This is a genomic window from Neolewinella maritima (assembly GCF_923081025.1).
Lineage (GTDB): Bacteria > Bacteroidota > Bacteroidia > Chitinophagales > Saprospiraceae > Neolewinella > Neolewinella maritima.
This window is the reverse complement of the sequence record NZ_CAKLPZ010000001.1, coordinates 687137-802479: the sequence shown is the minus strand read 5'-3', so window position 1 is coordinate 802479 and position 115343 is coordinate 687137. Positions and strand designations below refer to the sequence as shown.

At 61.1% G+C, this 115343-nt stretch carries 63 protein-coding genes (2 of these 63 running past the window's edge); 29 read left to right on the top strand and 34 right to left on the bottom strand.

The genetic code is table 11. The features are described from left to right. Both MJQ68_RS03275 and MJQ68_RS03270 read left to right on the top strand, forming a co-directional pair. Positions 1 to 349: the final stretch of a ComEA family DNA-binding protein gene (locus tag MJQ68_RS03275; protein WP_238749550.1), read on the top strand. 1709 nt of this gene lie to the left of the window's left edge; 349 of the gene's 2058 nt are visible here — the last part of the coding sequence; the start codon falls outside the window, past its left edge; it ends in the stop codon at positions 347 to 349. Between the two features lie 37 nt (positions 350 to 386). Beyond that, positions 387 to 995 carry a Uma2 family endonuclease gene (locus MJQ68_RS03270; protein ID WP_238749549.1) on the top strand — a complete coding sequence of 203 codons (609 nt, stop codon included), beginning with the start codon at positions 387 to 389 and terminating at the stop codon, positions 993 to 995. On the opposite strand, the gene MJQ68_RS03265 is transcribed toward MJQ68_RS03270, so the two are convergent. Beyond that, entirely contained in the window at positions 992 to 1900 is a 909-nt protein-coding gene (locus MJQ68_RS03265) for a diacylglycerol/lipid kinase family protein (protein ID WP_238749548.1), read from the bottom strand. The genes MJQ68_RS03270 and MJQ68_RS03265 overlap by 4 nt on opposite strands. An 86-nt stretch (positions 1901 to 1986) precedes the next feature. On the opposite strand from MJQ68_RS03265, the gene MJQ68_RS03260 reads away from it, so the two are divergent. Further along, positions 1987 to 2925: an ABC transporter ATP-binding protein gene (locus tag MJQ68_RS03260; protein WP_238749547.1), complete on the top strand. Its 939-nt coding sequence runs from the start codon at positions 1987 to 1989 to the stop codon at positions 2923 to 2925. Between the two features lie 3 nt (positions 2926 to 2928). Continuing rightward, positions 2929 to 4254 (top strand): ABC transporter permease, encoded by a 1326-nt coding sequence (locus MJQ68_RS03255; RefSeq protein WP_238749546.1) that lies wholly within the window; start codon positions 2929 to 2931, stop codon positions 4252 to 4254. Here MJQ68_RS03255 and MJQ68_RS03250 read toward each other — a convergent pair. The 8 genes from MJQ68_RS03250 to rpe form a co-directional block, all read right to left on the bottom strand. Further along, entirely contained in the window at positions 4251 to 4517 is a 267-nt protein-coding gene (locus MJQ68_RS03250) for a Ykof family thiamine-binding protein (RefSeq protein WP_238749545.1), read from the bottom strand. The two genes, MJQ68_RS03255 and MJQ68_RS03250, sit on opposite strands and share 4 nt — an antisense overlap. Positions 4518 to 4556: 39 nt before the next feature. Beyond that, the gene (locus tag MJQ68_RS03245) at positions 4557 to 6968 is read right to left on the bottom strand and encodes a TonB-dependent receptor (protein ID WP_238749544.1); all 2412 of its coding nucleotides are present in this window, start codon (positions 6966 to 6968) and stop codon (positions 4557 to 4559) included. Then, positions 6956 to 8086, bottom strand: coding sequence for a DUF4249 family protein (locus MJQ68_RS03240; RefSeq protein WP_238749543.1), 1131 nt, complete (start codon positions 8084 to 8086; stop codon positions 6956 to 6958). Before MJQ68_RS03240 ends, MJQ68_RS03245 begins: the two co-directional genes overlap by 13 nt. Positions 8087 to 8099: 13 nt before the next feature. After that, complete coding sequence (locus MJQ68_RS03235; RefSeq protein ID WP_238749542.1) at positions 8100 to 8912, bottom strand: hypothetical protein; 813 nt, start codon at positions 8910 to 8912, stop codon at positions 8100 to 8102. Positions 8913 to 8927: 15 nt separating this feature from the next. Beyond that, positions 8928 to 10190, bottom strand: coding sequence for a sulfate adenylyltransferase subunit CysN (gene cysN, locus MJQ68_RS03230; protein ID WP_238749541.1), 1263 nt, complete (start codon positions 10188 to 10190; stop codon positions 8928 to 8930). A gap of 123 nt (positions 10191 to 10313) precedes the next feature. Further along, positions 10314 to 11222 carry a sulfate adenylyltransferase subunit CysD gene (cysD, locus tag MJQ68_RS03225; protein WP_238749540.1) on the bottom strand — a complete coding sequence of 303 codons (909 nt, stop codon included), beginning with the start codon at positions 11220 to 11222 and terminating at the stop codon, positions 10314 to 10316. Beyond that, entirely contained in the window at positions 11219 to 11821 is a 603-nt protein-coding gene (cysC, locus tag MJQ68_RS03220; RefSeq protein ID WP_238749539.1) for an adenylyl-sulfate kinase, read from the bottom strand. Before cysC ends, cysD begins: the two co-directional genes overlap by 4 nt. A gap of 45 nt (positions 11822 to 11866) precedes the next feature. Beyond that, entirely contained in the window at positions 11867 to 12541 is a 675-nt protein-coding gene (gene rpe / locus MJQ68_RS03215) for a ribulose-phosphate 3-epimerase (protein ID WP_238749538.1), read from the bottom strand. A gap of 88 nt (positions 12542 to 12629) precedes the next feature. On the opposite strand from rpe, the gene MJQ68_RS03210 reads away from it, so the two are divergent. Genes MJQ68_RS03210 through MJQ68_RS03200 form a run of 3 tightly spaced genes read left to right on the top strand, consistent with a single transcriptional unit; the run spans position 12630 to position 16175 of the window. Beyond that, entirely contained in the window at positions 12630 to 13643 is a 1014-nt protein-coding gene (locus MJQ68_RS03210; protein ID WP_238749537.1) for a DUF2279 domain-containing protein, read from the top strand. Positions 13644 to 13678: 35 nt separating this feature from the next. Continuing rightward, positions 13679 to 14602, top strand: coding sequence for a DNA/RNA non-specific endonuclease (locus MJQ68_RS03205; protein ID WP_238749536.1), 924 nt, complete (start codon positions 13679 to 13681; stop codon positions 14600 to 14602). Between the two features lies 1 nt (position 14603). After that, positions 14604 to 16175 carry a helicase HerA-like domain-containing protein gene (locus MJQ68_RS03200; protein ID WP_238749535.1) on the top strand — a complete coding sequence of 524 codons (1572 nt, stop codon included), beginning with the start codon at positions 14604 to 14606 and terminating at the stop codon, positions 16173 to 16175. Positions 16176 to 16266: 91 nt separating this feature from the next. Here MJQ68_RS03200 and MJQ68_RS03195 read toward each other — a convergent pair whose 3' ends face one another. The 7 genes from MJQ68_RS03195 to MJQ68_RS03165 all read right to left on the bottom strand — a co-directional run bounded on the left by MJQ68_RS03195 (position 16267) and on the right by MJQ68_RS03165 (position 23341). Continuing rightward, entirely contained in the window at positions 16267 to 17229 is a 963-nt protein-coding gene (locus MJQ68_RS03195) for an electron transfer flavoprotein subunit alpha/FixB family protein (RefSeq protein ID WP_238749534.1), read from the bottom strand. A 133-nt stretch (positions 17230 to 17362) separates the two neighbouring features. Continuing rightward, on the bottom strand, positions 17363 to 18106 hold the full coding sequence (locus MJQ68_RS03190; RefSeq protein ID WP_238749533.1) for an electron transfer flavoprotein subunit beta/FixA family protein: 744 nt from the start codon (positions 18104 to 18106) through the stop codon (positions 17363 to 17365). Positions 18107 to 18212: 106 nt separating this feature from the next. Then, positions 18213 to 19148: an SMP-30/gluconolactonase/LRE family protein gene (locus tag MJQ68_RS03185; RefSeq protein ID WP_238749532.1), complete on the bottom strand. Its 936-nt coding sequence runs from the start codon at positions 19146 to 19148 to the stop codon at positions 18213 to 18215. A gap of 62 nt (positions 19149 to 19210) precedes the next feature. Then, complete coding sequence (locus MJQ68_RS03180) at positions 19211 to 19909, bottom strand: phosphatase PAP2 family protein (protein ID WP_238749531.1); 699 nt, start codon at positions 19907 to 19909, stop codon at positions 19211 to 19213. Then, on the bottom strand, positions 19890 to 20693 hold the full coding sequence (locus MJQ68_RS03175) for a peptidase (RefSeq protein WP_238749530.1): 804 nt from the start codon (positions 20691 to 20693) through the stop codon (positions 19890 to 19892). The genes MJQ68_RS03180 and MJQ68_RS03175 overlap by 20 nt, the downstream gene beginning before the upstream one ends. A gap of 24 nt (positions 20694 to 20717) precedes the next feature. After that, positions 20718 to 21749 (bottom strand): alpha-E domain-containing protein, encoded by a 1032-nt coding sequence (locus MJQ68_RS03170; protein WP_238749529.1) that lies wholly within the window; start codon positions 21747 to 21749, stop codon positions 20718 to 20720. Between the two features lie 131 nt (positions 21750 to 21880). Further along, complete coding sequence (locus MJQ68_RS03165) at positions 21881 to 23341, bottom strand: circularly permuted type 2 ATP-grasp protein (protein WP_238749528.1); 1461 nt, start codon at positions 23339 to 23341, stop codon at positions 21881 to 21883. A gap of 100 nt (positions 23342 to 23441) precedes the next feature. Here MJQ68_RS03165 and MJQ68_RS03160 point away from each other — a divergent pair, with 100 nt between their 5' ends. Beyond that, a complete protein-coding gene (locus MJQ68_RS03160) occupies positions 23442 to 26792 on the top strand; it encodes a transglutaminase family protein (protein WP_238749527.1) in 3351 nt (1116 codons plus the stop codon). Here the strand turns inward: MJQ68_RS03160 and MJQ68_RS03155 are convergent, their stop codons facing one another. Together MJQ68_RS03155 and metG are read right to left on the bottom strand one after the other, a co-directional pair. Beyond that, a complete protein-coding gene (locus MJQ68_RS03155) occupies positions 26793 to 27254 on the bottom strand; it encodes a GreA/GreB family elongation factor (RefSeq protein WP_238749526.1) in 462 nt (153 codons plus the stop codon). It lies immediately after the preceding gene. A gap of 15 nt (positions 27255 to 27269) precedes the next feature. After that, positions 27270 to 29417: a methionine--tRNA ligase gene (gene metG / locus MJQ68_RS03150; protein ID WP_238749525.1), complete on the bottom strand. Its 2148-nt coding sequence runs from the start codon at positions 29415 to 29417 to the stop codon at positions 27270 to 27272. A 375-nt stretch (positions 29418 to 29792) separates the two neighbouring features. Between metG and MJQ68_RS03145 the strand changes: the two genes are divergently transcribed. Both MJQ68_RS03145 and MJQ68_RS03140 read left to right on the top strand, forming a co-directional pair. Next, the gene (locus MJQ68_RS03145; RefSeq protein WP_238749524.1) at positions 29793 to 30779 is read left to right on the top strand and encodes a T9SS type A sorting domain-containing protein; all 987 of its coding nucleotides are present in this window, start codon (positions 29793 to 29795) and stop codon (positions 30777 to 30779) included. A 379-nt stretch (positions 30780 to 31158) separates the two neighbouring features. Further along, positions 31159 to 31965: a T9SS type A sorting domain-containing protein gene (locus tag MJQ68_RS03140; RefSeq protein WP_238749523.1), complete on the top strand. Its 807-nt coding sequence runs from the start codon at positions 31159 to 31161 to the stop codon at positions 31963 to 31965. A 22-nt stretch (positions 31966 to 31987) separates the two neighbouring features. Here MJQ68_RS03140 and MJQ68_RS03135 read toward each other — a convergent pair whose 3' ends face one another. Continuing rightward, positions 31988 to 32956 (bottom strand): DUF4861 family protein, encoded by a 969-nt coding sequence (locus MJQ68_RS03135; RefSeq protein WP_238749522.1) that lies wholly within the window; start codon positions 32954 to 32956, stop codon positions 31988 to 31990. Positions 32957 to 32974: 18 nt separating this feature from the next. Further along, positions 32975 to 34165 (bottom strand): glycoside hydrolase family 88 protein, encoded by a 1191-nt coding sequence (locus MJQ68_RS03130; protein WP_238749521.1) that lies wholly within the window; start codon positions 34163 to 34165, stop codon positions 32975 to 32977. A gap of 77 nt (positions 34166 to 34242) precedes the next feature. On the opposite strand from MJQ68_RS03130, the gene kduI reads away from it, so the two are divergent. The 5 genes from kduI (at position 34243) to MJQ68_RS03105 (ending at position 40157) form a co-directional block, all read left to right on the top strand. Beyond that, complete coding sequence (gene kduI / locus MJQ68_RS03125) at positions 34243 to 35076, top strand: 5-dehydro-4-deoxy-D-glucuronate isomerase (RefSeq protein WP_238749520.1); 834 nt, start codon at positions 34243 to 34245, stop codon at positions 35074 to 35076. 2 nt (positions 35077 to 35078) lie between these two features. Continuing rightward, entirely contained in the window at positions 35079 to 35831 is a 753-nt protein-coding gene (locus MJQ68_RS03120) for an SDR family NAD(P)-dependent oxidoreductase (protein ID WP_238749519.1), read from the top strand. After that, positions 35816 to 36508, top strand: coding sequence for an NUDIX hydrolase (locus MJQ68_RS03115; protein WP_238749518.1), 693 nt, complete (start codon positions 35816 to 35818; stop codon positions 36506 to 36508). The genes MJQ68_RS03120 and MJQ68_RS03115 overlap by 16 nt, the downstream gene beginning before the upstream one ends. 50 nt (positions 36509 to 36558) lie before the next feature. Continuing rightward, positions 36559 to 37191 (top strand): hypothetical protein, encoded by a 633-nt coding sequence (locus MJQ68_RS03110; protein WP_238749517.1) that lies wholly within the window; start codon positions 36559 to 36561, stop codon positions 37189 to 37191. Positions 37192 to 37274: 83 nt separating this feature from the next. Next, complete coding sequence (locus MJQ68_RS03105) at positions 37275 to 40157, top strand: ExeM/NucH family extracellular endonuclease (protein WP_238749516.1); 2883 nt, start codon at positions 37275 to 37277, stop codon at positions 40155 to 40157. Positions 40158 to 40171: 14 nt separating this feature from the next. Here the strand turns inward: MJQ68_RS03105 and MJQ68_RS03100 are convergent, their stop codons facing one another. The 5 genes from MJQ68_RS03100 to MJQ68_RS03080 all read right to left on the bottom strand — a co-directional run bounded on the left by MJQ68_RS03100 (position 40172) and on the right by MJQ68_RS03080 (position 48048). Next, positions 40172 to 41311 (bottom strand): S1C family serine protease, encoded by a 1140-nt coding sequence (locus MJQ68_RS03100; RefSeq protein ID WP_238749515.1) that lies wholly within the window; start codon positions 41309 to 41311, stop codon positions 40172 to 40174. 132 nt (positions 41312 to 41443) lie between these two features. Beyond that, on the bottom strand, positions 41444 to 44044 hold the full coding sequence (locus tag MJQ68_RS03095) for an autotransporter outer membrane beta-barrel domain-containing protein (RefSeq protein WP_238749514.1): 2601 nt from the start codon (positions 44042 to 44044) through the stop codon (positions 41444 to 41446). Between the two features lie 2 nt (positions 44045 to 44046). Beyond that, the gene (locus MJQ68_RS03090) at positions 44047 to 44541 is read right to left on the bottom strand and encodes a T9SS type A sorting domain-containing protein (protein ID WP_238749513.1); all 495 of its coding nucleotides are present in this window, start codon (positions 44539 to 44541) and stop codon (positions 44047 to 44049) included. A 201-nt stretch (positions 44542 to 44742) separates the two neighbouring features. After that, positions 44743 to 46923, bottom strand: a complete 2181-nt coding sequence (locus MJQ68_RS03085) for a TonB-dependent receptor (RefSeq protein WP_238749512.1) — start codon at positions 46921 to 46923, stop codon at positions 44743 to 44745. A 177-nt stretch (positions 46924 to 47100) separates the two neighbouring features. After that, complete coding sequence (locus MJQ68_RS03080; protein WP_238749511.1) at positions 47101 to 48048, bottom strand: T9SS type A sorting domain-containing protein; 948 nt, start codon at positions 48046 to 48048, stop codon at positions 47101 to 47103. 1100 nt (positions 48049 to 49148) lie between these two features. Here MJQ68_RS03080 and MJQ68_RS03075 point away from each other — a divergent pair. The 5 genes from MJQ68_RS03075 to MJQ68_RS03055 all read left to right on the top strand — a co-directional run bounded on the left by MJQ68_RS03075 (position 49149) and on the right by MJQ68_RS03055 (position 55767). Then, positions 49149 to 50645: a family 20 glycosylhydrolase gene (locus MJQ68_RS03075; RefSeq protein WP_238749510.1), complete on the top strand. Its 1497-nt coding sequence runs from the start codon at positions 49149 to 49151 to the stop codon at positions 50643 to 50645. A 65-nt stretch (positions 50646 to 50710) separates the two neighbouring features. Next, a complete protein-coding gene (locus MJQ68_RS03070; RefSeq protein ID WP_238749509.1) occupies positions 50711 to 52096 on the top strand; it encodes an alpha/beta hydrolase family protein in 1386 nt (461 codons plus the stop codon). A gap of 125 nt (positions 52097 to 52221) precedes the next feature. Then, the gene (locus tag MJQ68_RS03065) at positions 52222 to 53532 is read left to right on the top strand and encodes a Gfo/Idh/MocA family protein (RefSeq protein ID WP_238749508.1); all 1311 of its coding nucleotides are present in this window, start codon (positions 52222 to 52224) and stop codon (positions 53530 to 53532) included. Between the two features lie 18 nt (positions 53533 to 53550). Beyond that, positions 53551 to 54603: a lysylphosphatidylglycerol synthase transmembrane domain-containing protein gene (locus tag MJQ68_RS03060; protein ID WP_238749507.1), complete on the top strand. Its 1053-nt coding sequence runs from the start codon at positions 53551 to 53553 to the stop codon at positions 54601 to 54603. Between the two features lie 9 nt (positions 54604 to 54612). Next, positions 54613 to 55767: a M50 family metallopeptidase gene (locus tag MJQ68_RS03055; protein WP_238749506.1), complete on the top strand. Its 1155-nt coding sequence runs from the start codon at positions 54613 to 54615 to the stop codon at positions 55765 to 55767. Here the strand turns inward: MJQ68_RS03055 and MJQ68_RS03050 are convergent. Next, on the bottom strand, positions 55733 to 56233 hold the full coding sequence (locus MJQ68_RS03050) for an OmpH family outer membrane protein (RefSeq protein ID WP_238749505.1): 501 nt from the start codon (positions 56231 to 56233) through the stop codon (positions 55733 to 55735). The genes MJQ68_RS03055 and MJQ68_RS03050 overlap by 35 nt on opposite strands. 173 nt (positions 56234 to 56406) lie before the next feature. On the opposite strand from MJQ68_RS03050, the gene MJQ68_RS03045 reads away from it, so the two are divergent. After that, a complete protein-coding gene (locus MJQ68_RS03045) occupies positions 56407 to 57126 on the top strand; it encodes a glycoside hydrolase family 73 protein (protein ID WP_238749504.1) in 720 nt (239 codons plus the stop codon). Positions 57127 to 57180: 54 nt separating this feature from the next. Here the strand turns inward: MJQ68_RS03045 and MJQ68_RS03040 are convergent, their stop codons facing one another. The 7 genes from MJQ68_RS03040 to MJQ68_RS03010 all read right to left on the bottom strand — a co-directional run bounded on the left by MJQ68_RS03040 (position 57181) and on the right by MJQ68_RS03010 (position 63573). Then, a complete protein-coding gene (locus MJQ68_RS03040) occupies positions 57181 to 57576 on the bottom strand; it encodes a hypothetical protein (protein WP_238749503.1) in 396 nt (131 codons plus the stop codon). A 296-nt stretch (positions 57577 to 57872) separates the two neighbouring features. Next, entirely contained in the window at positions 57873 to 59270 is a 1398-nt protein-coding gene (gene mnmE, locus MJQ68_RS03035) for a tRNA uridine-5-carboxymethylaminomethyl(34) synthesis GTPase MnmE (RefSeq protein WP_238749502.1), read from the bottom strand. Further along, positions 59263 to 60459, bottom strand: coding sequence for a sensor histidine kinase (locus MJQ68_RS03030; protein ID WP_238749501.1), 1197 nt, complete (start codon positions 60457 to 60459; stop codon positions 59263 to 59265). The genes mnmE and MJQ68_RS03030 overlap by 8 nt, the downstream gene beginning before the upstream one ends. Positions 60460 to 60522: 63 nt before the next feature. Next, entirely contained in the window at positions 60523 to 61266 is a 744-nt protein-coding gene (gene rnc, locus MJQ68_RS03025) for a ribonuclease III (protein ID WP_238749500.1), read from the bottom strand. A gap of 14 nt (positions 61267 to 61280) precedes the next feature. After that, positions 61281 to 62549, bottom strand: coding sequence for a beta-ketoacyl-ACP synthase II (gene fabF / locus MJQ68_RS03020; protein ID WP_238749499.1), 1269 nt, complete (start codon positions 62547 to 62549; stop codon positions 61281 to 61283). A gap of 85 nt (positions 62550 to 62634) precedes the next feature. Continuing rightward, the gene (locus MJQ68_RS03015) at positions 62635 to 62874 is read right to left on the bottom strand and encodes an acyl carrier protein (protein WP_238749498.1); all 240 of its coding nucleotides are present in this window, start codon (positions 62872 to 62874) and stop codon (positions 62635 to 62637) included. 141 nt (positions 62875 to 63015) lie between these two features. Then, positions 63016 to 63573, bottom strand: coding sequence for a hypothetical protein (locus MJQ68_RS03010; protein ID WP_238749497.1), 558 nt, complete (start codon positions 63571 to 63573; stop codon positions 63016 to 63018). Positions 63574 to 63735: 162 nt separating this feature from the next. On the opposite strand from MJQ68_RS03010, the gene porV reads away from it, so the two are divergent. Together porV and MJQ68_RS03000 are read left to right on the top strand one after the other, a co-directional pair. Next, positions 63736 to 64944, top strand: a complete 1209-nt coding sequence (porV, locus tag MJQ68_RS03005) for a type IX secretion system outer membrane channel protein PorV (RefSeq protein ID WP_238749496.1) — start codon at positions 63736 to 63738, stop codon at positions 64942 to 64944. Positions 64945 to 65188: 244 nt separating this feature from the next. Continuing rightward, the gene (locus MJQ68_RS03000) at positions 65189 to 66229 is read left to right on the top strand and encodes a DUF1015 family protein (protein ID WP_238749495.1); all 1041 of its coding nucleotides are present in this window, start codon (positions 65189 to 65191) and stop codon (positions 66227 to 66229) included. A 212-nt stretch (positions 66230 to 66441) separates the two neighbouring features. On the opposite strand, the gene MJQ68_RS02995 is transcribed toward MJQ68_RS03000, so the two are convergent. Further along, entirely contained in the window at positions 66442 to 67764 is a 1323-nt protein-coding gene (locus tag MJQ68_RS02995) for an ABC transporter permease (protein WP_238749494.1), read from the bottom strand. A 267-nt stretch (positions 67765 to 68031) separates the two neighbouring features. Between MJQ68_RS02995 and tyrS the strand changes: the two genes are divergently transcribed. The 6 genes from tyrS to MJQ68_RS02965 all read left to right on the top strand — a co-directional run. After that, positions 68032 to 69327 (top strand): tyrosine--tRNA ligase, encoded by a 1296-nt coding sequence (gene tyrS, locus MJQ68_RS02990; RefSeq protein ID WP_238749493.1) that lies wholly within the window; start codon positions 68032 to 68034, stop codon positions 69325 to 69327. 386 nt (positions 69328 to 69713) lie between these two features. Beyond that, positions 69714 to 82694 carry a PKD domain-containing protein gene (locus MJQ68_RS02985; RefSeq protein ID WP_238749492.1) on the top strand — a complete coding sequence of 4327 codons (12981 nt, stop codon included), beginning with the start codon at positions 69714 to 69716 and terminating at the stop codon, positions 82692 to 82694. 678 nt (positions 82695 to 83372) lie between these two features. Continuing rightward, complete coding sequence (locus MJQ68_RS02980; protein WP_238749491.1) at positions 83373 to 101447, top strand: malectin domain-containing carbohydrate-binding protein; 18075 nt, start codon at positions 83373 to 83375, stop codon at positions 101445 to 101447. Between the two features lie 712 nt (positions 101448 to 102159). Continuing rightward, complete coding sequence (locus MJQ68_RS02975; RefSeq protein ID WP_238749490.1) at positions 102160 to 110097, top strand: malectin domain-containing carbohydrate-binding protein; 7938 nt, start codon at positions 102160 to 102162, stop codon at positions 110095 to 110097. A gap of 172 nt (positions 110098 to 110269) precedes the next feature. Next, positions 110270 to 112966 (top strand): putative Ig domain-containing protein, encoded by a 2697-nt coding sequence (locus MJQ68_RS02970; protein ID WP_238749489.1) that lies wholly within the window; start codon positions 110270 to 110272, stop codon positions 112964 to 112966. A gap of 399 nt (positions 112967 to 113365) precedes the next feature. Continuing rightward, positions 113366 to 115343, top strand: the start of a protein-coding gene (locus tag MJQ68_RS02965; protein ID WP_238749488.1) for a PKD domain-containing protein. 5369 nt of this gene lie beyond the right edge of the window; 1978 of the gene's 7347 nt are visible here — the first part of the coding sequence; its start codon is at positions 113366 to 113368; the stop codon falls past the right edge of the window.

Below are 115343 nucleotides of genomic sequence, written 5' to 3'. Positions count from 1 at the left end.
CAGCAAGGGCCTGCAGCGGGGCGTGATGCTGTATCAGGATCTACACTACCGTCCGCTGGGTCCGCTGAGCGTATCCGCCCGCCTGGCCGTCTTCCATACGGATGGCTACGACGTGCGCTTCTACGAATACGAGAACGGGCTGACCTACAACGCCCGCGTCCTACCCTACTACAACGAGGGGGCGCGCAGCTTCCTCCTGCTCCGCTACAAGGGCATCCGTCAGCTCACCCTGGAGCTGCGCCTGGCCCAGACCCGCTCATTTGACGGTCGCACCTTCGGCAGCGGGCTGGAGGCTACGGACAAGACGCGGCGTACGGAGGTGGGCGGACAGGTGATCTGGCGGTGGTGACGTATAACCTATCTTAGCTGTTCTACGTTTTACTCCTATGCCATTCACCATCGAACTCCCCGCCGACCGTCGCGTACAGTTACGCTTCGAGGATAGTCTTACCCCGGTGGAGTTCGCTGCCTTCTGCGCCCGCCATCCCGAGCTCCTGGTCGAGCGGGAGCCAGATGGTCAATTGTCTATTATGTCTCCGGTACACTTACTTTCTGGCGGACAGGAAGCCGATATTGTCATTCACCTAGGGATGTTCGTGCTATCGCACAAGCTCGGCAAGGTGTACAGTCCGACGACTGGTTTCACTCTACCCGATGGATCGGTGCGGTCAGCGGATGCATCCTTCGTGAGTAAGGAACAACTTGATCGGCTCACGCAGGAGCAAAAGCACAGTTTCGCCCCCGTAGTGCCGGAATTTATCGTTGAGATCCGGTCGGATACCGATCGGATCGGACGGCTACAGACCAAGCTGCGTGAGGTATGGATCGCTAATGGCGTACAACTTGCGTGGCTGATCGATCCTAAGAATCAGTTGACCTACATCTACCGGTCCGATGGTAGTGAGCAGGTGATCACCGGCTTCGATAAGGTGCTCTCCGGCGAGACGGTCCTCCCGGGCTTTGAGCTTCCATTAGGTGATCTGGAGATAGGCTAGTTACCCACTACTACCCGTAGCCGTTCCGGCAGCAGACCCGCCGTGACCGGCGCCTGTCCCAGCCACTCGCCGTCCGCTTCCAGACCGGTGATGCCCGTGATCCGTACGTCGGTGGCGTGGGTGGTGGTGACGCCCTCCACCCGACCGATACTATTCGTGTAGAAGCGCCAGCCATTCGCGAGGATGCGACGGGTCGGCAGACCCACTGCGTAGGTAAGTGCCAGCGTATCCGCCGTGGGATCAGCCTGGGGGACCAGTCGCATGCCGCCGCCGTTGTAGCGTCCGATGCCTAGATTGATCGTGTGGAAGCGGCCGCGGACGCTGGTGCCGTCGTACTGCAGGTCCAGCTCGGGCGGCGTGAAGTCGGGCAGGTAGCCTAGCGTAAGCAGGGGATACAGCAGACCGTGGCTGACCGGTAGCTTCGCCGATCGGCGTACGACCTCGGCATCGTAGGCCATGCCCGCCACGTTGATGAAGTACTGCACCTGCGGCCCCGCCCCCTGGGTGTGGTAAGTGAGTTTGCCGATGCGGTGGGGGATGGTTTTGCCGGCCTGTAGTACCGGGATCCAACGCAGGATGTGGCGGGGTACGCCCAGGGTGCGGCACCAGTCGTTGCCGGTGCCCAAGGGGAGGGGGGCGTAGGTTACTTCGGAGAGCGCGCCTTGCCGGACAAGCGCGTTGATGATGTCGTGGTGGGTGCCGTCACCGCCTACGCCTACGAGGAAGTACCGGCCGTCGGCGAGGGCTGCCGTGACGAGTTGCGCCAGGCTGTGGTGGTCGTCGCTCACGGCGAAGGTGAGGTCCGGAAGGTGTTTGCGCAGTACCGGCAGGGCTGCTTGCCACCAGCGCCGTGCCCGACCGCCTGCGGCGGCGGGATTGATCAAAAAGTGGGGGGCGGCTAGCATGCTGCAATGATACGCTTCGTCTATTCCACTCCCGCATTCATCCATATCTTACCATTTTCCATCCCTAGTTGTACATCTTGCCGGCTATGACGCAATCCCCTACCCTGGTGAACACCTCCGCACCCGTGATCGAAGTGCGCAGCGTGCGCAAAGCGTACGGCGAGAAAGTCGCCGTGGACGATGTCAGTTTTGCCATGCCGCCGGATGCGATCCTCGGTCTGCTCGGCCCCAACGGAGCGGGCAAGACCAGCCTGATCCGCATGATCACCACGATCACCGCACCCGACGCCGGCGAGATCTACTTCCAGGGCGCGCCACTCAACGGCTACCACCCCACCCAGATCGGCTACCTGCCCGAGGAGCGCGGCCTGTACAAGCAGATGTACGTGGGCGAGCAGCTGCTCTACCTGGCGCGGCTCAAGGGACTCTCTACCCGCGACGCGAAGTCCCGCGCCCAGGAGTGGCTGGCTAAGTTCGAGCTGGACGGACAGTGGAAAAAAAAGGTCGAAGAGCTCAGTAAGGGGATGCAGCAGCAGGTGCAGTTCATCGCCACGGTGATCCACGAGCCCAAGTTGCTGATCCTGGACGAGCCCTTCAGCGGACTGGACCCGGTCAACGCTACGCGCATGCGCACCGAGATCCTGCGACTGCACGCCGCCGGCACGGCCGTCATCTTCAGTACCCACCGCATGGAGCAGGTGGAGGAGCTCTGCGAGTACATCGTACTGATCGACCAGGGCCGCAACATTCTACAGGGCAAGGTGCGCGACATCCGCCGGCAGTTCATCGAGCACCGCTACCGGCTCACCCACCCCGGCGATCCCCTACCCGCCGCCCTGGCTCAGCGCTACGAGCTACTCAACCACACACCGTCTACGGTCGACATCCAGCTCTCGGAGGGCGAAGACGGCAACGTGCTACTGCGTGCGCTACTCGATATGGGCGTACACATCCAGGGCTTCCAGGAGCTCCTGCCCAGCCTCAACGAAATTTTCATCAAGCGCGTCACGCGGCTCAACGCATAAGTTATGTCCAATCTCTGGCTCGTTATCCAGCGCGAATACGTCACCCGCGTACGCCGCAAGTCCTTCATCCTGGCCACCCTGCTCACTCCCATTGGTATGGCCCTGTTCGTGGTCGTAGCCAACTTCGTGCTCGGCTACGAGAACGACGATGTGCAGCGCATCGCGGTCATCGACGACGCCGACCTGTTCGGCGGAGCCATCGCCGACGAGAGCGGGCTGTACTTCGATTTTGTGGATCAGTCACTGGCCAGCTTGCGGGAGGAGGAGCCCGGGGGTACCGCCTACGCCGGCATCCTGGTCATCCCCACCATTAAGAACCTGCGCAGCCGCAACTACCGGGCGCAGTTGTACAGCGACGAGACCCTTAGCATGGACGTGCAGGGCAAGATCCGCCGCCGCATCCAGAGCGCCCTGCGCGAGTACAAGATCGAAGCCCTGGAGATCGACCAGGCCACCCTGGCCAGTCTGGATACGGACGTCACCGTCAAGGTGAGCAGCCTCTCCCCCACCGAAGACGGCAGCAACGAAGACCGCAGCATGGCCACAACTATCGGCGCGGGTATCGGTAGCGTGATGGGCTTTTTGATGTACATCACCATTTTCGCCTACGGGGCCATGGTGATGCGCTCCGTGATGGAGGAAAAGACCAGCCGCATCGTCGAGGTGGTCGTCTCCTCGGTGCGCCCCTTCACCCTCATGCTGGGCAAGATCATCGGTGTGGGCATGTTGGGCCTTACGCAGGTACTGGTGTGGCTCGTCACGATCCCACTGCTGCTCTTTGTAGTCGGATTGCTGTTCGGTATCGACGGCAGCAATCAGCCCGAGATGGCCGGCTCCCCCGAGATGGACCCCCAGGAGCTGCAGGGTATGGTCGAGCGCGTGCTGGCCGGCCTGGGTGACCTCAACTGGTGGATCATTGCCCCCTCCTTCTTCATTTACTTTTTGGGGGGCTACTTCATCTACGCCTCGCTCTTCGCGGCGGTGGGCTCCTCCATGGGCGACGATATGGGAGAGGGGCAGACGCTCACCATCCCCATCATGATCCCCGTCATTCTGGCCTTTTACATCATGATGGCGGCCATCCAGAACCCCAACTCCAGTCTGGCGGTCTGGTCCAGCATCTTCCCCCTCTTCGCGCCCATCGTGATGCCCGCCCGCCTGGCCTTCGATCCGCCGCTGTGGCAGCTCGGGCTCAGCATTCTGTCCGTCTTCCTCTTCGCCGGACTGATGATCTGGGTGGCCAGCCGCATCTACCGCGTCGGCATCCTCAACTACGGCAAGAAGTCCAGCTTCAAGGACATGGGCAAGTGGATCACCGCCAAGTACTAAAGCGTAGCCGCCTCCCCGGGCACTATCACCACGTTCAGTAGCTTGATCACGAAGGAGCAGGCCGTCTCGCTGGCCAGCGTAGGGCGCATCGCTTCCTTCAGTACGTCCATCACGGTATCGTATTCTCCGGTCAGCTGCGTAGCCAGGTGGTTGGTCGCTACCTGTATCCCGGCGTGGCCGTGCAGCCGCTCGATGAAGGCAATGATGGGCGCCTCGTAGTCCGGCGTGAGGGGGTAGAGCGAAAGGTCGATCGATACGTGCATAGGGCGGGGCCGCCCCGATAGCTATCGGGGCGGTGCTTATCAGGGAAGGAAGGTAAACTTGTACGACAGCGACACTACCGGGGCGCCGAAAATGCTCAGCCGGTAGGCCGCGAACGGGCTACCTGAAAAGATTCCCAGTGCCGGGGTGTTGGCGTCCCGGGGCTGGTAGAACACATTGTAGGCGTTGTCGCGGCCGTAGAGGTTGTAGACGGTGAACACCCAGTCGCCGGTCCAGCGGCGCTGCTGTTTTTTGATGTTGTGGATGGTCCAGCTGAAGTCCAGCCGGTGGTAGATCGGCAAGCGGTCGTTGTTGCGCTCCAAAAATAGCGGGACGGGTACGCCCCGCACCGTCACGAAGCCGTTTGGAACGGTGTACGGACGGTTGCTCTGCACGATCAGGTTCAGGCCCAGTTCGTGGGTGCGGCCCTCGTTGAGGATCAGGTTGCTGGTGAAAGTATGCGGCTGGTCGAAGTAGCCCGGGTACCAGGCCCCGCGGTTGATGCGGGTAGTGGGTCCGTCGCCGGCTACGCGGTTCTCGATCCGGGCGTAGGTGTAGTTCAGCTCACCGGTGATGCGGCCGCTGCTGCGCCGTGCGGTGAGCTCCACGCCGTAGCCCCGCCCCTCCCCGCGCAGCAGGTCGGTTTCTACGGTGGGGTTGAGGAAGAAATCGGCCCCCGGTTTGTACTCCAGTAGGTCGGTGATCTGTCGGTAATAGGTCTCGAGCTGAAAGATGTACTTCTCATTGGCAGTGCGGTGGGTCAGGCCCAGGGAGTAGAGGTCGCCGGTCTGCGGACCCACGTTCGGGTCGCTCACCTTCCAGCGGCTGGTAGGTACGGGGGTGGTGGCGTTGTAGATGTTCTGCAGGTACTGCCGCGAGCGGGCGTAGGACGCCTTGAAGCTGGTCGTACTGGTGACCCGGAAGTTGAGGCCCAGGCGGGGTTCCAGACCACTGTAGGTCACGATCTCCTCCCCCTGTCCGAAGGGCGTAACGTCCAGGAGGGTGCCGGCCCGCAGCTCTTCGTCCGGCCGGTAGGTGCGTAGCTCGCCCGGTCCCAGCTGCTGGTAGCGGACGTACCGCAGGCCCGCGCTCAGACCGAGGCGATCGCTGATCTTCCACTCGTTCTCCACGTAGGCCGCCGCCTCTACGCCGATCTCCTGCTCCAGTTCGAGGGGGGTGATGCCGCTCACGCCGCCGGGATCCAACCGGCCGGGATTCAGGCGGTACCGGTCGTACTGTATGCCCCCGCCGAGCTGGTGCTGCCCGGTGGTATAGCCCAGCGTTGCCCGCCCGATGGAGTAGTCGATGCCGGACAGGAAATTGACCCGCCCCCCGTCTTCCTGCACGAAGCGCAGTTCGGGATCGTAGTTGGCGCGGTGTGCACTGACGTTGAGGGCTAGGTCGTCGGTAAAAAAGTGCAGCCACTCCAGTCCCCCATTCAGAGTCAGGTAGGCGTACTGGTTGGCCACGGCCGGCACCCCACCCACCTGGCTGATCAGGTCGACCTGGTACACATCCTGACTGTAGAAACCCGACAGGGTAAAGAAGTCCCGCTCGCCGGCGCGGTAGCGAAGCTTTACGGTGGCATCGGCAAAGCGGCTCCTAGTATTTTTGAGGCGGTCGATGACGGGGAATAGTGCATCGTTGTAGGCCCCGCGGGCGGAGACCAGCAGGCCCAGACGCCGCCGCTTGTCCAGCGGGGTCTCGATGGCCAGATTACTGGATATCAGTCCGATACCCCCCCGGATCTCCGTGGGTTCACTACCCGGCGTTTTGGAACGGACGTCCAGCACGGAGGCGATACGCCCTCCGAAGCGGGCCGGGATATTGCCCCGGTACAGGTCGATGCCCGCCACCGCATCCGGCGTGAACACGGTGAATAGCCCGAACAGGTGGGTGGGCGTGAATACCGGTGCCCCGTCGTACAGCAGCAGGTTCTGGTCGATCGTGCCACCCCGTACGCTCACGCCATTGCTCGCCTCCCCGGCCGAGGAAACCCCGGCCAGTAGCTGCAGGGACTTGAGTACATCGCGCTCGCCGAGTACGGTGGGAACATTTTCGAGCTCCCGGGCGGATAGCTGCTCCACACCCATCGCGGGCCGGCTCAGTGCGAGGCGGTCGGCCCGATCGGTGACGACGATGGTCTCGAGCTGCTCGGAGCTGGCCTCCAGCCGCAGGGTGGCTTCGAGGTCGTCGCGCAGTTGGAGCTTCTGTTCGAAGGGCGCGTAGCCGGTGTAGCTGGCCCGCAGGGTATAGACGCCGGGCTCGGCCGTCAGCGTGAGGCGACCCCGCTCGTCGGTCTGTCCCGCTACCCGTCCGGGCGATAGTTGCACGCTGACAAAGGCCAGGGGCGCATCGCCGTCCAGGTCCACGACACGCAGCTTCAGCTCCACGGATTGGGCGAAGCCGCTGAGGGGTAGCAGCAGTACGAGTAGGCGGATCAATCGGGCCATCCGTCCGGTTTGATGGGGGTGCGGCCGTTGCCACTGCACGGTGCCTGCGGGGGGGTGAAGGGTGGGTTGGAGGGTTCCAGGCGGATGGTACGGTCCCGCGGGGGTGGTTCCCCGAAGGTTGCGTCACGGACAAAGAACAGCCGCCGCGTGGTCCGGCTGGCTACCCGTACGTTGCCCAGCACTTCCGGTCCGTCCGGGTCCAGGTTACGCACATTACCGTTGAGGGCTGCGGGGAGCGTGGCGTTGAGTCCGCTGCTCCCCCGCACGATATCGGCGGCTACCTTTCCGTAGGCGTAGGCCTCGGCGGTGAGGCCGTACTGGATGGCTTCGATGAGGATGCCGCCGAAGTCGGTAAAGTCGATCTCACCGATCGGCCGATCCTGCACCGCTCCGCCGGCGAAGGCCTGGTCGGTGGATAGATCGAGTTGGTTGCCACCCCGCTGGCGGAAGCAACCGTCTTCGCTCGACTCACAGAGGTAGTCGTAGCGCTCGTTGTTGGTGGTAAAGCGTTCCACGGGGATACACTCCCCTTCCCGGTATACGCCGCGGTCGCAGCTGGCGCAGACCACCTCCTGCTCCCAGTAGCGGTAGTTCCATTCGTAGTAATCCTCCGTGCCCTCCGGGTCGGTGAAGTCGAGCAGGAGGCGGAATACGGGCACAAAGCGGCGCTGGGCCGTCACGAAGCGCCCTTCCTGCTCGAAGGCTACGCGGAAGTCATCGATGCGGCTGGCTGCGGGAAGTAGCTCGGCCGCCGAGATCGCCTCCGTGCCGTCGGGAAAACGGACGTTGACGAACCAGCGCTCTCCGGGTTGTACGGCGAAGTCCGCAGGTGCCCGGTAAGTACCGGGGACGTCCGGATCGGCCTGCCACTGCACCCGCGTGCCCGCCCCCTCCTCCTCGGCCAGTACGGTAGCATCGCTGATGGGGTCGAGGGTGAGCTGGACGTCACTGAAGTTAGACTGCCGCACGGTGAGCTGACTCTGCCCGGACTGGTCCGTCAGCTCCCCCTCCACCAGGTAGAAGGGCTGCTCCAGGCGGAAGACGGGCTCGGTGGGCTCGATGCAGCCGGTGCAGAGCAGGGTGAATACGATAAGTGCCAGACAGCGGGCATACAGCATGCCGTAAAGATACCTACTGCACGATGGCTACCGGGCGCAGGAAGTCGACCTCCCGGTCCAGCGCCTGCGCGATGGTGGCGGAGTCCGCCGTCAGGTCGATCGAGCCCAGCAGAAGATCCAGTTGCGCGGTCACGTCGAGCCGCAGGTCGAGTCCGCGCTCCGGCAGCAGGTCGTCGCCGAAGTCGAGCGAAAAGGGAACGCTGCCGTAGGAGCTCACCGAGAGGGTGTCGCCGCCGGGCGTCAGGGTGTACTCCAGGCGCGACTGTACGTAGCCCCGCCCGTCCCGGTAGTTGAGCCGGCCGGGCTGGGTACGCAGGGCATCGCCACTGGGGGCGGTGAAGGGGATCACGTTGCGGTAGCGATCCGGCAGTCCGTAGGTGCCGCTGAAGCTGCGCAGCGCCGCGGTACCGATACGCAGGGTACCGACGGTAGAGGTGGTGACCGTCGTGGTCGCCAGCAGGTAATTGCCGTTCAGAATCACGTCGGTGGTGTCGCCGGCTATTCCTTCCTGCAGTTCGACCGGGCGGGCGGGTTCGGCCAGTTCCGTGGCGGTAGACTCCAGGCGCAGTTCCCCCAGGTAGTAGCGGAAGCGGATGAGCTGGAACGGGTGCCCTGCTCCGTCGGTATAGGTTTGTCCTACGACCAGGGCCGTATCGTTCCACTCCGGACTGATGCGGATCGAGAAGTCGGGATAAACGCAGCAGTCGGTACAGCCCTCGTCGGCCTGCAGGTCGTAGTTGTCCGCATCCGGGTCGAGACAGCCGACACGGTCCTCGTAACAGCCCGTGCAGAGCAGAATAGCCAGACCGTAGAGTAGAATGCGCAACGGAGGGGGGTGTACTTAGATGATCATACCGGCGGCTACCGTCTCGTTGGTCTGCTCATCCACCAGGATGATGCTGCCCGTGATGCGGTTGCGTCGGTAGGTATCCGTGAGTAACGGCTTGGTGGTGCGCAGCAGTACCCGGCAGATGTCGTTCATCTGCACCTCCTTATTCTCTTCGTCGCGGTGCAGGGTGTTGATGTCGAGCCGGTAGCGTACCTCCTTGATGATGCAACGGGCTTCCTGCGTGGTATGCATGATGGCGTACTTGCCACGGGGCTGCAGGGGCCGCTCGTTGAACCAGCAGAGCATAGCCTCGATATCCTGGCTGATGTCCGGCTGGTTATTCTCGCGCACGATCATATCGCCGCGGCTGATATCGATGTCGTCCTCCAGCAGCAGGGTGACGGACATCGGAGGAAAGGCTTCCTCCAGTTCGCCGTCGTAGGTGTCGATCTTGGCGATGGTGCTGCTGAAGCCACTGGGTAGTACGGTCACCTTGTCTCCCTTCTTGAATACGCCACCGGCAATGCGGCCGGCGTAGCCGCGGTAATCGTGGTACTCATCGCTGTAGGGGCGGATGACCGTCTGTACCGGCAGCCGGCAGTCGATGAAGTTGTTGTCGCTACCGATGTGCACGTTCTCCAGGGAGTACAGCAGGGTGGAGCCGCCGTACCAGTCCATATTCGTGCTGCGCTCGACGACATTGTCACCCAGCAGGGCGGACATCGGGATGAAGTCCACGTCCTTCACGTTGAGCCGGTGGGAGAAGGTGCTGAAGTCTTCCTTGATCTTTTCGTAGACGTCTTCCTTGAAGTCCACCAGATCCATCTTATTGATGCATACGATCAGGTGGGGGATCTGTAGCAGGGAGGCGATGAAGCTGTGCCGCCGCGTCTGCTCCACCACACCGTGGCGGGCATCCACCAGGATCAGGGCAACGTTGGCCGTGGAGGCGCCCGTAACCATATTGCGGGTATACTGCGTATGGCCCGGGGTGTCGGCAATGATAAACTTGCGCTTCGGCGTAGCGAAGTAGCGGTAGGCCACGTCGATGGTGATGCCCTGCTCCCGCTCGGCCTTGAGTCCGTCGGTAAGTAGCGCCAGGTTCACCCCTTCCTCCCCGCGCTTGGCGCTGGTCTGTGAGATCGCCTCGTACTGATCCTCGAAGATCGACTTGGAGTCGTACAGCAGCCGGCCGATCAGGGTAGACTTCCCGTCATCGACGGAGCCCGCCGTAGTAAAGCGAAGCAGTTCGGTATGCGCTAAAGAATTGATCATATGCAACGTACTATTTACAACTAAAAATTGCCCCCAACCCGCGAAGCGGTCTACCCGCCGAAGGCGGTCTAACGAGCCGAAGGCGATCTACCCGCGAAGCGGTCTAACCAGCCGCAGGCGACCCTAAAAGTACCCCTGCTTCTTCCGGTCCTCCATCGCGGTCTCCGACCGCTTATCGTCCGCCCGGCCGCCGCGCTCCGTCTTGCGGGCGATGCTGACCTCGGCGATGATGTCCTCCAGGGTAGTGGCCGTACTCTCCCAGACGCCGGTGGTCGTGATGTCACCGATGGTGCGGCAGCGTACGCTGCGGGTGACGAGCTGCTCCTCCGGGCGGCGGGGCAGGAATTCGGAATCGGCCAGCAGCATGCCGTCGCGCTCGAAGACCGGGCGCTCGTGGGCAAAGTAGAGGCTCGGCAGATCGACCTGCTCGACGGCCAGGTACTGCCAGACGTCCAGCTCCGTCCAGTTAGAGATCGGGAAGATGCGGAAGTGCTCGCCGAACTGCTTGCGGCCGTTGAACAGGTTCCAGAGCTCCGGGCGCTGGTTCTTGGGGTCCCACTGGCCGAACTCGTCGCGGTGGCTGAAGAAGCGCTCCTTGGCGCGGGCTTTTTCCTCATCGCGGCGGCCTCCACCGAGGGCGGCGTCGTACTTGCCCTTCTCGAGGGCGTCGAGCAGGACGGCGGTCTGCAGGAAGTTGCGCGTGGCGTTGTAGCCGGTCTCTTCACGGACCATGCCGCTGTCGATCGCCTCCTGTACGGAGCCTACGACGAGATTAGCACCGATGCGTTCGACCAGGGCGTCACGGTAGTCGAGTGCCTCCTGGAAGTTGTGGCCGGTATCGACGTGCAGCAGCGTGAAGGGGATCTTGGCGGGGTGGAAGGCCTTGACCGCCAGGTGCACCATCAGGATGGAGTCCTTGCCGCCGCTGAACAGCAGCACGGGGTTCTCAAACTGGGCGGCGACCTCGCGGAGCACAAAGATGCTTTCGGATTCAAGCTCCCGCAGGTGGTTGAGCTGGTAGTTGGCGGTCATGCGTGGGGGAGTTGTAGGCGGGGGGTAAGTGCTTCGATGAGTTGGGTGGCGGCCTGCTCGACCGTCAGGTCGGTGGTAGGCAGGTCGAGGAAGGGGTCGGGGGGTGCTTCGTAGGGGCTGTCGATGCCGGTGAACTGCTTGATCTCACCCGCCCGGGCCTTGGCGTAGAGCCCCTTGACGTCACGGCGTTCGCACTCTTCCAGGGGGGTGTTGATGTATACTTCGAGGTAGTCATCGCCGACGATTTCGGCTACGGTAGCCCGGATGTCGCGCGTAGGGCTCACGAACGAGCACAGCACCAGCGCGCCCGCCCCGGCAAATAGCTTGGCGACCTCGGCGACGCGGCGCACGTTCTCCTGCCGGTCCGCCAGGCTGAAGCCCAGGTTTCCGTTGAGTCCGTTGCGGACATTGTCCCCGTCGAGTACCTGCACGAATACGCCGCGCTCGAACAGCCGGCGCTCTACGGCCGCCGCGATGGTGCTCTTGCCGCTGCCGGATAGCCCGGTCAGCCACACTACCCCACCCCGGTGGCCATTGGCCGCCTCGCGCTCGCTGCGCTGCACTAACTGCTCGTGAATGGGATGAATATGCTCGGCCATATACTGAAATGAGGCGCGAAGATACAGCGAGCCGCTACAATGACGCTACACGTAGGCCAGCGGGTTCGCATCGATGGCCTTCAACCGGGTGATCACGTCGGCCGGATCGTCCGCTCCGAATACCGCGCTGCCCGCTACAAGTACCCGCGCGCCCGCCTCCAATACCTTCTGGGCGTTCTGCAGACCGATACCACCGTCCACCTCGATGAGGGCCCGGGAGTTCTGCACCGCGATCAGATCGGCCAGCTGGCGGATCTTGGGGATGCTCTGGTAGATGAACTTTTGTCCGCCGAAGCCCGGGTTGACGGTCATGACCACCACGACATCGAGCTCCTCGATCACGTTTTCCAACTGACTCACCGGGGTGTGGGGATTGAGGGCCACGCCCGCCTTCACGCCGGCCTCCCGGATCTGCTGAATGACGCGGTGGAGGTGGGGACAGGCCTCGGCGTGTACCGTGATTCCGCTGGCACCGGCCCGGGCAAAGGACTCGATGTAGCGCCCCGGATCCTCGATCATCAGGTGCACGTCGACGTACTTCTCGGCCCGCTCGGCGATCTGCTCGACGATGAACTGGCCGAAGGAGATGTTGGGCACGAAGCGGCCGTCCATCACGTCCAGGTGAAACCAGTCGGCGTCACTGGTATTGACCAGCTCGATGGCCTTATCTAGGTGGCGAAAGTCGGCGGCAAGCAGGGAGGGGGCTACAAAATGTGACATAGAACTGCGTTTAGCAAGTCGTAAAGCTACGCCGCGGCAAACCAAGAGCCCGGTACGTGCCGTTTATGGACTGACCCCTTACTAGTATATGCGGCTACTGCTTTTTTTCCTGTTCCTGGCACCTGCGTGCAGCGCCCTCCTGGCCCAGGGTAGCCCGAAACTGCGCTACGACTACACCCAGCGCGACCCCCTGGCCGGCCATGCGCCGCAGACCTGGCTCACACCCGCTGATGAATTCAATAAATCTCGTTTCTATACCTCGGTAGGCATCGGCACCGGCACCTACGCCGCCTTTGGGATCGGACTGTACTCGATCTGGTACAAGGACTACGAGCTGGAGGGCTTCCATACCTTCAACGACTGGCCGGAGTGGCAACAGATGGACAAGGCCGGTCACTTCTTCACCGCCTACTTCTTTAGCCGTTCCGCCTTTGCCGGACTGCGCTGGGCGGGCCTGAAGCGTCCCGCCGCCCGCTACGCCGCCCTGGGTGTGGCCAACCTGCTGCAGGGCACGATTGAAACCCTGGACGGCTACAGCTCCGAATGGGGCTTCAGCCTCAGCGATATGGGGGCCAACCTGGCCGGCAGCCTGGTCTTCACCGCTCAGGACGTGCTGTGGCAGGAGCAGCGCATCCTCATTAAAGTGAATAGCGACCTGCGCCGCCCGCCCGACGTGCCGGTCACCAATGGCCAGGGTCAGCAGTCCAACCTGGGCTACATCGACCGCGAGCGCTTCGGGGATAACCCCTTCGAGCGCTTCCTTAAGGACTACAACGCCCAGACCATCTGGGTATCCGTCAACCCCGCCTCCTTTCGGCCCCACAGCCGGCTGCCGCAGTGGCTCAATATTGCGGTCGGCTACGGCGTGGAAGACGTGTACGGCGCCTACTATAATACGTGGCAGGACAACGGCGGTGGGTTCGGCTACCGCAACGATGCCCGCCGCCGGCAGTGGTACCTGAGCCCCGATATCTACCTCAGCCGCATCCCCACCAAGAAGCGCTGGGTGCGCCTGGCGCTCGGTATCCTCGACTTCGTCAAGGTGCCCGCCCCGGCCCTGGAGTACAGCCGCGGTAAGTTCTACGGGCGCTGGCTGCGGTAGCCCCCCCGTGAGGACCACCGCCTTACCTTGCAGCCATGGCAAAATTGCGCAGAAACCATGCATCGCGGGGCGGCACGGCCTCCGGTACCACCATCGTTAAGGTCGGGCTCTTCGCCGCCATCCTCGGCGGACTGGTCTGGGGCTTTCACACTTTTGGGGTTACGTCATCGGGGGAAGGGGCCCCCGATGTAAGTCTGGTGCAGCGTACTGGCTACACCGGAGAAGCTTACTACCTACCCAGCGGGGCATCCGGACAAGTGATCGACCACGAGGGTTTCGTGCTATCCTACAATGAAGACTGGGAACAGGCCGACTGGGTGGCCTACATTCTCACCCGTCAGCACCTGCAGCAGGAGTGGACGAAGCGCGACGACCACTTCCGGGAGGACCCGGCGGTGCGTAGCGGCTCGGCTAGCCTGGGCGACTACCGGGGCAGCGGCTACGACCGTGGCCACCTAGCCCCCTTTGCCGACTTCGCCTGGGACGCCGAGCTGGCCGACCGCACCTTCTACCTCTCCAACGTAAGCCCCCAGGCCCGGCAATTCAATCAGGGCGTATGGCGCGAGCTGGAAGAGCTGACGCGCGACTGGGCCAAGCGCGAGCAGCAGCTCTACGTCGTCACCGGTCCGGTCACCAGTGAGGCGCCCAAGTTCTACATCGGTCGCGATAACCGGGTGGCGGTGCCGAGGTCCTACTTCAAAGTGCTGCTGGATCTGGAAGACCCGCAGCAAAAGGGCATCGGCTTTGTCATCCCGAACGAGGTGAGCTTCGAGCCACTGACGGCCTACGCCATGAGCATCGACGAGGTGGAGCGCATTACCGGACTCGATTTCTTTGCCGACCTTATGCCCGACGACCTCGAGGCCGAGCTCGAAGCATCGGGCAATCCGGATTTCTGGCTATTCAGTAAGAAGAAGTACGACCGGCGCACGAAACAGTGGAACCAGGTGAAAAATTAATATGGCTACAGCAGACGACTTTCGCAACGACATCTCCACCGGGTACGCCTTCAACGGTCCGTCCATTGTACTCGGCGGAGCCATGCTCGGCGGGCACACCCAGACCGATACCCTGGTACGCATCCCCCTGGGTACCCTCAACCGCCACGGCCTCATCGCCGGCGCTACCGGCACCGGTAAGACCAAGACCCTGCAGATACTCGCCGAGCAGCTCAGCCGTGAGGGCGTACCGAGCCTGCTGATGGACATCAAGGGCGACCTGAGCGGCGTAGCCGTACCCAGCCCGGGCCACCCCAAGATCGACGAGCGACACGCCGCCATCGGTATTCCGTTTGCGGCCAGTGGTAGTCCGGTCGAGTTGCTCAGCCTGAGTGACGAGCCGGGGGCACGGCTGCGCGCTACGGTGCTGGAGTTCGGTCCCGTGCTGTTTTCTAAGATGCTCGACCTCAACGATACGCAGTCGGGCATCATCGCCGTAGCCTTCAAGTATGCCGAGGATAAGGAGCTGCCGCTGCTCGACCTCAAGGACCTGCGCAAACTCCTGCAGTACCTCACCAACGAGGGAAAGGAAGAAGCAGAAAAGGACTACGGCCGCATGTCCACCTCCTCCGTAGGGGCGATCATGCGCCGGGTCGTTGAGCTGGAGGGGCAGGGTGCGGAGAAGTTCTTCGGCGAACCCAGCTTCGACGTAGCGGACCTCACCCGCCTAGACGAGCTCGGCCGCGGTATCGTCTCCATCGTACGGCTCACCGACGTGCAGGACCGGCCCAAGCTGTTCTCCACCTTCATGCTCCAGTTGCTGGCCGAGATCTACACGACCTTCCCCGAAGAGGGTGACCTGGACCGACCCAAACTAGTGGTCTTCATCGATGAGGCCCACCTCATCTTCGATGAGGCTACGGATGCCTTGCTCGACCAGCTGGAAGCCATTGTAAAACTCATACGCTCCAAGGGCGTCGGCTTGATCTTCGTGACCCAGAATCCGGCCGATATTCCCTCCGACATTCTCGGTCAGCTCGGACTCAAGGTGCAGCATGCCCTCCGCGCCTTCACGGCCAAAGACCGCAAGGCCATCAAACTGGCCAGTGAGAACTACCCCCTGAGTGCGCACTACAACATCGCACAGACCCTGACCGAACTAGGTACCGGGGAGGCCTTCGTCACCGCCCTGGACCGCAAGGGCCGCCCCACCCCACTCGTGCGTACCCTGCTGCGCGCGCCGGAGAGTCGTATGGATGTGCTGACCGACCGCGAGATAAAGCAGCTAGTGAATGATTCCCCCCTGGTCAAAAAATATAACCGGGAGGTAGACCGCGAGAGCGCCTACGAGATCCTGGAAGAAAAGCTCACCCAGGCCAAGGCGGCGGAGCACCGCGAAGAGATGGAGGCCCAGCACCAGCAGGCCCAAAAAACAACGACTTCCCGACGGCGTAAAACCGTGGAAAAGTCGTGGTTTGAAGAGATGACCGGCAACACCATGGTGCGCCAGATCGGCCGCACCGTAGCCCGGGAAGCTACCCGGGGGCTGCTGGGCGTACTGGGTATTCGTAAGACGCGTCGGCGGCGGCGGTAAGCCGCTCGTCCGCCGAGCGATTAACAGGAAAGATTTCAGACAGTCGGCGGACGAGCTAAACTGCGTATAGCTCGGCAGACGACTTACCTACCTACTGTCCCTTGTACTTCTTTACCGCCTCGGTGAGCCGGGGAAGCACCTCGAACAGATCGCCCACCACCCCGTAGTCGGCCGCCTTGAAGAAGGGTGCGTCGGCATCCTTATTGATCACGACGATCGTCTTGGAGTTGTTTACGCCAGCGAGGTGCTGAATGGCACCGCTGATACCCGCGGCGATGTAGAGATTGGGGCGGATGGCTACGCCGGTCTGACCGACGTGCTCGTGGTGGGGGCGCCAGTCGCTATCGGCTACCGGACGGCTACAGGCCGTAGTAGCGCCCAGTGCTTCGGCGAGGTCTTCGACTACACCCCAGTTTTCGGGACCCTTGAGGCCACGGCCGCCGCTGACGACGAGCTCGGCTTCGGGCAGGGGTACGCGACCGGTGGCTACCTGGTGCTTGACCACCTTGGTCCGGGGCTCGGGCAGGGTGATGTCCAGGGCTTCTACCGTGGTGCCGCCCTGTCCCAGTTCTTCTACCGGAATGGAGTTGCCGGCTACGCTGATGATCTTGACGTCGGTCAGTAGCTGTACGTCGGCAAAGGCCTTACCGGAGAATACCGGCTTGCGGACCGTGAAGAAGCCGTCCTTCATCATCGGGATGGCATTGGCACCGGGCACGGAACCGGCCTCGAGGCGGGCGGCCAGGCGGCCACAGATGCTCTTGCCGGTGCTATTGTGACTGAGTACGATGACCGTCGCCCCCAGCTTCTTAGCGGCTTCGGCGACTGCCACGGTGTACACCGCTGCGTCGAACTTTTCCAGATTAGGGCTTTTCAACTGATGCACCTTGCTGGCACCAAAGCGACCCAGATCCTCGGCACCGGACGCATCCCCGAGTACGAGGGCATGACACTCCGTACCCAGCACATCGGCCGTTTTCTTACCGTACACCACTACTTCGTGGGCCATTTTCTTGAATTGGCCGTTGGTGGCCTCTGCGTATACTAATACCATTATGCTAAGGGGTTAGGGAGATTAAGGGGTCAGGGGGTTACGGAGAGAAGGGGTTAAGGCTGTGGGAGCGGGATTGGAGCGTGACGGATACTATCACTACCGCCTTAACCCCTTAACTCCCTTACCCCCTTCATCAGATAACCTTCGCTTCTTCGTGCAGCAGGCGTACCAGCTCGTCCATATTGTCGGCGTCGATGAGCTTTACGCTACCTTTCTCTTCGGGCTTGTCGTAGTGGGCGATGCGGGTGGTATCGGGGAAGTCGGTAGGTGGCACCACCTTCAGGGGCTTGCGCTTGGCCATCATGATGCCCCGCATGTTAGGGATGCGCTGCTCGGCCAGGCCCTTGGCACTGCTGATGGCGAAGGGAGTCTCGAGCTCGATCACTTCCTCGCCGCCCTCGATGTCGCGGGTGACGGTGGCCTGCGTGCCGTTCATCTCCAGCTTGCTGGCCTCGCCGATGTAGGGTACGTCGAGGAACTCCGCTACCATAGCACCTACCTCGGAGCCGTTGTAGCTGATGGTCTCCTTACCGAAGAACACGATATCGTAAGACTCCGCACGAGCGTACTCGGCGATCTGCCGGGCGGTGTAGAGGCTGTCCTTCTCTTCGGTCACGTCGATGCGTACCGCGTCGTCGGCACCGATGGCGAGTCCCTTGCGGATCACCGAGTCATTGTCTGCCGGACCGACGTTGAGGATCGTCACCGAGCCGCCGGCCGCTTCCTTGAGCTCCAGGGCGCGCACCAGGGCGTACCACTCATCGTAGGGGTTCATGATGTACTGTACACCGGTGGTATCGATGTCGCCACCGTCGCCGGTCAGCTGAATTTTCGTGGTGGTCTCGGGCGTCTTACTGACGCAAACAAGCAATTTCATACAGATCGTTTAAACGCAAATATAGTAGCGAATTTTCGCTAACCCAACGGAGCCGCAGCCGCTAAAGTTGTCGGCAGCCACCACTGCACCAGAGGGTCAGGCCAAGTTAGCGCGCAAACTTGGATATGGTAAAGGGTAGAACGGGACTGCCGCCGGGACCCCGCTGATCGAGCTGTCCGTTGACAAGCAGTAGACTATCGGGCGTAGCGGCAACGGTCGTGGGAAAGCGAAAGTCCGGGCTGTTGGTGATGCCTACTACCTGACCGTTAGCGTAATCGCCGTCCATCGCAATGGTCACCACCTCGGCGTTCTGGTTGCGCACCACGAACAGCAGGTCGTTGTCCAGGGCCAGGCCGTCGCCCGCCGTCAGGGAGAAGCCGCCTACGTTCACCTCGGTCACCGAGCGATCGGTCACGTCGATGCGGAAGAGTATACCGGTGTTGGACTGCACAGTCAGCAGGTAGCGGTCGCCGGGGGCGATGACGATACCGTTAAGGTTGAAGCTAGCCTGATAGTTAATGATGGTACTGTCGAGATCGAGCCAGGATTCCAGGCTGTCGCCGCCGGTGTAGCGGTACAGCACGGGGAAGTAGGAGTCGGTCAGGTAGGCGGTGCCGTCGGCACCGACGGTCACGTCATTGATAAAGGTGCTGTCGCCGGCCGGTACTTCATCGCTCGGCAGCTCCCGCACCTGGTTGTTGCCCAGATTGACGACGTAGGCGGATCCCGTGGGCCCTCCGGCTACGTACAGGTCCGTGCCCGATATATCCATACCGACGGCCACCCCGATGGAAGCTCCGGTCGTAGGCAAGGGCTGCAGGCGGCTATCGGTCTTTAGTCCGGCATAGATGGTACCATCGACCGTGGAGCCGGTATATACGCGGTTAGTCGTTGCATCGTACGCGATGCCTTCGGGGAATTTAGCTTGCTCCGTTATGATGATCGGTACGATCTGGTTAGCGACCGGGCCGGGCACGTCGTCATCGTCCTGACAGCCGGATAGCGAGAAGAGAAGCAGGGCAAGGGGGAGGAGGTAACGCATAGATCTTTGATGGTTGGTTACCCCTAGTAAGTACCTCCGCAGCGAAAGAGTTCGCTAGCCGATCAGGGCCGTTGGTGGACCCGCAGCACCGCACCCGCGACCCCGCCCCCCAGCAGGATACCCGCGGCGGCATCCGTAGGCCAGTGCTTACCGGCCCTGACCCGCAGGAAGGCCGTGCTCAGTGCCACCACACTAGCCAGTAGCCGCCCGTACCAGGCAAGACGCGGCAGGTAGGCCCGCAGCAGTTCCGCGAAGAGCACCGCCCCGGCCGTTGCATTGGCCGAGTGCCCCGAGAGGAAGGCCGCGCGGTCCTTACGGGTCAGCGGCCGGTCCAGCGCCCAGTCGCCGTGGTAGACGTAGGGGCGCGGCCGGTTCACCGTATTCTTGAGTAGGCTACTGGTCGCGAAAGTGAGCAGCATCGTCTCCAGCCACAGCAGCAAAATGAAGGGATAATACGGGCGCGTACGCGGGTGCAACGACAGGAGCAGGGGCAGCGTGGGGCCACCGTAGAGTCCGGCATCGGCCAGCTGTCCCGCGCCGGGCCGGCCTACCGTACTACCGAGCCGGTCGATGGGGTTGATCTCGTCGCCGGAATAGTCCGTACCGTAGGGAGAAAACACCGGCGTAGTATCGCGGCGATCCATCCAGATGGCGGCCAGCAGAAAGCCGATACCGCTCAGTACGATGACGATCTCCTGCGCTCGGTCGAGCGGGAAGAGGGACTGTGGCAGGTCGGCGGAGCTACTTTGATCGACCACCATGCCGGATTTGTTGCTGCTGAGCGACCTGGCTCTGGCGCACCTTATCCTGCTTACCTTCATTTTCGACCTTGGTGACCAGGTCGTCGATCCAGTCGTCGGGGATCTCCTTGATCACCTCGCGCAGACGGCCGCCCCAGAGCGCGCCGAGGTGACCGGTATCCTTCTCATCGAAGCGCGTCTCGTGCATGAAGCCGGTATCCTTGTGGTAGATGACCATATCGACGGGATAGCCGACGTCGTTGGCGCTCACCCGCGTAGAGTCGAAACTGAGGAAGCCGCACTTGATGGCAAAGTTGAGGGGGCTGTCGTAGCTGAGCGTGCGATTCAGGATGGGCTTGCCGTAGCCCGAGTTGCCGATGATGGTGAAGGGGGTAGCCTCCCCGATCTCGATCCAGTTGCCCTCGGGGTAGAGCAGGTACAGCTTATGTTCCTTGTCGTTTTCGAGCTGTCCGCCGACAATGGTAAACAGGTTGAAGCTCAGGCCGGCGGCGGCCAGGCTGGCCTTGTCCTCATCGGCCACCCGGCGCAGCTGTTCACCGAAGGCATTGACGGCCTTGTACATCTTGTCGAAGTGGCTGCTCTCGGTTTCCAGCACTTCCTCGAAGTAGGTTACGGCCTTATCGCGCACCGAGCGCAGCCCGGAGGTCATCAGGAAGATGTTGTTCTTACCCTGCTTGTGGATGGAGATCTTCTTGGCCGAGGTGGTCTCGGAGCCGGAGGTGATGCGGGTGTCGGCGATGGCCACCAGGCCGTTCTTTACGCGGATGCCGAGGCAGTAGGTCATGGGAGGATCTGGTTTGCGGTCGGCTTAGCCGGGAGTATTGGTGACCTGGGTCTGTGACTGCGCGCCGTTGGACTGAGTCTGACTCTGACGGGGCAGCGTACTATCTGTTTCAACAGGATTGAAGTAGGTCCGTTCGATATCGTCGTGCAGGGCGTAGACTTCGCTCAGGGCATTATTGAGTGCATCGATGGGGTCGTCGCTGATCTGATCGTAATCGATATAGCGGAAATAGCTCAGCAGCTTACCCGCCCTGAACTGTGCCGGATCGCGGACGTCCGACTTACCGTGCAGGCGGGCCAGCAGGCCGACCACCCGGTCCATATTGTAGGTCACGGAGCGGGAAAACTCCGGATTGGCGATCAGGAACTCCAGCGTAGTGCGCCGGGTCTGCTTGCGGCGGTAGGCTCGGCGGTGCATGTCGAAGCCCTCCAGCACCTTGAGCAGGATGGTGTGCTGGTACAGCTTCAGGATCTTGTTTTCGTCCGGTCCGCCGCGGTCGCTGATCACGTCGCCGTCGTTTAGCTTGGCGTTGATGATACGGATCACCTGCGCTACCCGCTCCAGGTGGATGCCGAGCTTGACGAATACCCACGACTCGTCGTGCAGCAAAGTATCGTGGATCCGCGAGCGGATGATGGCGCACTGCCGGCTCACCTCGAAGGTATAATCATAGAGCCCCCGCACGGCAAAGTCCTCCGGGTCGGTGGCGTGGCTGTTGACATAAAAAGTATTGATCGCCTCCCAGAGCTCGGTAGAGATGACGTGGCGCACGCTGCCGGCATTCTCGCGGGCCGCCTTCACCGTAGCGCGGATGCTGGTGGGCACGCTATAGTCCATCCCTACCCGCTGCAGCACCTGGGACTCCACGAGTTCTTCCCCTTCCTCCCACTCGCTGCCGTACATATTGAGGATGGACTTGAGGATAAAGTCCTTGCTCTGGCTCATCGGCGCGTCGAGCATCGAGAAGTACTGTACGCGCAGGTAGCGGGCCAGGTGCTCGGAGCGCTCGATGTAGCGGCCGGTCCAGTAGAGGGTAGAGGCGATTCTTGCTAGCATGTGTGGGAGGGGTTAAACACGGATTACGACGGATTCAGGGCACGGATTAAACACGGATCGAAAGGGGCAGACACCACGATACTCCGTGTCTGATCTGTGCCCCAAATCCGAGTAATCCGTGTTTAAAAAACCTAACAAATCACCCAGGTATCCTTACTCCCCCCACCCTGACTGGAGTTCACGATCAGGCTACCCTCCTTGAGGGCTACCCGGGTGAGGCCGCCCTTGAGGATGCGCGTCTTGTCGGCTCCGAGGAGGGTGAAGGTGCGCAGGTCGATGTGGCGGGGGGCGAAGCTGTTCTGCTCCTCGATGTAGGTAGAGTGGGTGCTGAGCATGATCTTGGGCTGGGCGATGAAGTTGCGCGGGTCGGCTTTCACTTTCTCCGCCAACTCGTCGAGCTCGGCTTTACTTAGTCGGTCGCAGATCATGACGCCGTAGCCACCCGACATATCCACGGGCTTGACGACCAGCTCGGCCAGGTGCTCCAGCGTGTACTGGAGGTCTTCGGGTTTGCCGCAGATGTAGGTGGGTACGTTGCTGATGATGGGCTCCTGCTTGAGGTAGAAGCGGATCATGTCGGGCACGTAGGCGCAGATGGCCTTATCATCGGCAATGCCGGTGCCGGGGGCGTTGACGATGGTGACCCGGCCCTTAGCGTAGGCGCGCATCAGTCCGGCTACGCCGAGCATGCTGTCGGGACGGAAGACCTCGGGGTCCAGGTAGGCATCGTCGATGCGGCGGTAGATCACGTCTACCCGCTGGCGGCCCTTGATGGTTTTGAGGTAGACGGTATCGTCGTCTACGTATAGGTCGGGGCCCTCCACCAGATCACAGTCCATGAGGCGGGCCAGCAGGCTGTGCTCGTAGTAAGCGGAGTTGAAGGGGCCGGGCGTGAGCACTACACAGCGGGGCTCGCCATCGCGCTGCGGGGCTACGGACTGTAGGGTCTGCAGAAGCATGGCGGGATAATCACTGACCTCCTCCACCGGTACGTGGCGGAACATACCGTAGAGGGTGCGCCGCATGGCCGCGCGGTTGGACAGTACGTAGCTCACGCCCGAGGGGCTACGCAGATTATCCTCCAGGACGTAGAACTTGCCGTCCGTGTGGCGTACTAGGTCGGTACCGCAGACGTGGGTATATACATCTCCCCGTGGCCGGATATCCTCCATGCCCTTGACGTAGTGGCTGCTGCTCATGACCAGCTCTTCGGGCACGACCTTTTCCTTCAGGATGGCGCGGGCACCGTAGACATCCTTGAGAAACAGGTTGAGCGCGGTATTCCGCTGCTCCAGGCCCATCTGCAGCTGCGTCCACTCTTCCTGATCGATGATGCGGGGGAAGAGGTCGAAGGGAAAGATCTTTTCGCGGCCGCCGCCGTCTTCGGAGTACACCGCGTAGGTGATGCCCTGATTGAGAAAACTCAGTTTGGCGCTTTCGTTGAGCCGCTGGAAATCGCCCGCGCTGAGCTCGTCGAAGCCTTCCCGGATGGCCGGATACTTGCCGTAGTGGTGGGTGAAGTCGCTGAACACTTCGTCGAGCGTACCCTCCGGTACGGTATAGCCGGTAAAGAGGCCGGTGGCTGGAGTCATGGGCGGAAGCAGTTGGGCAAGCGGAGTGCTCGACGGTTAAGCCAACAAAGTACGACCGTAGGATTTATATCGCCTACCTTGTTCCGACAGCTTCCCCTCTATGCCGACCCGAGTAGCCCTACGCCACCACACCAAGTACACCTACGACCACGCCGTCAAGCTCTGGCCACAGGTGATTCGGCTCCGGCCGGCCCCCCACGCCCGTACGCCGATCCAGGCCTACAGCCTGCGGGTACAGCCCGAAAACCACTTCATCAACTGGCAGCAGGATCCCTTCGGCAACTACCTGGCCCGCATCGTTTTCCCCGACGAGGTCAAAGTGAAGGAGCTGGTCATCGACGTGGAAGTGATCGCCGACCTGGTGACCTTCAATCCCTTCGATTTTTTTCTGGAGGACTACGCCGAAGCCGTTCCCTTCGACTATGACGACCAGCTGGCCAAGGAACTGAGTCCCTACCTGGAGGTGACCGAGGAGAGCCCGCTGCTCGACGACTGGATGACCGAGGCCCGCAAGCACGTCAGCGGCACCACCGTGCCCTGGCTCGTGAGCATCAATCAGCAGCTGGCCAACGACATCCACTACAACGTGCGCATGGAGCCCGGCGTGCAGAGCTGCCAGACCACCCTGGAGCGCCGCAACGGCTCCTGCCGCGACTCGGCCTGGCTGCTGGTGCAGATCCTGCGCCGCTTCGGACTGGCCGCCCGCTTCGTCTCGGGCTACCTGGTGCAGCTCACTTCGGACGAAAAGGTACTCGACGGACCCAACGGACCGGAGGCCGACTTCACCGATCTGCACGCCTGGGCCGAGGTCTACCTGCCCGGTGCCGGCTGGGTAGGCCTGGATGCTACGAGCGGACTCTTCGCCGGAGAGGGGCACATCCCCCTGGCGGCCACCCCCGACCCGGCCAGCGCAGCCCCCCTGAGCGGGTTCAGCGAGCCGGCCGAGGTCACCTTCGATTTTGCCAACGTGGTGGAGCGGGTCCGGGAGATCCCCCGGGTCACCAAGCCGTACTCGGACGTACAGTTCAGTGAGCTACTCGCGCTGGGCGATACGGTGGAGGAGTCGCTGCAGACCGGCGACGTCCGCCTCACCATGGGCGGCGAGCCCACCTTCGTCAGCGAAGTGGATCAGGAGTCGGAGCAGTGGAACGAGGACGCGGACGGACCCGACAAGCGCCGCCTGGCCTACGACCTGGCCGTTAAGCTCAAGGCTGAGTTTGCTCCCGACGGCTTTATTCATCAAGGGCAGGGTAAATGGTACCCCGGCGAACCCCTCCCCCGCTGGCAGTACGCGATCTACTGGCGCGAAGACGGTGAACCGCTGTGGACTGACCCCAGTCTGCTAGCTAACCCCACCCACGATTACCGGGTCGATGCGCCCCGCGCCGATGCCTTCGGCCGTGCCCTGGCCGAGCAACTCGCCCTGCCCGCCGACCGCTGTCAGCCCGCTTTCGAGGACACCTTCTACTTCCTCTGGGAGACCGGCAATCTGCCCACCAACATCGACCCCCGCAACGTCGATCCCCTCGACACGCTGGCGCGCAAAACGCTCAACGAACTGCTCGATGTGGGCCTGGATAACCCCCGCGGCTACGTCCTGCCCCTCACCTTCGACCACAACCAGGGACAGTGGCGCAGCAGTGTCTGGGAGATGAAGCGCGAGCACGTGTTCCTCCTGCCTGGTAATTCCGGTATGGGCTTCCGCCTACCACTCGACCGACTACCCAAGGCCAGCGCGGAGGAGCAAGCGGCGATGGAGCTGGCGGCCAGTCCGCAGGAAGCACTCCCCGACCTGCCGGTGCACGGCGCGCTACCGAAGGGCATCGCCCCTGGCTCAGCTGATACGCACCTGCGTCCGCGCAAGGACTTCCTGGTACGCACCGCCCTCTGTCTGGAACCCCGTGAGGGCCGACTCTACATTTTCGTTCCGCCCCTGGAGAGCGGAGAGAGCTACGTTCACCTGCTGAGTGCCATCGAGGCGGTCGCCACGGCGCAGCACCTCCCGGTCATCATCGAGGGCTACCAGCCGCCGAGCGATGCCCGGCTGACCAAGCTCGTCGTGACGCCCGACCCTGGCGTGGTGGAGGTCAACGCCCAGCCGGCGAAGAGCTGGCGCGACATCGTACACAACTACGGTAAGCTATTCGACCTGGCCAAGGAGAGTAAGCTGGGCACGAATAAATTCATGCTGGACGGCCGCCACACCGGCACCGGCGGCGGCAACCACATCACGCTAGGGGGTACGACGCCGGCCGAGAGTCCGCTGCTGCGCCGGCCCGATCTGCTGCGCAGCTTCATCAACTTTTGGCAGAACCATCCGGGATTGAGCTACCTGTTTAGTTCGGCCTTCATCGGACCCACCAGTCAGGCCCCGCGGGTGGATGAGGGGCGGCCCGACCAACTATACGAGCTCGAGATCGCCTTTAAGCAGTTGGACAAGCAGAAGGACCCCGCGCCGTGGATCGTCGACCGCCTGTTCCGCAACCTGCTCATCGACGTGACCGGTAATACGCACCGGGCGGAGTTCTGTATCGATAAGCTGTATAGTCCGGACAGCGCCACCGGCCGACTCGGTATCCTGGAAATGCGCGGCTTCGACATGCCGCCGCATAAGGAGATGTGCCTGGCGCAGTTGCTGCTGATCCGCGCGCTGACGGCGGCCTTCTGGGCCAAGCCCTACCGCCGTCCGCTGGTACGCTGGGGTACGGCCCTACACGATAAATTCATGTTGCACCACTACGTGCGGGAGGACCTGAAGGAGGTCTGTGACTACCTGCGCGAGGCCGGCTTCGACTTCAAGCTGGAGTGGCTGGAGCCCTTCTTCGAGTTCCGCTTCCCCGTGCTGGGCAGCATCAGGCAGGGGCAGACCTCGCTCGAGCTGCGCAGCGCCATCGAACCCTGGCACGTGCTCGGCGAGGAACTGGGCAGCGCGGGTACGGCCCGCTACGTCGACTCGTCGGTGGAGCGGCTGCAGGTGCGGGTCACCGACTTCAACGTGGACCGCTATGCCATCCTGTGCAATCGGGTAGAGGTACCGCTATCCGCTACCGATCGCGAGGGCGAGTACGTGGCCGGCGTGCGCTACAAGGCCTGGAATCCACCCTCCGCCCTGCACCCCACGATCAAGCCCGACGTGCCCCTGGTCTTCGACCTGTACGACCGCTGGAACGAGCGCAGCATCGGGGGCTGCACCTACCACATCACCCACCCGGGGGGGCGCAGTTACGACACCTTTCCCGTCAACAGCCTGGAGGCCGAGAGCCGCCGCGTCAACCGTTTCTACGACCACAACCACAGCCAGAAGGACGTGGAGCAGGTGGTACAGGTAGCGGCGGGTACGCCAGTGCAACGCTTTGCCGAAGGGCTGGCCCGTACACTGCCGGCTATTGACGTCAAAAAAGTCACCTTGCGCGGAGAGTTTGGCCGCACGCTGGATTTGCGGCTGGTGTAATTAGCGGACTCCTTGGATCTTTATCGGCTTGCCGTTGAAGTGCACTTCATCGCCCACCGTCTTGTGCAGTAGTAGGCCCCCGATGGGCGACTGGGGGGATATGCAGTAGTAGCGTGATCCTGCTAGGGTGACCTTACCCAGCCCTACCGCGAGGTAGTACGTGCCGCGATCGGTGATGATCAGGCTACCGGTCTGTATGCGTGGTGAACTGTGTGCAGGGTCTATTTTACCGAGTGCGTGTTTGACCTGCAGTATCTCGCTCAGTTGCCGCTGATTGTTCTGCTCTTCCAGGTGCAGCATGGCCCGGCCGGTCTCGAACTTATCGCCCGCACTGCTCTTGGTCTCGCTGCTGCGGGAGGCGTCGATGGAGGTGAGGTTCTGGGTGATGGTGCGGATGGTCCGCTCGATGTGTTCCGTGCAGGCTTGGTAGAGGGCGGCCTTTACTTCGTGGGAATCCATCATTGGGTTGAGTTTGGATTATCGGACGCCCAGCCCGTTTCCGAATCCGGCAGGCGCAGCCACGAAGCCCAGCTTCCCCTGCGCATCCTCCGCCATCAGGATCATCGCCTCGCTCAGCACGCCGGCCATCTTGCGGGGGGCCAAATTAGTAACCACTACAACCTGCTGACCGGGCAGCTCGGACGGATCGTAGTGCTTGGCGATGCCGCTTACTACGCTGCGCTGCTCGCCGGCGCCCAGGTCGATGGTAAGCTGCAGTAGCTTATTGGATTTCTTGACGGGTGCCGCGGTGACGATGGTGGCGGTACGCAGGTCTAGCTTGGTGAAGTCGTCAAAGGAGATCTCGGGCTTAGCCTCGTCGGCTGCGGGGGTGTCGATGATTTTTGCTCCTCCGCTCTGCTCGGCGGACGAGGCGAGCTCGGCCGACGAGCGGAGCTTGTTGCGCTGCCGCAGGACGATCTGTAGCAGGCTGTCGTCCTTGCGATCCACGATCTTAGGGAAGAGGACGCCCGCCTGCCCGATGGCGTGTCCCGCAGCGATCAGGGGGCGACCCGCAGCGAGGGTATCCCGGGCTACGGCCCAGTCGCCGTTGGCTACGATGTCCTGCTTGAGTACGGTACGCAGTTTGGCGCTGACCAGGGGGACGAAGGGGTGGGCCGTCAGGGCCAGGGCCGCCGCGACCTGGATACAGTCGAACATGATCTCGGCGATACGGGGATCTTCCGGATCGGCCTTAGCCAGCGACCAGGGGGCGGCGTCCTGCAGGTAGGTGTTGCCGAAGGTGGCCAGCTCGACGAAGGTGGTGGCGGCGTCCTTGAAGCGGAAGGCCTCGAAGTGGGTAGCTAGGGTGCTGAGGCTTTGTTGGAGTTGGTGTTGCACCTGCGAACGCGCCCCGGTGGAGCGGGGGACTAGACCGTCGAAGTACTTGTGGGTGAGGACCGTGACGCGGTTAAAGAAGTTGCCAAGTTTATCGGCCAGGTCCTTATCGTAATATTCGGTGAAGCCGTCCCAGGTGAAGTCGGCATCGGACTGCTCGGGCAGGTTGCGAATGAGGGCCCAGCGTAGGGCATCCTCGCCGTTGGGGAAGTCTTGGAACTCCTCGATGTACTCGTGCAGTTCGATGCCCCAGCCGCGGGACTTGCTGAACTTATCGCCCTCGAAGTTGAGGAACTGGTTAGCGGGCACGTTTTTGGGTAGGACGTAGTCCCCGTGGGCCCGCAGCATGGCGGGAAAGATGAGGCAGTGGAAGACGATGTTGTCCTTTCCGATGAAGTGAGTGAGCTCGGTATCGGGGTTCTGCCAGTAGTCGCGCCAGTCGCGGCCGTGGTCGAGGCACCACTGCTTGGTGCTGGAGATGTAGCCGATGGGGGCATCGAACCAGACGTAGAGCACCTTGCCCTCCGCTTCGGGGTGGGGCACGCTGATGCCCCAGTCGAGATCGCGCGTGATGGCCCGGGCCTGCAGGCCTTCGTTGAGCCAGCTCATGCACTGGCCAATGACGTGCTTCTTCCAGGTAGTGGGGTCGTGGACCTGCTCGCCGTCTACCCTACCCTCCTGGATCCAGCGGCGCAGGAAGTCCTCGTGCTTAGCCAGGTCGAAGTACCAGTGCTTGGTCTCGCGCAGTTCGGGGGTGCTGCCGCTGAGTACGGACACCGGCTCGATGAGCTCGGTGGGCGACAGGTCGCTGCCGCAATTCTCGCACTGGTCTCCGAAGGCCTCGGTGTGGCCGCAGCGGGGGCAGGTGCCCTTGATGTAGCGGTCGGCCAGAAATTGCTGGTACGCCGGATCGTAGTATTGCTCGGTCGTCTTGACAATGAATTCGCCACCCTTTTGGTCTAGGGTGCGAAAGAAGTCCTGGCTCGTCTCGTGGTGCAGCGGCGTGCTGGTGCGGTGGTAGTGATCGAAGCTGATGCCCAGGGCGGCAAAGCTGGCCTTATTGAGCGCGTGGTACTTGTCGATGATATCGCGCGGGTCGATGCCCTCCTTCTTGGCGCGCAGCGTGATGGCCGCGCCGTGCTCGTCGCTGCCGCAGACCCAGAGTACGTCCTTACCCATCAGCCGCAGGTAGCGGGCGTAGAGATCGGCGGGCAGGTAAGCGCCGGCGAGGTGGCCGAGGTGGAGCGGGCCGTTGGCGTACGGCAGCGCGGAAGTAAGCAGGTGGGGCATGGCGGTAAACTAGGTCGCGCAAAAGTAGCGCGCGGGGCGGGGACGAAAAAGATGTATACACGTTCGTTGTCTGCACAACAATATAGCTAAGGCGGTCGTTCTGGTACGGACACGACGAACAACAATGCTTTAAATCCTACTTTAGAATTACGATTAAATAGACACTAACACACATTTCGGAGGAGCGACGGACCATAGTCCGCCGCTCCTCCTTCTTTTAAGAAAGAAGGTGTTTAGCCACCAAAACAGTCGTTAAGACCTATATGTCCAAACAACATTGGCGTATAGGGGTCGTTACCCTAACAGACTTATTGTACTTTTTACAATAAGTAACCTATCGACACTGAGGCTGGTCCCCGTCGGCTACTATCCACTATGAAACGCGTATTCACTCTATTCTTATCCTTAATTATCACCGGTAGTTCTTCCGCCCAAGTCTGCGAGGTGACAAGCAGCTTTTTCGACATCTGCAGTAGTTGTTCTACGGGTTCGAATCCGGCCATCGTCGACGGGGTGTTTCGCGGCCAGCTGATCGTCACGGGGGGAATCAGCTACACCCTGCCGGAAAGCTGTACGTCCGCTTTCACCTTTGCGGATAATGTGACGATCAGGATAGATAATAAGGTCACATTTGAAATTCCGGGGGGGATTCAGATCGCACCGAACACTACGGTAGCGGTAGACGGCCACGTGAACGGTCAGTCCGTACTGAGTGGGCTGACCTATAGCCCTAAGGGCGGCTCCGGCGGCAACTATGCAGATCTCTCCGCGCGGCTATCGAATCCGGACGACTTCACTAAGAGTGCCTCCGGACAGCGCGCATCACTACCCGTAGAGTTAGCTTACTGGGAGGCCGAGCCGGCGGACGATCACATCGCGCTCCGCTGGGGCAGTGCCAGCGAATCGGATAATGCCTACTACGAGGTGGAGCACTCCGTAGACGGGGTGACGTTTCGGCCCGTAGGCCGACGGAGCGGCCAGGGGGATAGCCGCACGCTGCTAGACTACAGCTACACCCACACCGAACCCACCGCAGGACGTAATTATTACCGCCTCCGGCAGGTAGACCATGATGGCTCTACGGAGCTGTCGGGCATCATCGTCCAGGAATACAGCAGCTCCCGGAATAGCACCACGGCAGTGGCCGCCACCCGCCCCTACCCCAACCCCGCCCGGGCCGGGCACCTCCTGACCGTAGGGCAGAGCGATCAGCAACAGCAGGTGACGATCTATACCGCGGCGGGTATCCACGTCGGCACCTACCGACTACAGCAGCAGCGCCTGCGGTTGCCCGCCGATCTCCGTACCGGTAGCTACGTGCTACGGGTAGGCACGACCGCCCACCATCTGCTGGTCCGCTAGCGTCTCAGGGCACATATTGTGTAGGGTCATAAACTTTAACGTTTAAACAACATCGCCATTAAGGGGTGATGAACCGGCGATACCGGCATGTGTAGTGCCTGCGGACGCTCACCGGCAGACTTGAATAGTGCGGCTGACTATTGATAGTTAGCTACCTGACCGTAGCATCGTATATTTAGTGTAGGCTTTAACAGTTCCGCCATTTGGCGGCGCTGTGGGCGATAACACTACACACACTATGCGACACATTTACACCTGTTTACTCTTCCTGGTTTTCTTTGGCGGCTCGTGCGTTGTGAATGCACAGGGAGGTTGCATCATAATTGCAAACAACCAAGCATTCTGCACTGCCTGTTCGGGCAACATCTCTAGCACTGGCGTGATTTCCGGCACCATCACCGTGCAGGCCAGTAACTTCACCCTACCGACCAGTTGCCCGGAGTCAGGAGCCCTTAGTATAGGGGCGCTGAACCTTAGCCTGAGCAGCGGGGCCAAGTTGACCGTACCCGATGCCGTGCTGGTCGATGGGTCGGCAGCAAATACTTTCACACTGAATTTTGCAGGCTCAAGTAATCAGGCCAACTTCATTTTTCGGGGCACAAATTTCAACCGAAATCAGTTCGCGCAGGCCCAGTCTAACGTACGTGCCGAAGGTGCCGCCGCTCCCGTCACCCTACTGTCCTGGAATGCTGCCCCGCTCAAAAGTGACGTACAGCTAAGCTGGTCGAGCATCGAGGAGGTTGACAATGACTTCTACACCGTCGAGCACAGCCAGGATGGCGTCCACTTCGTCGAGCTCACCCGCCTGGCCGGCGAGGCCAGCTCCGACCAGATCCTTCACTACAGCTACCTGCACCGTGCACCCGGCACCGGTCAGCACTACTACCGGCTCGCACAGCACGACTTCGACGGTACCCGTACCGTCTTCGATATCGTGAGTGTGCACGTGGGTGAGCAGCCAGCCATCGGGCTGTTCCCGAACCCCGCCAGTCCGGGTCAGCAGGTGCAACTAAGCTCCGTCGACACCGGTACACCCATCAGCCTGTACCATCCTGACGGCCGCGAGGTAGCGCGCTTCCCCGCATTCGACGCGCGCGCCCCCTACCTTACGCTGCCCACTACGCTGCTCCCCGGGGTCTACCTGCTGCGGAGTGGTACGAAAAGCAGTCGCCTCGTCGTGCGCTAAGCCGGGACGCACTCGACTCCGTCTAGTATATGGCGTTGACGAAGCCTTCCCGGGTCGCAAAATCTGCATTCCCCGGCTCCCAGCCGGCCGTGAAGCGGTACTCGGTGGGCTCCCCATCGGTAAGCCTGAGCCGTACGTAGTAGGAGGAGCTGATGGGCGTCTCGTCGGGCATAAATTCGCCGGTACCGAGCACCTTTGACTCGTCTGCTGTGATGGCCATACCCAGTACCTTATCCAGCTCGGCCTGTGGACCGTAGGTGTACATGACGAAGCGACCGGGTTGCTCCACGGTATAGACCGTGTCACTGAGCAGGTTGACGATACCGGTGAGCAGTTCTTCGTCGCCCCGCAGGCCCGTAAAGGTTACCGAGGAGGTATAGCCGTAGGTACCGGTATCGATGCCGATCTCCCAGTCGAGGTCCAGGCTGCGACCGGCTACCTCCCAGCCCCGGTAGCTGAGGAGCAGGCGCGAGCGTTCGGGTGTCTCTTCCAGCACCCGGACCGTCTCCTCGGCTGCATCCCCGAGGTGGTACGCCTGGCCATCGATCATCAGTCCGATGCTACCGGCCCCGAGGGACGTACCGACTTTGAGAACATCCATACCCCAGTCGGAAAAATCGTGGTAACTCTCCCCGTCTCCGCCGGTGTTTAAGCCTACGCTGTCGAGCACCATGTCGCGCGTCCGCTTGCCGAATATATCGATGGCGTTGCGCTCGTCGAAGTAGATCCGAAAGCCCACGTTCTCGTTTTCCCAGGCGGGTCCCTCCACCTGATAGACGTAGGGAGTACGCTTGGCAATGTGGTCCGTTGCGCGCGTAGCCTCGGTGACCTCCTCGAAGGTACCGTCTTCCCGGGCTTCGGCGAGACGAATATTGGTGCCCGTAGTAGCTACCGGCGTCGTCGATGCTTGCGCGTCCGTGGTAGTCTCGGCGTCCGGGTTTCCACAGGCGGTAGCTGCCAGGAGTAGGACGAGTATAGATAATCTGTTCATGTGCTAGTGGGTATTCGGTTACTGGTTCAAGCGGTTGAGCGCCTCCAGGTAGTAGTAGTCGCCGTAGTTGATGTTGACGTCGAGCTCCCGCTCGCGATCGGTGCCGCTGCGCGGCTTATTGCCGGTCTGGTGACGCAGTAGTCCGCCCATCGGATCATCTACTCCGGCCAGATACTTCGGGCTGCTCAGGGCGGTAAGCAGTCGCTCCGCTTCGCTGCGGTACTTGGCACTGCCAGTCACTTCGCTGAGCGCGATAAATGCACTGGCCGCGATGGCCGCTGCGCTAGCGTCCTTCTCCTCCCCCGGCGCATCGAAGTCCCAGAATGGAATGGTGTCCGCGGGCAGGTTCTCGATGAAGTGATCCGCCGACCGGATAGCCCGGTCAAGGTAGCGTTGGTCGCCCATGTCCTGGTAGGCCTCGGTGAATCCGTAGATGGCCCAGGCCTGTCCGCGCGCCCACATGCTTTCGTCCGCGATCCCCTGGTGGGTGGTGCGGGAGCGCACGGCTCCGTCGGCGGGATCGTAGGTCACCACGTGGTAGCTACTCCCGTCGGGGCGGAAGTGCTCGGCGTCGGTACGGTCGGCATGACGGCGTGCCATGCGGAGGTAGCTGCTATCGCCGGTCTCCCGGGCGGCGAAGTTGAACAGGTGCAGGTTCATCATATTGTCGATGATGGTTAGGTGGTTAGTATCCTCGCGGTCCCAGCTCCGGATGGTCTTTACGGTGGGGTTGAAGCGGCCGGCCCCCGTGCGCGCCGCGGTCAGCAGCGGCTGCAGGTAGGTGGCGCTATCACCCGTCAGCTCCAGGGCATTTCCGAAGCTGGAGTACATGATGAAGCCGATGTCGTGGTTGCGGTCGTAGGTCTGATTTTCCCGCAGGGTCTCGGTCCACTTTTTGGCCTGTGCGAGTACCTCCGCGTCGCGATCATGGGCGTACACCTGCCAGAGGATACCGGGGAAGAAGCCGGTGGTCCAGTCCGTTTTGCCGACTTGCCGCCAGGTCCCGTCGTCCCAGGCGTTACGGGGCAGTCCGGCGGCAGTGTCCAGGCTGGTCGCTGCGCGCAGGTACTTGACTTTAGCCAGGGCAAATATGCTGTCGACCGGTATACTGTACGTAGCAGCGGGCGGGTCCGCAGGTGCGGGAGAACGCTGGCAGGAGGCGGTGCACACCGCAGCGAGCAGACAGACGAGGAGGGGAAGAATTCGCATAAGTACGGTAGAATGATCAGGCTAAAGTTAGTGCCTCCTGGCAATTCCGTGTATATTTGACACAGAAACTTCTTCTTATGATTACCATGCGCCATGGCGTCCACCCCGACCACTTCAAGTTACAGACCACCAGCGAGCTACGCGATGAGTTTCTCGCCACCGGCGTGATGACCCCCGGAGCGGTGACCCTGTTCCACTCCTACTACGACCGCTTCATCTTCGGCGGCGCGGTACCCACTGATCAGCCCCTCCAGCTCGAAAACGACGATGCCCTGCGGGCCGACTACTTCCTGGAGCGCCGCGAGCTCGGCCTGCTTAATTTGGGCGGTAGCGGTACGGTGACCGTAGACGGCACGGCCTACACCCTGGAGCGTTTCGACTGCCTGTACATCGGCCGCGGTGCCCGGGACGTACGCTTCGCCAGTGCTTCGGCCGGCCAGCCCGCCAAGTACTACATCAACTCCGCCCCCGCCCACAAGGAGTATCCCACTACGAAGGCTACACAGTCCGAAGCCAACCGCATCGCGCTGGGCGACGAGGCCCATGCCAACAAGCGTGTACTCTACCAGTACATCCACGAGCAGGGCATTCAGAGCTGTCAGGTCGTGATGGGCTTCACCGAGCTCGCCGAGGGCAATATCTGGAACACCTTTCCGCCCCATACCCACGCCCGTCGTATGGAGGTATACCTCTACTTCGACCTGCCGGAGGACGAGCTGGTCATGCACTTCATGGGTAGCCCCGAAGAGACCCGCCACCTGGCCGTGCGCAACGACGAGGCCGTTATTTCTCCCCCCTGGTCTATCCACAGCGGGGCCGGTACCGCCGCCTACCGCTTTGTCTGGGGCATGGCCGGTGAAAACCAGTCCTTCGCCGATATGGACGCCGCTCCACGCTCAACTATCCGCTAGCTATGTTCGACCTCACGGGCAAGACCGCCCTCGTCACCGGCTGCAAGCGCGGCATCGGCTTCGCCATGGCCGAAGGGCTCGCCGCCGCCGGCGCCGACATCATCGGTGTATCGGCCAGTCTCAGCGAGACGGACGCCATCGCCCAGGCCGTTACCACGCTCGGCCGCCGCTTCACCGCCTACCGCTGCGACTTCTCGGACCGCAGCGCCCTAACCGACTTCATCGCTACGGTAAAGGCCACCCATGGCACCCCCGATATTCTGGTCAATAACGCCGGCACCATTCAGCGGGCCCCCGCCGCCGAGCACAGCGATGCGTACTGGGACGAGGTGATCGCGGTCAACCAGACCGCCCCCTTCATTCTCTCCCGGGAATTTGGGCGCGATATGGTCGCCCGCGGCAGGGGTAAGATCATCTTCACCGCCTCCCTGCTCACTTTCCAGGGCGGCATCACCGTACCAGGCTACGCGGCCTCAAAGGGGGCGATCGGTCAGCTGGTCATGGCGCTATCCAACGAGTGGGCCGGCCACGGCGTGCAGGTCAATGCCATCGCGCCGGGCTATATCCGCACCGATAATACACAGGCGCTGCAGGATAATGCGGAGCGCTCCGCCTCCATCCTCGGGCGCATTCCCGCCGGACGCTGGGGTGAGCCGGACGACTTCAAGGGACCCACCGTATTTCTTGCCAGCGCGGCCTCGGACTATGTATCGGGCACCGTACTCACCGTAGACGGCGGATGGATGGGCCGCTAGATACCCGCGTCACCGTACGCAGCGCAGCGGCTACCCATACGGCCGACTGCGTGGTCTTCGGCTACGCCGAAGGGGAACTGCGGGTGCTCCTCGTGCGCCGCGCGGTGGAGCCCTTCCTGGGCCACTGGGTACTGCCCGGCGGGGCTATGGCGGAGACCGAGCGGCTGGAGGAAACCGCCCGCCGCGTACTCCTCGAACTCGTCGGCGTGCGCAATCTGTACCTGCAGCAGGTAGCTACCTATAGTGCACCGGACCGCCACCCCGTGCGGCGGGTGGTCACTACGTCGTACTACGCGCTGGTGCGGCCGGAGCAGCACCAGCCGACGGCCCTGGGCTACCTCAGCGAGGTGCGTTGGTTTCCGCTATCGGAGGTACCCCCACTGGGATTTGACCACAGCACGCTGCTCGCCGATGCCCATGCCCGCCTGATCTTGCACCTGCGTACGCGCCCCCTGGCCTTTGACCTACTGCCCGAGCGCTTTACGCTGACCGAAGCGCAGGGGGTATACGAAGAGATTCTGGGCGAAGGCCTGGACCGCCGCAACTTTCGGCGCAAGCTGCAGACCTACGATTTCCTTATCGAAACCGAGGAGAAACGCCGCGGTGTGCGGGGCGGACCGGTACTATACCGCGTACATGTGGATCGATTGCGGGCGCAGCTACAGAAAAATACATAACTATACCCCCGTCAGTAGTACTATTGATCTCACACTCACTATTCCCCTATATGAAAGCTGTTTATTCTAACCTGCTCCTCGTGAGCGTACTCTTTCTGCTTACCTCCTGCGGACCAAAGATCTACGAAGCGCCCGGAATGGCCGCCGCTACCTCCCGCCACCAGCTGATCGCGATCCTGCCACCTACCGTAGCCATCAAGGGGCGTCCGAAAGACGATCCGGAAGCCCTGGCCCAGGCCGCACGCGACGATACCTTCACCTTTCAGCGCGAGATCTACAGCTGGATGCTGCGCCGCAAGCAGCAGGGCAAGATCCGCAACCTGGAGATCCTGGATCCCGAGACCACCAACGCCAAGCTCACCAAGGCCGGCTGGAGCATCGACGACCGCAGCATGACCCCCGCCGAGATGGCCCAGATCCTGGGCGTAGATGCCGTGATCACGACGCGCTTCAATATGAGCAAGCCCATGAGCCAGGGCGCGGCCATCGCACTGGCCGTACTGGCCGGTGCCGCCGGTGCCACGAATGCGACTACGGTGAATATGGACATCCACGACGCCGAAAAGGGCATGATCTGGAACTACGACTGGGAGGCCAGCGGCGGACTGATGAACAAGGCCGAAGACCTCGTCGAGGCCCTCATGCGCAACGCCAGCAAGCGGATGCCCTACGCGGTGAACTAAGTTTATTCAAGCTTAGGGCAATAGGCTGGGCGCTGGGGTCCGACGACTATCTTTGTCGCTCCATCTACCCAAGTGCCCAGCTCATGAAACCAGTTTTACTCTACCTCAGCCTCCTCTGTAGCTTGTTCATCACCGCGCAGGACCGTGTGCTGATCACCGGACTGCTCGACGGGACCGCCCCGGGCGCCACGCCCCGGGCCGTGGAATTGTACGTGAAGGGCACGGTCGATCTGAGCGCTTACACCGTACAGCGCTACGCCAATACCAATACCGAGGGCACGCCCATCACGCTCTCCGGCACCTACACGGATGCCTTCGTCTACGTGGTGAACGGTACGGATGCCTTCGCCGAAGCCTTCGGTACAGCGGGCGACTTCGCTAACGTCATCGCCTCCGGCACGGTATCCGGCAACGGTAACGATGCCTTCACCCTGGAGCTCGACGGTAGTATCGTCGACCAGGTTGGCGGACCGATCGGTGACGATACCAGTATCTATACCGACAGCTACCTCTACCGCACCAACGGTACGGGCCCCGACGGTACCTGGGTAGCCGATAACTGGATTACGCCCGGCAATAACCTCCTCGACGGCCTTACGCTAGTAGAGATCGGCGCTATCGTTCCCTTCGGCACCTACCAGGGAGGCGGCGGCAGCGACGGGCCTACCCTATCCATCACGGCGACCACCGACCTGGCCGAGCCCGGCACCGACGGTGGCTTTACGGTAAGTCTGTCGACAGCGGCGGACAGTGACCTCACCTTAAGCTATGCGCTGAGCGGCACGGCTACTCCCGGTACTGACTACCTCACTACCGGCGACCAGCAGGCTACCATCCCCAGCGGCGAGCTCAGCGTAAGCGTCATTCTTACCGTAGTAGAGGATGAGCAGATCGAGGGCAGCGAAACTATCGTGGTGACCCTCGGCGCCATCAGCGATACCAGCTATACCAGCGGTGCGCCCGCTGAACTCCTATTGCTGGACGACGACCTAGGCACCGACCCCATCGCCATCCACATCGTGCAGGGCCGCGGCGAGACCAGCCCCCTGGCCGGCAATACCGTCACGGTAGAAGCCATCGTGACGGGTGACTTCGTGGACGGCCTCGACGGCTTCTACGTACAGGAAGAGGACGCCGACGCCGATCAGGACAGCCTGACCTCCGAAGGCGTCTTCGTATTCGCACCCAACGCGAGCGTAACCATGGGCGAGCTGGTCACCGTAACCGGCGTAGTCGAAGAGCGCTTCGGTCAGACCCAGATCCGGGGGGGCGGGGACGCCGGTGCGGCGATTACCCGGAAGTCTGCCGGCGCGGACTTACCTACCGCCGTGATTCTTACCCTACCCCGCGCAGATTCCCTCCTGGAAGCCCTGGAAGGTATGCGCGTCACCCCCCGCGACCTGGTCATCACCGACGTGAGCAGCCTGGCCCGCTTCGGTGAGGTGGAGGTGACCTCTGACGAGCGCATCATCCAATTCACCGAATGCAACCGGCCGGATGCTGCCGCCCTGGCTGCCTACCGGGACAGCATCTCCGCCGACCTGCTGCTCATCGACGACGGGCGGGGCGGAAGCAATAACCTGCCCATCCTGTTCGCTGGCACCGATACCCTGGAAGCCAGCGATCAGATCCGTGCCGGACAGACCATTAGCGGCCTCACCGGTGTGCTGGGCTACGGCTTCCGTCGCTACCGCATTCAGCCTACCCAGACCGAAAACCTGCGCCTGAGTGGTAACGACCGGCCCACTAGTGCGCCGGAGGTAGGCGGCGAATTACGCGTAGTCAGCGCTAACGTGCTCAACTACTTTACCACCCTGAATAGCCGGGGTGCCGATACCGAGGCAGAGCTCATCCGCCAGGAAGACAAGATCGTAGCCGCCCTGTGCGAGCTGAACGCCGACATCATCGGCCTCATCGAGATCGAGAACAATGACAATATCGCCCTCGCCCGTCTGGTCGATGCACTCTCTACCCGCTGCGGCGTACCCTACGCCTTCGTGGTCTCCCCCAATACCGGTGACGACCAGATCATGGTGGCCCTGGTGTACCGCACCGACCGGATCGAGGAGTCCGGCACGGCGGCTGCACTGGCCAGTCCGGATTCCCTCTTCGTAGGACGCAGCACCAACCGCGTACCCCTGGCCCAAACCTTCCGCGTCATCGACGCCGGCAGCAGTAACCTGGGTGAGGAACTGACCGTCTGTGTCAACCACTTTAAGAGTAAGGGCGGCGGCTGTGGCCCCGGCAACGACGACGATGGAGGTGCCGGCAACTGCAACGGCACCCGCGCCAAAGGAGCCCGCGCACTGGCCGCCTGGCTGGCGACCGACCCTACGGGAGTAGACGATCCCGACGTGCTGGTCATCGGTGACCTCAACGCCTACCGCATGGAGGAGCCCATCAGGGTACTGGAAGATGCCGGCTACGTGAACACCAAGCGCCTGCTCGGCAACGACCGCTTCCCCTGTGCCGGCGGTCCGCCCAGCTACGTCTTCGGCGGAGCGTGGGGCAGCCTCGACTACGCGCTGGCCAGTGATTCGCTGGCGCCGTTCATCACCGGAGCTACCGCCTGGACGGTCAACGCGCCGGAGCCCGCCATACTCGACTACAATACGGAGGGAGCCAGCGACAGTCTGTACGCACCCGATTTCTACCGCTTCAGCGACCACGATCCCATCGTAGTGGGCATCGACCTGAGTCAGCTCGTGAACAGCGTGCCCAACAGCGTGCCCAACGGCTCAGGTGCCGAACTGATGCGCACCGGATCGCACACCTACACCTTCGCCGGCCTACAGCGCGCGGGCAGTTACCTGCTCACCAACTCGGCCGGCCAGGTACTCGGTAGCGGTACCGCACGGATACTGGGCACACAGCTCAGTGTGGCGGGCCTACCCGCCGGGGTCTACTTCGTCGTGCTCCGGGAGCCGGGTGCCGGTCAGGCTACCTTCAAGCTCGCCGTACTGTAGCGGCAACTCGGGCCCTACTCTACCGAACTGATGAGCTTCACTTCCAGCACGAGCTGTCGTTCTTCGCGTACGATATTGAGCTTAACGACCTCGCCGGGCTGGTATTTTTCCAGCTCCAGGTACAAGTCGGAGTTGCTGCTGATGGCATTGCCGTTGATCCCGATGAGCACGTCGCCCAGGTAGCGGCGTCCACGGGAGTCGATGCTCAGGCCCCTCAGCCCCGCACTGGCGGCCCCGCCCCCGGCTTCTACGCGCTCTACGATGAGGCCCTTGTAGCCGCTGTACTGCCGCAGGTCAGCACCCAGTACGGCGCGGCGTACTTCACCGTAGCGGATCACGTCGTCTACCACGTAGCGCACTACGTCGACGGGAATGGAAAAGCCGATGCCCGCCGAGGCACCGGAGGGACTGTAAATGCTGGTATTGACGCCGATCAGCTGACCGTTACTGTCGAGTAGCGGACCGCCGGAGTTTCCCGGATTAATGGCTGCGTCGGTCTGGATGGCCCCCTTGATCGGTACGCCGGCCTGACTACGGATCTCGCGATCCAGGGCCGATACGATACCGGTGGTGAGGGTCTGGTCCAGTCCGAAGGGATTACCGATGGCGTACACCGCCTGCCCTACGCGGATATCCTGACTGCTGCCCACCCGGATGGGCTGTAGCTCGCTAGCCGGGGCACTGATCTTGAGTACTGCCAGGTCCTTCTCCTTTTCGAAGCCGACCACGCGGGCATCGTAGGTCTTACCGTTGCTGAGCGTGATGGCGATCGAGCTGGTATTGGCCCCATTGATGACGTGAAAGTTAGTGATCACGTGGCCCTGCTTATCCCAGATAAAGCCCGAACCCGAGCCGCTCTCCACCTCTCCGTAGCTCCAGAACGAGCGCCGCATCGCCTTGGTCGTAATAAAGCAGACCGCCGGCGAGGCTGATTCGAATAGACGGATGGTACGCTGCTCTTCCGGGTTATACGGGAGGGCGGGTCCGCCGGTGCGCAGAACGGTAGAATCCATGCCGGCGGCGCGATCGGGTAACGGTCCGGTGTAGCTGGCCTGCACCATATCCGCCTGTGGGGTGACGGCGGCGGGAAACCAATAGCGGCCGGCGGCGAAGGCGGCCAGTACGATCAGAAAGGAAAGCAGAAAGTTTTTCACGTGTCGTCCGATTACTTACAGCCTACAACGCATGAGGGCGGTAAGCGGATATAAAAAATTGGTCGGTATACACCATAAAATGCGCCCGCTACTCCACGGTAGCGGGCGCATTTTAAAACGGGGGCCGGTCCCTTAGTTGCGTTCCAGTTGTTCCAGCCAGTCGGTGTAGGTACCCAGCAGTTCGGAGTAGTGGGTCTGGGCCTGGGCGGCGTAGGCGGGGTCGAGCAGCATGCGTTCTACGACGGGGTATTTGGACAGATCCAGGTCGGCCTGCTCCTCCAGCGCGTCGACGACCAGCTGACCGAGCTCCTCGCGGCTATTGTACTCCTTATCCTGGAAGTAACCGGAGACCGCATCCTGGTGGGTGGGTGATACACTGTACAGGCCGGCCGCCGGGGGCATGGTGCGGCCGGTGGTCTCGAAGGCGTGTACCTCGAAGGCGGGATCGAGTTTGGCCAGGGCGTCCTGCATGCCGTTCATGACGGTCTGCATCTGGTCGATCATACCGGCCATATCGTTCTGGTTGATGCCCACCGCACAGGTGATCATCTGGTACGCTTCGCCGCGACGATCGGGATCGGAGGCTTGCCAGGCCACCCCGATGATGCGGGCGTAGTCCAGGGGTAGCATCTGCTGCTTACTCACCGCGATGGCCAGGCCGTCTCCTTCCCCGGAGGGCAGCAGGTAGTCGCCGATCAGCACCACGCCGCGCACCTTGACGGGCACCTGGCCGATGAAGGCGATCTTTTCGTACAGGGCTTCCGCTTCGGCGCTGGGCGGCATGGCACCCACTACGGCCGGGGCGGCGGAGACCACCATGAACTGATCGGCTTCGGTGAAGGTGCGCGAAACGGCCCCACCGATCACCCCGACTACCTCGCCGTACTGCAGCTGTTCGGTGCTGTCGTGCTTGATGAGCCACTCGGCGTAGTCGCCACTACCCGACTGATAGGCCACTCCGGTATTGGTGATCGTAAAGCCCAGGAATACCCCCAGGTCGACCCCGGCGAAGACCGCCGCGATGGCCGCATCGAAGATATCTACCGGATCGAAGGGAATACTGGCGAAGCTGGTGGCAACCTTGATGACCGACACAATGAACTTGACGGACAGAATGACCAGATCTACGACCTCCTTCGTGTTAACCTGGCTACCCAGTGGAATTTCATTCTCGGGGATGTTCTCGTCGCCGGCCTCCCGCGCCTCGTTGCTCTGGTCGTAGGCAATAGTATCGCTGCCCGCGGTTTCGGTACTGCCCTTCGCTTCGTCGGGGTCATATTCCAGTAGGTCCTTAGAGGTATCCTTGAATTGCTGAACGATGAAGCCGGTGTTGCCCTCGATGCGGCCCTTCATTTCGCCGTCGGCAAAGAAGGCTACGAAGTTGTTGATCGGCGCCCATTCATTGACGCGGATGGCCATGCCCTGGCTCGCGCCGGAGACCTGTAGGGGGTAGTTATTGAAGCTACCCACCGACCCGTTCGTGATCTCGGGACAAAAGCGGAACCTGGCCTCGTTAGTTTCCCCACTGGTGATGCAGTCCGCTACGTCCAGAGAGTTGTTGATCGTACCGGCACCGTTCACGGTGAGCGGTCCGGTGAGGAAGGACGCGCTGTTGTTCGTGACGTTGAGTGCGCTACCGATGGTGGTCACGCCGGTCACATTCAGCGCGCCCGAGAGGTTGGTGGTGCTTGCGTTATTGACGTTCAGTACGTTGTTCAGATTCGTCACACCGGCTACGTCGAGCGTATTGTTGAGCTTGGTAGCGCCGTCTACGTTGACTGGGCCGCTCAGGTTAGTGGTGCTGCCGTTGGTGACGTTTACGGTACTGTTCAGGTCGGTGGTACCGTCTACGTTGAGCGTGTTATTGAGGTCGGTGGGGCCGTCCACGTTGACTGGACCGCTCAGATTGGTGGTACTGCCGTTGTTGACGTTTACGGTACTATTCAGGTCGGTGGTGCCATCTACGTTTAGCGTATTGTTAAGGTCGGTGGGGCCGTCCACGTTCAGGGGGCCGGTCAGGTTCGTGGTACTGCCGTTGGCTACGCTCAGGTCACCGTTGACGATGGTATTGCCTCCGCTGATGTTGAACTCCGCGTTGTTCTGTACCGTGAGGTCATTACCGATGTCGAGGTCGGAATCGATCAGTACCGCGCCGGAACAGAGAATCCGGATACGCTCCACGTCGTCGGTCACGATAATCAGGTCAGCGCAGTCGGTGGTGCCGAGCTTGTCCTTGGTCGGATCGGACGTTCGATTGCCGAATAGCGACCAAGCCTGGGCGGGCACGCCGTTCTTGGCCTTTTGCTCTAGCTCGCCTTCGCTGCGCAGATCGCCGGCCGTGGCGGCATAGAAGGCATACGGCACGGACAGCATCTTGCTGTTGCTGATCGTGACGAAGCGGCCGTTCTCCATGATCTGTATTTCCATCCACACCTCGGAGCTGCTCCAGGGTACCTCGGCAAAGGTGCCCTGTAGGGCTTCCCCCTGGCCGATGGTGAGGGTGAACAGGCCGAGCGCGTTGGTCTCGACCCGGTGGTGTTCGGCGTAGACAACGCGATCCGCCTGACCATCGGCCAGTAGGTTGATCTGTAGTTCTACCCCGGTATTGGGGAGGACCTGGGCCGCCAGATCACGGGCTACGGCCTGGTATTGCATCCCCTGCGGCACGCCCTGCGCCAATAGGAGCGGACAGGTGGCGAGGCAGACAAGGAGGGAGAGTAGTAGTCGTTTCATGATCAGTTTAGTTTGATGACGGTGAAAGTTTGCGTGTGCTGGCCACTAGCCTGGGCTACGCGCAGCTGGTAGGTGCCCGGCGGCAGTTGGATCAGGTCGAGCTGCCGGGTTGCCCGGTAGGTTTCGCTCTGCTGGCGCACGACCATCCTACCCCGGGTGTCTAGCACTTCCAGGATGGAGTAGGCCTCCTGTTGCGCACCAGTGACGGTCACGTTGAGCAGGGACTGCGTAGGATTGGGGAATACGGTGATTGTGGGGACGTTGGCATCCGCCGTGGTGGCCGGGGCGGGGGGCAGTACGTGGAGCAGGGGCTGATGGAAGCCCTGCGTGAACAGTCCCCCCGGCGTAGCCAGGGTGTGGGTGGCGAGCTGGCCGACCGTCCAATCCAGCGCAAGCTGTTCGGTATGGTCTGACCCGCCACCGACGGCCAGGACCTCCTGCGCCGTAGCGGCATAGGAGAGCCCTACCGCCAGGGGCAGTAAAAGTAGGCGCATCATGATGGGTGGTACTATACAGCTACCGACGCGTGGGTAGCGCGCGGCAGGAGAACCTGCGGACGTACGTCAGTAGCTGGAGGGGTGAGTAAATGGGAGTAAACGTTCCGGCGCCAGTCGAGCGCTTCGGTCCTATAATGTACGGCACGTGCGGACGGCAAAATGGCCGCAAATACCAAAACCACCCAATTGCTTTCCCGGTGCCTACAAATCCACTCCCAAACTCAGCATATAGTTTCCGCCCGCCTGGGGGTACATGCCCATCAGCGTGGTCGGTGACCCGTCGAAGCGGTAGCGGTAGCTCCAACCGTTGCTGCTGTACAGCCGGTTGGTCAGGTTGCGGAGCAGGAAGGTGAGGCGGTAGCGCTTGCGCAGGCCGTAGCTCAGCCGCAGGTCGCTGTAGTAGTAGCCGTCCAGCTTGCTCTGCGCGGCACCGCTATTGTCTACGTAGCGGGCGCCGACGTACTTGGTCTGCAGGGCAGCCCCAAAGGCGTGCTGCCGGACCGTGCGATCGTAAGCCAGTTCTAGCGCGCCAGTCAGGTCGGGACTGAAGCTCAGCGGGGTATCCTCCTGGCTCACTTCGGCCTGACCTAGGTAGTCGAAATTGTCGTCGTAATCGTCCAGGATCTCGGTGTAGGCCTTGACGCGGTTGCGGCTTAGGGTCAGATTACCGCCCAGGGTGAAGTGATCGGCCAGCTGCACGCCACCCTGCAATTCGACGCCGAGGCGGTAGCTGCGCGGCACGTTGGTGCGGATGTACTCGCCCACATCATTGAGTGCGCCGATCAGTACGAGCTGGTCGCGGTACGCCATGTGGTAGACGTTCACGCCGAAGTTGACGCGCTGCAGGCTGCGGGATATCCCGATCTCGGTATTGAACAGCTTTTCGGGCACCGGGCGGGTGTCGACGGGATTGTCCACGAAGTCGTTCCGGTTCGGCTCCCGCTGGGCGACGCCGAAACTGGCGTAGGCGCGGGTACCCCGTTCGGGCAGGTAGACCAGTCCGGCCTTGGGGTTGAAGAAGGTGTGGCTGGCGGTCTGGTCGAGCAGCTCAGCCCGATTGTCCAGTCCCAGGAACGCGTAGTTGACGTGGCGCAGCTGAGCGTCGCCGTACAGGCTGAGCCGGTCGGTGAGGGCGTAGTTGGCGCGCAGGTAGTTATTGAAGTCGCGCTTGGTGGCGTCGTTGTCGTAGTAGCGCTGGCGGATCTCGGAATCCCCGGCGGCGCGCGCCCAGATCACCTCGCCGTAGTGCCCGCCCTCGTACTGGTTGGCGGCCCCGCCGAAGGTGACATCCCAGGCCCCGCGCTGGTAGCGCAGGCTATAGACGGTGCCGTAAAAGTGGTTGTCGAGCCAGCGGCGGCGGATCAGGTCGCTCGTAGCCGTATCGGCCACAATCCCGTACTCACTTAAGTCCTCCCCAGCCTTATACTGCTCGAAGTAGCCCAGTCCGCGGGTGTAGTGTCCGCTCACGCTCAGATCGAGGTGGCTGTTCAGGCTTCGGTTGAAGTGGAATTGGTAGTGGTTCTGCCGGTAGTTGTCCACTTCGTTGTCGTAGGGCTCGCCCGACTTCTCGGTGCCTACCGAGTTATAGGTGCGGCCGAAGGCGTCGATCTCCTCCTGCGTCACGCCGTTCCAGCTCTGGTAGGTGACCTCGTGGCCCCCGAAGGCGATAAAGCTGAACAGGGATTTGCCCAACTGCTTGGATACGGCGGCGTAGTAACCGTCCAGATCGGCGGTGGCCCGGTCGACGTAGCCGTCGGAGTGGATCTTGGAGTAGCGGGCCTCTATGCCGAAGCCGCCGTCGGTCTTGCCGCGGTAGCTGACCACGCCGCGGCGGGTACCGAAGCTGCCTAGGCCGGCGTCTACACTGAGCCCGGGCGTACCGTTGCCGCGGCCGGTGGTGAAGTTGATCGAGGCGCCGAAGGCGCCGGCCCCGTTGGTGCTGGTACCTACGCCACGCTGGATCTGGATCAGGTCGGCCGAGGAGCTAAAATCGGGCAGGTTCACCCAGTACACACCCTGGCTTTCGCTGTCGTTGTACGGGATGCCGTTGATGGTGATGTTGGTCCGCGTGGGATCGCTGCCGCGGATCCAGATGCCGGTGTAGCCTACGCCGGTGCCGGCATCGGAGTTGACCACTACGGAGGGCGTCCACTTGAGCAGGTAGGGGGCATCCTGACCTACGTTGCGCAGTGCAATATCTTTTCTGGTAAGGTCCACGTAGGTCACCGGCGTCTCCTGCCGGGCGGCGGTGGCCGTGACGGTGATGGGGTAGTCGAAGTCGTACACCTGATCGATGGTATCGACGGCGGTGGTAGTGGTGGTTTGACCCAGTACGAGTCGAACGAAGATCACCAGGATGGTGATCAGGCTAAGCCTAAGCATATGCGGTACATTTTCCCTTCCCGGCATTACCCGGGCAGGTTCCTTGAGTGAATCAAAGGGTATGATCTCAGCCGTTCCCAGAAAGGAACAGCACCCCGTTGTCGCGGCAAATGTACGTAGGGAGAGCAGTTAAACCAAGCGGGCGGGGCCGCAGGTGGGAGGGAAGAGGAGCAGCGGCTACCGGCCGGCGATTACGACCACCCGTTTGACCGCCCGGCCCGCTGAGGCATGGACGACCAGCGTGTATAATCCCACCGGCAGGTTACCGTCCAGAGGAAGTCGCAGCAACTGCTGACTGCTGCGGGAGGTTACGACCCGAAGTTCCCGCCCGAGCGGGTCGAAGAGCCGCACTACCAAGTCTTGTAAATCGTCCTGCCCGCTCCATTCGAGTAAGAGCTCTTGCCCGGCGCTTACCGGGTTGGGGTAGGCAAGCAAAGACGCGCTCAGATCTGGTTCGTACGTAGCCGTAGAAAATAGTACGTCCGTGCAGGCGTAGTCTACGCGCTTCAGTTCGACACTACCCTGATCATCGTTACCACCGGCTGAAAAGCAGCGCAAATAGAACGGACAGATGCCATCGCAGTAAAACCCATCGTAGGGGAACATATAGCGATCTATAGTGCCAAGTAGTTCATACCGCCAGCCAATTGAGAAGGCTCCGTCTACGTAATGCGGATACGCTCTTGAGGCTAAGTCTCTTAAGTATTGACCCCGCAGCGTCCTATCTCCCACGACCATAGTCCCGACGCTGTCGACCCTGAATGGCAGGTATTCAACATCACGGGCATCGCTGTTGCGCATCTGCGTGGGGATGTAGAAGAAGGCCGTGTCACCTGCTTCAAGCGTGAAGTCATAGAGTACGTGAAACGCACTATCGACGTAGTAGAGCAGCGTATCACCCCTTTGCTGTATGTAAAATGTATCGATCTCGTGCGGCAGGTAGTAGAAATCGAAAGCTAGATAAGGAGTGTCTACCGTTTGCAGGATAGCGGTAGCAGCCTGCCCATCGATGACCGTATCGCTGCCAACGGTCAATTGGTGGGGGGGCCAGGGTCGGCCAAGCCCGATACTGCCGTAGGTCCAGCGATTACCGGAATCCGTCCAGTCGACTGCTTGGGCTTGCACTGCACTACTGAGTATAGCTGCAAGACTCAGCACCCTTATTAGGTCAAATACCTTTTTCACTGCTTGATCATTAATTAGATGAGGTGAAGCTTCCGGAACCCGAAGTTTTCATCCGTGCAACAGATGAAACGGAAGGTCCCGAAACACTTACCGTTGCAGTAGTAGCACCGGTTTGATCAGTAGTGTACACAGGGCCGTCATACTGGTTGTTAGGACTGTCAACCGTTCCCGTCAACACACTCGTTTCGGCACCAGCAGATAATAGGTAAGCTTTATCCTGTAAGAGCCCATGAACTCGCGTGACCTGATCGTGCGTCAATGCATTGTTGCTAGTGTTATAACCAACTACATTATTGTCATACCCGAACTGTGAAGAGTAGCCAACTGGAGTGTCATCACAACGATCATTATTCCAGGAGTGATATAGTCCAAAATAATGTCCTAACGCATGACGTAGGTTTGCTCCTCGAAGCCAACACTTTCCTGATAAGACCATGTACTAGTATTCTTTCAAAATAGACAGCTACGGAGTTTAGATCAACCCTGAGATCCCTCTTATAGGGGGATAATGGGCGAAATGGGCTTCAAATCCCCAAACTTGGTAGAGGCGTCGTTCCACATATAATACAGGAACGTTTGGCTACCTGTATTATATAGGTATATTTTCAGACCCATCATCCTTTTGGAACACATGAATGATGATTCGAACAGTTTTGACCGGTACATTCGTCAGATCAATATCGCAGCCACTACGGTTCTTACTTGGGTCAAATGACTTAGTAATTACGTCTTCCATGCCACAGCTATACTGCGCATATGCGCCCATAGAAAACAGACAGAGGGCAACTACCCCCCCGCACCGCGGCAAGGAGTGAAATAGTAAAGTTATATGCCATAATGTGATTGGGTTATACCAAGCTACCTAAACGGAGGGGCGAAGCGTCCCGTAGCGATAATACCGATAAACACTGAAAACTATACGAAAAGCAGCCCGGTCGGTGATGAACAACTCAAAGCTATCGCTGCGCCAGTTGCCGCGCAATGGTCCTATAGTTAAAGTTTTCGCTACCCCGTACCTTTAGCCAAATTAACCTCCGTTCATGTACCGTCTGCTGTTGTCTCTTTTGCTTCCCGTACTTCTGCTCACCTGCGGCCCCGCCCCGGAAGACAACATTCCGCCGGACGTGCCGCAACTCTCTACCCTGCCCCTGCTGCCGCTGCCCGCGGAGATTACCGACGGTGAGGGCGTGAGCTACTACAAGACCTACGCCGGCGATATGACGCCCAGCAGCGACGCCACGATCGGCGATGCCCAGCGCTACCTGCAGCAGCGGATGCCTGGCCTGATCCTGCCCCTGCAGTACCGCACAAGCGAACGCCTGGCGGAGGGCGCCTACCGCATCGACTTTGCCGACGGAGAGATCGAGATTCAGGCCAGCGACCGCGATGGCATGCTCAACGCCGTCAAGACACTGGCACAGGTACTCCACTTTTCGGGCGCGGACGCGGGTGCGGTGTACATCAGCGAGGGCGAAATTTCGGATACGCCCCGCTACGCCTACCGCGGCTTCATGCTGGACGTGGCGCGCCACTTTTTTAATCCGGAAGAGGTCAAGCAGGTCGTCGACCGCATCGCGGCCTATAAGATCAATCACCTGCACCTGCACCTGAGCGACGACCAGGGCTGGCGCATCGAGATCAAGGGGTACCCCCGCCTCACCGAGGTGGGCGCGGCTACGGAAGTGGACGGTACGCCGGGCGGCTTCTACACCCAGGCGGAGTACAGTGACCTGGTCGATTACGCCCAGCAGCGGGGCATCACGGTGATCCCCGAGATCGACATGCCGGGGCATACGAATGCGGCACTTTCCGCCTACCCGATCCTTAACGTAGACGGGGAGGAAGTGCAGCCCTACACGGGCACTAATGTGGGCTTCAGCACCTTCGACGTAGACCAGGATTCGGTGTACGTATTCATCAATGACGTGGTCGAGCAACTGGCGGCGCTGACCCCCGGTCCGTACATCCACCTGGGGGGCGACGAGAGTGACGCTACGGATCACGAGGACTACGTCCGCTTCATCGACGAGGTGCAGCAGATCGTGCAGCAGCACGGCAAGACGGCCATCGGCTGGGACGAAGTAGCGACCTCCAAGCTGGCCCCCGGTACGGTCGTGCAGCTGTGGGCCCATCCGGAATATGCCCTACAGGCCAAGGAGGCAGGCAATCCGGTACTGATGAGCCCGGCCACCCGCACCTACCTGGATATGCAGTACGACAGCACGAGCCGCATCGGACTGCACTGGGCAGCCTACATTGAAGTAGACTCCGCCTACCTATGGGATCCGGCGACGCTGGCCCCGGGTATCAGCGACGGTGATATTCTGGGCATCGAGGCGCCGCTGTGGAGTGAAACCGTGCGTACGTTGGAGGACATCGATTACCTCACCTTCCCCCGCCTGCTGGCCCTGGCCGAGGTGGGCTGGACACCGCAGGACCGCCGGGAGTGGGAAGACTTCAAGCGTCGGCTACGGGCACAGGTCGAGTGGCTGGAAGCGCAGGGGGTGGGGGTGTATGCCTCCCGGGTGTTGGAGTAGGTAAACAAGGATCACACGGATTGAGTGTTGGGACAGGAGTGACAGGTAGGGCTTAACTTCGGGATATGCGTAACCTACTTCTACTCCTTCTTTTGTCGTTGACATCCGGTATGGTGATGGCCCAATCTGATCAAACTTGGTATGCTGTGCTGGATGCGGGTGGCCAGCAGCTCCCGCTGAACTTGGAATTTAGTGACAGCTCGGGTAGTCTGCAGAGTCCGAAGCAGACGGATCAGCGTATTCCGCTATCCAGCGTTCGGTTGACGGCAGATTCGTTGCAGTTTACCGTGGATGCGCTGCAGCTGCGGTACCGTGGTGCGCTCCACCCGGATAGCATCGTGGGGGTATTTCAGCAAGCAACCTTTGCGACCGAGCTGATCTTTTACCCCGCGCCGCCTGCCGGGTACGATGCTGGTCCGCCCGCCGCAGCCAGTGTGCGCCCGCAGGATCCTACGGACTCTCCTTACGAACGCCGGTCCGCCAGCTTTCCGGGGGGTGCGGAGGGGGTGACCCTGACCGGTGAGCTCACCCTGCCGTCGGATACGCTGCCTAAGGCACTGCTCGTGCTAGTCTCCGGCTCCGGACCGCAGAACCGAGACGGGGAGCTCGGTCCGCCGATCAATCACCGTACCCTGCTGGTACTGGGTGACTACCTGACGCGTCATGGCTACGGCGTACTGCGCTACGACGAACGGGGCGTAGCGGAGAGTACGGGTGACTTCGGTACGGCTACGACAGCCGACTTTGCCCAGGACGCGCAGGCGGCCGTGCGCTACGTGCGGCAGGACGAGCGGTTTGCGGATATCCCCGTGGGTATAGCGGGCCACAGCGAGGGGGGACTCATCGCTCCCATGGTGGCCGCCGAGGGTGTACTGGACTTTGCGGTACTTCTTGCCGCGCCCGGTATACCTACGGATAGCCTCTTACTGGATCAGCGGCGGGCCATCAGCGGGATGACCGCGCCGGACGAGCCGGTGCTGCGGGCAGTGTATAGCTACACCAAAGAGCATTACAGGGAGGACGAGCAAGCTTTTCGCGATGGATTGCGCGCGGTGATCCTGTCCGTCATTCCTAGTCTGGACTCCGCCACCCGGCGCAGTATTGTAGACCCAGCGGACTACGCCGATACCTACGCCAACCTGATGACGCCCCCCTGGATGCGGTACTTTCTGACGGTCGACCCCGCCGACTACCTCCAACGGATGACCGTACCCGTGCTGGCCATCAACGGGATGCTGGACCAGCAGGTAACGATTGGCAACCTAACCGCCGTAGGTGCCGCCCTCGAGCGGGCCAGAAACGCAGACATCACGCTGGTGGAAGTACCGGGCGTGAATCACCTCCTGCAACCGGCCGAGACCGGGGCACCGGGGGAATACGGAGAGATCGAAATGACCATCTCGCCCACTGTGCTGGAGACTATCGTGGCCTGGCTGGATGAGCGTTATTAGGTCGAGGCGTTATACGCCGAGGGTAGGCTAACATCGGCATGGACTCGGCGTGCAACGCCTCGACCTTTGATGGGCTCGGACCGGAGGCCACTCGACCTTTGCGGTTGGTGACCGATCTTAGTGCAATGGACCGCAGAACATTCCTCCAGACCAGCCCGGCACTCTTTGCCCTTCCCCTGACTGCGCACCCGCGGCCGCGGCCGGTGGTCCGACGGGTAGCCCTCATCGGCTGTGGCTGGTACGGAAAGAGTGACCTGATGCGCCTGCTGCAAGTTGCGGAGGTGGAGGTGGTAGGGCTCTGCGACGTAGACCGCCAGACGCTCGAAGGGGCCGCCGCACTACTAAAGGAGCGGCAGCCTACGGCTAAACCAGGATTGTACGCTGACTACCGGGAGATGCTGCGGCAGACCCGGCCCGGGATCGTCCTCATCGCTACCCCCGATCACTGGCATGCACTGCAGGCTATCGCGGCCATGGAAGTAGGTGCGCATGTGTACCTGCAGAAGCCGGTGGGGGTGGACCTGCGTGAGTGCGCCGCGGTACTCGAAGCGGCCCGCCGGCACGACCGGGTGGTACAGGTGGGTCTGCAACGCCGCAGCACCCCCCACCTCGTGCAGGCCAAGCGCGATATCGTGGAGACCGGTCTGCTCGGCACGATCGGTCACGTAGAGCTCTGCTGCTACTACCACATGCGGGATACGGCCGTGCGGGAGGTGGAGCCGGTACCGGACTTCTTCGACTATGACGCCTGGACCGGGCCCGCCCCCCTGCTTCCCTATAGGGGACTGCCCCACCGCCGCTGGCGCTCCTTTCAGGCCTACGGCAATGGCATTGTGGGCGATATGTGCGTGCACATGCTGGACATGACCCGCTGGATGCTGGACCTCGGCTGGCCGGACCGGGTAGCCAGCACGGGCGGTATCCGCGTGCAGACCGCCGCCGACGCCACTACTACGGATACCCAGACCGTGGTATTCGACTACCCGGAATTTAGCTGTGTGTGGCAACACCGGAGCTGGGGACCGCCGGTGGACGAGGACTTCCCCTGGGCCATGACGCTCTACGGAGCGCAGGGGGTGCTGCGGGCCGATCCGTATAAGTACGACTTTAGTCCGCACGACGGCGAGACCGTCCGGGTCGAAGCCGTGTACGAGCGCGACGCCTTTCCGGAAGACCTGACCGAGCCGGATATCGAGCTGCACACCGCCCCGGCTACCCGGGCGCATATGGCGGACTTCCTGCAGGCGATCGATACCGGTGGCCGGCCGGTGGCCGATATCGCGGAGGGGATGATCTCCACCGCTGCCTGCATCCTGGGGAACCTGGCGCTGGAGGCCGGTCATCCGCTGGCCTACGATCCGGTGGCGCGGGCGATCGTGCCGGAGCATCCCGAGCTTCTGGCCCGGACGTACCGCCCACCCTACCAACATCCCTAGCGGACTATCTTCGCGGCCATGTCGCAGTCGGTGTCTAACGTCCTGAAGTTCATTGTATTTATAGGACTCGGCTTCGGCATCCTGTATCTGGTGTACCGCAGTCAGCAGGCGGCCTACCTGGCCGACTGTGGGCTGCGCGGCGTGGCGGAGAAAGACTGCAGCCTGATCGACAAGGTGTGGCGCGACTTCCAGGGGGCCAACTTCTTCTGGTTGTTCATGACCCTGGTGGCCTTCTGCATCAGCAACCTCAGTCGGGCCCTGCGCTGGAATATGCTGCTGCGCACCCTGGGCAAGCAGCCCCGCCTCATCAACGCCTTTCTGACCATCAACCTCGGCTACCTCGCTAACCTGGGCTTTCCCCGCCTCGGCGAGCTGGTGCGGCCGGCGGCCATGGCCCGCTACGAAGACATCAAGGTGGAGCGCGTGATCGGCACGGTAGTGGTGGGCCGTACGGTCGACGTGGTCATGCTGCTCTCTCTGACCGGTCTGGCCCTCCTGCTGGCCAGCGACCGGCTGCTGGCCTGGCTGGCCGAGAACGCATCGGTCAGCGACAAGCTGGCGGGTCTGGAATGGTGGCTCGGTAGCGTGGTAGTACTGGGCATTGGCGCGCTGGCCCTGGCCTGGTTTCAGCGGGGCCGCATCCGCGCTACCCGGGTGGGCGGTAAGCTGATGAGCATTGTAGCGGGCTTCGCGGAGGGGCTGCGCACGATCGCTACGGTGCGTCGGCCCTGGCTGTTCGTCCTGCACAGCCTCAACATCTGGCTGATGTACTTCTGCATGACGCTGTGTGTATTTCTGTCCTACGCCCCTACGGCGGAGCTGGGTCCGCAGGCGGCGCTGGTGACCTTCGTATCGGGGGGTTGGGGGATCGTGGTACCGAGTCCGGGCGGCATGGGCAGCTACCACTACCTGGCGCAGGCGGCCCTGGGACTGTACGGCGTGCCGGGTGAGGATGCCTTCAGCTGGGCGAATATTTCCTTCTTTTCCATCAATATCGGCTGTAACGTGTTGATCGGGTTACTGGCCCTGTTGCTGCTGCCGCGCATCAACCGTTCGTATCATCCTGCTTAACCCCCTCCTTTGTTCCGATCCTGGCGTATCGGCCGCATTTTCGGCGTTCCTACGGAGCTGCACTGGTCCTTCCTGCTGGTGCCGGTGGCGATCCTGGTATACTCCTACGAGACGGGGGTAGGATTGCGGTGGTCGCAGGTGCGGTGGTGGTCCAGTATTACGACCCTGCTCTTCGTCTTCGTGCTGGTGCATGAACTGGGCCACGCGCTCACGGCGAAGGCGTGTGGCGTACGGGCGGAAAAGATCATCCTGTTCCCCCTCGGTGGCGGCGCGCTCATCCCCACCGAACCCGAGCGGGTGTGGCAGGAGGTACTGATCTACGCGGCCGGTCCGCTGGCTAATGTGCTGCTGGCAGTGATCGCACTTCCCCTGCTCCTCTGGCAGCCCGGGGGCTGGTACATGATCCAGTTCTACCTCAACCCCTTCAGCAACCTGATCGTCGCGCCTACGCTCACCGAGCAACTCCTGGGCATTACCCTGGCGGTTAACGTAGTACTCGCGGTGGGCAATCTGCTGCCCGCCTACCCGCTGGACGGCGGCCGTATCCTTCGCGCCCTCCTGAAGCATAGCCTGGGCGACCGGCGCGCCACGGTAGTGGCTACCGTACTGGGTATCTTGATCGGTCTCGGACTGATCGGGCTGTCCATCCGCCTGAGCGATCCGGTACTCTCCCTTAGTGCCCTGTTCATCGTCAGCTTCTCCGCCCTGGAGCTCAACCGCGGCTGGCAGCGGCGGCAACTTCAGCGTACCGCACTGAAGGACGTTCTGCGCCCTCCCCCACCCGACCGCGTGTACGCCTCCGATACGGTGGCCCGGGCCCGGGTGCTGTTTTCGCGCACCGATGCACGCGTCCTGCCGGTGTACACCAATTGGAACGAGCTGAGCGGCTTCGTTGAACGGGAGGTGCTGCACCGGGAGGCCGGGCGGGAAGAGCCCGTACGACTGCACTACGAAGCGGAGTACATCACCGGCACCGTGGAGGACGATCTGCTGGAACTGACGGAGCGGATCGTTGCGGCTGACGTATACGGAGCCGCCATCTACCGGGGCGGCGTGCTGGACGGCTTCGTATTCACCGAAGACGTGATCGTGCTGCTGGACCGCTCGCCGCGGCGTTTCTACAAGCGGTTTAGATCCCCAACTTCGCCTTCACCAGGGGCATGATGTCGTCGCTGTCTTGTCCGTACAGTACGGTATTGAAGCGAGAGGTATCGAAGATGAGCTGGTAGCCCCCTTCCTGCGCCACGGCCTTGACTGCATCGCGCGCCTGTTTGATGATGGGTCCTAGTAGTTCCTGCCGCTTGCGCTCTACGTCTACCCCCATCTGCTGCTCGTACTGTACGATCCTGTCCCGCTCGGCGGTAAGTTCGGCCTGTAGCTCCCGCAACTTTACGGGGGCGAGCTCTTCGCGCTGGGCTTCGATCTCCTGGACGCGGGTCTTAAGGTCCGCCACCATCTTTTCACCCTGCGCTACCAGTTGATTATTGTAGGCGTCCAGCTCAGCCTCGGCGGCCTTCGTGCCCGGCATCTCGGAGATGAGAATGGCGAAGTTGAGGTGGCCGTACTTCTGCGCGCTGAGGCTGGCTACGGACAGAAAAGCAAAGACGGCAAGAAGCAGGATACGTGGCATACCACGAAGGTAGCGCCCGGGTAGCAGCGACTTCAGCTACCCCGCTGCTTTAAGGAAATAGTAACATCGCTGGGGATTGACTTTAAAGCCACTTTGCAGGAATCAACATTTTTGTTTGAAATAGTTTGTTTGTCAAACAAAAGCGCCTACCTTGCGGTCCAAGCGATCTATCTATGAAAGTCAATCTCCCGATCCCCGCCGGCTGGCGTCTATTCTTCGAGCAGCTGTACCGCCGCCTGTACCGGCAGTTGACGAGTCCCTGGACAAAGCTGGCCGTACTGGTCGTACTAGCTGTGGTGGTGACGCGCAAGGAGCTCACTTTCACCTTCAGCGTGAATGGGGGAAATCTGTTCGGCAGCCGGGCTTCGGTATTTAGCAGTCAGCACGAAGAGGCACCACTAGCCACTTTTGCCGATTACACCCCCAGCAAGCGCAACTGGACCACCCGCGAGCTCCAGCAACTGGCCTACGTGAAGGACTACCGGCAGATCGCGCTGCGGGAGATGGCCACCCACGGCATTCCCGCCAGCATCACCCTGGCGCAGGGCCTGCTCGAGAGCGGCACCGGCAGGAGTACTCTGGCTACCCGCAACAACAATCACTTCGGACTCAAGTGCTTCAGCAAGCAGTGCAGCAAGGGCCACTGCAGCAACCACAGCGATGATCACCACAAGGACTTCTTCCGCATTTTCTCCAAGCCCGAAGAGAGCTACCTGGCCCACAGCAAACTGCTGCAGAACGACCGCTACCGGAAGCTCTTCACCCTGAAGCGGACCGACTACAAGGGCTGGGCACGCGGCCTCAGCAGGGCCGGCTACGCCACCGATCCCAACTACGCCAATAAGCTGATCCGCCTCATCGAAGGGCTGGAGCTGCACCGCCTGGATAAGTAAGGCGGAACCACGAAATTAAGGTTTGACGTTTTGAGTGTACTCTCGCCCACCTCCCTAATCCCGGGGGGTGGGCTTTTTTGCAGCTACGCTCAGATTGAGCCAAGCGCTCACTTTAGCCCGTACCTCTCGTTCTTCCGCTGCTGTCACGTGGCCGAGATTGGTGGGTAGAAAAGCAGCTTTTCCGAAGGACTGGATGGCATCTACCGCCACGTACATGCGCCCGATCAGTCGCGTAGTTCCCTCGGGACGGGGAAGCAGCGGCACCCGGTAGGGATCGTTGTCGGCGTAACGGCCGGCGGGAATGATGGGGAGGAAGGAAACGTTCTTTATCTCCTGCCGGTAGTTGGAGGCCGTGGAGGACAGGCAGAGCACGAATTGGAAGGGAAGCTTTACGTCAGGACGAAGCTCGTAGACTACAAAAGGCTCAAAGGTCAAGGTGGTAGGCGGCATGTGAGGCGTAGAACGCCTGGAAGCTATCACAAAGTTCCAGTGATTCTTCGCGATTGCGGCGGTAGGCTTCTTTCTGCGCTTCAGTCAGGGCGGTAGCTGGTGCGGTGGCTGCAGGCCGTTGGGCGGAGGGACCGGTATACGCTACCTGAGGAAGCGATGCGGATCCGCCACTGACGGATAGGGAAGAGTCAATACCTGTATTCAATGTGCAACCTTTTAACTGTGGGTTCTAACCACTCAATCCCTATCGGGTTGAGTATCAAGACGGAAACGCACCCAAGATAGGCCCAATTGCCCTACTTACCGATGCAGAAGTTGGAAAAGATGTTACTCAGCAGATCGTCGGTGGTGATCTCACCGGTGATTTCGCCTAGGTCACGTAGGGACTGCCGGATGTCCATCGCCACAAAATCTTGCGACAAACCCGACTGAAGGCCCTCCGCTACCCGCTCCAGCGCCCGATCGGCCCGGGTGAGCGCATCGTAGTGCCGCGCATTGCTCAGGATCACCTCCTGGGCATCCAGCGCGCCGCGGCCCTGGGTAGCTACGTGCAGCAGCGTATCCTGCAGGTACTGCAGATTGCTCTTCTCGCTGGCGATCATGGGGATGAAGCGCTCCAGGGGTACGGACCACTTCCCGTCGTAATCCTCTCCGAAGTAGTGGCTGTACTTCGTGTAGGGATTGAGGTCCATTTTGTTGGCCACTACAACGAGGTCGAGCTCTTCGCGGTACAGCCGGTCCAGATCAGCGGTGAGCGTAGCCGGATCCGTATCGATGATGTCGAAAACGTAGATCAGCAGTTGACTACTCGCTACCCGCTGCAGGGTACGCTCCACGCCCATGGCCTCGATGGTATCGGTGGCCTCCCGGATACCGGCCGTATCGATGAAGCGGAAGGTCATACCCCCGATGGTAATGGCCTCCTCGATGGTATCGCGGGTGGTGCCGGCAATGGGTGAGACAATGGCGCGGTCTTCGTTCAGCAGGGCGTTGAGCAGGGTGGATTTACCGGCATTAGGCCGACCGGCAATGACGGTGCTCACTCCCTCTTTGATGGCATTGCCCAGGCGGAAGGAGGAGGTCAGTGCGGCGATCCGCGTACGAATCTTGGCGACTAGCTCCGAGAGTGCACTACGGTCAGCAAATTCGACGTCCTCCTCCCCGAAATCCAGTTCCAGCTCGATCAGGCTGGCAAAGTCGATAAGCTTGGCGCGCAGCTCCCGGATCTCGTTGCTCACGCCGCCGCGCAGTTGTCCGAGCGCGATCCGGTGGGCGGCGGCGGAGCGGGAGGCGATCAGGTCGGCCACGGCTTCGGCCTGACTGAGGTCCAGCTTACCGTTCAGAAAAGCCCGCTGGGAGAACTCACCGGGTTGGGCCGGCCGGGCACCTGCGTCCGCGCCCAACTGCACGATACGCTGGAGAATGTAGGGGCTGCCGTGGGCGCTGATCTCGACGGCGTCCTCCCCGGTATAGGAAGCCGGGGCGCGGTATATGGTCAGGACGACCTCGTCGATGGGCTGGTCCTTCTCGTCTGTCAGTACGCCAAAGAGGGCGCGGCGCGCGGGTGCGGTGAGCAGATCGTGGCTCTGAAAGTAGGGAGCAAAGAGGGCGATGCTCCCCGGGCCGCTCACGCGCACGATACCGATGGCCCCCTCCCCGGCGGGCGTGGCAATGGCGATGATGGGGTCAGGCATGGGTGGGGTCGGCTTTGGGTAGCGTGATGCGAAAGGTGGTGCCCTTGCCGAGCTCGGAGTGGGCCACGGTGATGCGGCCCCGGTGGTATTCCTCGACGATGCGGCGCACGAGGCTAAGGCCGAGGCCCCAGCCGCGCTTCTTGGTGGTAAAGCCGGGATCGAATACGCGGCGCTGGTTGCGGGACGAGATGCCCTTACCGGTGTCACTGATGTCGATGATGACCTTACCGTCGCGTTCGGTGACGGTGCTGCTGATCTGTCCCTGACCATCCATAGCGTCGAGAGCGTTGCGCAGCAGGTTCTCGATCACCCAGTCGAATAATAGGGGGTTGATGGCTACGGACAGTTGACCCGTAGCGGCACTGGGGAAGTCGAAGGTCACGCGACGGGGCGCTCGCTTTTCCATGTAGGCGCGGCATGCGTCGAGTTCGGCGTAGATGTTGACGGGTTGCAGCTCCGGGGTGGCACCGATCTTGGAAAAACGGTTGGCGACCATCTCCAGGCGCTCGACATCCTTGTGTAGTTCGGAGGATACTTCCATGAGATCCTGATCGTCGGCGTAGAGTAGGTTCAGGTGTTCGACCCAGCCCATGATGGCGCTGATGGGGGTGCCGAGTTGGTGGGCGGTCTCCTTAGCCAGGCCGACCCAGACGCGGTTCTGCTCGGCGCGGCGGGCCTGGTTGATACCGAATATGCCGACCACCAGGAAGGTGCCGATGAGGGCAAACTGGATGTAGGGGAACAGGCGCAGTTTGCGGATCAGGTTGCTGGTGCCGAAGTACATCAGTCCGCCCACGGGCATGACGACGGGGGGCTTGCCATTGGCCTTCAGGTCTTCGAGTTGCTGTAGGATGTAGGCGGTATCTCCCTCGCGGCCGTCCCAGTTGATGGCCTCTACGTAGCCACCACCGCCGGGCAGGGCCCAGATAGCGGGGATGGTGGTGTTGTTCTGGATGATCTCCTGCTGGATGGCTACGTCCTGGTTGAGCACGTCCAGGTCGAAGGTGCCCGCGTCGTCGCCGAGGTCGTTGAGGTCGCGGATGGAGGTTTCGTAGAAGCGCACGTAATTCTCCTCGATGACCGACAGCTGATTGGCCAGCCGGTTGGTGTACCACACCGAGGCGATCACGATGACCAGGCCGATGACGGCCAGGTACAGCGGCCAGCGGGAAGAGAGGAGACTGCGCATGGGGTGGCGGTGAGGCCGGAGGAAGTTAGTCGCTAGCAGTAAACAGTTGGGGGGATGGAAAAATTACGGCATTTCCATACTGAGGCCCAAATCCTGCAGCGCACGGCGGCTGGCCTGCTGTTCGGCGCTTTTTTTATTGTAGTCTTCGCCCACGGAGATGCGGCGGCCGTTGATCACTACGGCTACGCGGAAGCGATCGCGCTTGTCCTGCTTGAAGCGCTTGAGGATCTCGTAGTCGACTTTCTGTCCGCTCTTCTGGCAGTGCTCCAGCAGTTGGCTCTTGTAGTTATCGTCGTAGGTTTCGAGGGTATCGATGTCTACGTAGTCGCGTAGCATGCGGTTGACGATGAAGTGGGTGGTACCGATGTAGCCCTTTTCCACGTAGACGGCACCCACCAGGGCTTCTACGGCGTTGCCGAGCATAGAGCGCGCGATGCGGGTGTTGTTGTAGGTGCTGAGCAGTTCATCGAGGCCCATATCGTGGCCGATCGCGTTGAGGCTCTTGCGCTTGACGATCTTGGAGCGCATCTTGGTGAGGAAACCCTCGTCGGCGGTGGGATACTTCTTGTAGAGGTACTCGGCTACGATGGTGCCCAGCACGGCATCGCCCAGAAACTCTAGGCGCTCGTTGTTTTGTCCGCCGTAGGGATGGCTGCGATTCGTGTCGTTGCTGCTCTTGTGGGAAAAGGCTAGCTTGAAGACATTGAGGTAGGCGGGGGTGAATCCGAGGAGCCGACGCAGGCGGAAGACGAATTCCTTTTCGGGCGAAAAGAAACGGTTATAGATACGGCGGACTACTTTGATCACAGAACGGGGGGGAGCTAGTCGGTAAAGCGCTTAAAGATAGTAGCGGAGTTGTGTCCACCGAAACCGAAGGTGTTACTTAGGGCAATGTTAACGGGCTTGTGTACGGCCTCGTTAAAGGTCAGCTGCAGACGTGCGTCGATCGAGGGGTCGTCCGTGAAGTGGTTGATGGTAGGGGGCACGAAGCCATGCTGGATGGCTAAAATACAGGCAACGGACTCGATGGCGGCCGCCGCCCCCAGTAGGTGGCCGGTCATCGACTTCGTGGAGCTGATGTGCAGATCGTAGGCGGCCTCCCCGAAAGCCAGTTGGATGGCCTTCAGCTCAGCAGTGTCGCCCAGCGGGGTGGAGGTGCCGTGGGTATTGATGTAGTCTACCTGCTCGGGAGACACGCCGGCGTACTGCATGGCGTTTTCCATGGCCAGTTTAGCGCCTACGCCGTCCGGGTGGGGGGCCGAAATATGGTAGGCATCCGAGCTGGCGGCGTAGCCGGCCACTTCGGCGATGATGGTGGCCCCGCGGGCGCGGGCGTGGTCGAGGCTTTCCAGTACTATGGCACCGGCGCCCTCGCCGAGCACGAAGCCATCGCGATCGGCATCGTAGGGCCGGGAGGCGGTGGCGGGGTCGTCGTTGCGGGTGCTGAGTGCCTTCATGGAGTTGAATCCACCGATGGACACCTTAGTGATCACGGCTTCCGATCCGCCGGTGATCATGACGTCGGCGCGGCCCAGTCGGATATCGTCGGCCGCAGCAGCCAGGGCGTGGCCGCCCGAAGCACAGGCGCTCACCGTGGCGTAGCTGGGTCCGCGCAAGTTGTACTGCATGCTGATGTAGCCGGCCCCCATGTTGGCGATCATGCGGGGGATCATGAAGGGGTTGTAGCGGGGTGTACCATCGCCGCCGGCGAAGTCTTCGATCTGCTCTTCCAGGGAGCGGAGTCCGCCGATGCCGCTGGCCCAGATGCAGCCGGCACGGTCGGGGTCTACGGCCCGGGCGTCGATCGTGCCGGCCTCGTCGAGTAGGCCGGCCATACGCAGGGCTTCGTTGGCGGTGTGCAGGCCCATGAGGGTATAGCGGTCCTGGCGGCGCAGCTCGCGTTTGTCGATGTGGGTAGTGGGGTCCCAGTCCTTGACTTCGCAGGCGAACTGCGTCTTGAACTTCCCGGCGTCGAACTGGGTGATGGGGCCGGCTCCACTGCGCCCCTGCTGGAGGCCCTGGAGGTACTCGGGGACGGAATTGCCGATGGCCGTGAGGGCGCCAATGCCGGTGATTACTACTCTATTCATCGTAGGGTGCAAGGTAAAAAAAATCGCCGCCCGCTACCCACTGTGGGGTAACCGGGCGGCGACAGGAAAGGTACGAAGGCGTGAATTACTTCTCCACGCTGCTTTCCAGGTAGGTGACGGCCTGGCCGACGGTCTGAATATTCTCCGCCTGTTCATCGGGGATGCTGATGTCGAATTCCTTTTCGAACTCCATGATGAGCTCTACGGTATCTAGCGAGTCGGCCCCCAGGTCGTTCTGGAAGCTGGCCTCGGCCGTTACCTCGCTTTCGTCTACGCCGAGCTTGTCGACGATGATCTGCTTTACTTTTTCTTCAATGCTGGCCATATTCTGAGGTGGCTTTAGTGATTAAATGCGGGCGCAAAGAAAACCAAAGGGGTTAACCTGCGCAAGTCGGCCGACAATTGGCGACGGCGGCGCCAAGGTAACACCACAAAGCATAAAGTGTGTAGCCAGCCGGCAGAATGACTAAAACCGCGCACCCGCCGTGAGGCCCAGGTAGGTGGCTAACTCCTGGGTGGTACCGGATGCGGAGAAGCCCCGCATACACTGTATGCCCACGGTAAACAAGTCTAGGTATAGCGTGACTGCGCCCCGTCCCGCCCAGTCGATGGTAGACTGATCGAAGGTCACGGTCTCCGTACGGTCGTCCCCCAGCGATAGGCCCGGCGCTACCGCGACCGTCAGTACTACATTCAGATCCAGATCGGCCGGTAGCAAGCGGTAGGCCAGCCCCAGGGGCAGGCGGAGGTGGCCGTAGTCGAAGGCCGGCGCCTGCTCGGTCTCGTAGCGACTGAACTGGTAGCTCAGCCCGACCAGTGGAGCCAGATTACCAGCGCCGAAGAGTACATCCGCGCCGAGTAGTAGCCGGTCGCCGGTATAGGTGAACACGTCGTCGGCGGGTTGTACGAGGTCGATCTGTCGGTCGCCCGTTAGGACGCCTAGGTAGGGGTTGATCTCTACCTGTCCGTAGCTCGAAAAGCTACAGAGCAGGAGGAACAGGATACGGTGTAGTGTAGCTTTCATCGGTTAAGGTCTGCTCAAAAGTATCTAGGTGGCCGTACTTAACAGTAATTTTACCGCCGGTACCGGAAACGTAAAAATAAGCCCGGCTACCCGGCCGTTACAGTTTTCTGATACCCTGCCGCCGTGGAGCGCGGGCATCCTTCTTATGTGACTTAATCAACTATGCAACAACTACTCCGATTCCTTTCCATCCTGGCCGTTATTGGCAGCCTAAGCGTACCGGCTACCGCCCAAATCAAGGCCTGCGTGGAAGGTCCTGGTGGCCGCAACATTCAACCCGGTACGGGAGGGCCCTGCGTCAACACCGTAGTCAGCGCGGTCCCCTTCCTGCGCATCAACCCCGATGCCCGCGGCGGTGCCATGGGCGATGCCGGCGTAGCCCTGAGCCCCGATGCCAACGCGATGCACTACAATGCCAGCCGCCTGGCCTTCACCGAAGAAGACCTCGCCCTGGGAGCTACCTATACGCCCTGGCTACAGGCCCTGGGCCTGAATGACGTCTACCTGGCCTACCTGGGCGGCTTCAAGAAGCTGGACGAGAATCAGGTCGTCAGTGCCAGCCTACGCTACTTCAGCCTGGGCGATATCCAGTACACGGATGACAACAATACGCCCCTGGGCACGGGCAAGCCCAATGAGTTCGAGGTAGCCCTGGCGTACAGCCGTAAGCTCACCGAAACCTTCGGTCTGTCCATCACCGCCAAGTACATCAACTCCAACCTCGCCTCCGGGCAGCAGGTGCAGGGTACGACGTTGGAGGCCGGACAGGCCTTCGCCGCCGACATCGGGGCCAGCTTCCGCAGCCAGCCCCTCGGGCCCAGCGGTAATATTTTGGCCATTGGCGGTGCCATCACCAACATCGGTAATAAGATCACTTACACTCAGGATACGGTCCGTGACTTCCTACCCGCTAACCTGGCCATCGGTGCGGCCTACACCTTCAACCTGGACCAGTACAACCAGATCACCATCACCGGCGACGTCAATAAGCTACTCGTCCCCACCCCCTGCGACGGCAGCGCCGACTGTACCCGCACCCAGGACGAGATCGATGACCTGAGCCCCATCAGCGGTCTGCTCACCAGTTTCAGCGATGCCCCGGACGGTTTCGGCGAGGAGCTGCGGGAGTTTACCCTGAGCGCTGGCGTCGAATACTGGTACGCCCAGCAGTTTGCCGTGCGGGCCGGCTATTTCTACGAGAACCCTACGAAAGGCGACCGGCAGTACCTCACGGCCGGACTGGGCCTGAAGTACAATATCTTCGGCATCAACCTGAGCTACCTCGTCCCTACGAGCAACCAGCGCAACCCCCTCGATAACACCCTGCGCTTCAGTTTACTCTTCGATTTCGGCCAGGGTAGCAATCAATAATTGCCGTGCACAAACCCTGACCCATGGGGTGTTAAAGGGTAAATCATGGGGTTGCGCGGTAAATTTTTTTGACAGTTTCTGCAATATTTCAGATCAACTACCCGTATATTGCAGTAGACAAACGGCGGCTACACCCGCTAAAGAATTTTTATAACTGGGGTTTAGTTCAGGAAAGGTGCGACACTTGTGTCGTGCCTTTCTTTTTTCTGCTTGCTACAGCTACCTTGCCGTTAGCCCCCGGCGTATGTCTATTCTGTACCCCTTCCCCCACTTCCACACGCCGCCACCCGGCACCGTTACTCACCTACCGGTAACGCGTAACGGGATCCGCAACCTCTCCCCCGCGCCCTTCGTACGGCGGGGTGGACCAAGCTTTCCCGTAGTACAGATCGGTACTACAGCGGGCAGCAGTTGGGGCATTGGCGGACTACTACCCGCCACTGCGTTCAGCGACGGCAGCGTGCGGCCCCACGAGGACACGCTGTCCCCCCGGCTGGCCCGACAGCGCGAGCTGGTCCTCCGCGACGGTGGCGCGCTGGGTAAACCCGTCCTGCTGACTGTTCCTACCCTCGCCCCCCTCCGGCAGACGCTCCAGCAAGTGGCCGCCCCCCTACTGCGGTACCATACTGCTGACCTTACGTACTGTCTTCATGCCGCCTGCGGTCAAATCGCCCCCCTTCCCCTAGCTGCATTAGGTACTCCCGTGATCGCCGACGGCCACCACCGGGCCTATACCCACGCCGCACTAGCCGCCGATGGAGTCGCTGGTTTCGATATGATCCCCGTCGTACTCATGGGTGGAGACACTCTGCACATTGACACCTTCATGCGGGTCATTCAGACTACGAAGCCGCCCGCCCAGCTACTGACCGAGCTATCCGCTTACTTCCACATCCAGCCCACCGCGCAATCTTCCCCCGTGCAGGCGACCGGCCAGTGGCTGTACAGCTACCGCAAGCAGCACTACCACCTATCCCGTAAAGCTTCCCGGGGCGATACCACCACGGACGCCGGCTGGCTCAGCCATACCGTGCTCCCCACCGTCTTCGGCATATCGGACCTTCGCCTGGACGACCGCATTGACTCCGTCCCCCCCCCACCCCTGGTCAATGGCCACGTCCAACTCCCCCCCCGCTCGGATCATGAAGCCATTCTGCTCGGCAAGCCCATTATCACCGAGCGCTTCTTCGCCGAGGTAGATGCCGGCCGGCTACTCCCCCCCAAGAGTACGTACTTCAGTCCCCGGCTGCCTAGTGGCTTGCTGGTCTGGATCCCTGGAGATTAGACGCCTTCGGCTCGTTAGACGCCTTCGGCTGGTTAGATCGCCTATCGGCTCGTTAGACCCTTCGGGGTTAGACCGCTTCGCGGGTAGAGGGTCTAACCCGCGAAGCGGTCTACCTGCTGAAAGCAGTCTAATGAGCGAAGCGATCTAACGAGCGAAGCGATCTAACGAGCGAAGCGATCTAACGAGCGAAGCGATCTAACGAGCGAAGCGATCTACTTAAACCGAATAGCCTTAACTGGATCGATCTGAGTGACCAGGTAGGAGGGCAGTACCAGAAACGCTAGGGTGATCACGAAGGTGCCGAGGTTCAGTCCCAGGATCGTGAGCCATTCCAGCTTGATGGGGGCTACGGCCAGGTAGTAGCTTTCTTCGTCCAGCTTGACGATGCCGAAGGTCTTTTGTGCCCAGGCCAGGCCGAGGCCGACGAAGTTGCCTAGCAGGAGACCGACGATGACGATGAAGCCGGCGTAGTAGAGGAAGATCTTGCGGATGCTCCAGTTGTCTTGGCCTAGTGCTTTGAGGGTGCCGATCATGTTGGTGCGCTCGAGAATGAGGATGAGCAGGGCGGTCATCATGTTGATCACGGCTACGAGTACGACGAGGATCAGGATGATGATGCCGTTATAGTCCTGGATATCAAGCCAGTTGAACAGCTCGCGCAGCTTATTGCGGATACTGTCGGCGTAGAGGTGCTGTGGTAGTACGTCGTAGTGGATGTAATTGGCGAAGGCGTTCAGGTCATCGATGTCGTCCAGGATCACTTCGAAGCCGCCGACTTCATCGTCGCGCCAGTTGAGCAGGCGGCGCAGCTGCTTGATGTCTACGATGGCAAACTTGCTGTCGTACTCTTCCAGGCCGGTCTTATAGATGCCCTGTACCCGGAAGGCCCGCGACTTCTCTTCCCGCAGGCCACTGAAGTACACGAAGTCGATCCGGTCCCCCACCCCGATCTGGAGTCGGCGCGAGGTGCTGTTGGAGATCAGGATGCCGCGGGAGGTGCTGTCCTTTACCACCTCTAGGGCGTCGCCCTCTACCATATACTGGGCGAAATCCTCCCAAGCGAAGTCCTGGTCGATCCCCTTCAGGATCAGCGGTTCGGTATCGGCCAGCTGCTCTCCTTCCTGAAAGACCGAAACGATGCCCGGCAGCAAAATGAAGGGTTGAATATTGCGAATACCGCCCTGGGTGGTGCGCTCCTCCGTACTGTTGGTGCCGAAGGGGTCTTCGAAGTCGCGGTAGGTGATGGGGCCGAGCTCCTCGAGACTGGGGTAGAAATCCTGCTCGGTGCTGATGGGGTACTCCGTGGTGAGCATGATGTCGTTGGCCGCATTCTCCTCCGTGATGTGCACGTGGCCCCAGAAGCCGAAGATCTTAACCGAAATTTCCGTTTTGAAGCCTGAGATCAGCGCGCTGGCCAGCACCATGGTCGCCATTGAGATCGCTACGGCCACTACCGCGATCCCGATGATGGTACGGCTGATCGACTGCGAGCCCCCCTTGGCGACGCCGCGGGCTAGGAAGAGCGGTAGGTTCATGGGGTAAAGGTAGAGCCTGCGGCTGGTTAGGGGCTCTGCTGGAAATATGAAATGTATAGTTCGTACAGTTGACATATGCCAACTCTATAGTGCACTTTGCCATTTGTGACGTTCTTTGCACTGGCGTACGCGCCCGCCTGCTGTATTCCGGAGCCGTATCGCCTAGCCACCTAACGAGCGAAGCGATCTAACGAGCGAAGCGATCTAATGAGCGAAGCGATCTAACGAGCCGAAGGCGATCTAACCCCTAACGAGCGAAGCGATCTAATGACAAACTTTATTGACGAACTCGAGTGGCGCGGCATGCTGCACCAGCTCACCCCCGGTATCCGTGAGCATATGCAGGAGGGGCCCCGCCGGGCCTACATCGGCTTTGACCCTACGGCGCCGTCGCTCACGATCGGCAACTACGTACAGGTGATGCTGCTGCTGCACTGGACGCGGGCGGGGCACGAGGCGGTGGTGCTCTTCGGCGGGGCGACCGGACGCATTGGTGACCCCAGTGGCAAGGACAAGGAGCGCGAACTGAAGACGTATGAGGAGCTGGACCACAATCTGAGTCACCAGCGGGCGCAGATGGAACGGCTGCTACAGACGGGCGGGGGCGCCGGTGCGCAGGTGGTGAACAACTACGACTTCTACCGGGACATGAACGTGCTGGACTTCCTGCGTGACGTAGGCAAGACCCTGACCATCAGCTACATGATGAGCAAGGACAGCGTGCAGAACCGGCTGGAATCGGGGATGTCGTTCACCGAGTTTAGCTACCAGCTGCTGCAGGGCTATGACTTTCAGCGGCTGTACGCGGATCACGGGGTGACGGTGCAGATGGGCGGCTCCGACCAGTGGGGCAACATCACCAGCGGCACGGAATTCGTGCGGCGCAACCTGGAGGGAAAGGCCTTTGCGGTCACTACCCCCCTGCTCACTAAGGCCGACGGCAGCAAGTTCGGCAAGAGCGCGGAGGGTAACGTGTGGTTGGATGAGGAGCTGACGAGTCCGTACGACTTCTACCAGTTCTGGCTGCGGGCCGATGATGCGGACGTGGCGACTTACCTGAAGTACTTTTCCCTGCAACCTAAGGAGGCGATACTGGCGGACTGCGCTACCGTAGCTGCCCACCTGGGTGGGGAAGACCGGTACCGGGAGGTGACGGCCATCAAGACCGCCCTGGCCGCCGAGCTTACCGAGCGCATTCACGGGGCGGAGGGACTGGCTACGGCCGAGCGGGTCACGAACATCCTGTACGGACGGGGCGCTACGGCGGATGACCTGCGGGCCCTCGACGCCAGGGCATTCCGTGCCCTACAGGGTAACATACCCACTTTTCCCATCGATCGCGGGGTACTACCTACCGGCCTGCTGGAGCTGCTCTCGGAGCACAGCGACGTGGTAGGCAGTAAGAGTGAGGCTAAGCGAGCGGTGCAGGGCAACGCGATCGCCATCAATAAGGACAAGGTGAGTGATGTAGAGCGGCAGGTGAGCGCCTCCGAACTGCTGCACGACACCTACCTGATGGTGGAAAACGGGAAGAAGAAGCGTTACTTATTTGTAGTAACATGAATCCGCAGGCGGGTAGAACAACGTATGTAGCTACAACGATTGCCTCCTCCTTGGGGGTTAAGCGTTAAGATTTTCTCATTTTGGGGAGGATCGTATACACATTCACCAAATCATGTTATCTTGTGCCTACATTTGAGTTTTAGCTTACGTTATCCCAACTTTTCAGCTTAGGATAATCCCCATGACCTACAGTTATAAAAACCAGCGATCCGCCCTGGCCGGCTGATCGCCCTTTACATACACACCTGTTTCTTTAGCCTGACCTATTGATTTACCCTATTGCCCCTACTCGCCCCGCGCGTGTAGGGTAGCGGTGAATTTATACCTGGCCTGAAGATTTTTACGCATTTGCTGGTCCGTGCCAGTACGACACTATAACAACACAGATGAAGAATTTTTACCTAGCCTCTGTGCTCGTGGTAAGCCTAATGCTGACGTTTCAGCAGGCCAACGCGCAGCTTTCCGTTTCCGCCAGTGGCATTCCCTTCCTTATGGAAGTAGCCGAGGCCAGTACCGCGGAGCAAGCCATCACCCTCCAGGCCGGGCAGCCCTACTACTTCAGTACCGCCTTCCAAATCGACGCGATCAGTAGCTCCTGGACCGACCGTATCCTTACGGGCCTACTGATGGACGATCAGATCAGCGGAGACCAGTGGGTTTATCCACAGCTGGTCCGGCGGGGCGACGCGGTATTCGTAGAAGTGCGGGCCACGGACCTGGCGGACAACGGCGTAGAACGCCGGGTGCCCTTCGGGCAGCCCCAGCAGCTCATCATTCGCGGTGTGTGGGACGGTTCGTTTGCCGTGACGTACAGCTGGACGCTCTCCCCCACCCCTACGGCAGAGGACAACGACTGGACGGAGATCGGCTACCACTTCGTGTGGGGACAGCCTATCCTCAGTTCGCTGTACCGCAACACTACGTATGATGCTGACATCACCGGCACCCTCGGTACGGTACGCGTGGTGCTGGACTACGAGCAGGTCGCACCCGACGGCCCCGTAGCCCCCACGAACAACGCGCCCGTACTGGAGCAGATCGGTGACGTAGCCACCACGGAAGGCGAAGTGACCACCATCACCCTGCGGGCAACGGATGAGGATACGGACGATCGGCTGACATTCTCGGCAAGTGCCGCACTACCCGCTTTTGCCAGCCTGACCGATAACGGAGATCGGACCGCTACCCTGCGCGTCGCACCATCCGTAGGAGAGGCAGGCACGTATGCAGGTATTGTCGTGACAGTCAGCGACGGCGAGCTATCCAGCAGCGAGACTATTTCATTGGTTGTGGATGCCGCCCCGGTAGTCAGTGGCTGTCCGCCCATCAGTATCCTCCCCTGTGAGGACGTTGCGGTAGCTCTGCCCCTCAAGTTTTCATTCAACGGGGACGAGAACGGCATCTACGACCGCAACGGTCAGGGCATCGGCTTCACGATGGTGGATGCCCCGTCCAATAACCTATTCCCCGCTACGCCCACCAACCCCAACGTACCGGGCATGGAGCCGAGCCTGCTCACGGTAGTGGGCGGCAAGCTGGTCGTGACCAGCACCAAAGGCATCAACTACCAGCGGCCGGCGGTCAGTGCCAATACCAACAGCCAGGTGAATGCACTGGGCGTAGGCATCTCCGCGCCCGCCAGGGCCTTTGCTGTATCCGTAGATCTCACTCAGCCGAACTTCGACGCAAGCGCCGGTGCAAACTCCCAGCAGGGCGGCCTATGGTACGGCCTCGGGGAGGATAACTACATCAAGCTGGTAGCCATCAAGTCGGCCAGTGGACTACAGCGGATCCAGCTCATGGTCGAGACCATCGACCCCACCGATGCTACCGCCGTGGTACTTAGCTCGCTGACCACGGAAGAATTTGCTTCTACGGCCCAGGTCCTCCGCCTGGAACTCGTCCTGAACCCCGTAGCCCGCACCGTAGCGGCTACCTACGTAGTCAATAGTGGCACGGCCATTCCCGTGACCGAAGACGGAGTAGGCACGCTCGCCGTACCCGTATCCTTCATTACCGGCACCGACCACGACGGGCAAGCGGGTACTCCCCGGCTATCCTACGCGGGAGTGTTCACCTCCCACCGCAACGCAGCGGCTGCGGATGCCATCGACTTTGCGTTCGACAACTTCGCCATCGGCGAAGTAGCCAGCAGTGGCGTGCCGCGCGTGACCGCCGTACTGCCCCGCGACGGTGCGGTAGGCGTGTCGCCCAGCACATCGGTATCCGCCAACGAACTCTTTCTGCCCAACGGCCGCAACGGCGTATTCGGGGTAGACAACAGTACGATCTCTCCCCAGACCGTGCGGCTCTTCAAGCTACCCTCCAATACGGCCGTGCCCGCTACGACCAACGGTACCGGCGGGGGTGATGCGATCAACCTGACGCCCTTGTTCCCCCTGGAGGCCAATACGACCTACCGCTTTGAGGTGGACGGCGTAAAGGACCTAACCGGCGTAGCCTTCGCAGCCTTCAGCTCCACCTTCACGACCAGCACCGGTGTGACCGGCGGTGGGGGTGATCTGGATGCCGTCTCCTTTACCAGTGGCGGTAAAGTAGCTACCCAGGCACGCTATACTAGCCTGGAGATCGGTCCCGACGGACGCCTCTACGGCCTCAGTATCGACGGGGTGGTTGACCGCTTCGACGTAGCCGATGATGGCACCCTGAGCGGCAAGACCAGCATCACTACCCTGACCGATACGTACGGCTCGCGCTCCGCCGTGGGCTTCACCTTCTCCCCCGACGCTACGGCAGACAAGCTGCTGGCCTTTGTCAGCCACTGCTCCGGCGGTCTGACCAACGCCCCGGCCTGGGACGGAAAGATCAGCCAACTGAGCGGCCCGGATCTGGGTACCGAGCAACTGGTGGTCACCAACCTGCCCCGCTCGCGCCGCGATCACCTCACGAACAGCATCACCTTCCGGGAAGGACAACCCAACGTGCTGTACTTCCTACAGGGCTCCAATACCGCCGGAGGTGCGCCCGACAACGCTTGGGGCAACCGCCTGGAGCGGCTACTGAGTGCGGCCAGCCTTCGCCTGGACCTCAACAAACTTCCCCAGAACACCTGGCCCCTCAACGCCAAGACGACCATGAGTGCGGCAGCCATCAATGCGGCAGACACCAATTCACCTACCCTCGGTAGCGGCACCGGCACCTACCGGGAGAACAACCAGACCTTTCCCGACGACGGTACCTACAACCCCTACTTCCGCGATGCTCCCCTGACGCTGTACGCCACCGGTATCCGCAACGCCTTCGACCTGGTGTGGCACTCGAACGGACAGCTCTACATCCCCACCAACGGCACCAACGGAGGCAGCAATTCGCCGGCCTCGGTCGACGGCACCCGGCGCCCCGACGGCACGGTGTACCGCTACGACGATGCCGCCGGACGCTACCCCGCCATCCCCGCCGTGACCGGCAACAACACCCAGCGCGATTACCTCTTCCGGGTAGACCCCGCTAGCACGATCGGCTTCTACGGTCACCCCAACCCCCTGCGCGGCGAGTTCGTCCTCAATGGCGGTACCGGAGAGGTCAGCACCTACCCTACCGGCATCCTGCCCGACGTCAATTTCCGCGGACCGGCCTTCAACTTCGAATTCAATAAGTCACCCAACGGCGTGATCGAGTACCGCAGCAACGCCGAGAATGGCAACCTGCGCGGTGCCCTACTGGTGTGCCGCTACAGTGGCGGCTCGGACATTATGGCCCTACTGCCCGACGGACCCAACGGCGATATCGCCACCGTCAAGGTGGGTATTCCCGGCTTCACCGGCTTCACCGACCCCCTCGATATCGTGGAGGACGTACGTACCGGCAACCTGTACGTATCCGACTTCGGCACCCAGTCCATCACTCTGCTGCGGCCCAGCAACCAAGCTACCCGGCGTCCCTTCCTTACGGTAGATAAGACGCGCATCCTGGCCGAGGAGATCGTAAGCGCGCCATCCGGTAAGCAGACCACGGTCTTCCTCACCAACTCCGGCAACGCCGTCCTGGAAGGCGCCACGGCTACGATCACCGGAGCAAATGCGGCTGATTTCACCCTTACCATGGGCAACTTCCCCGCCAGCCTGGGGGTCAATAGCACTACCTCGGTACAGGTGAGCTTCACCCCCTCCACCGCCGGGGCCAAGGTGGCTACCCTTACGTTCGCCGGCACCAATGCCGAACCCGTCGTAGTAGCGCTGCGCGGTCTCGGCAAAAAAGGACTCGGTGGCAGCAATGAGCCCTCGCTACAGCAGATCCTCGATACCTACGGCCTGCCCGTTCAGGTCGGGGATCAGAACCCAGCTACCACCGCGCTGGACCTGGCCGCGGGCAAAACCTACGACGACCTGCTGGGAGATGAACTAAGTCTACAGCAGTTCCAGCGGGCCGGCAATGGCAACGTAACGGTCGAAGTACTGGCGGTTTACGGTCCCGAAGCCAACGACCCCATCGTAAGCTTTGGCTGGTACGATGGAAATGCAACTAACAGCAACGAGCTGTTCAGCGTACGCAACGATGTGGCCGGTAACGGACAGACCGTCACCCCCCGGGTGAGCGGCAACCTGTCGTTCAATCCCGGAGTAGCCACCTTCGGCTTCTACAGCCGCTGGCCCTACTTCAACAACCGTACGCTGTACAGCGAAGACGCCCTGAATACCTTCAGCGGTGCCCTGCCCCACCACGTGCGGGTGTACCAAGTACCCGGCGAGGAGAACGCCTACATCGTAGCCACCGAGGAGCACATCAATACCCCCGACTACCAGGACATCGTCGTGCTCGTACGCAACGTAGCCCCCGCCGGTGCCCCGCTCGCTACGGCTAGTCCGGAAGAGCTGCTCTTCGAAGCTACCGTAAATACAGAGGGTAAGCAGACTGACACCAAGACCGTCACCATCACCAATGCCGGCCAGACTGAGCTACTCATCGGCGAGGTACGACTTACGGGTCCCTACGCCGATCAATTCTCGGTGACCGGCCCATCGAACAACAGCCTGGCACCCGCGGCCGCGCAGGACTATACCGTCACCTACACCCCCGATCTGAACCAGGATAACCTTGGCTATCAGGGGGCAGAACTAAGCATCGAAACCAATGGCGTGACCGATGGCAACTTCCGCATCGGTCTGCACGCCCTGAAGAAGGCCGGCTTCGAAGGCGGCCAGGAACCCGCCCTTCAGGCCGTGGTCAATACCCTCGGACTGGGGATCGATGTGGGATGGACGACCCTCACCACGACCACCGCCGCTACGGTACAGGGCCAGGAGGTCATCGCACCGCTCTTCGCCGCGGCCGGTAGCGGTCCGGTAGGCATCGCGTCGGTAGCCCGCTACTCTCCGGCGGAGACCCTGCCCTTCGGTGTGTACACCAACGCAGGTGGCACGGTCACCACCACGCAGGTAGGTGTGCAGGCCGGCGGTATCGTGAACGCCCAGACGCTCTATCCCCGTCTGGCATCCGGTAGCAGCAGCTTCACCGCCCCCGCCGCGCCCTTCGGCGTGTACGTGGAGTCAAAAACCTTTAATCGGATCAACTACACCCAGGACGAGCTCAACACCGGCATCGCCCACCGCAGCCGGGTATACCCCGTACGCGATCGCAGCGGTCAGCTGGTGGAAAACAGCTACCTCGTATGTTTTGAAGACGCGACCAATGGCGACTACCAGGACTACGTTTTCCTGCTCACCAACGTGAAACCTGCCGGGGCGGGGGCGCAGGTGCTCAGTTTTGCCCCGGCGCGCATCGACCTGGAGGCAGCCCGCGGACAGGTTTCCGCGCCGGCCCGTACGCAGTTGATTGCCAGCGTCGCTCCCGTGGGTACGCCCATCCGGCTCACCAGCGATGCGGACTGGGTGGTACTGCCTACGGACGTGCGTATCGGCGAGCCGCTGACCTTCGCGGCCAATGCCTACACCCTGGCCGACGGCACCTACACGGCCACCGTGACGGCTACGGCCAGCGGCTACGCCCCGGCTAAGCTGGCGGTAACGGCCACTGTAAGCGGAACCGTCATCGTAGCGGCCCGGATCAATTTTCAGGACAATACCTTCACCCCGCCCGCCGGCTACCTGGCTGATGTGGGTGAGGCGTACGGTATCCGTCCCGGCGGCAAGACCTATGGTTGGATCAACCCGGACACTAAGCAGCCCCAGGATAACCTCATCAGTGCCCGCGGTGCGGCGCGCGGTGTGACCAACACCAGTACTACCGAAGACAAGCTGCTGCGCTCCTTCGCTATGCTGGATCAGATAGACCTCTCGCCCCGCGCCCCGCGCGACTGGGAGATCGAGGTACCGAACGGCACCTACCGCGTAGAGGTGACGGCCGGTGACCCCCAGTACTACAACAGTCTGCACTTCCTGCGGGCCGAGGGCGTGGTGTTGATCAAGAACTTCGTACCCACGGCTACGGATGTCTACCGTACGGCCTCCGCTACCGTGCGGGTACTCGACGGCAAACTGACCATCGACGACACCGGAGCCTACAATACGGGCAATAGCAAGATCGTCGCGCTGAGCTACACCAAGATCGACGGGGCCACTGCCCTACCGACCATCATCGCTGACGTGAGTGGATTCCAGACGGCCAGCGGTGCCTATGCCGGTGAGGCTACGGTGACGCTGCGCGCGCAGGACGAATCCGGCAGCGGCATTCAGTCGCTGGGCTACAGTGTGAACGGTGCAGCCTTCGTGGCTTACTCCGCTCCCATCAATCTGCAGCTACCCGTGGGTACGAGCTCGGCCGACTACCGGCTAGTCGCCCGGGCCACCGACGGCAACGGCAATACCGCCACGAAGGAGATCACCCTCCGACTGGAGCGGGCCACCGGCGCCGTACTGCGGATCGAGAATATGACCAAGCTGCCGGGCACGAGCCGCGGCTTCCCGGCCGAGGACTACTTCTCGTTTCACTACAATAACGTCGTCAAGCTCTACGACGGCGAGCGCCCCCGGGTGCACGACAGCAACGTGATGCGGATCCATAACGACGGTACCGCTCCCCTGCGGATCACCGCCCTGACCAGCACCGACGAGTCCCTGTTCACCATCAGCGGACTGAACGTAGCGGCCGGCGGACTAGAGATCGCCCCCGGCAGCTACGCCGACGCGACGGTCACCTTCGTGGCCCGCGACCTGGCGGGAGCAAAGCTGATCCTCCGCGAGCAACTCGTACTGACCTCCAATGCAGACAACCCCGCCGCCGCTAAGGTGACCTTCAGTGGCTCGTACTCCCAATTCATCGAGGGCGGCAATGAGATCACGACCCAGCAGGTCTTCGACGTGTTCGGCTTCCAGACCACCATGGGCCGGGACGAGAACAACCAGTTGGTGACCAATCCGAGCTCGGACTACCCTACTTACGACCGCGTCGATAGCGGTAAGGAAGGATCGCTGATCCTCTCCCCCTACTTCGTGCAGGCGGACGCCAGCAAGCCGGTCCAGATGATCCACATCGGTTCGTTCCAGGGCTACAGCACACCGACTGCGCAGCTGCAGAACGCCAGCAACCAGACCGTAGGAGGGATGAACTACGGCATGGGCCGCCTCTGGTTCCAGAGTATCCTGCCGAAGTCTAGCAACACCTCGACCATCCTGGCCGGCGACCGCACGGATCGTATCACCGAACCCTTCCAGATCCGCATTGCCGGCTACCGCTCTACCGGCGGTACGAGCCGCAATACGCTCAAGAATGAGATTCTGGGTATCCGCGTCTACAAGGTGATCGACCACCACGGCAACGTGATCCCCAACGACTACATCGTACTGCACGACTACATCGGCACTGGTTGTGCGGCCGGGTCGGGCAACTGTGACTGGCAGGACAATGCAGCCTACCTGACGAACGTCCGTCCGTTTAATACACCCAGCGCTTCGGCGATCGCCGACGTACGGGTCGACCCCGGCGTGGTGCGCAGCTACGGCGTAGCCACTGCCTTCGATAAGGGATACGCAGGTAACGATCTGACCTACTCCGCTACGCTGAGCAATGGCACTCCCCTACCCAAGTGGATAGAGCTGGATGGCCGTACGGCGGAATTCGTCATCAACGCGCCCTACAGTGCCGCCAGTACGAGCAGTACCGTGCGCGTCACGGCGACTGACCTGAACGGGCTTATGACCAGCAGCACCTTCCGCCTTATCGTGGCAAGTAGCGACCTGGACTGTGCCATTTCGGCCAACGCCGACGGACAGACCAAGACCATCTTTTGCGAGGGAGGAAGCGTACAGCTGAATGGACGGACCAGTACCGGCGTGTATAAGTGGACCGGGCCCAACGGCTTTACCTCCGCAGCCGCCAATCCAGTCGTCAGCGTACCGGGTGTATACACCCTGACCTCAGAAACCCTGCTGTACGGTACCTGCCCCGGCACGAGTAGCGTAACGGTGAATACCGATTATGGCAACGCGCCGAGTCTGCGGATCGCCGCTGCGACCAGCACACTGACCTGTTCGGTAGGTAGCATCGAGCTCACCGCCGTCTCCGGAGCCTTGTCGCCCAGCTACTACTGGTATGATGGTGATCGCCTCATCGGTACCGGGCGTCGGCAGGTAGTCACCAGGGCTGGCAATTACCGCATCAGCGCAGTAGGTACAGATGGCTGCACCGCTACGAGCAGTATCATCATTACCGAAAACCTCACTCCGGCACTGCCCGGTACCGGAGGGGATATCGCCGTCTGCCGCTTCGAGGCGGGCTTCAGCCTGTACGCGCAGTTACTTACTTTCGGAGGTAGCCCCCAACTCGGTGGACAGTGGACGCTCTACGGCTCGCCCGTACCCGATGCCTTCGATCCCGCTACGGCCAGCTCCGGGGTATACACCTATACGGTAGGTGGTGCCAACGCCAGCTGCACCAAAGCGAGCAGTACGCTGATCGTAGTGATCACGGAGGCCGCACGCTACTACCGCGATGCGGACGGTGACGGCTTCGGTAACATGGACGCAGCCAAACTACTATGTGCCCCGGAAGATGGCTTCGTGAGTAATGCCAGTGACTGTGACGATGCGGACCCCTCGGTCCATCCCGGAGCGGCCGAGCTATGCGACGGAAAGGACAATGACTGTGACGGTACCGTAGACGAAGGAGATGCCTGTACCGGTAGCGCCACTGCTATCCGTATCAATGCCGGCGGTCCTACGACCGACAACCAGGGCAGCACCTTCCGGGCCGATCAGTACTTCCTGGACGGAAACAGCTACCTGAACGCTAACAACAGTCTGCCCGCTATCTACCAGACCGAACGCACGGCGGGTAGCCCCTACGTGCTGCGCTACGCGCTGCCTCTAGCGGATGGTGCGTACACCGTGCGCCTACACTTCGCCGAGATCTACTGGGGTGCCATCGGTGCCGGAGGTACCGGCCGACGCATATTCGACGTGCGGCTGGAGGGCCAATTGGTACAGGACAACTACGACATCATCGCCGACGTAGGTAGCCTCACCGCCGTGGTGAAGGAATACCGCGTCACGATGACGGACGGTACCCTCAACCTGCGCCTGGATGCTTCTTCTGGTGTAGGGGGTGTCAATCAGCCCAAGCTATCGGCCCTGGAGATCCTCCCCCTCGGAGGTGGTACGGGACCGAATACCGCACCGGTGGCTATTGCTACGGCTAGCCCCCAGAGTGGTCCGGCGCCCCTTAGCGTCAATCTGGACGGTACAACGTCCTACGATGATGGAGGCATTGCCAGCTATGCCTGGCAGTGGACCGGCGGCTCAGCCACCGGACCCAGCGCCCGCGTCAACTTCAGGGAAGGAATGTACGCAGTGACGCTTACCGTCACCGACCAACAGGGCCTTACGGGTACCGATGTAGTGAATCTCACCGTAGGCCGCAACATCCTCGATAACGACGGCGACGGCGTGGAGGATAGCGCCGACAACTGCCCCTTCGTAGCCAACCCCGACCAGCAGCTGCCCCGCTTCTACGCCGACGGTGACCGCGACGGCTACGGCGATCCCGCTACCTTCGTCGAAGCCTGTACCGCCCCGGCGGGTTACGTGGACAATGCGCTGGACAACTGTCCAAGCGTGTACTCCCTGGACCTGACCGATACGGACGAGGATGGCATCGGCGATGTATGTGACGAAGACAGCGACAACGACGGCGTGCGTGACGCAGACGACTGTGACCCGCGCGACGCCCGGATCGGTGCGGCCAAACTGTACTACGCCGACCAGGACGGCGATGGTTTCGGTGATCCCGCTCAGGCCGTGCTAGCCTGTACCGTGCCTACTGGCTACGTACTCGATAATACGGATAACTGCCCCGCGCAGTCTAATCCCGACCAGGTGGATACCAACGGCAACGGACGCGGAGATGTCTGTGACGGAGCCGTTGCCGCAAAGTCCAGCTTCTGGCTCGAAGCTGAGTGTGCCCGCGTCGGATCCGTCTGGACGGTGCGTACGGACGCCACGGCCTCGGGTAGCAAGTACGTCGACGCGCTCGGCAATACTGACCTGAACAACGTACCCGCTGACCAGCCCGCCAACCACGTGACCTTCGTGATTGACCAGGCCGAAGCCGGGGTATACAACCTCTTCGCTCGAATCAGCGCAGCCAACGGTGACTCGGATTCTTACTGGGTCCGGGTCAATAACGGTGCGTGGTACAAATGGTCTGGTGGTATCGTGGTAGACAATACCTTCCACTGGAACAAAATGCGCGTCAGCGTCGACCTGCTGGCCGGTGCGAACAGCATCGACTTCGCCTGGCGGGAAGGTCCCGCACGGCTCGACAAGCTGCACCTGACCAAGGGAGCGACCGTACCGACACTGCTTGGTGAGGAAGCCACGAACTGTGGTACCCGCACCAATCAGCCTCCCGTAGCACGCGCTACGGCTACCCCCACGGAGGGCGCTGCCCCCCTACGGGTAAGCCTGGATGCCAAGGGCTCCTTCGATACCGACGGTACCATCGCTACCTACGCCTGGAACTGGGCCGGTGGCTCTACGACCGGTGCTACGGCAAGCGCCACCTTCCCCGCCGGCACCTACACGGTCACCCTCACGGTAATCGACCAGCAGGGAGGAGCGGGTACTACGCAGCTCAGCATCCGCTCGCTCAATCCGAATGCCGATACCGACGGGGATGGCATCATCGATGCGGAGGATAACTGCCCGCTGACCGCCAATCCCGACCAGGTGATCCCGACCTTCTACGCCGATCGCGATGGGGACGGTCTGGGTAACCCCGCAGAATCGGTACAGGCCTGTGTGCAGCCGGCCGGGTTCGTCAGCAACCAGCGCGATAACTGCCCGACCCTGAACTCCAGCGACCTGACCGATACGGACGAGGACGGCCTCGGCGATGCCTGTGACCCCGACGACGACAACGACGGGATCGCAGATGCCGAAGACTGTGCACCGCTCGATGCTACGATCGGACGGGGTACGCGCTACTACCGCGATCAGGACGATGACGGCTTCGGTGACCCCGCCAGCAGCCTGCGCTCCTGTAGCGCGGTAGCCGGTTATGTGTTGAATAACACGGACAACTGCCCCCTGACTGCCAACCCCGGCCAGGAAGACAGCGACGGCAATGGTATTGGTGATGCGTGTGAAGGTGTGACCTACACTAAATCGGTCTTCTGGCTCGAAGCCGAATGTGGTATCGTCGGCAGTGCCTGGACGAACTTCACCGATGCGACCGCCTCCGGCGAGACCTACGTAGCCTCCCCCGGCAACAATACGCTGGGTGCGCCCCCCGCCGATACGGATGCGAACCGTGTGCGCTTCATCGTAGCCGACACCGAGGCCGGCAGCTACAACCTGTTCGCCCGCATCAGTGCCCTGAACGGGGATACGGACTCCTACTGGGTCCGGGTCAACAATGGCGCGTGGTACAAGTGGTCGGGCGGTATTCAGACGACCAACACCTTCAACTGGAACCGCATGCGGGAACTGGTCGTACTGAAGCAGGGCAGCAACGTGGTCGACTTCGCATGGCGCGAAGGTGGGGCCAAGCTGGACAAGCTACACCTGAAGCTGGACGCTACCCTACCTAGCGGACTCGGAAGTCTGGCGGATAACTGTGGTGTAGCGGTAAACGCACCTCCCGTTGCCCGGGCCAGCAGCTCGGTGTCCGAGGGCGCGTCACCGCTGAGCGTACAGCTCGACGGTAGCCGCTCCAGCGACCCCGACGGCAGCATCGAATCCTACGCCTGGACCTGGGCCGGTGGTTCCGCCAGCGGCGCTACCCCACGGGTAAGCTTCACGACCGGCACCTACACCGTACGCCTGACCGTCACCGACGATCAGGGCGCCACGGGTACGAGCCAACTGACGATCACGGCCTTCGACCCCACCCAGGATACGGATGGGGACGGCGTAGCAGATGCGGAGGATAACTGCCCTACCGTAGCCAACCCGGATCAGCAACTGTTCACCTACTACGCCGACTTCGACGGAGACGGCCTGGGTGACCCCGCCGATGCGGTACAGGCCTGCGAGCAACCTGCGGACTTCGTTGCCAATGCGGATGATAACTGTCCGGCTAACTACTCCCTGGACACTACCGACAGCGATGGAGACGGTATCGGTGATGCCTGCGACAACTTCGATGGGGCTTCTACCGACTTCAGTCTCGAAGCAGAATGTGCCCGCATCGGAAGTGGCTGGCGTATCCAACAGGCCGCGGACGCGAGTGGCGGACGGTTTACCAACTTCATCGGCGCGGCGGACTACAACGCTACCTCGGTCGGTGATCCTGGCCAGCAACTGAACTTCGACGTGACCGTGAACGAAGCGGCTACCTTCTACCTCTTCCTACGCCTTGATGCGCCGGACGGGGCCCGCAACTCCCTCTGGGTGCGGATAGACGACGGCAAGTGGCTCAAGTTCTGGAAAGGGAGCGATGGGAAACAGATCCTGACCACCGGCTTCGAATGGCGTAAGGTCAGCGACGACGCTGCTCCGGTAAGCTTTGCGCTATCGGCGGGAGCCCACACCATCACCGTAGCCAACCGGGAGCCGGGTACTCTGGTCGATAAGGTGCTGCTATCTAACCTGGATGCACGCCCCACCGGTACCGGTCTGGCCGCTACGAACTGTAGCACGGCAAAGGCCCTCACGACGGCAGCGACTCTGCAACGCAGCGAACCCACCGATGTCGAGGACCTACACGTGGCCCTGTTCCCCAATCCCGCGCGGGAGCAACTCACTGTCGATCTGCGCAGTGGCTATACGGGCCGGGTGGAGGTCATCATCACCGATGCTACCGGACGCCGGGTGAAGCAGTTCTTCGTAGACAAGACGAGCGAGCTGCACCGGATGCGCCTGGAGGTCAGCGTACTTACTAGTGGTATGTACCAGCTACAGGTGATCGAAGACGACCGGCAGGTGATCAAGCAGTTCGTGAAACTGCGGTAACCCACCGTATACCACCCATCCAACGGGGCCACGCAACACCTGCGTGGCCCCGTTTTTCGTTTTGTACCCCTTTTTTAGAAAATTTGGAGTGCCAACACAATAAACCTCCAGGTTTATTTTTGAAAGACGTCTAAATGACACTTACACGCTTTAGTCCGATAAATGGACTGTATATATACATCAAGTGACACATAGTGGTGACTAAACAAAAAGCCTTCTTAGCTGTCGGCTGCATCTTTCGCCGCCAGGCGGCGAAATGTGGGACACTATTTGGTTGTTTAAACCAATACAGTTAATTTAGGCTACGATTTTAGCGGGAGCCCTATTGGAAACCGCTACTTACACTATTGAACATAAACTATAGGTTGCGCTGCGTCGGTCGCTTACCCATGCAGCCACTATATACACAAGGCAACTCCATGTACTTGCAGCACGTACCCGTTCCGGTCGAACGACTGCCATAGATATGCCCGTATAGGTCCGCACCGCCAGACATACTGCCCAGCAGTATCTGGGAGAAGTGTGTCTCTACCTATTATAGATAAAGTTCTCTCTAGCATTACACCACGTCGTTTTCAGCGTATTCCTTACGATTTATCAATACTACTTAACACACGATTCTAAGACACTATATGCACTAGGACGATAGTCCGCAACAACACAAGTCATACTCACATTATGGATCTACTCTACAAAGCAGCTGCCAGGCTGTTCCTGGCCTTCCTATTGCCCGTAGCAAGCATTTACGGACAGCAATTTAGCTACATAGAGAATTTTGCCGGTTATGGCACCGGCAATCTCCACGAGATCGCAGCCAGTACCTGGCTTAAGGAGAAGGATGGCGACGCGGTGATCCCGGTCGTAGCCGAGGGGCTTTCCCCGAATAGCACGCACTCTCTGGACTTCTCCCTCGGTAATCACGCCCACGACTTCCTACCCCTCACCAATTCACCCGCTACGCTCACGGCCGGGGTGCCTTTTTATTTCGGCACATACTTCAATGTGAATGCCCTGGGGGGTAACGATGGCGGCAGAATTCGTGTGGCTATCCGCATCGATGACGATGCGGCGGGCGACCAGTGGGTCCGCCAGCAACTCGCCAAGGACGGCAGTAACCTAATCGCGCGTATCGGTCTGGCCGGAGCAGCATCTAATGCCGGCGTAGCCGGAGTAGACGCTGGTAAGACGGTACAGTTCGTCGTCCGCGGGGTATACGACGGTACTGGCACCATCACCTACAGCTGGACCATCGACCCCGCCCTGGATGACGAACAAACGACCTGGATGGCCGCCGGCACCCACAGCGTACAGGGCACCCCTACCATAGGTCGACTCTTCATCAGCAGCGCCAACGGCGGCAACCACGACGGCAGCGTAGGCCCCATCCGCCTAAGCACCGACTACAGTGAGGTAGTAACCGAAGATGTCGCCCCACCGCCACCGCCCGTCGCCTTTCCGTACAAAATCAACTTCCAGGACCAAGGCACCACCCCACCCGATGGCTACCTCAAAGATTATGGTCTGCCCTACGGCCTCCAGGACGGTGGCATCACCTACGGATGGACTAGCCTTTCCGACGGCACACCCCTCGATCTCACCACCCCCAGCAACGGCAGCGGTCGCAACCGCGGCAGCTACCCCAGTCTGAGCCTGCTCCAGCAGACTCTCGTACACATGCAGGGCAACGACGTATCCAGCTGGACCGGCAACCGGGCCACCGAAGCCCAGTGGGAAGTGGCGGTACCGAATGGCTTTTACGATGTCAGTATCGGCGTAGGCGACTCCGAAAAGGACAACGACCCCTCATTAACCCCCAATCACTTTATCCAGGTGGAAGGCATCACAGCCATTCCGCTCTTTGATGTGAACCCGGACCTTCCCGCCGGCGATCCCGGGCGCTTCACCTCCGCCACGGTCACCGTAGAAGTACTGGACGGCGTACTCACCATCAACGCCGATGACCCCGGTGCCTTTAACACCAAGGTCAATTTCGCGACCATCACGCCTACCACGGCACCCAACGGTCCGCCCACGGTAGCCGCCCAGACCTTCTCCATCCCGGAAGGCGAGGCCACAGGTACTACGGTCGGCACCGTACAGGCCAGCGATCCGGATACCGATCCCCTCACCTACTCCATCACCGCCGGCAACGACCCGGCGGCCTTTGCTATTGATGCGGGTACCGGTGAGCTAACTACCACTGAGGTACTGGACTTCGACCAGACCCCCACCTACGCACTCACCGTAGAGGTGAGTGACGGAACGACCGCCAGCTCCGCTACCATCACGGTAGAAGTGACCGACGTAAACCAGGTCCCCCCCTGCTCGCCCCTCAGTCTGCTGCCCTGTGAAGAGCTGGCGGTGTCTCTCCCCTTCGCCCTGTCCTTCGACGGTACGGAAGGCGGCCTGGCCGATGCCAACGGACTGGAGACCGGCTTCACGCTTGCAGACAACCACAGTCAGGAGCGTCTACCCCAGGACGGTGAGCCCACCTACCCCGACGTAAACGGCTACGAACCCAGCAAGCTCAGTGTAGCCGACGGCAATCTGACCGTCACCGCCACCAAGGGCATCAATTACGTGGCACGTACCGGTACCGGCCGCACTAATACGCAGATCAATACCCTCAGCGTAGGACTGACGGACCTCAGCGCCCCCTTCAGCATAGAAACCAAGCTACTGGGACTCAATACCGGTGCCGGCTCCGCGCAGGCCGGTCTCTACTTCGGCATCGATGAGGACAATTTCATCAAGCTCAACGTCAACAACAATTCGCAGGTAGAACTGCGGCAGGAGCTGGACGGAGCGATCGACGAATCTTCCACCGGCAAGATCCAGTCGGACGCATTCACCGCCGGTCAGGACGTGACCCTGCGCATGCTCGTCGACCCCGTAGCCGGCACCATCCAGGCCTTCTATACGCTGGACGACGGAGCGGAGGTACTGCTCTCCAGCGGCGGTACCACGTCTCTGGCGTTGCCCCAACGCTACCTGGATGGCCGCAGCATCGATGCAGCACTTAGCCCCATCACGCTGGCGGGCGTCTATGCAACCTACCGGAACAACAGTACCAGCTTCGACGCTGAATTCGACTATTTTAGCGTAACGCCGGAGCAAACCAACGCGGCACCCAGCATCGCCGATCAAACCCTGACGGTAGCCGAGGGCGGGGCCGCCGGTGCGGTGGTCGGTACCGTGGTGGCCAGTGATGCGGACGCAGATGCACTAACTTACTCCATTACTGCCGGTAATGATCAGGTGGTATTCTCCCTCGACGCCAACAGCGGCGAACTCACTGCGACGCAGGAGCTCGACTTCGAGCTACGCCCTTCCTATGCCCTGACCGTGGAGGTCAGTGACGGGGCCCAGAGCAACTCCGCTACGGTGACCGTCGAGGTGACGAATGTAGACGAGGCCCCCGTGGCCAGCTTCACCGCTACCCCTACGAGTGGCACATCGCCCCTGAGTGTCAGCTTTGATGCTACGGCGTCCAACGATCCGGAGGCCACCGCGCTTACCTACGCATGGGACTTTGGGGACGGCACGACCGGCGACGGCGCCACACCAAGCCATGTCTACACGGGTACGGCCACCTTCACGGCTAGCCTTACGGTCACGGATGAAGGCGGACAGGCCAGTGCAGCCACTACCCAGGACATCACCGTTGCAGTAGGGAACACCGCACCCGCGCTCGCGGCCATCGGTGACCTGACGGCGACCGAAGATGAAACGACTATCTATACGCTGACGGCCACGGATGACGATGCCGCAGATGCACTGACTTTTACAGCCAGTGGTCTGCCCGATTTTGCCAGTCTGACCGACAACGGCGATCGTACGGCCACCCTTACGCTGAGCCCTACGGCCGGCGACGCGGGTAGCTTCCCTGGTGTAGCGTTCTCCGTATCGGACGGTACGCTGACGGACGAGGAGACGGTAACTATCGTCGTGGAAGCTGCCGCGGCACCTCCCTGTACGCCCCTCAGTCTGCTGCCCTGTGGGGAGCTTGCGGTGAGTGTCCCCTTCACCCTGGCCTTCGACGGCACGGAGGGTGGCCTGGCCGATGCGAATGGCCTGGAAACCGGCTTTACGCTAACGGATAATCACAGCGCGGAACGTCTGCCGCAGGACGGCGACCCCACCTACCCTGACGTCAACGGCTACGAGCCCAGTAAGCTCAGTGTAGCGAACGGTAACCTGACCGTCGCGGCTACCAAGGGGATCAACTACCTGGCGCGTACCGGTACCAGTCGTACCAATACGCAGATCAATACGCTCAGCGTAGGACTGACGGACCTCAGCGCGCCCTTCAGTATCGAAACCAAACTGCTGGGTCTCAATACCGGGACTGGCTCCGCTCAGGCGGGTCTCTACTTCGGTATCGATGAGGACAACTTCGTCAAGCTTAACGTCAACAACAACAATCAGATCGAGCTACGGCAGGAACTGGACGGTGAAACCGGTAACGACGCTCGTACGAAACTGCAGTCGACTGGCTTCACCGCCGGTCAGGACGTGACCCTGCGCCTGCTCATCGACCCTGCGGCCGGTACTATCCGAGCCTTTTACGTGCTGGACGGCGGGGCGGAGGTACTGCTCATGGAGAGTGATACCAGCTTCCTGCCGCTACCGCAGCGCTACCTGGATGGCCGCGGTATCGCTCCGACCCTGAGCCCGATCACGCTGGCGGGCGTCTATGCGACGCACCGTAATAATGGATCTAGCTTCGACGCTACGTTCGACTACTTCAGTATCACACCGAAGGCCAATACAGCCCCCGCCATCGCCGCGCAGACCTTTACGGTAGCCGAAGATGCCGAGGTGGGCGCTGAGCTTGGTACCGTCGTAGCCAGTGACGCGGACGGTGATGTGCTCAGCTATACCATCTCGTCCGGTAACGCAGCGGGCGACTTCGCGATCGACCCCCAGAGCGGTCTGATCACCGTATTCAACGAACTTGACTTCGACCAGACGGCGGAGTACGTACTAGATGTAGCAGTGAGCGACGGCGAGGCCAGCAGCACGGCTACGGTCACCATCAACGTCACGGACGTGGAGGAGCCCGTAGTGGGCTGCTCCCCACTGTCTACGCTGAATTGCGACCGCATCGGCGTGACCCTGCCGTTCTCGCTGACCTTTGACGGGCCGGCCGGCGGCATCGCGGGTACCGGCTTTACAATGGTCGATCCGCCGGCGGTCAATCAGTTTCCCGCAACCCCCTCTAACCCCGACGTACCCGGTCTGGAGGAGTCGCTACTGAATGTAAGTGGTGGCCAGCTGATCATCACCAGCACCAAGGGAATCAACTACGAAAAGCCCCCCGCCAGTTCGGACAATAACACCCAGGTCAATGCCCTCGGTGTAGGGATCGTGGTGCCACCGACCAATGTATTCAACCTGACGGTGGACCTCACGCAGCCCAACTTCGCGGCGAGTGCCGGAAACAACTCCCAGCAGGGCAGTCTGTACTTCGGTATCGATGGGGACAACTTCATCAAGGTGGACCTGGTCAAGACCTCCGATACCCAGCAGAAGGTACAGATCGTACTGGAGCACATTAGCGACGCCGACCCCACCAAAGTGGATATCGTGCAGCTGGACAGTCCGGCCTTCCCAGCGACGGCCGGTACTATCCGTCTGCGGATGGAGATCGATCCGGTCAACGGGCTGGCCCGCGGCTTCTATAGCATCGACGGCGGCACGGAAGTGCAGGTGATCGATACCGGCGTGGAATCGGTGACCGTACCCCAGTCATTTCTCAGCGGCGTAGACCACGACAACAATCAGGGCACCGCCGCACTGACCTACGCAGGCATCTACGCCACCCACCGGCGGGCTGCGGCGGACCAGTCGCTCGACTTCGCCTTCGACAACTTCAGCATCGAGCTGGACGAAGTGACGCCTACCCTGGCCTTCGCCCCCGAGCAACTCACCGTCTCGGCCCGCGAGGGCGTAGCGATCGCCGATCGGACCGTAGCGCTGAGTAGCAGCAATAACCAAAGTCCGGCCATCACGCTGAGTGACGACCCCGACGCCAGCCCGTGGCTCGTACTGCCCACTAACCCCCAGGTGGGTCAGCTGGTCTTCGGCTTCCAGGACGGACTGGCCGAGGGCACCTACACCACGACCGTCTTTGCTAGTGCGGATGGGTACAACACCGCTCAACTGGCCGTTTCGGTCACGATCACGGCGGACGCCCCCGTGATTACGCTCAGTCCGACCAAGCTGATCCTGGACGACGTAGCCGGAGGTGCGCCCGGGCGGGACACTACCGTACTGGTCGCCAATACCGGCAACGTAGCCCTGACCAATCCGACTGCCACGCTGAGCGGTCCCGACGCGGGATCCTTCGTAGTGGACGCCTCCCTGCTGCCCGCCAGCATTCCGGCTAATGGCTCTGCCTCGGTCATTGTGCGGTTCGACCCTAATCGGGAAGGTCCGCACGCGGCCAGTCTGACGGTACAGGGTGACAACGCCAGTGCCGCCACCGTAGCCCTACGGGGCCTCGGTAAGGATGGCAACGGAGGAAGTAGCGAACCCTCCCTACAGTACATCTTCGATACCTACGAGCTGGGTATCGACGTAGGGGACCAGAACGTAGCTACCAACAAAATCGACCCCGTAAGCGGAGCGGACTACGATGACCTGCTGGGCGACGAGATCAGTGCCCAGCGCTTCAAGCGGGCAACCGCCGGCCAGGTAGAGATCGAGGTACTCTCGGTCTACGGTCCCGAAGCGAGTAACCCTATCGTGGCCTTTGGCTGGTACGCCAGTGGAGACAAGGCCTCCGCTATGGATGTATTCACCGTACGCAATAACGTGAGCGGCAACGGCCAGACGCTGAACCCCCGCGTTACCGGTACGCTAAACTTCGATCCGGGCACGGCCACCTTCGGCTTCTTCAGCCGCTGGCCCTTCTTCAACGAGCGGGTGCTGTACAGCGAGGACGAGCTCAACGACTTCAGCGGAGCCATCCCCCACCACGTACGGGTGTATGCCCTGCCCGGTGAGACCAACGCCTACGTGCTGGCTACCGAAGAGCACGTCAGTGGCTTCGACTACCAGGATGTCGTGGTGATCGTACGCAATGTGGTGATCGCCCCCGACGAGCCCGTCGTGGCTGCCCTGCGGGTCAATTTCTCGGACGAGGCCACCACGCCCCCGACGGGCTACCTGCGCGACTTCGGACAGCCTTACGCTGACCGGGGCACCCAAAGCTATGGTTGGGTAACACCCGGCACCGCCACGCCGCTCAGCCTGGTCGGCAACGGCCGCAACCGCGCGCCCAACCCCGATGTGGACATACTGACGGAGACGATCATGCACATGCAGTACGGTGATACCGAGGGTACCCGCGGCCCCACCGACGAGGGCGCCTGGGAGATTGCCGTAGCCAACGGCACCTACCGGGTAAGCGTGCGGGCCGGTGATCCGGATCCGGACAATACGACCGGTACCCGTCATGTCGTGAACGCCGAAGGCGTGAACGTAATCGACGAGACCATCCCCCCGGGAGGCTCGACCGTCTACAGCGGTACGGCCGTAGTGACCGTCAGCGACGGACGGCTGACGCTGGACGCCACGGGCGGCTTCAATACCAAGATCGCCACGGTGACCATCACCCCCACCGATGCCGATCCGCAGGCCTTTTTCTCGGACGTCAACCCCGCTAACGGAGCGACCAACGTGGCCGTCAATGCCTTCCAGATCGCGGTATCCGTCAATACCCCCACCGACTACGAGCTCGACAAGACCACCCTGACCGACAACGTGAAGCTCTTCGAGCTCACCGCTCAGGGCCCCGTGGAGGTACCCGCCAACTTCAACGATACGGGCGGTGGAGACGCCGTTATTCTCACGCCTACGGTACCCCTCAAGAATTCCACCAGCTACCGCTTCCAGCTTGCCGACGTGATCGCCAACCGCATCGGTGACCTCAGCGACCGGATCACCTTCCAGACCTTCGTGTCCACCTTTACGACGGCCTCCGAAGACGACACCAACCCACCCGCCGACCTGACCGGCGTGAGCTTCACCCAGGTCAAGGGTGCCGCACTCGGGGAGGGCGTTGCCGACCTGTTCACCAGCCTGGTCGTCGGACCCGACGGAAAGCTCTATGCCTCTACCATCGGCGAGACCATCAAGCGGTGGACCATTGCCGACGACGGCACGCTGACGGACCTGGAAGAACTTAATATCAACCTCACTGGTGCCAACCACCCCGTAACCGGTACCCCGGCGGGAGACGATCGCCTCGTCATCGGACTCACCTTCGCCCCCGAAGCGACGGCCGATAACCTGATAGCCTACGTCACCCACAGCGCCCTGACCCTTACCAACGGGCCAGAGTGGGACGGCGTACTCGCCCGCCTGTCCGGCCCTAACCTGCAGACGGTACAGAACGTACTCATCCACCTGCCCCGCTCCAAGAAGGACCACCTGACCAACAGCGTCGTAGTGGGCACCGACAATGACCTGTACATCGTACAGGGCTCTAACTCCGCCGGTGGCGATCCGGACGCGGTCTGGGGGCTCCGGCCCGAGCGCCTGCTGGCCGCCGCCGTACTCCGTCTGGAGGTGGACAAGCTGCCTGCGCAGTTGCCCCTGAGCGTCTACACGACCGACAACATCTCGGTGATCAACAGTGCGCCAGCCACCGGTCTGACCATGTCGGACGGTTCGTACAATCCGTACTCGGCTGATTCCCCACTCACGCTATACGCTACCGGTATCCGCAATGCCTACGATATGGTGTTCCACAGCAACGGCTGGACGTACATCCCCACCAACGGCACGGCCGGCAACAACAGCAGCTCACCCGTCACGCCGGCATCGGCCGACTACGTGAACCAGGACCCCACGGGCAAGGGCGTCCGGCGTCCGAACGGCACCTTCTTCGTCGATCCGTCCATACCTAAGGTACAGGGCGGGGAGACCCAAAAGGACTGGCTCTTCAAGTCCAAGGGCGGCAGCTACCACGGCCACCCCAACCCTTACCGCGGAGAGTTCGTGCTCAACCACGGCGGCCGGCCCTACTCCGGTCTGCCCGGACAGGCCGAATCGTCCTACACCGACGTAAGGAAGTATCCCAGCACCCTGGGCCAGGATGCCAACTACCTGGAGGTCGCCTACGACTTCGGGAAGAACAAGTCACCCAACGGGGCCATCGAGTACCGCTCCAATGCCTTCGACGGCAAGCTGCAGGGTATGCTGATGGTCGTGCGCTTCAGCGGCCAGGACGACATCATCGTGATGCAGCCCGGTAACAACTCGGGAGATGTGGTGCAGGCCTACCAGGACGTACCCGGACTCCAGAACCTGGACGATCCGCTCGACGTCGTAGAGGACCCCCGCACGGGCAACCTTTACATGGCACAGTACGACCGCGCCGGCGGCACCAAGCAGCAGCTCATGCTCATGCGGGCCGATGAGCCGGCCAACCCGGTCGCCTCCATCACCGCCGATCCGAAGGAGCTGCTGTTCGAAGTCACCGTGAATACGCAGGGTGACCAGACGCAGACCAAGACGGTCACCATCACCAACGAGGGCAGTAGCACGCTAGACATCAGTGCCGTGACCCTGACTGGTCCGTTCGCGGGGCAGTATAGCTTCACCGGCCCCACTGCGACCAGCATTGCACCGGCGGCCGCGCAGGACTATACCGTCACCTTTGCGCCCGACCTGAACGACCAGAACCTGGGCTACCAGGAGGCGGCGCTCACCTTCACCAGCAACGGCAACGACGGCGCGCCCTTCACGGTCGGGCTGCACGGACTCAAGAAGCGCGGCTACTTCGGTGGCAGCGAACCGCCTCTACAGGACGTGGTCAACACCCTCGGTATCGGTATCGATGTGGGCTGGACCACGCTGACCAGCAGCACCGCCGCCACGCCCAAGGGCGAGGAGGTGAACGTGCCCCTCTTCGAGGCTGCCGGCCCCGGCAACGTGGGCATCCGGCCCGTGGCGCGCTACTCCCCGGCGGAGGAACTGCCCTTCGGCTGGTACACGAACATCGGCGGTCAGGTAAGTCTGAATCAGGTGGGCGTACAGTCCGCCGGCGACGATCAGGCACAGACGCTCTACCCCACCCTCGCTTCCGGCACCACTTCCTTCGACCCCCAGGGAGCCTTCTTCGGCATCTACGTATCGTCCAATACATTTGGGCGCACCAACTATACGGAGGACGATCTGAACTCGGGCGTAGCCCACCGCACGCGCATCTACCCGGTCCGCACCCGGCAGGGCGTACTGGTACCTAACAGCTACCTGGTCACCTACGAAGACGCTACGAACGGCGACTACCAGGACTACGTCTACGTGCTCACCAACGTGAAGCCTTACGAGGCGGGGGCGCAGGTGCTGAGTTTTAGTCCCGATGAACTGAGCTTCTCGGTAGAATCAGGTCAGACCTCCACGGTCAAGACCAGTGTGCTATCGACCAGCTCCGCGCTCGGCGCCGATCGGGTCACCCTGACGGCGGACGACCCCTGGGTCGTGCTGCCCTCTACCGTGTCGTTCGACACCCCGCTCGACTTCGCGGTCGACGCTACGGGGCTGGCCAACGGCACCCACGAGACCAATGTGACCGCTACGGCTCCGGGTTTTGCCCCGGCCAGCCTGGTGGTACAGGTGACGGTTGCCGATGAGGTGGTCTTTGCTACCCGCATCAACTTCCAGGACAATAGCTTCAGTCCACCGACCGACTACCTGGCCGATGTGGGCCTGGCGTACGGTAGTCGTGGCAACGAGCAGTCGTACGGCTGGATCAACCCCACGACCCGTGCGCCGCAGGACAATACGGCGCAGGCCCGGGGTGCTGCCCGTGGGATCACGGCCGGTAGCTCCGATGAAGACAAGTTGCTGCGCTCGCTCAACATGTTCGATAAGATCAACTCGACCGTGCCCGCGCACTGGGAGATCGCCGTACCGAACGGCACCTACCAAATCGAGCTGGCGGCCGGTGATCCGGACTTCTACGACAGCCGCCATACGATCCGGGCGGAGGGCGTGACCATTATCGATGGATTCGTACCTACTGCATCCGATTACTACCGCAGTGGATCAGCTACGGTGGAGGTGCTGGATGGCAAACTGACCCTGGACGACGTCGGGACCGCCGCCAACGGCAACTCGAAGATCCTGTTCGTCAATATCGCTCCGCTAAATACCGCCGACCCCGAGCCCAGCGTGACCATCGATGTGGCGGGTACGCAGGATGGCGACGGAAACTACCGCGGTACGGTCACCGTATCGCTCACGGCTACCGATGTGGCGCAGAGCGGAGGAATACAGACGCTGGAGTACAGTCTGGACGGTGCGGAGTACTTCGACTACACCGAGCCGCTGCAGCTCTCGCTGCCGCCCTTCTTTACGACCTTCGACTACACCGTGCGGGCTCGTGCTACGGACGGTAACGGAACGGAGGGTACGGAAACGGCATCCTTCACCCTGGTACAGTCCAGCGGTGCCATCGCGCGGATCGAGAACCTAACTAAGGTACCCGGTACGCAGCGCAGCTTCCCGGCGGACGACTATTTTACCTTCCACCGGAACAACAACCCGCTCAACAGTGCCGGGCAAACCATCAAGGTACACGACCGGAACGGCGTGCGCATCCATAACGACGGTACGGCCCCGCTGGTGATTAACGGACTTACCACCTCCGATGTAACTGACTTTACGGTATCCGGTCTGGAAATCCCCGCCGAGGGACTTACCGTGGCTCCCGGCGCGTCAGTAGACGCTACGCTGACCTTCGTCACCTCGGGTGGTGCTGGTAAGCGGCTGGTCACCGAGTCACTCGTACTGACGAGCAACGCCGACAACGCGGCCACCGCTACCCTACGCGGTGCCTACATGACCAAGTCGGAGGGCGGCAACGAAATCACTGCCCAGCAGATCTTCGAGGCCTACGGATTCGGCACTGAGATGGGCCGGCTGGCCAACGGTCAGATCCAGGTACGCCCGAGCTCTGACTACCCCGATCCGGCAGACGTGAGCAGTGGAGCGGAGGGCGATATGATCCTCTCCGATCTGTTCGTGCAGGCGGATGCCAGTCAGCCAGTGCGGATGCTGCAGCTTTCGGCCCTGCACGGGCCCGGTGGCGCACCCACCGAGCTGCGCAATACCAGCAACCAGGTGGTGAACAACATGAAGTACAACCACGGCGGCCTGTACCACCAGACGCTGCTGCCTAAGCTGACCAATACGTCTACGGAGATCGCCGGGGCCAGTGCCTCCCGGATCGAAGTACCCTTCGAGATCATGATCGCGGGCTACCGCTCATCGGGCTCGACGAACGGTAGTGGAGATAAGCTGCTGGGCCTGCGCGTATACCGCGCGATCGACGGTGACGGCAACGTTATCCCCAACGAGTATATCCTTAACCAGGACTACATCGGCGGGGGTTGTGGCGCCGGCTCGGCCAACTGCGATTGGAACGACAATACTTCGTACATCATCAACGCCCGACCCGTCGCGGTGCCATCGGCTACGGCCATCGAGGACCTGGCGGTGCAGTACGAGGAGACCGAAGCATACCGGATGGATGCATCCTTCGATCAGGGCTACCCCGGTAACCGGCTGCGCTACTCCGCTACGCTGGCAGACGGCTCCGCCCTCCCCAGTTGGATTGCGGTAGATGACGTGACGGCTACTCTGACCATCAATGCTCCCGTCAGCGCGGTAGGCAATCAGTACGCGATCCGGGTGACGGGTACGGACTACAACCTGCTCACCGCGTCGTCGACCTTCCAGCTTACCGTAGAGGGAGATATCAACTGTACGGTGGAAGCCAATGCAGACGGCGGCACGAAGCACCTGGACTGCAGTACCGGGAGCGTGACGCTGAGCGGACAGACCTCCACCGGCACCTACAGCTGGACCGGTCCGAACGGTTATACTTCCGCCGAGCAGAATCCGACCGTGACCGTAGCCGGAGTGTACACCCTGGCGGCGGCTACGGCTGAGTGCCCACTGACCAGCGAAGTGACGGTCACGGCGGCGGAAGCCACCCAGACGTACTACGCGGATGCTGACGGCGATACCTACGGGGACCCCGCTACGGCTACCCAGCTGTGTGCGCCGCAGGCCGGCTTCGTCACCAACGCAACGGACTGTGACGACACCGACGCGGCCCGTAATCCCGGCGCAGCGGAAATTTGCGACGGCGTGGACAACAACTGCGACGGACAGGTCGACGAGGGCCTCAACTGCTCCAACGATCCGGTGGCTATCCGCATTAATGCGGGCGGTCCGCAGGTGAATTACCAGGGAGAGACCTTTTCGGCAGACCAGCAGTTTGCGGGAGGTAAGGTGTACACCAACGGTGGCGCCAGCGTACCGGACATGTACAAGAGCGAGCGTAGCGCCGCGGCGCCCTTCACCTTCGGCTACAACGTACCCGTGCCGAACGGGGAGTACACGATCCGCCTGCACTTCGCCGAGATCTTCTTCGGCGCTTCGGCTAACGCGCCGGGGGCTGCCGGCCAGCGCGTCTTCGACGTAAGCCTGGAAGGACAGCTCGTACTGGATAACTTCGACATATTCGCGGAGGTAGGCAGTCAGACGCCCACCGTGCGCGAGTACCAGGTGACCATTACCGACAATGTTGTCAACGTATTCCTGGACGCCTCCGCAGCAGCCGGTGGTACGAACCAGCCGAAGATCTCGGGCCTTGAGATCATCTCCCGGGAGCTCATCAATGATGCGGACGGAGATGGGGTGGCCGATGACGAGGACAACTGTCCTACGATCTTCAATCCGGAGCAAAACCTGACGACCTTCTATGCGGATACGGACGGAGACCAACTCGGTGATCCGGACGACTCCATCGAGGCCTGTGAGGCTCCGGCCGGATACGTAGCCAACAGTGGAGACAACTGCCCCACGCAGGCCAATGCCGATCAGACCGATACGAACGGTGACGGTGAGGGCGATGCTTGTGATACCGATGATGATGGGGACGGCGTGCCCGACACCGAAGACTGTGCACCGCTCGACGACCAAATCGGGGCCGCACAGACCTACTACGCGGATACCGATGGCGACACCTACGGCGATCCCGCCACGGCTACCGAGCTGTGTGCTCCCCAGGCCGGCTTCGTCACCAATGCGGACGACTGCGACGATACCAATGCGGCCGTCAACCCCGCCGCCGAGGAAATCTGTGACGGTATCGACAACAACTGCGACGGACAGGTCGATGAAGGCCTGGACTGCGGCAGCGATCCACTCGCTATCCGCATCAATGCCGGTGGACCCGCAATGACCTACGAGGGTGACTTCTTCGCCGCCGACGCCTCCTTTGCGGGCGGTAAGGTATTCGCAAATGGTTCGGCTACCGTTCCCGGCCTCTACCAGACCGAACGCAGTGCCAGTGCACCCGTCACCTTCGGCTACAACGTGCCAGTGGAAGACGGTACCTACCGCATCCGTCTACACTTTGCTGAGATCTATTTCGGAGCCACTAATGGTGGTCCGGGAGGTGCAGGCAAGCGTATTTTCGACGTGAGCCTGGAAGGACAGCTCGTGTTGGACAACTACGACATCAACGCGGACGTGGGGTCCGAAACGCCTACCGTCAAAGAATTTGCGGTGACCGTGACCGACGGTGCGGTGAACCTATTCTTCGACGCGACCGCGGCGGTGGGTGGAGTGAACCAGCCCAAAGTCTCCGCCCTGGAGATTCTCTACGACGGTCCCGTGGTGGTCGATACGGATAAGGACGGTGTACCCGACAACGAGGACAACTGCCCGACGGTAGCCAACCCCGACCAGCTACTACCGACCTTCTACGCAGACCAGGACGGCGACGGACTGGGTGACACAAACACCACCATACAGGCCTGTGAAGCGCCGGACGGTTACGTAGCCACCCCAGGTGATAACTGCCCTACCGTGGCCAATCCCGGGCAGACCGACACCGATGAGGACGGGGAAGGAGACGCCTGCGACACGGACGACGATGGCGACGGTATACCCGACGTAAACGACTGCGCCCCGCTCGACGATCAGATCGGCGCCGCGCAGACCTACTACGCGGATACCGACGGCGATACCTACGGAGACATCAACGCCCCCACGCAACTCTGCGCTCCGGTGGCTGGCTTCGTCACCAATGCCGCAGACTGCAACGACACCAACGCCAGCGTATACCCCGGTGCGCCCGAAGTATGCGACGGCCTGGACAACAACTGCAACGGACAGACTGACGAAGGACTCAACTGTGGTAGCAACCCCACGGCAATCCGGATCAATGCCGGTGGACCCACGATGAGCTACCAGGGCAACACCTTCGCTGCCGATGCCTCCTTTGCCGGAGGTAAGGTGTATACGAACGGTAACGCGACCAAGGTGCCCCTACTCTACCGGAGTGAGCGCAGCGCAGCTAGTCCGGTAAGCTTCGGCTACAACGTGCCCGTAGGTGACGGTCGCTATACCGTGCGCCTGCACTTCGCCGAGATTTACTTCGGGGCAACCGGCGGTGGAGCCGGTGGCAGCGGCAAGCGTGTCTTCGACGTGAGTCTGGAGGGACAGCTCGTGCTGGACAACTTCGACATCAATGCCGCCGTAGGTCCAGAAACCGCAACAGTACGGGAGTACAACGTGAGTGTGACGGACGGGCAGATCAACCTGTTCTTTGACGCCTCCCCCGCCGTCGGTGGAGTGGATCAGCCTAAGCTATCCGCCCTAGAGATCATCTACCAGGGTCCGGTAAGTACCCCGCAGACCGCCTTCTGGCTCGAAGCGGAGTGCGCTACGGTAGGTAGCGGCTGGACGACGGTGACCAATGCGGGAGCCTCCAACGGCAGTTACGTCGTCTTCCCCCAGGGGAATTCGGGTAGTGCAGCGCCGGCCGATGTACCCGCTAACCGGGTACGCTTTACGGTAAGCAACGCCGAGGCCGGCGCGTACAATCTGTTCGCCCGCATTGGTGCCCCATCCGGCAACGATGACTCTTTCTGGGTACGCATCAACGGCGGCAGCTGGTACAAGTGGTTCAGCGGCATCACCCGCACCAGTGGTACCGGGCTGGCCTGGAACAAGTACCCTGGCAGCCAGCCTACCCTGACCGCGGGCAGCAACACCATCGACTTCGCCTACCGCGAAGACGGCACCCTGCTGGACAAGCTCTACCTCGCTAAGGGAGGTAACCTCCCCAGTGGCGCAGGCAGTGCGGCCGGCAACTGTACGGCTTCGCCGGCCAACCAGCCGCCCGTAGCGAAGGCCAGTGCCAGCCCGACCTCCGGTACCTCGCCGCTTAGCGTACAGCTCAACAGCGCCGGCTCTTCCGACCCCGATGGCACGATCGCCAGCTACGCCTGGACCTGGAACGGCGGCTCCGCTACCGGTCCTAGCCCGACGGCCACCTTTACGACCGGCACCTACCAGGTCACCCTGACGGTAACGGACAATCAGGGGGCCAAGGCGACCGACGCAGTCACCATCAATGTATCTGCCCCTCCGACCACCGGCACCTCCACCTTCTGGCTCGAAGCCGAGTGTGCTGCCGTAGGCAGCACGTGGACGGTAGGCAGCGCTCCCGGCGCATCCGGTGGTAAGTACGCGGTAGTGTTGAGCGGCAATGCGTACGACGCACCTCCGGCCGATGTACCCGCGAATCGTATCCGCTTCAGTCTAAGCAACGCCGAGGCCGGCAACTACGCCTTGTTTGCCCGGGTCAATGCCCCGTCCGGTAACGACGACTCCTTCTGGGTGCGCGTCAACGGCGGCAGCTGGTACAAGTGGAACGGCGAGTTCAAGCTGAATACCGGCTTTGCCTGGAATGCATACTCCGGTCCGCAGATTAGCCTCACAGCCGGTGCGAACACCGTAGACTTTGCCTTTCGGGAGGACGGTACGCAGCTGGATAAGCTCTACCTGAGCAAGTCCGCTACCGCGCCCACCGGTACGGGTAGTGCGGCAACCAACTGTACGGCCTCGCCGGCCAATCAGCCGCCCGTAGCGAAGGCCAGTGCTACCCCGACCTCCGGCACCTCACCGCTCAGCGTACAGCTCAGCAGCGCCGGCTCTTCCGACCCCGACGGTACGATCACCAGTTATGCCTGGACCTGGAACGGTGGCTCCGCTACCGGTCCTAGCCCGAAGGCCACCTTTACGACCGGCACCTACCAGGTCACCCTGACGGTGACGGACAACCAGGGGGCCAAGGCGACCGACTTGGTAAGTATCACCGCTACCGCACCACCCACGACCGGTACGACCAGTTTCTGGTTGGAGGCCGAATGTGCCGCCGTCGGTAGCACGTGGACCACTGGCAACAGCGCCGCCGCCTCTAACGGCAAGTTCGTGGTAGTATCGAGTGGCAATAGCACCGCCGCTCCACCCGCTGACGTACCGGCGAACCGCATCCGGTTCACCGTACAGGGTGCCAAAGCCGGTAGTTACCACTTGTTTGCGCGCATCGATGCACCGAGCAGTGGTGACGACTCCTACTGGGTACGCGTTAACGGCGGTAGCTGGTACAAATGGTGGACGGGCATTAGCCAAAACGCCGGCTTCCAGTGGAACAAGTACCCCGACGGCCTCCTGGCCCTCAGCGCAGGCAGCAACACCATCGACTTCGCCTACCGCGAGGACGGGACCAAGCTCGATAAGCTGCACCTGAACCTCACTGGCACCCAGCCCGGTGGCCTAGGCCAACAGGCGACCAACTGTGGTAGCCCAGCGCCGGATAGCGACGGAGACGGCGTGGCCGACAGTCAGGACAACTGCCCCACCGTACCCAATCCCGACCAGACCCTACCCCGCTGGTACGCTGACTTCGACGGCGATGGCTACGGCGATCCGAATGACTTCGAGGATGCCTGTACGCAACCGGCCAACTTCGTAGCTAACCAGCTCGACAACTGTCCGGGTACAAATACCGACAACCTGAACGACAGTGACGGCGACGGTATCGGGGATGCCTGTGACACGCCCGCTCCCGCTACCCAGAGCTACTGGCTGGAGGCCGAGTGTGCCACCGTAGGCAGTGGATGGGGTATCACGTCCAACCGCTTCGCGTCCCGCGAACTACAGGTCGTATTTGTCGGAGCGAAGCGCACTGCCGCACCGCCCGTCAACGAGCCGGCACAGGAAGTGCGTTTCACCGTCTCCCTAGCCCAAGCTGGTACCTACCATTTGTTCCTGCGGATGAACGCACCCGACCTGGGTCGTAACTCCTTCTGGGTACGGATCGACCAGGGTGCCTGGATCAAGATGTGGAAAGAGGTCGGCGGTGCGGACCTGCTCACTAATGGGCTGGAATGGCGCAAGGTCAACGACGATGCCGCTGACCGCAGCTTCCAGCTACCGGCCGGCACCCACACCATCACGGTGGCCAACCGCGAGCCAGGTACCGTACTCGACAAGGTGTACCTGAGTCCCACGGCTACGGCACCGAACGGAGCGGGCGAAACGGCGACCAACTGTGGCAGCACCACCAGCCGCGAGATGGGTGGACTAGGATTCGTGCAGCAAGCGCCCCCGGCGGCTACTCCCGAACTGAGCTTATTCCCCAATCCCGCACGGGAGAACCTCACGGTGGACCTCGTGAGTGACTATACCGGCCGCGTAGAGTTCATCGTCACGGATGCTACCGGGCGCCGCGTGAAGCAGCTGTCGGCAGATAAGAGCAGTGAGTCGCACCGCATGCAGATCGAGCTTGGCACGCTCACGAGCGGAGTATACCAGTTGCAGGTGATCGAAGGAGACCAGCAGTCGATGAAACAATTCGTCAAACTGAGGTAGCTACTCCCCGGACCTAGCTCCTCTTCCACGGGGTCGCGCAATGCTTGCGCGACCCCGTTTTTTATTTCAGTATTCCGATCCACCATACCATATACATTAGATACCGAACTATGTATCGTGACAGCAACTGGTCAGACTGACCCAGGCCTGTTTCTATTTGCTAAACAGCTATATGTAATGCCCAACCTATTTATTCGGGTGATACTACCTATAACAGCTGCGCCGCGCCGCTTTTTGTACTCGTAGCCTTGCAAAAACTTGAGAAATTTCTTGTTTTATTGACGCATTAAAACTAGATTACAATACCTTTCGGTAGCAGCCTATGCTTGTTGCCGTGTACGCACTATTGAACTGAACGTAATCCCCAATCACGCTGGCCCAAATCTAGCTGGGCCTATACACAAGAAATTCACCTCTAGCTAAATTTATTCGATTCCACGCGCTGGGAATCAACGGGATTGGTATGCCTTACCGGGCGTATACCTACTGCTTACCGCATTGGGTAGCCCGAGCTTACCCCATCCCGCTAGTCCATCGGTCCTCCCAATCGCTCCCCGTTCCAAGCAGTACACATGCCGAGGGGTAGGGAAGCTGCTGGATCTGGCCTGACGGGTCTGATCAGATTCCACTTGCGTTTTTAGCCTTTTGCCAATTCACCATAGAAAATCATACGTCCAAATACGCCCACACTTCGAACAACACAACAACTGTTATGAACTCACGATCACCTATTCCCGCCAGCAGGGTCTATACGTGCTTCACATCAGCTATTCGTCATGGCGTACTATTCGGACTGCTGTTCATCGCGATCAATCTGCGGGGACAAAGCTTTGGAGAAAGCAACCTCGACTTCAATGGCAATGGAGGGGTATCTAGTGGTACCTCCCTGATGTTTGGTCCCGACGACCGGCTCTACGTACTAGGCATTAACGGTACCATCGATATCTTTTCTATCCAACGGAAGGGAGTCAACGATTACGAAGTCATAAGCTCCGAGGAACTACCGGACGTAAAGAATATTCCCAACCACAATGACGACGGCAGCTCCAGTGGAGGTAACGATCGGGAAGCTACGGGCCTGACCGTCACGGGTACGGCAGCCAATCCGGTGATCTATGTCACATCGAGCGACTCCCGAATAGGCGGACCCGGCGGTGATACAAACCTGGATACCAACTCCGGGGTCATCACCCGACTAAGCTGGAAGGGCAGTATGTGGGAGGTGGTAGACATCGTACGGGGGCTTCCCCGCTCGGAAGAAAACCATGCCACTAATGGACTGGAGTTCGTTACTATAAACGGTACGGACTATTTGATCGTTTGCTCCGGTGGCCATACCAATGCGGGATCGCCCTCCGATAACTTTGCCTGGACCACCGAGTACGCACTGTCCGCGGCCATCCTATCGGTCAATCTGACCCAGTTGGAAGCCCTACCTATTCTGACGGATGCGAATTCCGGCCGCAACTACATTTACGATATACCTACGCTGGACGATCCCACCCGGGCCAATGTGAATGGTATTATCGACCCCGATGCACCGGGCTACACCGGTAGTGACGTCGGCGATCCCTGGGGAGGCAACGACGGACTGAACCAGGCCATGATCGTAGAGGGCGGCCCCGTGCAGATCTTCTCCGGGGGCTTCCGCAATACGTACGACCTGGTCGTCACGGCAGACGGCAAGGTATACAGCACCGACAACGGGGCCAACGGAGGTTGGGGAGGGCTACCGGTCAATGAGGGCATGGACGGTACGGTCACCAATAATTACATCCCCTCCGAGCCCGGCAGTACCAGTCCGGTAGGTGGGGAGAAAGTAAATAATGTCGATCACCTCACCCTGATCACCACCGATATCCAGAATTATACTCCGGGTAGCTTCTACGGTGGGCATCCTACGCCTATACGGGCCAATCCGGCCGGAGCGGGACTGTTTACCAACCCCACGCAGAATGCCAACAGCAACTCAGTGTTCCGCACCCTCATCTACGATCCCGATGGCTCCCGTGGGTCGGGCTACACGACCAACCCGGGTATAGCGCTACCCGCCAATTGGCCACCGGTACCCCTCAGTCAGGCCGATCCCCGGGAGGGGGACTGGCGTGGGCCGGGCATCAGTAATCCGGACGGTGACAATGACGTACTCATCGCCACTTGGGGCACCAATACCAACGGAATAGATGAGTATACCGCCTCCAACTTCGGAGGCACAATGAAGGGCGACCTATTAGCGGGTAAAAACGGGGGGGTGCTACGCCGGGTCGAATTGAACCCCGACGGTAGCCTCAAGACGCTGACCCCCTCCTTTATTTCTAACCTGGGGGGTAATCCGCTCGGCGTGACCTGTAACAGCGATACCGACCCATTCCCCGGAACCATCTGGATCGCCACCTTCAACAGCACCATTAAGGTGCTGGAACCCCAGGATTTCGCGGTCTGCGTCCTACCCGGAAATCCTGGCTACTCCGCAACAGCAGACAATGACGCGGACGGCTACACTAATCAGGATGAGATCGATAATAAAGCAGTCGATCAAACGGTAGAGGATGTCATCTGCAACGGGGGTAACCAACCCGAGGATTTTGACAAGCCGGCGGGAGGGATCCTCGTCTCCGACCTCAACGACCCGGACGATGACAACGACAATATCCCCGATGCCAGTGACCCCTTCCAACTGGGCGATCCCCTAAGTAGTGGCACCGATGCCTTTAATCTGCCGGTGCGCAACGACCTGCTGTCCGATAATCAGACCCTGAAGGGTTACCTGGGACTCGGCTTCACGGGTATGATGAATAACGGCGCGGCCAACCCCAACTGGCTGAATTGGCTTGACCGGCGCGACGACCCAAATGACCCTCACCCCAACGATATCCTCGGCGGTGCGGTAGGTGCCATGACCATGCAGATGACGGCCGGTACGGCCCTGGGCAGCAGCAATACCCAGGAAAAGGCCTTTCAGTACGGTGTGAACGTAGATCAGCTTACCGGCGGGTTTACCGTAGAGGGGCGCTTGTTCAACTTCGCGGAGGAGCTGCAACTGTACGGTACTTCAGCCCCCCCGAATGCAGAGGTGGGCCTATTCATAGGGGACGGCACCCAGCATAATTACATCAAACTGGTCCTGACCGCTAGTGGTATGCTACAGGCCCGTCAGGAGATTAACGATACGCCCCAGGCGCCGATCACTGCCTCCCTTACTCCGAGCCAGGATATCATTCTATACTTTCAGATACAGCCCTCCAGTGGGATCATCACCCTACAGTATGCGGTGGACGGCGGAGGGGTGCAGACCCTGGGATCTATCAATGCGCAGGGTAGTGTACTGGCCGCTATACAGAGCAGCAGCACTCCCCTGGCCGTGGGGCTGATCGGCACATCCAATGCTCCGGGGGAGGAAGTAGAAGGTACTTGGGACTACCTCTACGTGCACAGTACGCAGCCCTACGTGAAGCAAGCCCTTCCGGATATCGAAGCGATGGTCAACGCGGTAGATCAGACCATTGAGTTCGGAGATTACTTCGGAGACGATACCGGCGACGAGAACCTGGTGTATACCATCAAAAGTAACAGTAACCCGGCCGTCGGAGCGAGCATTAGCGGCGGCGTGATGACCATATCGTTCCCGGCCACTCCGGAAGTCGCCGTGCTCACCATCCGGGCTACGGACAACAGCGGTCTGTTTGTAGAACAGTCGTGCACCGTCACCGTGACGGATAAACCCGTACCCATCCTACGCATCCGGGCGAACGGCGCTACCCTGGCGGCCTCGGATGCACCTCATCCAGACTGGATCGGCGGCCTCGGTGCCGGAGCGCAGAGCGGCAGTCATAATGGCCTGACCTACGCCGTAAATACCGGCAAGGTCTCGAACCACAGCACCACCGGACGACACACCTCCCTACCCGACTACGTACCACAGGCACTGTTTGCCAAGGAGCGCTATGACGTAGGCGCCGCGCCGGAGATGGAGTGGACCGTTGATCTGCCTAACGGCAATTACTTGGTGCGCCTATATATGAGTAATGGCTACTCCGGAACATCGCAGATCGGTAAGCGGATATTCGACATTTTGATTGAGGGACAATTAGTACAAAACGATCTCGACCTGGTGGCGCAATTTGGTCACCAGCACGGTGGCATGCTCGAGTACCCCGTCAACCTCACGGATGGCAGTCTCAATATTCTGTTCGGGCACGTAGTGGAGAATCCGCTCATCAATGGTATAGAGATTCTAGCCAGCGGCGGGCAAGTAGTTACTCCCGTCACGGTGAGTCCGATCGCGGATCAAAGCAATCAGGAGGGCGACCTGATCAACCTGACGGTATCGGCCTCCGGCGGGGACCCCGACAAGAACTTCTCGTACAGCGCTACCGGTCTGCCGGAGGGCATCCAGATCGAACCTACGACCGGACTACTCTTCGGCACCATCGCCGGCGGAGCCGCTGTAGGAAGCCCCTACAATGCGGTCGTCACGGTAAGCAAACCCGGCAGCGCTACGGTAAATGATGCCTTCAACTGGACGGTCACCGGTTCGGTCGGCGGCGCGAGCTGGAATGACCAGACCGATAATGAAAACTACACGGCCCGCCACGAATGCTCGTTCGTACAGGCTGGCGACAAGTTCTACCTCTTCGGAGGGCGGGAAAAATCGACTACGCTGGACGTGTACGATTACCAAGCCAAGACCTGGACTCAGATCTCTAACTCCGCGCCGGAACAGTTTAACCACTTCCAGGCCCTGGAGTATCAGGGATTGATCTGGGTGATCGGTGCGTTCAAGACGAATAATTTTCCGAACGAAGTGCCCGCAGATTATGTCTGGGCGTATAATCCGGCTACAGACGAATGGATCCGGGGGCCGGAAATTCCGACTGCCCGCAAACGGGGATCGGCCGGCTTGGTGGTCTACGACGGTAAATTTTATATCATCGCCGGTAACACCGACGGTCACGATGGAAAGTATGTTTCCTGGTTCGATGTATTCGACCCCGCCACCGGCACCTGGACCGTATTAGCCAACGCACCCCGCGACCGCGACCACTTCCACGCAGCCGTACTGGGCAATAAGCTATACGTGGCGGGCGGACGCCTATCCGGCGGCCCCGGCGGCACCTTCGCGCCCCTGATCGCCGAGGTGGATGTCTATGACTTCACTACCGGCACCTGGTCTACCGCACCCGACCTGCCTACGCCCCGGGCGGCGGCCTCGGTAGCTACGCTCAATGATGAACTGTACGTGATCGGCGGAGAGATCGGCATAGACTTGCAGGGTAAGCCAGTACGCGATGCCGTAAAGACCACCGAGGCGTTCAGTCCCGCTACGGGTAATTGGTCGACCAAAGCGGACCTGCTTACCGAACGCCACGGTACCCAGGCGATCGCCTCCGGCGACGGTATTCACGTAGCGGCGGGATCCAATACCCAGGGCGGAGGGGGAAAAATGAAGAATATGGAGTTCTACGGCACGGACAAGCCAGTGGGTACACCCCTTACGGCCAGCCAACTGCAGGTGCCGGGTAGCGTAGACGTCAGTCCGAACAGCCCCACCAGTATCACGGCGATCAGTGCGGGAGGCAACACCGGCACGATCGTGACCAAGCTGGCGATCACCGGCCCGGACGCCGCATTGTTTTTCGTGGATACTCCCGTCGACTTTGCCTTAGTCCCACCCGGAGGTAGTCTTAATCTCGGCGTAGGGTTCAGCGGTAGCGGAAGCGGTAAAACGGCCACTTTAGTCATTACCTACGGTACTGCCGGCACCGCTACCGTAACCCTGAACAGTAAGGTGCTCACCCCCGGAAACGTAGTGTACCGGGTGAATGCGGGCGGAGCGCTCACGGCCGCCATCGACGCCGAGCCGACCGACTGGTCCGCAGATCAGGCCGCAACGAATGCATACGGCAACGCCACCACGGGCACTCCCTCGCCGTACTATAAGGTGACGCCGCCGGCGCAGGACGTTACCTACGGAGCCACCTTTGCGGGCACGAATAGTACGGGATATCCCGACGCACTGTTCTTCACGGAGCGGTACAGTACGGCATCAAATCCCAATAACATGCAATGGGACTTCCCGGTAGACAATGGCAGCTATACGGTCAACTTACTCTTTGCGGAGACATGGGCCGGCGCGAAGACGCCCGGTACGCGGGTCTTCGATGTATCGATAGAAGGCATAGCGGTACTGGACGATTTTGACCAGACGGTGGCCTACGGGTGGAATACGGCCGGCGTGGAAGCGATCCCCGTAACCGTAACGGATGGTAATCTGGATATTGACTTCATCAAGGGGGTGCAGAACCCTACCATAAAGGGCATCGAAATACTAAAGCGCACTGGCAGCTCCACGCCCCAGGTGAGTATCACTTCCCCCGCCGACGGATCGACCTTCGTAGCGGGTAGTACCGTCACCGTCAACATAGAGGCTACGGATATTGCGGGTATCACCCAAGTCGAACTATTTAACGGGGCGACCAGTCTCGGCAAGGTCCTTACCGCCCCTTATGTATTCACTATTACCAATGCCAACGGCACCTATACTCTGACGGCGGAGGCGTCCAACGGTTCGACCACGACGGTGTCCGATGCCATCACGATCACGTCCGTGACCACCAACACGGCACCCACCGTAGTCATCGATGCGCCGGGGCCCAACGCAAGTGTGACGCGCGGCAGCAACCTCACGCTGGCGGGTTCGGTGACCGACGCGGAGGAAAACGGCCTGGCTGCCGGCCTGGAATGGACCTCCAGTGACATTCAATTTTCGACGAACCCCCTGAGCGGTATCGGCGCTACTATCAGCGGTCGGCTGGTCACCCCGGGCAGTCAAACCATCACCGCTACCGTCACCGACAGCGGCAACCTCAGCGACTCGGAGGCGGTGACCGTCACGGTATCGTCGCCCCAGCTTACGATCGCCGCCCCCGTAGCGAATGCTACGGTGACGGGCACCGACGTACGCGTGCAGTGGACGGCTACGGATATGCTTTACGACCTGACGGAGCACTTCCACGTCTACGTCAATCCGGCGGACCTATCGAATATCGACACCGATGACCGCATATCGACGGCCTCCGCCATCGGGCAGACCTTTTGGGACCTCGACGCGTCCGACGGTATCACTACCGGCACGAACACGGTCGTGATCCGTGCGGCCAACCAGTTTCACGAAGAATTCCTGACAAACCCCAGCGATGCGACCAGCTTCGTTCAGGACGTGGTCACCTTCAGCGTGGAACCATCGGATCAGGTAGAATTGCCGGACGCCTGTGAGAATACCCTATACCGCATCAACGTAGGCGGCCCGGCGCAGCCCTCTGCGGACGATACCTCGCTGGGGTGGAGCCCGGACGGAGGCAAGTTCGGCACGACGGGCAATTCACCGTTTCTGGCCGCCATGTCCACCGGAAATAGTCTGTACAACGGCAATTCCGGTTCGGCCCACGCCGGAGCCATTGACATGACGGACGCCACGGTACCGAGCTCCGCACCGGCCAGCATCTTTAATACCGAACGGTACGACGTGCGCACCGCGCCGGAAATGAGGTGGGAGTTTCCCGTCACCCCCGGCACCGAAGTGCAGGTGACGCTGCTCTTCGCCGAACTATATAGCGGGATCACCCAGCCCGGGCAACGGGTGTTCGATGTAGCCGTCGAGGGGGCCGTACCGCCTGCGTTCGACAATATCGACCCCTACGCCATCGCCGGCGCCAAGGGGGCCTTCACCCGCTCGGCTACCCTGGTGGTGGCGGACAATATGCTGGTCATTGAATTCCTGCACGGCGTACAACACCCCGCCCTGAAGGGTATCCAGATCTGCAAGGTGGGGGAGGATGACTGCGCGAACCCCAACGACCCGAACTGCAACAACGCCCCAACCTCCTTCTGGCTCGAAGCGGAGTGTGCCACCGTGGGTAGCGGCTGGACCGCTGCGGCCGCTGCCGGAGCCTCGAACGGCAGCTATGTGGTCTTCCCCCAGGGCAACACCTACAATACGCCGCCGGCCGATGTACCCGCCAACCGCGTACGGTTTGCCGTGCAGGCGGCTAAGGCGGGTAGCTATCATTTGTTCGCCCGCATCGACGCAGCCAGCGGTGCCGACAACTCCTACTGGGTACGCGTCAATGGCGGCAGTTGGTTCAAATGGTGGACGGGCATCACGCTGGGTGCCGGCTTCCAGTGGAATACATATCCCAATGGACCCCTGGCGCTGAGTGCCGGCGGCAACACCATCGACTTCGCCTACCGGGAGGACGGTACCAAGCTCGATAAGCTATACCTGAGCCTATCGGCTACCGCACCGACCGGGGCGGGCGAAACGGCGACCAACTGTGGCAGTACCACCAGTCGCGAAATGGGTGGACTGGGGTTTGTGCAGCAAGCACCCCCGGCGGTTGCGCACGAGCTGAGTCTGTATCCCAATCCGGTGGTCGATCGGATCAACGTCGTGCTGACGGGCGATTATCGGGGTCCGGTAGACATACGGCTCACCGACCTTACGGGGCGCAGCCTTAGCACATTGCGGATCGACAAGGCCGGCGATGAGCTACGGCACGCGTTGCACGTGGCTGCGCTGCCCGCTGGAGTTTACCGGATCCGGGTCATCGAGGGCGAGCGACAGATCGTTCGACCGTTCATTAAGTTGTAATTCCGTAATCGGAATCCTTTGTTGCTAGGATGGGGTCGCGTCATTTGACGTGGCCCCATTTTCGTAGGGGCGCGGCCGCAGGTGCAGTGTACAGTACAGTGTGCGGACATTCGATGTACAAACAGTATCTTAGCAGCCGCTATAATGAGCTAACCCCCCCAACACGCTTTACATGTTCTGGAATTTTACCCGTACCAATCCGTTGGCCGCTATCCCCTTGTCCGGGCTGATCGGTCTGCTGGTCCTACTCTTATCTCCCGGCCTGTTTGCCGGATCCGCTCCGGCTGCGAGCGGCGCTATCGTCCGCATCGAGAACCTCACCAAACTTCCGGGTACGAACCGGGGGTTCCCGGCCGAAAACTACTTCACCCTACACCGCTCTGACCGCGAGCGCAACAGCGTCGGACAGGCCATGCGGTACACCGACCGCAGTAAGATGCGGATTCACAACGATGGCAGCGGTACGCTCACGATCACCAAGCTGACCACTACGAACACCAGTAACTTCCGCATCAATGGTGCCCCGTCGGGCAGTTTCCAGATCGCGCCGAAGTCGTTCCGTGACGTGGAAGTACTCTTCCTGACCAGCGGCGGCCAGACCCGCCGGCTCGTGACCGAGTCCCTGGTCATGGAGAGCAACGCCGACAACGCATCCAGCGTGCGGGCCACCTTCCGGGGTGCCTACATGCAGTACATCGAGGGCGGCAGTGAGATCAACGCGCAGCAGGTCATGGATGCCTTCGGCTTCAAGACCCGCATGGGGGTAGACGATAACGGCAACCTACAGGTACGGCCCAGCTCCTTCTACCCCAGTGACAGTCGGGTGAACAGCGGCCTGGAGGGCGACCTCATTCTGGCCGGTATATACGAACAGGCCGACCCCAACAAACCGGTACAAACGATCCAGATGGCAGCCTTCCACGGTCCCGGTGGCTCCTCCACGGAGTTTCGCGACGAGGCCAGCGAGCGTAGAGTGGGTGGGATGAACCACAACCACGGCGATCTGTACCACCAGACGCTACTGCCCCGCCTGCTCAACGACTCCAGGGATCCCGCCGGAGATTTTACCGCCACCACCGGTCAGCCATTCCAGATCATTCTGGCCGGCTACCGCAGCACCGGCGGCAACAAAGCGAACGAGCGCAAGAACGAACTGCTGGCCATACGCACTTATAAGGTAGTAGACGGCAGCGGTCGGGTGGTCCCTAACGAGTACATCGTACTTATGGACTACGTAGGCAACGGCTGTGGCGCAGGCAATAACAACTGTGACTGGAATGACAATGTGGCCTACGTCACCAACGTACGGCCACGGGCTAAGCCGACGGCCAAGTCCATCAGTGACATCGTAGCCGAGGTGAGCACCCGCAAGAGCGTCAACGTAAGCGGCTCCTTCAGCCGGGGCTACCCCGGCAACCAGCTGACTTACTCTGCCCGGCTATCCGGCGGCGGCAGTGTACCGAGCTGGGTCACGATCAATAGCGCCACCGGCGTAGTATCCATTAATGCACCCAGCTCGGCCAGCGGTCGGGACTACCGCATCGAGGTCACGGCCACTGACCTCAACCGCATCCAGGTACGGTCTACCGTGACCCTGAACGTGATCGGCGACAGCGCACCCGACGAGCCCGCCCCCCCCGCCGGTGAGGGCCACTACTGGCTGGAAGCCGAATGCGCGCAGGTAGGCGCCAACTGGAAGCTGAACAGCGGCTCGGTCACCGCCGAGCGCACCTCCATGAGCAGTCCGCCGAGCGACGTGGCAGCCAACCGCATCCGCTTCGTCTTCGAGGTAGACCGGTCGGGCAGCTACAAGCTATTTGCCCGCATCAAGGCGCGGGATGGCAACACCGACTCGTACTGGGTACGCACTAACGGCGGCAGCTGGTACAAGTGGTCTTCGGGCATCGACCAGAGCGGTAATTTTGCCTGGAATCGTCTGCCCCCCGGCGTCACCCTGCGCACCGGTAGCAACACAATTGATTTCGCGTACCGGGAATCCGGTGCAGAACTAGACAAGCTTTACATCACCTCCACCAGTACCGCCCCCTCTGGTGCGGGCAGCCAGGGCACCAACTGCGCGGCCACGCCGAGCAACAGCATCTATTGGTTAGAGGCGGAGTGCGCGCAGGTAGGCTCACGCTGGCAGCGCCAGTCGACCGGCTCGGCCTCCGGCAGCCAGTACGTAGTGGTATCCGGACGTAACTCCACCTCGGCCGCACCAGCCGACGAAGCAGCTAACCGCGTACGCTTCACCCTGATCGGAGCCTCCAGCGGCAACTACCGGCTGTGGGCCCGCATCGACGCCCCCAGCGGCCTGGACGATTCGTTCTGGGTACGCGTCAACGGAGGTGCCTGGTACCGCTGGTACCGGGGCATCGAGCAGGGGAAAGGCTTCACCTGGAATCAGCTGCCCCTCACCCTACCCCTGCGCGAGGGAGCCAACACGGTAGACTTCGCCTACCGGGAAGACGGCACCAGGCTGGATAAGCTCTTCCTGACCAAGGGGACTACCATACCCACCGGCCTGGGTAACCCGGCCAGCAACTGTAGCGCACAGGTCGCACAGGCCGGCGTAGCCAGTGTAGAAGCTGAGGCAGCGTTCGACGACGCATCTGCGGCTCCGGAGCTTAGCTTGTTCCCCAATCCAGTCTCCGATCGCCTGCAGGTACAACTGCGCGACGCCTTTACCGGCACGGTCAACGTAGTACTCACCGATGTGCACGGACGGCGCGTAAGTATCCTGAGCTACGAAAAGCCGGCGGAACGCCTGCAACTGGAGCTGGATGTGACGGATCTTCCCGCCGGACTGTACCACCTGCAGACCATCGCGGGTGATCGGCGTACCGTCCGCTCGTTCGTGAAGCGGTAGCAAATACTACGTTTTTCCGACCTAGACAGGGTCATGTGCTTCCGGCGCATGGCCCTTTTTTGTTAAAGAAATCTAAAACATTCGCCGCGGCCGGTAACTTTTTGCGAACTGAATGCCATAAACGCATGACGAGATGATTCAGCAGGCAAATTGGGTCTATTGCTAAGGTCTCACTCCAAATGTGAAGTATGCACCCTGGCTTACCTAATTCGATTTACATGCTGAAACCGGCGCAAATCGCGCCAAAAGCCCCCGTTTGACACTGTAGGAAGTGTTATTTATTCACTATTCTTGTGAACGCTATCTACTACTATACTCCGGACATCGATCCTATTTGTTGTCCGCTGCGTTCTCTGAGTACCCTAGTGAGAACCCAGTTTTTTGCACTTGAACAACACCATGAACTACCTCAACCCTCTAGCGCTAGCGCTACTCCTGTCCGTGTGCTGCCCATTCAGCACCGTCTTCGGACAGGCAAGCCTGGACACCGTCCACATCAATTTCTCGGATGCCCTCACCCCGGCACCCGCTCCCTACTTGCAGGACTACGGCCTGCCCTTCCAGGAGCAGAACGGACGCAGCTACGGCTGGGTCATTCCCGGTACCGCGATCCCCCTCACCCTTGCCGGCAACGGACGCAACCGTAAGCCCGATCCCGACCAGAACGTGCTGAATGAGACGCTCATGCACATGCAGTACGGTGATACAGGCGGTGACCGCGGCCCCACTGATCCCGGTGCCTGGGAAGTGGCCGTACCCAACGGAACCTACCGGGTAACGGTGCAGGCCGGCGATCTCTTCCCGGAGGGGCGGCTGGGCACCATTCACGTCATCAATGCGGAGGGCTACAACCTGATCTACCAGCCCACGGTATACGGTGCGGTCAATCAATTCACGGGAAGCGCCGTAGTGGAAGTAAGCGACGGGCGGTTGACGCTGGATGCGGAGGGTGGCTACAACACCAAGATCTCCTACGTGACGATCGCCGCGGCGGCGGGCGAACCCGAGGCCTTCTTTGCTGACGTAGTACCCGCTAACGGAGCCACCGACGTATCGCCCTACTCCTTCCAGATGACGGTATCGGTGAATACGCCCCCCGACTATGAGCTGGATAAGGCGAGCATCGTAGGCCGGATCCGGCTCTTCGAGCAGACGGATGCCGGCCTCTTCGAAGTGCCCTCCAATACCAACGATACGGGCGGGGGTGATGCCGTAACGCTCACCACCAACTCCCCCCTCAAGCCAGCCACGGCCTATGTATTCACGATCGAAGGAGTGCAGGCCAACCGGATCGGCCAACTGGACGACCGGATCACCTTCCGCACCTTCACCTCACAGTTTGTGACCGCGGCCGAAGACGACACGAACCGCCCCGCCGACCTAGACGGAGTGAGCTTCACCCAACTCAGTGGAAATAACCTGGGCGCGGGTACCGCCGACCGCTTCACTACCCTGACCATCGGACCCGACGGTAAACTCTACGCCTCCACCCTCGGAGAGACCATCAAGCGCTGGACCATTGCCGCCGACGGTACGCTACACGATCTGGAGGAGCTTTCTATCCCCCTGATGGGTAGCGACCACCCCCTGGATGCTACGGTACACAACTCCGACGAGCGCTTCATTATAGGACTCGCTTTCGCTCCGGAATCCACGGCGGACAACCTGATCGCCTACGTGACCCACAGTGCCGTCACCCTTACCGATGGCCCGGAATGGGACGGCAAGCTGACCCGGCTCACCGGCCCTACGCTGCAAAATGTACAGGACGTAGTAGAGCATCTGCCACGGTCCAAAAAGGACCACCTGACGAACAGTATCGTGTTCGGCCCGGGTGATGACCTGTTCTTCCTGCAGGGCAGTAACACGGCCGGTGGCGAACCCGATCCCTCCTGGGGCATGCGTGACGAAAGTCTGCTAGCCGCGGCAGTCCTGCGCCTTGACCTGAAAAAGCTACCCGCGACGCTGCCACTCAGTGCCTTCACCACGGAGGACATCACGGTGATCAACCAGGCACCAGCGAATAGCATCACGATGAGCGACGGGACGTATAATCCCTACGCCCAAAACTCCCCCCTGACGCTCTACGCCACCGGCATCCGCAATGCGTACGATATGGTCTTCCACAGCAATGGCTGGACTTACGTACCCACCAACGGTACGGCGGGCAACAACGCGACCTCCCCCAATACCCCCGCCTCGATTGCCTACTGCAGTCAGGACACCTCCGGTATCGGGGTACGCCGCCCGAACGGTACCTACTTTACCGATCTGACCATCCCCGCCATGCTGGGTGGAGAGACCCAGAAAGACTGGTTGTTCAAGACCAAGGGGGGCAGCTACCACGGTCACCCCAATCCCTACCGCGGCGAGTTCG

Bases quoted from the DNA above. Each gene is read 5' to 3' on its own strand.
- MJQ68_RS03270 (WP_238749549.1), top strand. From the start codon at position 387: ATGCCATTCACCATCGAACTCCCCGCCGACCGTCGCGTACAGTTACGC.
- MJQ68_RS03265 (WP_238749548.1), bottom strand. From the start codon at position 1,900: ATGCTAGCCGCCCCCCACTTTTTGATCAATCCCGCCGCCGCAGGCGGT.
- MJQ68_RS03260 (WP_238749547.1), top strand. From the start codon at position 1,987: ATGACGCAATCCCCTACCCTGGTGAACACCTCCGCACCCGTGATCGAA.
- MJQ68_RS03255 (WP_238749546.1), top strand. From the start codon at position 2,929: ATGTCCAATCTCTGGCTCGTTATCCAGCGCGAATACGTCACCCGCGTA.
- MJQ68_RS03250 (WP_238749545.1), bottom strand. From the start codon at position 4,517: ATGCACGTATCGATCGACCTTTCGCTCTACCCCCTCACGCCGGACTAC.
- MJQ68_RS03245 (WP_238749544.1), bottom strand. From the start codon at position 6,968: ATGGCCCGATTGATCCGCCTACTCGTACTGCTGCTACCCCTCAGCGGC.
- MJQ68_RS03240 (WP_238749543.1), bottom strand. From the start codon at position 8,086: ATGCTGTATGCCCGCTGTCTGGCACTTATCGTATTCACCCTGCTCTGC.
- cysN (WP_238749541.1), bottom strand. From the start codon at position 10,190: ATGATCAATTCTTTAGCGCATACCGAACTGCTTCGCTTTACTACGGCG.
- cysD (WP_238749540.1), bottom strand. From the start codon at position 11,222: ATGACCGCCAACTACCAGCTCAACCACCTGCGGGAGCTTGAATCCGAA.
- cysC (WP_238749539.1), bottom strand. From the start codon at position 11,821: ATGGCCGAGCATATTCATCCCATTCACGAGCAGTTAGTGCAGCGCAGC.
- rpe (WP_238749538.1), bottom strand. From the start codon at position 12,541: ATGTCACATTTTGTAGCCCCCTCCCTGCTTGCCGCCGACTTTCGCCAC.
- MJQ68_RS03210 (WP_238749537.1), top strand. From the start codon at position 12,630: ATGCGGCTACTGCTTTTTTTCCTGTTCCTGGCACCTGCGTGCAGCGCC.
- MJQ68_RS03205 (WP_238749536.1), top strand. From the start codon at position 13,679: ATGGCAAAATTGCGCAGAAACCATGCATCGCGGGGCGGCACGGCCTCC.
- MJQ68_RS03200 (WP_238749535.1), top strand. From the start codon at position 14,604: ATGGCTACAGCAGACGACTTTCGCAACGACATCTCCACCGGGTACGCC.
- MJQ68_RS03195 (WP_238749534.1), bottom strand. From the start codon at position 17,229: ATGGTATTAGTATACGCAGAGGCCACCAACGGCCAATTCAAGAAAATG.
- MJQ68_RS03190 (WP_238749533.1), bottom strand. From the start codon at position 18,106: ATGAAATTGCTTGTTTGCGTCAGTAAGACGCCCGAGACCACCACGAAA.
- MJQ68_RS03185 (WP_238749532.1), bottom strand. From the start codon at position 19,148: ATGCGTTACCTCCTCCCCCTTGCCCTGCTTCTCTTCTCGCTATCCGGC.
- MJQ68_RS03180 (WP_238749531.1), bottom strand. From the start codon at position 19,909: ATGGTGGTCGATCAAAGTAGCTCCGCCGACCTGCCACAGTCCCTCTTC.
- MJQ68_RS03175 (WP_238749530.1), bottom strand. From the start codon at position 20,693: ATGACCTACTGCCTCGGCATCCGCGTAAAGAACGGCCTGGTGGCCATC.
- MJQ68_RS03170 (WP_238749529.1), bottom strand. From the start codon at position 21,749: ATGCTAGCAAGAATCGCCTCTACCCTCTACTGGACCGGCCGCTACATC.
- MJQ68_RS03165 (WP_238749528.1), bottom strand. From the start codon at position 23,341: ATGACTCCAGCCACCGGCCTCTTTACCGGCTATACCGTACCGGAGGGT.
- MJQ68_RS03160 (WP_238749527.1), top strand. From the start codon at position 23,442: ATGCCGACCCGAGTAGCCCTACGCCACCACACCAAGTACACCTACGAC.
- MJQ68_RS03155 (WP_238749526.1), bottom strand. From the start codon at position 27,254: ATGATGGATTCCCACGAAGTAAAGGCCGCCCTCTACCAAGCCTGCACG.
- metG (WP_238749525.1), bottom strand. From the start codon at position 29,417: ATGCCCCACCTGCTTACTTCCGCGCTGCCGTACGCCAACGGCCCGCTC.
- MJQ68_RS03145 (WP_238749524.1), top strand. From the start codon at position 29,793: ATGAAACGCGTATTCACTCTATTCTTATCCTTAATTATCACCGGTAGT.
- MJQ68_RS03135 (WP_238749522.1), bottom strand. From the start codon at position 32,956: ATGAACAGATTATCTATACTCGTCCTACTCCTGGCAGCTACCGCCTGT.
- MJQ68_RS03130 (WP_238749521.1), bottom strand. From the start codon at position 34,165: ATGCGAATTCTTCCCCTCCTCGTCTGTCTGCTCGCTGCGGTGTGCACC.
- kduI (WP_238749520.1), top strand. From the start codon at position 34,243: ATGATTACCATGCGCCATGGCGTCCACCCCGACCACTTCAAGTTACAG.
- MJQ68_RS03120 (WP_238749519.1), top strand. From the start codon at position 35,079: ATGTTCGACCTCACGGGCAAGACCGCCCTCGTCACCGGCTGCAAGCGC.
- MJQ68_RS03115 (WP_238749518.1), top strand. From the start codon at position 35,816: ATGGATGGGCCGCTAGATACCCGCGTCACCGTACGCAGCGCAGCGGCT.
- MJQ68_RS03110 (WP_238749517.1), top strand. From the start codon at position 36,559: ATGAAAGCTGTTTATTCTAACCTGCTCCTCGTGAGCGTACTCTTTCTG.
- MJQ68_RS03105 (WP_238749516.1), top strand. From the start codon at position 37,275: ATGAAACCAGTTTTACTCTACCTCAGCCTCCTCTGTAGCTTGTTCATC.
- MJQ68_RS03095 (WP_238749514.1), bottom strand. From the start codon at position 44,044: ATGAAACGACTACTACTCTCCCTCCTTGTCTGCCTCGCCACCTGTCCG.
- MJQ68_RS03090 (WP_238749513.1), bottom strand. From the start codon at position 44,541: ATGATGCGCCTACTTTTACTGCCCCTGGCGGTAGGGCTCTCCTATGCC.
- MJQ68_RS03085 (WP_238749512.1), bottom strand. From the start codon at position 46,923: ATGCTTAGGCTTAGCCTGATCACCATCCTGGTGATCTTCGTTCGACTC.
- MJQ68_RS03075 (WP_238749510.1), top strand. From the start codon at position 49,149: ATGTACCGTCTGCTGTTGTCTCTTTTGCTTCCCGTACTTCTGCTCACC.
- MJQ68_RS03070 (WP_238749509.1), top strand. From the start codon at position 50,711: ATGCGTAACCTACTTCTACTCCTTCTTTTGTCGTTGACATCCGGTATG.
- MJQ68_RS03065 (WP_238749508.1), top strand. From the start codon at position 52,222: ATGGACCGCAGAACATTCCTCCAGACCAGCCCGGCACTCTTTGCCCTT.
- MJQ68_RS03060 (WP_238749507.1), top strand. From the start codon at position 53,551: ATGTCGCAGTCGGTGTCTAACGTCCTGAAGTTCATTGTATTTATAGGA.
- MJQ68_RS03050 (WP_238749505.1), bottom strand. From the start codon at position 56,233: ATGCCACGTATCCTGCTTCTTGCCGTCTTTGCTTTTCTGTCCGTAGCC.
- MJQ68_RS03045 (WP_238749504.1), top strand. From the start codon at position 56,407: ATGAAAGTCAATCTCCCGATCCCCGCCGGCTGGCGTCTATTCTTCGAG.
- MJQ68_RS03040 (WP_238749503.1), bottom strand. From the start codon at position 57,576: ATGCCGCCTACCACCTTGACCTTTGAGCCTTTTGTAGTCTACGAGCTT.
- mnmE (WP_238749502.1), bottom strand. From the start codon at position 59,270: ATGCCTGACCCCATCATCGCCATTGCCACGCCCGCCGGGGAGGGGGCC.
- MJQ68_RS03030 (WP_238749501.1), bottom strand. From the start codon at position 60,459: ATGCGCAGTCTCCTCTCTTCCCGCTGGCCGCTGTACCTGGCCGTCATC.
- fabF (WP_238749499.1), bottom strand. From the start codon at position 62,549: ATGAATAGAGTAGTAATCACCGGCATTGGCGCCCTCACGGCCATCGGC.
- MJQ68_RS03015 (WP_238749498.1), bottom strand. From the start codon at position 62,874: ATGGCCAGCATTGAAGAAAAAGTAAAGCAGATCATCGTCGACAAGCTC.
- MJQ68_RS03010 (WP_238749497.1), bottom strand. From the start codon at position 63,573: ATGAAAGCTACACTACACCGTATCCTGTTCCTCCTGCTCTGTAGCTTT.
- porV (WP_238749496.1), top strand. From the start codon at position 63,736: ATGCAACAACTACTCCGATTCCTTTCCATCCTGGCCGTTATTGGCAGC.
- MJQ68_RS03000 (WP_238749495.1), top strand. From the start codon at position 65,189: ATGTCTATTCTGTACCCCTTCCCCCACTTCCACACGCCGCCACCCGGC.
- MJQ68_RS02995 (WP_238749494.1), bottom strand. From the start codon at position 67,764: ATGAACCTACCGCTCTTCCTAGCCCGCGGCGTCGCCAAGGGGGGCTCG.
- tyrS (WP_238749493.1), top strand. From the start codon at position 68,032: ATGACAAACTTTATTGACGAACTCGAGTGGCGCGGCATGCTGCACCAG.
- MJQ68_RS02985 (WP_238749492.1), top strand. From the start codon at position 69,714: ATGAAGAATTTTTACCTAGCCTCTGTGCTCGTGGTAAGCCTAATGCTG.
- MJQ68_RS02980 (WP_238749491.1), top strand. From the start codon at position 83,373: ATGGATCTACTCTACAAAGCAGCTGCCAGGCTGTTCCTGGCCTTCCTA.
- MJQ68_RS02975 (WP_238749490.1), top strand. From the start codon at position 102,160: ATGAACTCACGATCACCTATTCCCGCCAGCAGGGTCTATACGTGCTTC.
- MJQ68_RS02970 (WP_238749489.1), top strand. From the start codon at position 110,270: ATGTTCTGGAATTTTACCCGTACCAATCCGTTGGCCGCTATCCCCTTG.